A 114139-nucleotide genomic window follows, 5' to 3' on the forward strand; every position below is an offset into this window, starting at 1 on the left:
CGGGCGGGCCCGAGGCGGACGGGACCGAGGCGGACGGGGCTGAGTCAAGCGGGGCCGAGCCGGACGGGGCTGGGTCAAGCGGGACCGAGCCAGACGGGGCTGAGTCAAGCGGGGCCGAGCCAGACGGGGCTGGGTCGAGCGGGACCGAGGCGGACGGGGCTGAGTCAAGCGGGGCCGAGCCAGACGGGGCTGGGTCGAGCGGGGTCGAGCGAGGCGCAGCCGAGCCAAACGCAGCCAAGCAGAACAGCGCCGAGCCAAACGCGCCCAAGCCGAGCAACGCCGAGCCGGACGCAGCCAAGCCGAGCGGCGCCGATGCGGGCGAAGGCGAGGCCGGGGCCGTGAGTGTCGCCTTTCGTCTGCTGCCCGCCCCCGGGGACCCGCTGTGCGCCCTGCTCACTGGTGAGACCCGGTTCTCGTGGCTGTTGCCGCCCCGGGAGACGGTCCGGCTCTGCCAGGGGCTGAGCCCCGCCGCGTTCGCCGAGCGCGTGTTCCTGCTCGCCTGTGCGCAGAGCGCCCCCGGCGAGGCCCCGTTGTCCCGCGAACCCCGTCGACCGGGAGTGTGATGCTCACCGACCCGCCACCACGCCATCGGTCCGCCCGCACCGACGCCTGCTGTCTCGTTCTGGACGGTGACCGGATCCTGCTCCCCGAGTCCCGCGCCGAGCCGCCGTCGGCGACCGTCGCGCCCGGGACCTCGTACCGCCGGACGGCCGCGACCGCACTGGCGCGCGACAGCGGCCTGCGCGCACCGGCCGAACAGCTCGTCCACCTCGGCGAGTTGTACGCCGCGGCCGACCGCGGGTCCGGTACGCCGGCCCGCAACCTGCGGGTGTTCGGCTGGCGACCGCCGGTCCGGAGCACCCCCCGTACGGCCGTGCCCGGGCACCGCTGGGTGGCGGTGGACCGGCTCGCCGACGCCGGTTGGCTCCGCGGCCTGGCCGCCGAGCTGGTCGGGTTCTCGAAGGACCGGCCACCGCCGACGGTCATCGAATCCGCCGCACACCGGCTGATCGGCGAGGTACCGGTCCTCGACCGGCCGGACGCGCCCGCCGCCGTGGTCGTCCTCGGGCCGCCCGCGGTCGGCAAGAGCACGCTGCTCAACCGGTTCGCCGCGCAGGACACCGGGATCGAGCACATCCCGGACATCGTGCCCGTCAACCGGGGCCCGGGCAGGGACAACCACCTCACCCGCTACCTCCTCGGCGACGGCTCGGCTGCGTTCCTCTGCCAGTTGGAGACACTGCTGCTGCGCGTCCTGCAGAACCTGCGCACCGGCCGGGCCGGCGTCCTCGACCAGGACGTGCACAGTTCGCTCGCCTACGCCAAGGCGCTGTACCTGAACGGCGACCTGTCCGCCCACCAGTACGAGGCGTACTACCGCTACCACCACCTCGTGACCGCGATGCTGCCGCCGCCCACCGCGGTTGTCCATCTGACGGCCCGCACCGAGGTGCTCATGCGCCGGATGCGTGGCCGCAACCGCAAGCTGGAGCGCACCTTCACCAGCCGGTACGTCGCCCTCGTCGCCCAGTGCTTCGAGGACGTCGCCGAGGAACTGGCCGCGCGCGTGCCCGTGCACCACGTGGACGCCTCGGAGCTGAGCCCCCAGGACGTGCTCAACCGCTTCCACCGTCTCCTGCCCGACGCCTACGCACACGCGTCCGACCCTGACACCGACCCCGAGGAGTCAGCCCCATGAGCGCTTCCGCCGACTGGCGCAACCCCGGCCCGGCTCCCACCGAGGGGCCGCTCGTCGACACCTTCGGCCGGGTCGCCGGAGATCTGCGGATCTCCGTCATCGACAAGTGCAACCTCCGGTGCACCTACTGCATGCCGGCCGAGGGCCTGCCGTGGATGGGCCGGGACGAGATCCTGACGGTGGAGGAGATCGACCGTCTGGCCCGGCTCTTCCACCGCCTCGGCGTCCGCGAGTTCAAGATCACCGGAGGTGAGCCCACGGTACGGCGGGAACTCCCGGAGATCGTCCGCCGGGTCTGCTCGCTCGGGCCGGACCTCGACGTGTCGATGACCACCAACGGGCTGCTGCTGAACCGGCTGGCCGCACCGCTGTACGCCGCCGGGCTGCGCCGGGTCACCGTCTCCTGCGACTCGCTGCTGCGCCACCGGTACCAGGAGATGACCCGGCGCGACGCGCTGGAACGGATGCGGGCGGGCCTGGCCGCCGCCCGGGCGGCGGGCTTCGACCCGATCAAGATCAACTGCGTGGTGATCCGCGGCACCAACGACGACGAGGCGGTCGACTTCGCCCGACTCGCCCGCGACCACGGCTACGACGTCCGGTTCATCGAGTACATGCCGCTGGACGCCGAACACTCCTGGGAACGCGGCAAGGTGGTCCCGGCGGACGAGACGATGGCGGCCGTCACGGCCGCCCACCCGCTGGAGCCGGTCGCCGCCGAGGGCCCGCAGCCGGCCAGCGTGTTCCGCTTCGCGGACGGCGCACCGGGCTCGATCGGTTTCATCCCGTCCGTCACTCGGCCGTTCTGCGCGAGTTGCAACCGGATGCGGGTGACCTCCGAAGGGCAGTTCCGGGTCTGCCTCTTCGCCCTGGAGGAGCACGACCTGCGCGCCGCGCTGCGCTCCGGCGCGGACGACGCGGAGCTGGAACGCCTGGTCCGCGAGGCCCTGTGGCACAAGTGGCCCGGCCACAAGATCAACCATCCGGACTTCGTGCGGCCCGCCCGCAGCATGTCGATGATCGGCGGCTGAGGTGCGGGTACTGGTCACCAACGACGACGGGGCCGCGGCGGAGGGACTGCGCCGACTGGCCGCGTTCGCCGCCGACCGGGGCATGGAGGTACTGGCCGCGGCACCCGAGGGCGAGGCCAGCGGGAGCGGCACCAGCCGGGCGGTGCCCTCGGACGGGCTGGTCCGGGTCGGCACCCGACGGGTGGACGGCATCCTGGTGCACACCGTCGCCGGGGCACCCGCGCTGATCGTGACCCTGGCCTGCCAGGGCGTCTGGGGCGAGCCGCCCGACCTGGTCCTGTCCGGCATCAACCCGGGGGCCAACCTCGGGAGTTCGGTCCTGCACTCGGGGACGGTCGGCGCGGCGCTCACCGCCGCGCGCTTCGGCCGCCCCGGCGTGGCCGTCTCGATCGACCTCGGGGCGGTGCTGCACTGGCAGACCGCGCTGCTGGCCCTCGCCGAGGTACTGCCCCTCGTCGGGGTACCGGGCCCGGGCGAGGTACCGACGGCCGCCCGCCCCCCGGTGGTCCTCAACGTCAACGCGCCCAACGTGCCGCCGGAACAGCTGCGCGGCGTCCGGGCCGTCGGCCTCGCCGACGACCCCGCCGTCCGTCTGACGGCCCTTCGCGTGGGCCCGGACCTGATCAAGGTCGGCTACCAGGAGACCGGACGGACCGGCCCGACCGGGCTCCCCTCCGAGGGCGGCGATGTCGCCGTCCTCGCCGCCGGGTACGCCACGGTCACCGCCCTGAGCGGTGTGCGGGCCGACCCGGCGGTGATGCTGTCCATGAACGGTGCCCGGGGATGAGCGGGCGGGTCGTCTCCTTCGCCTGGGGCCGCGGCCTCGGCCATGTGTCCCGGCTGATCGCCGTCCACACCGCACTGCGCGCCCTCGGGTGGGAGTCCCTGCTGCTCACCGACCGCGAGCAGCGGCTCACCGAGGACCATGGATTCGCCCAGGTGGTCATCCCCACCGATGCCACCAGCCTGGTCGGCGAGCCGCTGTACGGCACCGGGCCGAGCGTCGACCACCGGCTGGCGCGGGCACTGGTCGACCAGGCTCTCGCCGCCGGTGACGTCGTGCTGCACGACGTGACCGTGCAGCGGGAGCTGTACGACCGGGCCGTGCGGCTCGGCTGTCGGCAGGTTCTGGTGCACCGCTTCCAGCGCAACCGGCCCGATCCCGCCGCGTGGGTCGCCCGTCACACCCCCGCGATCGGGCAGGTCTGCCTGCTGGGCGAGCCCGACCGGGAGGAGACGGCCCACGGGGTACGGCTGACCGGGATCCCCCATGTGGTGCGGCAGTTGCTCGGCACCCGCTCCCCGTGGCCTCCGGGCATCGGGGAGCCGAGGATCGCCGTGGTCGCGGGGGGCGGCGGCCACGCGGACGCGCCCGCTTTCCTCGATGCCGCCCTCGACGCGGTGCGGTCGTACGGGGCGCGGGCGGCCGGGGCGGGGCACGGCCCGTGGCCCGCCGACCTCCTGGTGCTCACCGGCCCGAACTTCCGGGGCCGGGTGACCGTACCGCCGGGCCTGCCCGGTCCGGTCCGGGTGACCCCGTACCTCGGGCCGGACTACGACGTGTACCGGCACGCGACGGTCGCGATCACCCACGGCGGGTACAACACCGTGCAGGAATTGGCCCGTTCCGGGGTGCCTGCGGTGGTCGTCCCGGGCGTGCGCGACTTCGACGACCAACGGGTCCACCTGCGGGCGGCTGCCGCCCGGCTGAACGCGACGGTGGTGGAACCGGACCCGGACGCGATCGCCCAGGCGCTGCACCTGCTCCTGCGCAGCGGTCGCCGTCCGCTGCCGTCCGCCCCGCCCGAACCCGACGGGGCGGCCGTACTGGCGCGGGCCCTGGTGCTCCCTCAGGAGGCGGGCCAGCGCCACAGCCGGTCGGAGGGCGCGTAGTCGCCGCGTGCCCTCACACTCCGCGAGCGGAGGCAGGTCGCCAGGTTCCCCGCTCGGCGCGTCCCGGTCCGCGCGCGCCACCCGGTGCGCGCGGCAGTCGGCTACGGGGCCGGCGGCGGCCGACGGTCTCCGGACACCAGCTTCACTGCGACACGGACCGCGTGGTCCTGTGCCCGTCGCCGCCGAGGGGCGGGAACGGGGGTGTCGGCCATCGGGTTCCGCCCGTTCAGGAGGGGGCCGGGGAGGACGTCGGGTCCGGCGCCGCGTGGGCGCGCAGCTTGAGGCGCCGAAGGTGGCGGCCGGAGGACGCGGTCACGGCCGTCCGGCCGTGCAGCACCCGCGCGTTGTCCAGCAGCAGGTAGTCACCGCGGCCCAGCAGCAGCGAGGTGACCAGCCCGGGGGCGGTCAGGACGGTCTCCACCGCCGCGATGGCCGCCAGCGCGCCGCGCGCCTCGGCGGCGGCCGGGTCGTACGCGGTGCTCCGGCCCAGCGCGCGGTGCAGAAGGTCGAAGCGGTAGCGCACCCGGGCGGGTCCGTCCACGAGGCTGAGGACCGCGGCGCGGTGCGGCGCCATGTCGTTCGCGCCGCCGGGGCCGAAGGGGAAGTCCGGCCGGCCGAGCCTGGCGAGTTCGTCCTCGTGCCCGGCGGCCCGCAAAGCCTGTACGAGGCGGTCGGCGGTCAGCAGCAGGGACCGGCCGCTGCCGTCCCCGGCGGGCTGGGCGCACACCATGCCGATGGTGTCGTGCGGACGGGCCGAGAAGGTGGAGTCGGTGTGGAGGTCGAACCGGTCGCGCTGCTGGGCATGAGGGTCCTCGGGCGCCTGCGGGTCCTCGCGGATGTCCCACACCATGCGGCACGGAAAGCCGTTGTCCTCGGCGGTCACCACCCCGAGACAGGCACTTACGGCGATCAGCGGGCCGTCGTCCAGGGGTGTGCCGGTGAGGACCGCCGCCCCGTGGTCGCGCACCGCGGCGACGAGGTCCCGTTGGAGGGCACCGAGGCCGGGGACGGTCGCGCGCGCCTCGGCCAGGGCCCGGTGCTGGGCCGCCGGGGGTGTGAGGTCCTCGCCGGTGAGGGCGCCGAACCGGCGTTCCAGACCGGTGGCGGTGGCGGTCGCCATCCGGAGCCGCGGCGGCCATGGGGCGGTTCCGTGCGGGTCTGCGGGCATGTTCCGTCCCTTCGCGGGGATTCGGCGGACGCGGTGCGCGGCCGGGGCCCGCTCAAGGGGCGGGCGGCGGCGGGCCGACCGGGCCCGGACGGGCGGTCAGCTCCGCGAGCTGGGTCAGGTAGACGGCGTAGGGCGCCATCCGGTCGATCGCGTGGAGCCGGGGGCCGCGACCGGCGCCGCGCAACAGGTGCGGGAGCATCCCGTCGTGGCCGCGCCACCGGGCCCGGCGGGAGTCGGTGGCGCGGCGCAGCAGATCGCGCAGATAGCGGGCGCGGGCGAGGGCGACGCGCGGGCCGTGCCGCATCGGTCCTTCGGCGTACGGGAGGTGGGCGTAGCGGGGGTAGGCGCGGCTGATGACCTCGGTGTGCAGGCGGCCGTCCGCGAAGACCTGTTCGGGCAGTGCCGTCAGCAGGTCGAACAGGTCGTGGTCGAGGTAGGGCAGGTGCACCGGCAGCCCGCCGTCGCCGATCACCCGGACCGGGTGCAGGGAGATGGCCCGGCGTGTGCGGTTCCAGAAGACGTAGGACAGCAGGGGGATCGCCGCGTCCAGGTGCCGTGCCGTCTCCGTCGCCAGTCTGGCGAGCGCCCGTTCGAGGCTCCACCGGCGCAGTCGTTCGGGGCGGAGAAGGTGCGGCAGCAGCGGCGAGAGCCCGGTCGCCCCGATGATCCAGCCGGCCAGGCCGTCGGCGGTCGCCAGGCGGCGGCGGTCGTGGACCGGGGGGAAGTACACGTGGGGGTCCTGGGACAGGGCGTCGCCCGCCAGGCCGTCGTAGGTCAGCGGAGTGCGGGTGCTCAGGAACCGGCCCAGGGTCAGGACCCAGCCGCCCTCCGTGGTGCACATCTGCTGGAGGCGGTTGGTGGCCAGGTCGGCCTGGAGGTCCGATCCGGCGCGGTCGACGTACCGGTGCGGGACCCCGGCCGCCGCGGCGAGCCGTCCGGCGACCGGGACGTCGGCGTCGTAGGGGGTGAACTTCCCGGTGGTGACGGTGAGTCGGGGCGGAGCCTGCTGCCGGATCAGTTCGAGCAGGATGTGCCGGGAGTCCCGGCCGCCGCTGAGCGGCAGGACGTAGGCGGCGCGGGGCAGCCGGGCGGCGACGGCGGATCGGAACAGGTCGATGTAGGCGTCGACGGCCTGGGTGCGGGTGATGCCCGGCGCCGGCGGGATGACCGGCCGTCGGGAGCGTACGCGGGGAGGTGCCCCGGGGGACCAGGTGAGTACGCCTCCGGGCGGCAGGACGCGGATGGCGGCGAAGGGGGTGTCGTCGCCGACGAAGTGGCCGAGCCGGAGGAAGACCGCGAGCGCGTCGTCGTCCCAGCGGCGGGGCGCGCCGAGCGCGAGCACGTCGCGCAGTTCGGGAGCGAGGACGAGGCGCTCCTCGTCCGCCCAGTAGAACAGCGGCTGCATGCCGTAGCGGTCGGTGCCGGCCGTCACCCGGGTCCCGTCCCAGGTCCAGTGCGCGAAGACGCCCTCCACCCTGCCGGGGCGGGGCAGGGGGTGGCCGAGCGTGGCGGTGGGACACCCGCGTGCGTGGATCTCCCCGTCCGCCCGGTGCACGCTCAGCCAGCGGGCCTCGCGGCTCTGTGCGCGGTTCTGCGATCGGGGCGCACCGTGGTGCACAGGACCTCCCAGCGCGGACGGGTCCACGGTCGGTCGCGGCGGTGCCGACCGTGTCATCCATGCTGGAGGGCGCCCGGCCCGCGGACAACACTTCGTTCCGGACAGCCGGGCCCGCGGGTCCGTACCCACCAGGGCGGAGGCCCGGCACGGTGGCTTCCGCTCGGTTTCCAGGCGGGGACGGCATCTCCTACGGCAAGGACACCGGACCTGGCTGGTGGGGACAAGGAGCCCCAGGGGGTGCCCAGATGGTTCCCCGGTCACACCGCGCTCCATGCGGGTGAGGATCTGGCCCGTAGCGAGGCTCTGGTGGACCCAGGACGGTCTCCACCCGGCCGCTGTACACGGCTACGCGGCGGGCGAGATCCGCGCCGAGATCGGCCTCGCCCTCATAGCCCGGCGCGAGGGCGACCTCCATCGCGCCGGCATCTGCGGTCGCGGGCGGTCAGCGCCGGACGCGGGGCATGCCCAGTCCGATCCAGGAGATGATCTCGCGCTGGATCTCGTTGTTGCCGCCGCCGAAGGTGAAGATGACCGCGGAGCGGTAGCCGCGTTCCAGTTCGCCGTGGAGGACGGCGCCCGTCGAGCCCTCGCGCAGGGCGCCCGGCGCGGCGGTGACCTCCATCAGCCAGGCGTAGGCGTCGCGGCGGGCCTCGGAGCCGTAGACCTTGACGGCGGAGGCGTCCTGAGGGGTGAGGGTGCCGTTCTGGAGGGCGTTGACCATCTGCCAGTTGAGGAGTTTGAGGGCGTCGAGGCGGGTGTGGGTCTGGGCGAGGCGGCGGCGGACCCAGGGCAGGTCGATCACCCGGCGGCCGTCGGTCAGTTTGGTCTCCATGGTCCAGCGCTGGACGTCGTGGAGGGCGCGGACGGCCATGGTGCCGTGGGCGGCGAGGGTGACGCGCTCGTGGTTGAGCTGGTTGGTGATCAGGCGCCAGCCCTGGTTCTCCTCGCCGACCCGGTGGGTGACGGGGACGCGGATGTTCTCGTAGTAGCTGGCGGTGGTGTCGTGGGAGGCCAGGGTGTTGATGAGGGTGCAGGAGTAGCCGGGGTCGGAGGTGGGGACGAGGAGCATGGTGATGCCGCGGTGCGGCGGGGCGTCGGGATCGGTGCGGGTGGCGAGCCAGACCCAGTCGGCGGTGTCGCCGTTGGTGGTCCAGATCTTGTGTCCGTCGACCACGTACTCGTCGCCGTCGCGCACGGCCCTGGTCTTCAGCGCGGCGAGGTCGGTACCGGCGCCGGGCTCGCTGTAGCCGATGGCGAAGTCGATCTCGCCGGAGAGGATCTTCGGCAGGAAGCGCGCCTTCTGTTCGTCGGTGCCGTGGCTCATGATGGTCGGGCCGACGGTGTTCAGGGCCATCAGGGGCAGCGGGACGCCCGCCTGGGCGGCCTCGTCGAAGAAGACGAACTGCTCCGTGGGGGTCAGGCCGCGCCCGCCGTACTCCTTCGGCCAGCCGACGCCGAGCCAGCCGTCGGCGCCCAGGCGGCGGACGGTCTCCCGGTAGAAGCGCTTCTGGGAGGCGGGGTCGGCCTGCCGGGCGTGGGCGTGATCGGGGATCAGTTCGGCCAAGTAGGCCCGCAGTTCGGCTCGGAGCCGTAGTTCCTCTGGCGTGTGGTCGAGATGCACGGTGCCTCCTGGCTCCCCATGACCGGACCTGACGGCGCACACCGTAGAACGTGTTCCAGAAATTGGGAAGGAGCGCGGTGGGGGCGCCCGCAGGGGTCAGAGCAGCTTCAGGAAGTCGGCGCAGGCCCGGGCGCAGGCGCGGCACCCCTCGGCGGCCGTTTCGGTGCCGCCGGGCGGGCCGGCGAGGATCGCCGCGGACTCCAGACACCGCTCGCGGCACCACTCCACCTGGAGGCGCAGTCCGTCCTCGGTCACCTCGCTCTCGGCGCTCAGCAGCCCGCAGGTGGCCTCGCACGCCTCGGCGCACTCGACGCCCGTGCGGCGCAGCGCCTCCCGGCTCCGGGCACCCTGCGCGACGGCGACGCTCGCCCGCAGCGCACAGGCTCGGGCGCACTCGCCGCACGCCTGCGCGCAGGCGAACCGGGCCTCCAGATAGCGCACCGCTTCCCGCGGGGGCGTCGTCACCCCCACCGGGTAGCCCGCCACGGCGTGGGCAAACCCGGGGCGGCTGCCGCATCCCCGCGACGTGGACGGGTACCCGGGGGCCATGCACACCACAGCCGCTTTCACGTCCATGAACCTCGCCGAGCCGAGCGGGCTGCTCGCCCTCGGCCCGCTCGCGGTCGGCGTCGCCGTCGTGGCCGTCCTGGTGGGCGCCTTCCTGTTCGGCATCCGTCTGCGCCGCAGGGAACCGCCCCGTCCACGGCCGGAGGAGCAACCGCGACCGCCCGAGGGCGGGCCCGTCCGGGAGGTGCGGGAGAACCGCGTCCCCGACGAGGTGCCGCACGGCGACCGCCCGCTCACCCCGCACCAGCTCGGCAATCAGCAGACCCGGTCGGGCGGGTCCGGGGTGCGGCCCCGCTGGAACAAGGACCGGGGCCTGTAGGACGACGGCGGGGGCGGCCCCTCGGTCACCGCCCGGGCCGCCTTCACCATCCGGCCCGCCCGCCCTCACCGCCCTGGCCACCCGCCCTCACCGCCCGGACCGCCCGCCCTCACCGCCCTGGCCACCCGCCGTCGCCGCCCGGCCCGTGCCCACCGCCCGGTCGGCGGCCCGACTGGTTATTGCACCCGTTTGGGAGTATCCATGAGGTATGAGCGGTATGAGCAGTGCAGTGACGCAACTGGCCGCGCCCAGCGGACTGCTCAGCCTCGGCCTCTTCGGGGTCGCGGTTGTGGTCCTGGCGGTACTGGCCGGCAGCTTCTGGCTCGGCACCCGGATCAAGGACCGTCAGCCCCCGACGCCACGGCCCGAGGAACAGCCCCGCCCGCCGGAGGGCGGCCCGGTCCACGAGATCCTGGAGAACCGGGAACCCGACGAGGTGCCCAAGGTCCCGAAGGGCGGTCGCGCCCTCACCCCCTACGAGCTGTCCAACCAGCAGACCCGGTCCAGCGACTCCAAGGAGCGCTCGCGCTGGAGCCGGGGCAGCAGTGGATCCTTCGGCGGCGGGGGGCTCGGCGCCCACTGAGGCACCGCCCTGCCGGATCCGCCCACCCGGGGCCACGGCCCGTCCGTGACCGTCCCGCTCCCCCATGACTGTCCGCTTCCATGACCGTCGGTTCGCGTGACCGCCGGTTCCCGTGACCGCCCGCGAGGGCCCGCACCCTCCTGGTGCCCGTGTGTCAGACGGGCTCCCGGAGGGTGCGTGTGTGTCTCGCCGACCTCACGGGCGTCACGGGTGCCACGGCTGTCACGGCTGTCATGGCTGTCCCGGGTGTCACGTCGTCGGCTTTCCGTCGAAGCTCGCGAAGTAGGCCGCCACCATGTCCTCGTCCCCGTGACCCTGCGCCGCCGCGCGGGCGAAGCGCTCGGCGCTCGCGGCGGCCAGGTCCAGGCGGACCCCGTGCCCCTGACCCGCCTCGACGATCAGCCGGGCGTCCTTGCCCGCGGTGGTCACGGCGAACTGGGCCGGGCTGAGGCGCCCCTCCCGCACCAGCGCGGCCTTGGCCCGCAGATACCCCATGTCCAGCGGACCGCCCTCGATCAGGGCGAAGAACCGCTCCGGATCCACGCCGAGCGCCTCGGACAGGGCGAGGATCTCACCGAGCGCGCTGGTCGCGGCGATGACCCAGCTGTTGGCGACCAGTTTCAGCCGGGTCGCGGTGGCCGCCGCCGCGTCCTCGCCGGTCCACACGGTCCGGGCGCCGACCGCGTCGAACACCGGCATGACCGTGTCCCGCCCCCTGATGGGTCCGGCCGCGAGGACGGTGAGCTGACCGGTCTCGGCGGGCCGGCGGGTGCCGAGGACGGGGGCGTCGTAGAAGGTCACGCCGTACTCCCGCGCCAGCGCGGCCAGCGCCACGACGTCCTCCAGGCTCGCGGTGGTGGACTGCGCCCAGACCGTGCCCGTGCGCAGGGCGGGGACCGCCCGGCGGACCACCTCCAGGACCGAGCCGCCGTCGTAGAGCATGGTCAGTACGGCGTCGGCCTCGCGTACGGCGTCGGCGGGGGTGTCGGCGACGGTGACCCCGTCGGCGGAGAGCGCCTCGGCCTTGGCGCGGCTGCGGTTCCAGGCGCGGACAGTGTGTCCCGCGCGGGCGAGGTTGCGGGCCATGGCGGCGCCCATGATGCCGGTGCCGAGGACACCCACGGTGAGTCTGTCGGTCATGAACTCAACTTCCTGAACGAATGCTTCGTGATCGGCGGCGGTCAGTCCGGGGGCAGCAGCAGCCGGGCCGTCTCACCCGCTCCCAGTGAGAAGGCGCGGTCCGGCAGCCTGACGTCGATCGGGGCCCCGTCCGTGTGGTCGGGCACGGTGATCTCCAGCTTGCCGTGGCGCAGCCGGAACCGTACGCCCCAGTGGTTCTGGTAGCGCACGGAGAAGCCGTACGACGACAGCGCGGGCAGCGGCACCGGGTCGAGCCACAGGGCGCCGTCGCGGGTCTCCAGACCGGTCAGCCCGCGCTGGACGAGGTCGAGGGTGCCGGCCATGGCGCCCAGGTGGATGCCCTCGCCGGTGGTGCCGCCCTGGATGTCGGCGATGTCGCCGCGCAGCGCCTCCTGGACGAAGTCCCACGCCTCGGCCCGTCGGGCGCGGGCCAGCACCCAGCCGTGGACGAGGCCGCTGAGGGTGGAGCCGTGGCTGGTGCGGTGGAGGTAGTGGTCGACGGTACGGCGCCAGGTGTCCTCGTCCAGGGGCAGACCGAGGCGGTGGAAGAGGGCGTGCAGTTCGGGCGGGGAGAAGAGGTAGCCGAGCATCAGCACGTCGGCCTGTTTGGACGCCTGGTAGCGGTTGACGGTGTCGCCCTCGGCCTCCAGGATCCGGTCCAGGCGGCGGATGTCGCCGTAGCGCTCGCGGTAGCGCGGCCAGTCCAGCTCGGCGAGGTCGCCGTATCCCTCGAACTGGCTGATCACACCCTGGTGGAAGGGCACGTGCAGCTTGTGGGAGATGTCGTCCCACTGGTCGAGTTCGCTGTCGTCCAGGCCGGTGCGCTCGGCGAGTTCCCGGCGGCGGGGGTCGGGCAGGGCGCTGATCAGCTCCCCGGTCCGGGCGAGCACCCAGGCGGCGGTGACATTGGTGTACGCGTTGTCGACGAGTCCGGGTTCGGTGGCGTCCGGGTAGGCGTCGTGGTACTCGTCGGGGCCGACGACCCCGGCGATCCGGTAGCGGCCGATGCGGTCGTCGTGGCGGGCGGCGTCGGCCCAGAAGCGGGCGATCTGGAGCATGGTCTCGGCGCCCTTGGTGTGCAGGAACTCCACATCGCCGCTGGCCTGGCAGTACTGCCAGACGTTGTAGGCGACGGCCGAGCCGACATGGTGCTGGAGGTGGGAGTGGTCGGGCAGCCAGCGGCCCGAGTTGGGGTTGAGATGGAGCTGCTGGGTCTCCTCACGCCCGTCGCTGCCGCTCTGCCACGGGTACATCGCGCCGCGCCGGCCGGCGTCCCGGGCGGCGGTGCGGGCGCGTTCGAGACGGCGGTGGCGGTAGAGCAGCAGGGCCCGGGAGACCTCCGGGAAGTGCAGGTTGAGGTAGGGCAGGACGAACAGCTCGTCCCAGAAGACATGGCCGCGGTACGCCTCGCCGTGCAGTCCGCGCGCGGGGACCCCGACGTCGAGTTCGGCGGTGTGCGGGGAGAGGGTCTGGAGCACATGGAAGAGGTGCAGGCGCAGGATGCGGCCCGCCTCGCCGGGCACGTCGAGGTCGGCGCGGCGCCAGAGCTGGTCCCAGGCGGCGTGGTGGGAGGCGCGCAGTTCGTCGAAGCCGGGGGCGCGGTCGACCCGGGCGAGCGCGGCGTCCAGGGGGTCGCTGATCGCCGGGTCCCGTGAGGTGTGCAGGGCCACGACCTTGTCGACGGTGGCCTTGGCGCCGGGGGCCAGGCGCAGCCGGAACCGCTGGACGGCCCGCGAGGCGGTGTGCCGTACGGCGATCTCCCCATCCGCGTCCCCGCCTGTGCCTGTGCCTGCGTCCGTGTCCGTGTCCGTGTTGGTGCCTACGCCCTTGTCCGTGCCGGTGCCCGGGCCTGTACCCGTGCCCGTGCCCGGGCCCGTCCGCGTCGCCGTCCCCGTCTCCGTCTCCGTCGACGTCTGCGTGGTGAGCCGGGACGCCATGCCGATGCCGATGTCGGAGGTGCGGGTGCGGCAGCGCAGCCAGACGGTGCCGGGGCCGGTGTGGGTGCCGGTGTGCACCGAGGCGAGGTGACGGCCGTCGAGATCGAGGTACCGGGGGACGCCGGTGTTGCGCACCCCGCCGTCCAGCGCCACCTCCACCTCCAGCTCCACCGGGGTGGCCCCGGCCGTGAACTCGGTGCGCAGGGCGGCGAGATGCGGGTCGCCCAGGTGCACCAGCCGCTCCTGCCGTACCGTCAGCTCACCGCCGCCGGGCAGGGCGTAGCGGGTGCGGCGGGCCAGGATCCCGGCGTCCAGGTGGAGGGCCTGGCGGTGGTCGAGCACGGTGGTGTTGTCCGGGGTGAGCCAGCGCCGGCCCAGCGGGCGGAAGCGCACCGGCAGCCAGTTGGGGACGTTGACCATGTCCTCGTTCTCGACCTCGCGCCCCGCGACCTCCGAGCCGAGCCGGTTGTAGCAGCCGGCGACATAGGTGCCCGGGTAGTGGACGGCGTCGGCCGAGCACTCGGGCAGGGCGCCGCGGGTGGCGAAGCGGCCGTTGCCGAGCGCGCACAGGGACTCCCGCAGCCGCTGCTCGGCCGGGTCGTACCCGTCGTACTCCCAGATCCAGCCGCTCACCCGGGGCTCCTCACGCAGCGGGGGCGCTGCGGGCGGAGTCGATCCGGCCGACGTGGGCGACGTTCTCCCGGTCCTCGGCGTCCGAGCTGGGCTCGGCGGCGAACCAGGCGTCGAGGATCTCCTTGAGCAGGGGTCCGGAGGTCAGGCGCAGACTCAGGGCGAGCGCGTTGGCGTCGTTCCAGCGGCGGGCCCCGCCGGCCGTGGCGGCGTCCGTGCACAGCGCGGCCCGCACGCCGGGCACCTTGTTGGCGGCGATGGAGGCGCCCGTGCCGGTCCAGCAGCAGACCACGGCCTGGTCGGCGGTGCCGGCGGCCACGTCACGGGCCGCCGCTTCCGAGCACACGGCCCACTGCGGGTCGGCGCCGGGCCGCAGCGCGCCGTGGGTCAGTACCTCGTGGCCGCGCCCGCGCAGCTCCGTGACGAGCTGCCGGGCCACGGGTTCGTCCATGTCGGAGGAGACGGAGATCCTCATGCGCTGCGCTGTCCTCCCCTGGTCAAGGAGCCTCGACGGTTCCATGTCATCAATTGTGGACATCAGTGTCGTCAGACCTCAACAGCGACACGGCCTTGCCCAACGCTTCACGCTGCGCTCGGCGGGCGGGGGTGGGCGAGGATCGAGAGGGTTGGGCCGAGGTCACCACGGCCGCGTCCGGCGCCGCCGTGCGGATCAGGACCACCGTGTCCAGGTCGCCGTGTCGAGACCACCGAGCCGAGATCGCCACGGCCGCGTCCCGTACGGCCGTGCGGGCGCCTCACCGGCGACCCGGCCCCCTGCACCCCCCTGCACCCGCCGCCCCCTGCACCGGCCCATGCACCCGCCGCCCCCGGTCCCGCGACGCCCCCGCGGCGCCTCCCTGAACGCCCCCGGGACGAGCCTGGCGCACCGCCCGTCAGCAGGCCCCTGGGCCGCCCGTCAGCAGGCCATCAGGCCGCCCGCCAGCAGGCCATTACGCCGCCTGTCAGCAGGCCGTTAGGCCAACAGGGCAGGCAGTGTCAAGGGACCCTAAAATCACCGGAATTGGTCTAGCCCTTTCCTGGGCCGCCCGCCAGCGCCGGGAGGTCGGCGTGGCGAGAAGTATGCGCTATTGGTGCAGTCCAATCCCGTACGGCGCTCATTGACGTGTGTACGACAACTGGTTTCTCTGGACAGCACTGCCCCAGCACACGTGTCCGATGCCGACCGACGGCGCCTCGGACAGGTGCGCGTCTTGCGACCGTCCCGTCATCGGGCGTCGGCGCACGGACACGCGACACGGGATCCCGTTCCCGCCTCCCCACCCCAAGGAGAGCCGTGTTCACCAGACCCAGGTCCATCAGACCCTCGGCACCACCCCGGCGGCGGTTGATCGCCGCGCTCACCGCTCTCGTCCTCGCTCTGGGCGGGCTCATCGGTCTCGCCACGCCCTCCCAGGCGGCGGGCGCCCTCACCGCCTCGTTCACCAGCGCCGACAACGGCCCCTGGTGGCGGGGGACGTTCCCGGTCAGGAACAACAGCGCCGCACCGGTGTCCGGTTGGACCCTGGAGTTCGACCTCCCCGTCGGGGTCACCATCAGCCAGCACTACAACGGGACCGCGACGGTCAACGGCTCCCACGTCACCGTCACCAACGCCCACTACAACGGCACCGTCCCGGCGAACGGCAGCACCGAGCCCTACAGCTACTGGTTCGTCGCCACCGGCCCCATCACCGCGCCGACCGGCTGTCTGATCAACGGCGACAAGTGCGACGGCAGCCCCGCCGCGCCCCCGTCCGCGCCGTCCGGGGTGGCCGTGGCCGGTACCACCGCCCGGACGGTGAGCCTGACGTGGAACGCCTCCACCCGCGGTGACTTCCCCGTGGCCGGGTACGAGGTGCTGCGCGGTGACACCGTCGTGGCGGCCACCGCGACCACCTCCGCCACGGTCCGCGATCTGACCCCGGCGACCGGCTACAGCTTCACCGTCCGCGCCAAGGACTCCCGCGGCAACCTCGGTACGCCGAGCGCGCCCGTCACCGCCACCACCGTGGACCCGGCGACCGACCCCGTCCCGCCGACCGCCCCCGGCGGGCTGCGCTCCACCGCCGTCACCTCCAGCACCGTCGCCCTGGCCTGGAGCGCGTCCACCGACAACAAGGCCGTCGCCGCCTACGACGTGTACCGGGGCACCACTTTGGTCGCCACGGTCCCGGCGGCCACCCTCGCCACCACGGTCACCGGGCTGTCCCCCGCCACGACCTACGGATTCACCGTCAAGGCACGCGACACCGCCGACAACGCCTCCCCGGCGAGCAACACCCTGACGGTCACCACCCAGGAGGCCGTGGGCAACGGCCGGTACGCGACCGTCGGCTACTTCGTCCAGTGGGGCATCTACGGCCGCCAGTACTTCGTGAAGAACCTGGACACCTCCGGGGCCGCCGCCAAACTGGACGTGATCAACTACGCCTTCGGCAATATCGACCCCGTCAACCTCACCTGCCTGAACGGTGTGGTCAAGGGTGTCTCCGCCAACCCCCAGGACCCCAACGAAGGCGACGGGGCGGGTGACGCCGAGGCGGACTACGGCCGTGCCTTCTCCGCTGCCCAGTCCGTGGACGGCGTGGCCGACGACGGCTGGGGCAAGCTGCGCGGCAACTTCAACCAGCTGAAGAAGCTCAAGGCGAAGTACCCGAACCTGAAGATCGTCGTCTCGCTCGGCGGGTGGACGTTCTCCAAGTACTTCTCCGACGTCGCCGCGACCGACGCGTCCCGCAAGAAGTTCGTGAAGTCCTGTGTGGACATGTACATCAAGGGCGATCTGCCCCTGTACAACGGCGCCGGAGGCCCGGGTTCCGCCGCCGGGATCTTCGACGGGATCGACCTGGACTGGGAGTGGCCCGGCTCCCCGGACGGTCACCCCGGCAACCACTGGAGCACCGCCGACAAGGCCAACAACACCGCGCTGATCGCGGAGTTCCGCAAGCAGCTCGACGCGCTCGGCGGTGACCACAAGCTGCTCACCGCGTTCACCCCGGCCGACCCGAAGAAGATCGACGCGGGCTGGGACGTGTCGAAGATCTTCAACGACCTGGACTACGCGAACGTCCAGGGCTACGACTTCCACGGCGCGGGCAGCGACAACTCCTGGGAACCGCGTCGCACCGGCCACCAGGCCAACCTCTACGCCGACGCCCAGTCGCCCTACCCGAACGACTTCAGCATCGACAGCGCCGTGAAGGCGTACACCGACGCGGGCGTCAGCCCACGCAAACTCACCATCGGCTTCCCCTTCTACGGGCGGGGCTGGAAGGAGGTCGCCGACGGCGGGGCCGGCGGTGAGTGGCAGACCGCGAACGGCGCGGCCCCCGGCCAGTTCCCGGAGGAGGCCGGCACCCGCGGCTACCAGAACCTCATCACCAACTACCCGAGCATGACGGTCGTCCACGACCAGCAGTCGATCTCCACCTACGGCTACACCGGCAACGGCGGCACGTGGTGGTCCTTCGACGACACCTGGTCGATCGGGAAGAAGACGGAGTACATCAAGTCGAAGGGGCTGCTCGGCGGCATGGTCTGGGAGATGTCCGGTGACACCCCGACCGGCACACTGATGAACTCCCTGCACACCGGCCTCCGCTGACCCCGGTCACCCCGGCGGGCGTCCCACGGATCGCGTCTTCCCCCCGCGCGATCCGTGGGCGCCTCTCGTCGCGTACGGGGTCGGCGTGCGCGGCGTCAGGAGAGGTTCCCGGGGCCCCGGCGGTCGTCGCGGCGCCAGGTGTCGGCCGGGGGTTCCGGTCTCCGCTCGGAGAGGGCGAAGCGGAACACCCAGGTGCCGACGATGAAGAGCAGCATGGCGAGGACCAGCGCGTAGATCGGGTCGATCAGGGCGACCAGGATCACCAGGACCAGGGCGATGAGCACGGCGACGGCCGTCTTACGGATCAGGGCGAGCACGGAAGGGGCCTCTCGGTGGGCGTCATTGCCTCACTGGACGCTCATGGGGGCCGCCGGGTTGCAGGGCGGCCCTCCGGCAGCGCCCTCGGTGGGGGCGGAGGCGTACAGCCTGATCCGGTCCGTCACGGCGGCCGGTGTCCGTCCCCCACCGCTGCCTGCCCCCGCCGGGGCGGTGGTACACGGAAACGGACCCACGACGTGAGGCGGCAGTGGAACCGCTTCCCCCCGCGCTCCTCATGTCACACCGGCGCGCCCCCCACCTCCGGTTCCGCCCCGAGGTCGGCGTCCGCCCGCCGCCGTTCCTCCAGGGCCTGGAGATGGGCCTCGACGTAGGGCACGGCGGCCTTGTCCAGTTCGCCGTCGATGAAGGCCGGCTGGACGTTGACCTCGAAGACGACGCCTCCGTGTTCGACGGCCAGGTCCACGCCGGAGAAGGGGAGCCCGACGGAGGCGGTGGCCGCGATCGCGAGTTCGGTGAGGCGCGGATCGAGGGCGGCGGGGGTGAGGTGGACGGCGGTGGCGCCCTGGCTGGTGTTGCAGGGGGTGTCGGGCTCGGGCTGGAGGTGCTCGCGGGCGTGCACGACCCGGCCGTGCAGGACGAAGACCCGGAACTGGTGGCGCTGTCCGTCGGCCGTGATGTTCCCGGCGTCGCGGGAGAGCAGCCAGTCGGTGCCGCGCCGGGCGTAGAACGCGCCGACCTGCTCCAGCCGGTCGAGGTCGGTGACATGGAAGGTGTCGTGGCCGCCGGTGCCGATGACGGGCCGTGCCCAGACGTCGCCGCCGAGCTTCTGGAACGCGGCGGCGGCCTCGTCCGGGGCGGGGCGGGAGAGCACGGCGGTCTCCATGTGGGCGACGCCGTCGCGCTGGAACCGCTCGACGGTCAGGTTCTTGCGGGTGGCCGTGCGCCAGGCGTCGACACCGGTGCCCAGGGTGACCGCCCGGTGCCGGTGCAGAAGGCGCTGGAATCCGGCCATGGTGTGACGCAGGTGCGGCGGGATCTCGTAGAGCATCACGATGTCGGGCTCCACGTCGAGCCGCTGGCCGGGGACGACCAGGCGTAACCGGTCGCCGGAGCGGACACCGCGGGCGGTGCCCCCGGTGGCGAAGTGGCGGGAGTCGATACGGACCGCGGGGCGGCCGGTGAGCTGTTCCACGGCTTCCGCGAGGACGTCCCCACAGCCTTCGGGCGAGGTGGGGTCGGTGACGAGGGCGACGCACGGTTTGGACACAGCGGCCTCCAGCGGCTCTGGACGCGCCGGCGGCGCCACGCAGTTCCGCCTGCGCGGCGGCCGGGCGCTCTCCCGGGTGGTGCCTGACGCGGGCGGTCACCGGCACCTGTCGAGCGGGGCCGGACCGGTCCGTCGGCCGCGGGGCCGGGACGGGCCGGCCGATGACCGCACAGGGTGGGGCACGCCCTGCCGGGACGGTCCGGAGGGCTGTGGCGACACACTGTAGGTCGGCCGCGCCGGGGCGTGACAGGGCGCATGGGCGGAGGCTGTCTGCCCCCGTCTCTGCGCCGCCCGCCCCGCGCGTGCGCCCTGCGCGCCGCCCGCCGCGCCCTGCCGTACCGGGTGCGCTGCGCACCTCACCCGTCCCAGGTCCAGTCGGCGACCTCCGGCAGATCGGTGCCGTACTCGCGGATCCAGTCGTGGTGCCGCAGCCGGGCGTCCTCCATCCGCTGGCGTACGGCCGCCGCGCGGACGGCGAGACCGGGGACGCGGTCGATGACGTCCATGACCAGCCGGTAGCGGTCGAGGTCGTTGCGGACGACCATGTCGAAGGGGGTGGTCGTGGTGCCGAACTCCTTGTAGCCGCGCACGTGCAGATTGCCGTGGCCGCCGCGCCGGTAGGCCAGCCGGTGGATCAGCCAGGGGTAGCCGTGGTAGGCGAAGACGACCGGCTTGTCGGGGGTGAACAGGCCGTCGTACTCGAAGTCGTTCATTCCGTGCGGGTGTTCCCCGGCGGGCAGCAGCCGTGCGATGTCGACCACGTTGACGACGCGGACGGCGAGGTCGGGCAGTTCGGTGCGCAGCAGTTGGGCGGCGGCCAGCACCTCCTGGGTGGGGACGTCCCCGGCGCAGGCGAGGACGGCGTCGGGTTCGCCGTCTCCCCCGGTGCCGGCCCACTCCCAGACGCCGGCGCCGCGGGCGCAGTGGGCGCGGGCCTCGTCCATGGAGAGCCAGTCGAAGCAGGGCTGTTTCCCGGCCACGATCACATTGACGTAGTCCTTGCTGCGCAGGGCGTGGTCGGCCACGGACAGCAGGGTGTTGGCGTCCGGCGGGAAGTAGACCCGTACGACCTCGGGGCTCTTGTTGAGGATGTGGTCCACGAAGCCGGGGTCCTGGTGGGAGAAGCCGTTGTGGTCCTGGCGCCAGACATGGGAGGTGAGCAGGTAGTTGAGGGAGGCGATGGGGGCGCGCCAGGGCAGGGTGCGGGTGACGCGCAGCCATTTGATGTGCTGGTTGACCATGGAGTCGACGATGTGCACGAACGCCTCGTAGCAGGAGAACAGTCCGTGCCGGCCGGTGAGGAGGTAGCCCTCCAGCCAGCCCTGGCAGGTGTGTTCGGAGAGGATCTCCATGACCCGGCCGTGCCGGTCGAGGTCCTCGTCCACGTCGAGGCGGTTCGCCTGCCATGCCTTGCCGCTGGCGGAGTAGACGGCGTCGAGCCGGTTGGAGGCGGTCTCGTCGGGGCCGACCAGCCGGAAGTCGCGGCGCCCGAGGGTGGCGCGCATGACGTTCTCCAGCATGTTGCCGAGGATCTTGGTGGGTTCGTGCAGGGTGGCGCCGGGTTTGTCGACCTCGACGGCGTAGGTTTCCAGCGGGGGCAGGGGCAGTGCGCGCAGCAGCAGTCCGCCGTTGGCGTGCGGGGTGGCGCCGAGGCGTCGGGGGCCCTCGGGGACGCAGGCGAGGACGTCGGCGACGGGCCGGCCGTCGGTGCCGAAGAGTTCTTCGGGGCGGTAGGAGCGCAGCCACTGTTCCAGTTGGCGGCGGTGGGCGGCGTTGTCGCGGACGCCGGAGAGCGGGACCTGGTGGGAGCGCCAGGTGTTCTCCACGGGCGCCCCGTCCACCTCGGCGGGGCCGGTCCAGCCCTTCGGGGTGCGCAGCACGATCATCGGCCAGCGGGGCCGCTCGGTGGCGCCGTCCTCGCGGGCGGCGCGCTGGATCTCCGCGATCCGGTCCAGGGCGGTGTCCAGGGCGGCGGCGAGCGCGCGGTGCACGGCGGCCGGGTCGTCGCCGGAGACATGGAGCGGGGCGTGGCCGTAGCCGCGCAGGAGTTCGTCCAGCTCGGGCTGGTCGATCCGGGCGAGGACGGCGGGGTTGGCGATCTTGTAGCCGTTGAGATGCAGGATCGGCAGGACGGCCCCGTCGTGCACGGGGTCGAGGAACTTGTTGGAGTGCCAGGAGGTGGCGAGCGGTCCGGTCTCGGCCTCGCCGTCCCCGACGACGCAGGCGACCAGCAGGTCCGGGTTGTCGAAGGCGGCGCCGTAGGCGTGGGAGAGGGAGTAGCCCAGTTCGCCGCCCTCGTGGATGGAGCCGGGCGTCTCGGGGGCGACATGGCTGGGCACTCCGCCGGGGAAGGAGAACTGCTTGAACAGCCGGGCCATGCCGTCGACGTCCCGGGTGATGTCCGGGTAGATCTGGGTGTACGAGCCCTCCAGCCAGGAGTTGGCGACCACCGCGGGCCCGCCGTGGCCGGGGCCCCATACGCACAGGGCGTCCAGGTCGCGGGTCCGGATCACCCGGTTGAGGTGGGTGTACACCAGGTTGAGGCCGGGTGAGGTGCCCCAGTGGCCGAGCAGGCGGGGTTTGATGTGCTCGGGGCGCAGCGGTTCGGTGAGCAGCGGGTTGGCCATGAGGTAGATCTGGCCGACGGACAGGTAGTTCGCCGCGCGCCAGTGCGCGTCGAGCCGCCTCACCTCGTCCTTCGTGAGCTGCGTCGGGGGCTGCTGGGGGGCTGCGGACATCGCGGTTCCCTTCCGGTTCGGGGCGGTCAGGCCGGGTGTGATCCGTCTTCCCCACCTTGGCCCGGATCCGACGAGTCCGCGCGCCGCTTCGCCGTCCTGTCCGAAAGCCAGGGGCACCCCTCCGGGGTTCACCGTGTTCATGCCATTGACAAACGGGGGCCTGGCCAGAAATCTGTCAGCCACAGCCCGCAAAGTTTTGATGAGTTAACGCAAGAACACAACTCCTCTCCGGTAATCACGGACATCGGCACAGTGCGCCCCTTACCCCGTCGTCCCCCGCCATGGAACGAGGACGCCATGAGACGGACCATGAGACGGACGAGTCTCGAAAGACCGTGCCTGCGGACGATCACCGGCCTGATCCTGGCCGCGCTGATCGCCTTCGGGCTGTCCCCCACGACGGCCACCGCCGCGCCCGCGGCCGTCGGTCCCGATCTCGCCCTGGGCAGGCCCGCCACCGCGAGCGGCTCCCACGGCGACTATCCGGCCGCACGGGTCACCGACGGCAGTCAGCAGACCTACTGGGAGGGCCCCGCCGGCTCCTTCCCGCAGTGGGTCCGGGTCGATCTGGGCAGCGCGGTCGAGATCGACCGGGTCGTGCTGAAACTGCCCACATCCTGGGAGGCCAGGAACCAGACCCTCGCCGTCGAGGGCAGCACCGACGGTACGGCCTTCAGCACCCTGTCGGGCTCCTCCGCCCGCCGCTTCGACCCGGCCGCCGCCAACACCGTCACCGTGGACCTCACCGCCCGCACGGTGCGCCACGTCCGCGTCCAGGTCACCGCCAACTCCGGCTGGAACGCCGCCCAGCTCTCCGGGCTGGAGGTCCACGGCACCGACCCCGACCCGGGCGAGCCGCCGGCCACCGGCACCGACCTGGCCCGCGGCAAGCCCATCACGGCCTCCACCACCACCCAGTCCTTCGTGGCGACGAACGCCAACGACGGCAAGGTGGGCACCTACTGGGAGTCCGGCGGCCACCCGGCGACCCTCACCGTCGAACTCGGCGCCGACGCCGATCTCACCGGGGTCAACATCAAGCTCGACCCCGACCCCGTGTGGGCGGCCCGCACCCAGAGCATCGAGGTGCTGGCCCGGGCCCAGGGCGCGTCGGCCTTCACCTCGATCAAGGCCCGGGCCGACCACACCTTCAGCCCCGGCGCCAACGCCAACACCGTCTCCCTCCCGCTCAGCGGGCGCTACGCCGACGTCCGGCTCCGCTTCACCCACAACTCCAGCGGCTACGGCGCCCAGGTCGCCGAGCTGGAGGTCGTCGGCACCGCCGCGCCCCACCCCGACCTGGTGGTCAACGAGCTGACCTGGAGCCCCGCCTCGCCCACCGAGTCGGACACCGTCACGGCCCGGGTGACCGTACGCAACGCGGGCACGGCCGCGTCCCCGGCCTCCACGGTGGACGTCAGCCTGGAGGGCACGGTCGCGGGCAGCGCCCCGGTCCCCGCGCTGACGGCGGGCGCCTCGGCGGTCGTCCCGGTGACCGTCGGCAAGCGGGCGACGGGCAGCTACGCCGTCTCCGCCGTGGTCGACCCGACCGACACGGTGCCCGAGCTGGACAACACCAACAACAGCCGTACGGCGGCGAGCAGACTGACCGTCGCCCAGAGCCCGGGCCCGGACCTGGAGGTGCGTGCCATCGCCACCAGTCCGGCCAGTCCCGCCGTGGGGGCCGCGGTCTCCTTCACCGTGTCCGTGCACAACCGCGGCACCAGCGCCGTACCGGCGGGCTCGGTCACCCGGCTGACCGTCGGCCCGACCACCCTCAACGGCACCACGGGCTCCGTCGCCGCCGGGGCCACCGCCCAGGTCGCCGTCAGCGGCACCTGGACCGCGACCGGCGGCGGCGCCGTGCTCACCGCGACCGCCGACGCCACGAACACCGTCGCCGAGACGAACGAGAACAACAACGTCTTCACCCGCTCGATCGTCGTCGGCCGGGGCGCGGCGGTCCCCTACATCGAGTACGAGGCGGAGGACGGCACCCACAACGGCACCCTGCTGACCGCCGACCAGAAGCGGACCTTCGGGCACACCAACTTCGCCACCGAGTCCTCGGGCCGTCAGTCGGTACGGCTCGACTCGACCGGCCAGTATGTGGAGTTCATCTCCACCAGCGCCGCCAACTCCGTCGTCGTCCGCAACTCCGTTCCGGACGCGGCGGGCGGCGGCGGCACCGAGGCGACACTGAGCCTGTACGCGAACGGCACCTTCGTGCGCAAGCTCAACCTCTCCTCCAAGCACAGCTGGCTCTACGGCAACACCGACGCGCCCGAGGGGCTGACCAACAGCCCGCAGCCGGACGCGCGCCGGCTCTTCGACGAGTCGAACGCGCTGCTGTCGCAGAGCTATCCGGCGGGCACCAGGTTCCGGCTCCAGCGCGACGCCGGGGACACCGCCGCGTTCTACGTCATCGACCTGATCGACCTGGAGCAGGTGGCACCGCCCGCTCCGCAGCCCGCGGGCTGTGTGTCGATCACCCAGTACGGGGCCGTGCCCAACGACGGTCTGGACGACACGGATGCCATCCAGCGGGCGGTGACCGCCGACCAGAACGGGCAGATCGGCTGTGTGTGGATCCCGGCGGGCCAGTGGCGTCAGGAGCAGAAGATCCTGACCGACGACCCGCAGAACCGCGGCGAGTACAACCAGGTCGGCATCCGGGACGTCACCCTGCGCGGCGCGGGCATGTGGCACTCCCAGCTGTACACCCTCACCCCGCCCCACCAGGCGGGCGGCATCAACCATCCGCACGAGGGCAACTTCGGCTTCGACATCGACGGCAACACCAGGATCTCGGACATCGCGATCTTCGGCTCCGGCACCATCCGGGGCGGCGAGGGAGGCGCCGAGGGCGGTGTCGGCCTCAACGGCCGTTTCGGCGAGGACACGAAGATCAGCAATGTGTGGATCGAGCACGCCAACGTCGGGGTGTGGGTCGGCCGGGACTACAGCAACATCCCGGAGCTGTGGGGTCCGGGCGACGGTCTGGAGTTCACCGGGATGCGGATCCGCAACACCTACGCGGACGGCATCAACTTCACCAACGGGACCCGCAACTCGACGGTCGAGAACTCGTCCTTCCGCAACACCGGGGACGACGCGCTCGCCGTGTGGGCCAACAAGTACGTGAAGGACCAGTCCGTCGACATCGGTCACTCCAACGCCTTCCGCAACAACACGATCCAGCTGCCCTGGCGGGCCAACGGGATCGCGGTCTACGGCGGGTACGACAACACCGTCGAGAGCAACCTGATCCACGACACCATGAACTACCCGGGCATCATGCTGGCGACCGACCACGATCCGCTGCCCTTCTCCGGGCGGACGCTCATCGCCGACAACGGCCTGTACCGCACCGGGGGCGCCTTCTGGGGCGAGGCCCAGGAGTTCGGGGCGATCACTCTGTTCGCGCAGGGGCAGAGCATCCCGGGGGTGGTGATCCGGGACACCGAGATCCATGACTCGACGTACGACGGGATCCAGTTCAAGACCGGCGGCGGCACGGTGACGGCCCAGATCAGCGACGTCACCATCGCCAAGTCCAACAACGGGGCCGGGATCCTCGCGATGGGCGGCGCCCGGGGCAGCGCGACCCTGTCGGACGTGACGATCAGCGGCTCGGCCAAGGGCGACATCGTGGTCGAGCCGGGCTCGCAGTTCGTCATCGACCGGTAGCGGGGGCGGCCCCCGCGCCACGGGTGGCCCGCCCCTCGTCCTCACGAGGGGCGGGCCATCCGGCCGGGTCACTTCGCCGCGGACGCGGTGGTGCCGCGGGCGCGGGCCCGGCGGTGGACGAACCAGCCGGTCGCGGTCAGCAGCACCGCCAGCGCGCCGGCCGTCGCGACGGTCGCCCCGGTGGAGGCGAGGCTGCCGCTGCCGCCCGCGGTGGTCGTCCCGGTGCCGCCCGAGGTGCCCCCGCTGCCGCCGGACGAGCCGGAGGCGCCGCCCGCTCCCCCGTCACCGCCGCCGCTGCCGGACCCGCCGCCGGAACCTCCGCCGGTGCCCCCGCCGGTGCCGCCGCCCGTGTCACCGTCCGGGTCGGTGTCCACCGGGTCCTGGCCGGTGAAGGCCACCGGCACCTTGACGTCCTGGGTGCGGTCGCCGGACAGGGTGTGGTCGGCGCGGGTCGCGAGCACACAGGTCACCTTGAAGCAGTCGGTGAACTCGTCCTTCGCGTCGACGGTCAGCTCGACCTCGAACGTGCCGCCGTCGCCGTACGGGATCGCCAGGTCCTCGCCGTAGTCCGGCGGGTTGGAGGAGATCCAGGCCGAGGAGTGCGAACCGCCGGTCATGTCGACGCCGCCGATGCAGGGGCTGGGCAGTTCACCGGGGCCGTTGTCGACGCAGAGGGCCGCGTAGACGCCCTTGTCGACGTCGTAGCCGGAGCCGGTGACGGTCAGGCGCTGGTCCTCGGTGGCCAGGTGGTTGACCGGGGTGACGGTGAGCCGCTGTCCCTCGGAGCCGGTCCCGGTGCGGGTGCCGGAGGGCTTGTCCTCACCGTCGCCTCCGTCGCCGCCGGTGTCGCCGCCGTCCGGCTCCTTCACCGTGAGGGTGACGGGGGAGGTACGGGTGGTGCCGGCCGGGTTGGTGAACTCCGCCCGGTAGCGGTAGCCGTCGTGGGACGCCCTGGCCGTGAAGCGGTAGGCGTTGGCCGTCGCGCCCTCGACCGCCGACCAGGTCTGGCCGCCGTCGGGGCTGACCTGCCAGCGGACGGTCGGGGCGGGGGTGCCCTCGGCCGCCGCCACCAGAGTCACCCCGGCCCCGGTGTCGACGGTCTGGTCCGTCGGCGACTGGGTGATCCTCGGCGACATCCGGCGCTCCAGCCGGAGCACCTCGCTCTCCGCCTGATGGGTGAGGAAGACGGTGCCCGCGCCCGGGGTGACCACGATCCCCGCGAAGGCGCCGGCGCGGCTGCCCGGAAGGGCGAGCGGGGCGGCGGCCTCGGTGAAGTCGGCGCTGTCGTGGACCTCCAGGGAGCCCACGTTGTCGGCGCCGTCCTCCTGGCTGCCGTAGTCCTCGCGCAGCACGAACGCCTCGCCGGTGGCCCGGTCGAAGGCGGCGGCGGTCGGCCGGTCCTCGCCGGTGAGCTTCGTCAACGGCTTGGCGTCCTTGTCGAACACGAGGACGTCGTAGCCGCTGCCGACCCAGACGTTGCCGGTCTCCGGGTCCACGGAGACGAAGGAGACGAGGTCGGAGGTGAGGTCGGCGGAGCCGGTGACCTCAAGGGTGCGGGTGTCCACCCGGCGCAGCTTCTTCGTCGCGTGGTCGGCGGCCCACAGGGTGCCGCGGGCGGTGTCGGCGCCGAGTTCCCCGACCCCGTCGAGGGTGGCCGTGCGCCGGACCGTGCCGGTGGCGGTCTCGACCTCGGAGAGCGCCGTGCCCTGCGCGAGGAACACGGTGGCGGCCCCGGTGCCGGGCGCGGCCCCGGTGATGGAGGCGCCGGGCGGCCAGACGCCCCGGGCGGCGCTGTCGCCGTCCTTGGCGGTGCCGATGCCGCGCACCGGGTACTGGAAGACGACCCCGTCCCCGGCCAGCGGTCCCACGATCCGCTGGACGGTGCGCGGGGCGAGCGCGCCGGTCGAGCCGGGCGCCTGGGCGACATGGCCGAGGACCCGGCCGTCCTTCGGGTCGAGGACGTAGAGCCCGGCCTCGTTGACGTCGGCGGTGTCCGGGATGTTGCCGGAACCGACGTACAGCTTCCCGGAGTCGGGGTGCAGGAGGAGGTCGTTGGGCTGGCCGGCGGTGCCGTACCCGGCGGTCTTCACATAGCTGACGGTGCCGGCGGGCACGTCCACCCCGTCGCCGGGGCCGCCGGGACCGCCGGGGTCCTGGCCCTCGAAGGCGACGGGGACCCGGACGTCCTGGGAGCGGTCACCGGCGGCGCGGTGGTCGACCCGGGTGATCACCGAGCAGGAGACCCGGGTGCAGTCGAGGCCGCCGTCCTTCGCCTTGACGGCGAGGCGGACGTCGAAGGTGCCGCCCTCGCCGAAGGTCTCCGTCAGGTCGCCCTCGTTGGGGTCGCCGGGCGGGACGATCCACTTGGAGGAGCCGGACCCGCCGGTCTGGTCGGCGCCGCCGAGACAGGGGGTGGGGATGCGGTTGTCGCCGTTGTCCTTGCACAGGGCGACGTAGAGGCCCTTGGTGGCGTCGTAGCCCTCGCCGGTGACGCGGAGGATCTCGCCGTCCGGGTCCAGGTCGGCGGAGGCGGAGACGGTGAGTTTCTGGCCGTCCTTGCCGAGCCCGGTCCTCGGGGTGTCGGCGGCCTGCGCGGGCGGTCCGGCGGTGAGCGCGGTGGCCCCCGCGGCGATCAGGGCGGCGGAGCCGAGGAGCGCGGCGGGGCGTCTGAGGCGGGGCCTGCCGGTGGTGGTGCCGCTGTGGTCTGTCATGAGGGGTTCCTCGTGGGTGGGGTGGGTCCGGCTGCAGTGCCTCGGCGGGCGGGGACGCGCGGGGCCGGGCACCCGCGGCGAACCGCTGGGTGCCCGGCCGGGTGGCCCTAGGAGAAGGTGATCGGGACGTGTACGTCGTACTTGCGGTCGTTGGTGTCGAAGTGGTCGGCTCGGGTGACCACCGCGCACGTGACGTCCTCGCCGCAGACGCTGCCGTCGGCCAGGGTGGCCTTCACGAAGATGCTGGCGGTGAAGGTGCCGCCGGTGCCGAACCTGGAGCTGTTCGGGAGGGTCCCGCCGAGGGTGTTGTTGACCCAGTGCGAGGCGCCGGTCGTGCCGGTCTGGTCCTGGCCGCCCAGACACGGGGACGGCTTGTTGGCACCCTGGGCGCCGTTGACCACGCACAGGCCGACGTAGACGCCCTGTCCGGGGTTGTAGCCCGAGCCGGTGACCGTGATCACCTGACCTGCCGCGGCGGCCGTGTTGGGCGCGGTGAGCGACAGGTTGTACGTCGTACCGCCGTCGGTGACGGTGCGGGTCGAGGTGGCTGCGGAGGCCGAGCCCGCGAGTCCGAGGGTGAGCGCGACGGAGGCGGCGACGGCGAGTCCGGCGCGGGCGGCGGTACGGGCGGAAACGGCTCTCATTCGGGAAATCCCTCTCTTGGATGCGACCCCAACTAAGGTAAGGCAAACCTAAATACGATCCGTGTGGCTGTGTCAATGGGCTCCAGGAAATCCCAACTGCCTTGTTCGTCACGGAACTTGACCTGTGCCACAGCCCGTCCGGAGGCACACCGAGGAGCGGACCCTGACCCGGGCCCGCTCCTCGACACCGCACTCCCCTTCGGGCTCCCCGTTCGGGTCAGCCGGTGGACCCGTCCGGCCCGCGCACCTCGAACCGCGCCTCGGCGCTCCCGCCCGCGCCGGTCACCGGCGTCAGCGTCACCGTGTGCCGCCCCGCCGCGGCGTTCGCGTAGACCGGGAACGACCGGGTGACGCGCCGCCGTTCGTCCGCCACCGCCTGATAGCGGGTGTCCCCGTCCACCGCGACCAGCACGACCTCGCCCGGGGTGAATCCCTCGCCGGAGACCCGCTGCTCCCCGCCGCCCGACAGCACGGGGGCCGCCACGGTCGCGGTCGGCGCCACGGCCGGGTCGGGCGAGCGCGGTACGTCCGTCTCCTCGGGCGGCGCCGGCTCGACCGGGGACGGTTCAGGAACCGCGGGGCCCCCGGGCGCGGCCGGCGAAGGCTCCGGGGCCCCCTCGCCCGTACCCACGGTCACGTCCAGCAGCCCGAGCGCGTCCCCGGCCGCGAACGCGCGCCCGCTCCAGTCGGCGAACAGCCGCGCGCCCTCCTCGGTGAGCGAGAGCCGCAGGCCCGTCCAGGTCGCCCCGCCTTCCCGTACGACGGGACGGGCGTCGCCCGTGACCACGTCGGCGAGGGTGAACTCGGCGGTCTCGGCGTCGAGTCGGCGGGCGTACAAGGCGCCGCCTTCCTGATCCAACGTCAGCCGCAGCCCGCCGAGGCGCAGTTCGGGCGCCGGGGCGCCGATGTCGGTGAACCCGGCCGTCCCGGCGAGGTCGACCTCCCCGCGTCCGGCGTCCACCTCCCCGCCCGCCGCACGGAACCAGGCCCGTCCGGCGGACCCGCCCGCACCCTCCAGGCGCAGTCCGCTCGCGGCCGACTCGCCCGTGGACCAGCTCACATACCCCCCGGACACCTCCCGCCCGGACTGCGCGGTCGCCGGGCCCGGCACGAGCAGGGCCAGCAGGGTGCCGCCCGCCACGGTCAGCGCCGCGGCGGACCTTCTCCTCGCCTTCACTTCCACTCTCCCTCGCGATCTCCGTCGAAGTGCGTGACCCCGGGTCGCGTGCACGGGCCCGGGGCGGCCGGGTCAGTCCGCGGCCGGCGTCGGGGCCGGCGTCGCCCGGCGGCGTCGGGCCACCCACCAGGTCGCGCCCCCGGCGGCCACCAGTCCCGCGGCCGTGAGCGTGAGGGGCAGCGTGAGGTCCGAACCGGTGCTGGCGAGCGGGCCCTTGGCGTCGGCGGAGCCGGCGCCCCCACCGCCGGTCGCGCCGGAGCCCGTGGTGCCCGCGCCCGCCGAGGCGGTCGGGGTCGCGGACGCCGCGTCCTCGTCCGGCGCGGTCGAGCCGCCGTCCGGACCGAACGACACCGGCACCCGGACCGTCTGGCTCTGGTCGCCGCCGCGCGTGTGGTCGTTGCGGGTGATGACGGCGCAGGTCACCCCGGAGGCGGTGCAGTCGGTGTTGGCGTCCTTGGCGCGGACCTTGAGGCGCGCCTCGAAGGTGCCGTCGTGCCCGCTGCCGCCGTACGGCTTCGCCAGTCCCTCACCGTACGAGGGCGGGTTCGAGGACACCCAGACGGACGCCCCCGACTCACCGGACATGTCCACGCCGCCGACACAGGGAGTCGGTGTCTTTCCGGGGCCGTTGTCGACGCAGAGGGCGATGTAGATGCCCTTCTCGGTGTTGTAGCCGGTGCCGGAGACGGTGACCGTCTCGCCGGCCGCGTCGAGGCCGGAGGTCCGGGAGACGGTGAGTTTCTGTCCCTCCGGGCCGGTCGCCGAACCGCCCGCCGCGGCGGCGGGCGTCGCTGTCGCCAGCGCCAGTGCCGCCGAGAGCGTGACCGCGCGGGCCCAGCCGATCCGCTTGCCGCGCGCGCCACTTGCCGATGACATGCTCCACCCCCACCTGAAGAAACTTAGGCCAGCCTAACCTAAACTACAGTCGACTTGAGTGCCAGCGAAGAGGAGTCGACGAGCCGTGAGAGCACTGACCGCCCCGCGAGCCACGCCCACCGCCGGATCCGCTCGACCACCCGCCCGCCGCCGGGCGTTCGCCGCCCTCGGACTGACCCTCGCGCTGCTCACCGGGGCGTGCGCGAACGGCGGTTCCTCGGGTGCCGGTGCCGGTACCGGTGCCGGGGCGGATGCCGGGGGCGCCGGTTCCGGCGGCACGGCGGCCTCGGCCGGGGAACGCGCCGAGGCCGCGCGGGAGCGCCTGGACGCGAACACCCTCGTCCCGCTCGAAGGACCGCCGCCCGTACCGGAGTTGCCGGTCACGGTCGACTCGTCCGACGGCCGCCGGGTCACGGTGGAGGACGCCTCGCGGATCCTGCCGCTCAACGGCGGCGTCGCGGAGATCGTCTTCACCCTCGGCCTGGGCGACCGGGTGGTGGGCCGGGACATCACCGCGACGTTCGCCGAGGCCGAGAAGCTTCCGATGGTCACCAAGGCACACGATGTCAGCGCCGAGAGCGTCCTCTCGCTGCGGCCGACGGTCGTCCTCGCCGACACCGACACCGGTCCGAGCGAGGCGATCGACCAGATCCGGGACGCGGGCGTGCCGGTCGTCGTCCTGGACCCGGCCACCGAACTCGCCGACGTCAGCACCCGCACCACCCGCGTCGCCGAGGCGCTCGGGGTGCCGGGGGCGGGCCGGGCCCTCACCGCCCGGATCGACGGCGAGATCGCGGCGGCCCGCGCGGCCGTGCCCGAGGGGAGCAGGCCCAAGGTGGCCTTCCTGTACCTGCGCGGCAGCGCCGCCGTGTACCTGATGGGTGGCAAGGGGTCCGGCGCGGACTCCCTGATCGCGGCGGCGGGCGCGGTGGACGCGGGCGTCGAGGCCGGTCTTGACAAGCCGTTCACCCCGCTGACCAGCGAGGCTCTCGTCACGTCGCGGCCGGACGTCCTGCTGATGATGAGCAAGGGGCTGGAGTCGGTCGGCGGTGTCGACGGTCTGGTGGAGATCCCCGGCATCAGGGAGACCCCCGCCGGAACGGACCGCCGGGTCGTCACCCTGGAGGACGGCGTCCTCCTCGGCTTCGGCCCGCGCACCCCGCTGGTCATCGACCTCCTGGTGGCGGGGCTGCACGGCGCGTGACGGCGGCGGTGGCAGGTGGGCGCCGGGTGTCGGGTGCCGGGGGTCCCCCGGTCGGCCCCGCCCGGCCTCGCGTCTCCGTCGGGCCTCTGGTCTCTGTCAAGCCGCCCGGGCGGCGGCGAGGACCTCGTCGGCCAAGGGCCTGTCGAGGGCCGCGTGGACGAGGCCGTCGGCGAAGCGGGGCATGTCCGAGGGGGGCACGAGGCGGCGCAGCCTTCCGGGGGAGGCCGGGAGACCGAGGCGCTCGGCCCCTTCGAGTGCCTTGCGGTCGACGTAGGGGGTGAACTCCGGCCAGATGCCCTGGACGTCCCGCAGGAAGATGTCCGCGCCGGTGGGGCCGATCCCGGGGATGTCCAGGAGGGCGCGTTTCGGGTCGGGTTCCTCACGCAGACGGCGCAGGTCACCGCCGTAGCGTTCGAGGAGCAGGTCGGCTCCCCGGCCGAGCAGGGTGGAGGTGCGCTCGTCGTAGCGCCGGTAGCCGCCCCGGCCCAGGGCGTCCACGCGTTCCTGCCAGGAGGCGTCCGCCATCGAGCGGGCGTCGCGCAGCCCCGCCTCGAACAGCGACCGGGCCGCCGACACCGCCGTGCCCGCCCTGATGCGGGCGCTGAGCAGCACGGCGAGCACCAGCGTCTGGTAGAGCGGCTGCGGGGTGTCGCGCAGCCGGATCCCGGCCTGGGCCGGGTAGGTGCGGGGCTGCCGGTCGAGCAGGGCCCGCACCACCGCCCGGTTCGTCGTCCCGGCGGTACGGGGGCGGGATTCCCCGGCGCTCTGCGTCGTCATCGCCCGGTCACCGCCCCAGCGCCGCGGGGTCCGCGGGGTCCGCGGCGCGTTCCTGCCGTCCGCGCCGGGCCAGCACGACCAGGTCCAGTGCCGCCGTCAGGGCGAGGGCCGCGCAGACGGCGGCCAGCGTGACGGTGACGGCGCGGCCGGGGCTGTCGCCGGGTCCGCTCAGCGCGGCCCAGACGGCGAACAGGACGGTGCCCGCCACGAACAGGGGCAGGAAGATCCCGCTCAGCAGCTTCCGCAGCCGCAGCGGGCTGCGGGCGGTGACGGGCTCGGTGCCGCTGCGGGGGACGCGGGTGCCGGAACGGGCCGCCTCGTCCCGCTGCCGGGACCGGCGGCGAAGCTCATGCGTCATGGTCCCTCCTCGACGGTCGGAGTCGGCCTCACCCCTCCCCCTGCCGGGTAGCCCACCGAACCACGCCCAAACCCGCCGCCCCGCGGCCCTCCGGACCGGTCTCCGCCGCGCGTGTCCCGGCCCCCCTGGAGGTGACCGGCGCCCCCTCAAGGTCGATACTTCCTAAGCAGGACTTCAGCCACTGACCGACGAGCGCCGTTGACTCGACTTGGTTCCCCCGGAGGTACCCGTGAAGATGCTGATCAATGTGCCGGACACCGTGGTCGAGGACGCGCTCCGGGGGATGGCCTCGGCCCATCCCGAGCTGACCGTCGATGTGGAGAACCGGGTGATCGTACGGCGGGACGCGCCGGTCGCCGGGAAGGTGGGCCTGGTCTCCGGCGGCGGTTCGGGGCATGAGCCGCTGCACGGCGGATTCGTGGGGCCGGGCATGCTGTCGGCGGCGTGTCCCGGGGAGGTGTTCACCTCGCCGGTGCCCGATCAGATGCTGCGCGCGGCGGCGGCCGTGGACAGCGGGGCCGGAGTGCTGTTCATCGTGAAGAACTACACCGGTGACGTGCTCAATTTCGACATGGCCGCCGAGCTGGCCGAGGACGAGGGCATCCAGGTCGCGAAGGTCCTGGTCGACGACGACGTGGCGGTGACCGACAGCCTGTACACGGCGGGCCGTCGCGGTACCGGCGCCACCCTGTTCGTGGAGAAGATCGCGGGTGCCGCCGCCGACGAGGGGCAGCCGCTGGAGCGGGTGGCGGCCGTCGCCCGGCAGGTGAACGAGAACTCCCGCAGCTTCGGTGTGGCGCTCAGCGCGGTGACCACGCCCGCCAAGGGCAGTCCGACCTTCGATCTGCCCGCCGGTGAGCTGGAGCTGGGCATCGGCATCCACGGGGAGCCGGGCCGCGAGCGCCGGGCGATGATGACCTCGGGGGAGATCGCCGACGTCGCGGTGCAGGCGATCCTGGCGGACATGACCCCGAGCAGCCCGGTGCTGGTGCTGGTCAACGGCATGGGTGCCACACCGTTGCTGGAGCTGTACGGCTTCAACGCGGAGGTGCAGCGGGTGCTGGCCGAGCGCGGGGTCGCGGTCGCCCGCACCCTGGTCGGCAACTACGTCACCTCGCTGGACATGGCGGGCGCCTCGGTGACGCTGTGCCAGGTGGACGAGGAGCTGCTGCGGCTGTGGGACGCGCCGGTGCGGACGCCGGGGCTGCGCTGGGGGATGTGAGACCCGGCCGTACCGGGGTGCGACGGGCCGCGCCGGGGGGTGTGCGGCGGGCCGCGCACGGAGCAACGTACCTACCACGCAAGGAGATCCAGTGCTCGACGCCGATTTCTTCCGCCGCTGGATGACGGCCATGGCCGCGTCCGTGGACCGCGAGGCGGAACGGCTCACCGCCCTCGACTCAGCGATCGGGGACGCCGACCACGGCAGCAACATGCAGCGCGGGTTCGTGAATGTGGCCACGGCGCTGGAGCAGGAGGCCCCGGGCACTCCGGGGGCGGTGCTGATGCTGGCGGCCAAGCAGCTCATCTCGAAGGTGGGCGGTGCCTCGGGACCGCTCTACGGCACCCTGCTGCGGCGCACCGGGAAGGCGCTCGGTGACGCGCCCGAGGTCAGTGAGGAGCAACTCGCGCAGGCCCTGCGCGAGGGGGTGGAGGCGGTGCGGACGCTGGGCGGTGCCGCGCCCGGCGACAAGACCATGGTCGACGCGCTGCTCCCGGCGGTGGACGCGCTCGGCGAGTCGTTCGCGGCGGCCCGTACGGCGGCCGAGGAGGGCGCGGTCGCGACGACGCCGCTCCAGGCCCGCAAGGGCAGGGCCAGCTATCTGGGCGAACGCAGCATCGGTCATCAGGACCCGGGCGCCACTTCCTCGGCGCTGCTGATCGCGGCCCTCGCGGAGGCGCACGGTGAGTGACATCGGCAAGGACGCGGGCGGACGGTTCGTCGGGATCGTGCTGGTGTCGCACAGCGCGCGGGTCGCGGCGTCGGTGGCCGAGTTGGCGACCGCGCTCGCGGGCGGCGCGGCGGCGGTGCCCGTGGCTCCGGCGGGCGGTACCGAGGACGGCGGGGTGGGCACCAGCGCCGAGTTGATCGCCGCGGCGGCGGCGTCCGTGGACCGGGGGGCCGGGGTCGCCGTCCTCGCCGATCTCGGGAGCGCGGTGCTCACGGTGAAGGCGTTGCTCGCCGAGGAGGACGAACTCCCCGCCCGCACCCGTCTGGTGGACGCCCCGTTCGTGGAGGGCGCCGTCGCCGCCGTGGTGACGGCCTCGACCGGCGCCGACCTCGCCGCCGTGGAAGCCGCGGCGGCGGACGCGTACACCTACCGCAAGGTCTGACCGGGCCGGCGGGAGAGGTCGGTCAGCGCAGGAACTCCCGGGCCAGTCTCTCCCCCTCCCGTACCGCCGCGGCGGGGCTCTCGACGGGGGTCGCCCGCGAGTCCTTGAAGACGATGTACGTGACCCCGGAGGCGGCCCCGCCGGTGCGGGGGTCGGGGTCGATGCCGAGGGCCTCGGCCATGGCGTACGACGCCTCGCCGATGAGGTCGCGCGGGCCCCGGTCGCCGACGACGGCGTAGCGCACCCGGTCGCGGTGGACGACCGCGGCCACGGCTCCCGCCCGCGCGCCGTGCTCGCGGTGGTCCCAGATCCGGCTCGGCATCGGTACGACGACGAAAGGCAGGGTCTCGGCGCTGAGGGCCCGCCCGTCGGACTGCCGCACGGACGTCTGGGGCGAGAAGGAGGGATCGGAGCGGGCGTTGCAGTGGCGGCCGGCCCGGCCGTCGCAGTCGATGTCCATGTCCGCCTTCCAGAACACGGCCCCGCGGGTGCCGCAGACCGGGATGTCGGCCGGTGCCCATGCGTCGCTGCGGTAGCGGCCCCGGGAGACGGGCAGGCAGTCCCGTACCCGGGCCAGCAGGGCGTCGGCCGACACGGGGGCGGTCTCGGCGGCCGGCACGGCCGTGGGTCTGTCGTCCGGTACGGCGGTCCGCTCGCCGTCCGGCAGGGCGGGGCCCGGGTCGTCCGGTGGGGCAGCGCCCTCGGCGACCGGCACGGTGGTACCCGCGTCGGCCGGTGCGGCGGTGCCCGCGTCCGCCGTCGCGGGTCGGGGCGAGGGCGGCGGGGCGGGTTCGGGGGCGGTGACGGGGGAGTTCGTCGGGGCGAGCAGGGCGGCGCTCGCCAGGACCAGTGACAGCGGCAGCGGCGGGACACGCACGATCGGGGAGCCTCCTCGGAGCTGACGGTTGTTCAGCCCTATCTGACGCTCTTCCTGATCTTGGAGGCCGGAGGCCGGGCGGTGGGCGTCCGGCGTGTCGACAGGGGGCGGGGGCCGGTCCAGGTTCGGTCCGGCCCCCGGCCGCCCGCGCCGGCGCGGGACAGCGACGACAGCGATCCGCGCCTTCGGCGTGAACTCACCCGCCCCCGCGGAGAGTTCAGCCATGAGGACTTTCAGCATACGTAACTCCCGGCGCACCTCGCCCACCCACCCTCTTGATGTGGCCCCGTCATGCGGCGCAGAATTGGTCCGGACCATTGCTGCCGCCCTGGGAGGCACCACCGTGCGACGCGCCCCCGTACCCGCCGTGCTGACCTGTGGCGCCCTGCTGCTCCTGACCTCCTGCGCCTGGGGCGGGGCCGACGAGGGAGGCGAACGGCCCCCGGGCTCCCCGGCGGGCGTCACCGCCGACGCGGGCAGCGCCACCAGCGTGCATGTGATGTGGAACAAGGTGACGGCCGATCCGCCGGTCACCGGATACGAGGTCTACCGCGGCTCGACCAAGGTCGACGACGTCGAGGCGGACGAGCACATGGTGGACGTCGTCCGGCTGAAACCCTCCACCACGTATGTGTTCACCGTCCGCGCCCGGGACGCCGAGGGGCGGCTCAGCGAGCCCAGCCAGGAGGTCGAGGCGACCACCCCGGCCGCCGTCGCCGCCGACGACACCCCGCCGACCCGCCCCGGCAGGACCACCGGCCGCACCGCCGGAAGCCGGGCGGTCCAGTTGGAGTGGGGTGCGGCGAAGGACAACCAGAAGGTGGTGTCGTACGACATCTACCAGGGCGACACCAAGGTCCACAGTGTGGCCGGCACCCAGACCGCGACCGTCGTCATGGGGCTGCGGCCGGGCACGGACTACTCGTTCACGGTCAAGGCCCGGGACGCCGCGGACCATCTCTCGCCCGCCGGGAACGCCGTGCGGCTCACCACCCCCGGCAGCGACAGCGGGCAGAGCGTCGCGCCCACCGACTTCCGTGCGACGACCCGGCAGGCCGACGGGGCGTACCACATCGATCTGTCCTGGGACCCGCCGCCGGTGGACGGGGTGATCTCCGAGTACCAGATCCAGGTGGACGGACAGCCCGCCACCTCGCTGGTGTGGGGCGGGGATCCGCCGCGCGGCCGGGCGACCTACACCTTCTACATCGGTGAGAAGGCCGGTGAGACCCACCGGGTGCGGATCCGCCCCAAGCTGCCGGACGGGACCTGGGGCGGGTACTCGGCCGAGCGGACCGTGACGACCGGGCAGAAGGGCGACGGGAAGTCGTGAGGCGGGCGGGAGTGTGACAACTCCCGTGCGGGGGTGCGTGCGCCCCCGCACGGTTCGGTGCGGGGGCGGGTACCTCCCGGCCGGCGGTGGGTCCGTCGGGCGGGCGGCGGGGGCTGTGGGGTCGTCGGGCGGGCGGCGGAGGGTCCGTCGGGCGGCGGGTCCGTCGGGCGGCAGAAGGTCCGTCGGGCGACGGCGGGTCCGTCGGGTGCCGTCGGGTGACGGAAAGGCCGTCGGGTGGCGGAAAGGCCGTCGGGTGGCGGAAAGGCCGTCGGGTCGTCGGGCGCTGGGCCGCTCGGCGGAACGTGTCACCTGGCCGGGTGCGGCCGGGGTGCGCCGGGCGCCCGGGCGGCTTTGGCTGGCCATGTGGCGCACGGGTGTTTCCCCGACCACGGCGGCGCAACGGACGTACCGCCGACCGTGCCGCCGGAGGACAGACCCATGCGCATCTCCCAGCACTTGCTGCGCTCCGGCCCGATCGTGACCGCCGCCGCCGTGCCCCTCGCCCTGGCCGTCGCCCCGGCCGGCGCGGCGAGCGGGATCTCGGTGAGCACCTCGGGCTCGACCGTCTCGGTCACGACCAACGCGTGCACCCAGGTCAACAGCGCCTGGGGCAACGCCTCACTGCTCAACAGCAGCCAGACCAGCTTCGCCCAGGGCCGTCAGGTGGCCGTCACCGGCACCTCGAACCTTCAGTCGGCCGCCTGGTCGAACGTCAGCCCCGGCACCTACACCGTCGTGGTGATGTGCTCCAACGGGAACACCGCGGGCACCCAGTCGGTGATCGTCTCCGCGCCCTCCATCTCCGCCACCTCCTCGGCCCGCGCCTCGGCGGCGCCCTCCGCCTCCGCCTCGCCGCGCGGGGTGCTGGGCGGTGTGGGCGGCGGCGTCAAGGACTACGGGACGCTGACGCTGGTGGCGGGCGGGGTGCTGGTGGGCACCGGCGCGATCGCGGCGGGCTGGTTCCTGCGCCGCCGGTCCAAGCCGTACCGGCTCTGACGACGGGCGTCCAGGACCGGGCCCGGGCGACCGGGGTGACCGGAGTGACCGGGGTGACTCAGCGGGGCAGCCGTTCCAGTTCGGCCAGTGCCTGGGCGAGCCAGCGGGTCCAGAAGGTCTCCAGGTCGATTCCGGCGCGCAGCACCAGATGCCGGACGCGGTCCTGCGCGGAGTCCTTCTCCGGCGGGAAGTCGCGCCGCTCGATCTCCTCGTACTCGGCCAACTGCCCCCGGTGCAGCTCCAGATGGCGTCGCAGATCGGCTTCGAGCCCGTCCGTGCCGACCACGGCGGAGGCCCTCAGCCGCAGCAGCAGGGCGTCCCGCAGGGGCTTGGGGTCCTGGGGCGCGGCGGTCCAGCGGGCCAGTTCGGCACGGCCCGCGGGCAGGACTTCGTAGCTCTTCTTCTGCCCCCGGGCCGGCTGTGCGGACGGCAGTGCCCTGATCAGGCCCTCGGTCTCCAGTCTTCCCAGCTCGCGGTAGATCTGCTGGTGGGTCGCGGACCAGAAGTAGCCGATCGAGCGGTCGAAACGGCGGGTCAGCTCCAGCCCCGAGGACGGCTTTTCGAGCAGGGCGGTGAGGATCGCGTGCGGGAGTGACATGGGCTCATCCTAGGGACGCCGAGGGGCCGCCCCGAGGGCCCGCGCACCGGCCCCCGGGACGCACGCTCAAGGGCCGGGCCCCGTTCACAGCGCGGCTGCCAGCTCCGTGCCCTGTTTGATCGCGCGCTTGGCGTCCAGTTCGGCGGCCACGTCGGCGCCGCCGATGAGATGGGCGTCGCGTCCGGCGGCGATCAGTTCCTCGTACAGGTCGCGGCGCGGCTCCTGTCCCGTGCAGAGCACCACCGTGTCGACCGGCAGGACGGTGCTCTCCGCGCCGACGGTGAGGTGGACCCCTGCGTCGTCGATACGGTCGTAGCGCACACCCGGGACCATGGTGACGCCGCGGTGCCTCAGCTCGGCGCGGTGGATCCAGCCGGTGGTCCTGCCGAGGCCGGCGCCGACCTTGGTGGTGCTGCGCTGGAGGAGGTGGACCGTGCGGGGCGGGGTGGGGCGGCGGGGCGCGGTCAGACCGCCGGGCGCCGCGTACTCCGTGTCGACGCCCCAGTGGCGGAAGTACGTCGCCGGGTCCTCGCTCGCCTGGTCGCCGCCGTCGGTGAGGAACTCGGCGACGTCGAAGCCGATGCCGCCCGCGCCGAGGATCGCCACCCGGTCGCCGACGGGGGCGCCGTCGCGCAGCACGTCGAGGTAGCCGACGACGCTGGGGTGGTCGGCGCCGGGGATGTCGGGGGTGCGCGGGGTGACACCGGTGGCTATCACGATCTCGTCGTAGCCGGTGAGGTCGGCGGCGGTGACGGGGGTGTCCAGGCGGACGGTGACGCGGTGGGCGTCGAGCTGATGCCGGTAGTAGCGCAGGGTCTCGTCGAACTCCTGCTTGCCGGGGACCTTGCGGGCCACGTTGAGCTGGCCCCCGATCTCGCTCGCGGCGTCGAGGAGGGTGACGTCGTGGCCGCGTTCGGCGGCGCTGACCGCGCAGGCCAGCCCGGCGGGTCCGGCGCCCACGACCGCGATCCGCTTGCGCAGCCGGGTCGGTGAGAGCACCAGTTCGGTCTCGTGGCAGGCGCGCGGGTTGACCAGGCAGGAGGTGATCTGTCCGCTGAAGGTGTGGTCGAGGCAAGCCTGGTTGCAGCCGATGCAGGTGTTGATGGCCTCGGGCCGTCCGGCGGCGGCCTTGGCCACGAAGTCGGCGTCGGCGAGCATCGGCCGGGCCATGGACACCATGTCCGCGGCGCCGCCGGCCAGCAGTTCCTCGGCGAGTTCGGGGGTGTTGATGCGGTTGGTGGTGACGAGCGGCACGGAGACCTGGCCCATCAGCTTCCTGGTGACCCAGGTGTAGGCGCCGCGGGGCACGGAGGTGGCGATGGTGGGGATCCGGGCCTCGTGCCAGCCGATGCCGGTGTTGATGAGGGTCGCCCCGGCGGCCTCGACGGCCTTGGCCAGGGTGATCACCTCGTCCAGGGTGGAGCCGCCCGGCACCAGGTCGAGCATCGACAGCCGGTAGATGACGATGAAGTCCTCGCCGACCGCCTCGCGCACCCGGCGGACGATCTCAAGGGGGAAGCGGGTCCGGTTCTCGTACGAGCCGCCCCAGCGGTCGGTGCGGTGGTTGGTCGGCGCGGCGATGAACTCGTTGACGAGGTAGCCCTCGGAGCCCATGATCTCGACGCCGTCGTAGCCGGCCCGCCGGGCGAGGCGGGCGGCGCGGACGTAGTCGCCGATGGTGCGCTCGATGTCGGCCTCGGTCATCTCGCGCGGTGCGAACGGGCTGATGGGGGCCTGGAGCGGGCTGGGGGCGACCAGGGCCTCGTGGTAGGCGTACCGGCCGAAGTGCAGGATCTGCATCGCGATCCTGCCGCCCGCGCGATGGACCGCCCGGGTGATCTCGCGATGCCGGTCCGCCTCGGCTTCGGTGGTGAGTTTGGCCCCGCCCGACCAGGGGCGTCCCTCCTCGTTGGGGGCGATGCCTCCGGTGACGATCAGGCCCACTCCCCCGCGGGCCCGCGCGGCGTAGAACTCCGCCATCCGCGCGAAGCCGCCCTCCGCCTCTTCGAGGCCCACGTGCATGGAGCCCATGAGGACCCGGTTGGGCAGGGTGGTGAAGCCCAGGTCGAGCGGGCTCAGCAGATGCGGGTATCGGCTCATGGGGGCCTCCGTGCGCGGGGTGATGGCCCCTCTGTTGTAGAGGACCGCACACGGTTTATGCAACTAGTTGCATAAGGCTGGCCCTGGCGCCGCCCTCGGCACCGTCAGCGGTTCTCCAGCAGCAGGTGCAGCTCACGCTCCTGGTCGCCGGAGGCTCCGGAGAGGTCCCGCACGGAGAACAGGGAGTGCAGCGTCGTACGGAACCGCTCGACGGCCCAGTAGCCGCCCTGCACGTCGGCGGTGACGGAGGCGTCGAGGCGGGCGGGGGGCGGTCCGTCGTGGGGGTCGGCGACGTCGAAGGTGCCGAGCCAGACCTCCGGGCGGGTCTCGTGGAGCCGCTGCGGCACGTCCTCGGCGCACCGGTCCGAGGAGAAGCACGCGCAGAGGGTGTCGAACACGACCCGGGCGTCTTCCTTGCTGCATCCGCTGATCTCGACGGAGACGGACTCCTCGTGCGGACCTGCTGCGTTCATCGTGACGGCTCCTCTCCTGGGCGGGGCGGGACCGCGTCCGGCCGCCCCTCACCCAGATAAGCACCGGGGCGGGGAGAGCACCACCGACGGGCCCGCCTCGCGCCGGGCGGGCCGCGGGAGGGAACGGGGACGGGCGTACCGGCGTCTTCCAGTCCGTGGCGCGAAATATCGCACAGTGCGGCCGAATCGGATCGCCGGACCGGCGGGTAGGTGTTGAGGGATGGTGGAGAAAAGCGGAGGCGGCGTAAGAGAGTGGATTGAGCGCGCTACGACAGGGGAGGCGGCACAGGGGACGACGTGCCGTGTGACAAGCGCTGAGGCGGTGCGTGATGAGTACACCGGGGTCATCGGTCACCGGAGGTGAGGAACCCGTCCACGGGGCGGGGCGGCCGAGCGGGCTGCTCGATGTGCTGGGCGTGGCGTCGGTGGTGCTGGACACCACGGGGCACATCGTGCTCTGGAGCCCGCAGGCCGAGGAATTGTTCGGTCACTCCGCGCGCGAGGCGCTGGGCCGGCTCGCGGCGCGTCTGGTGGTGCACGAGGAGCAGGTGGAGCAGGTGGTGAAGCTGTTCGCGGACGTCCTGGCCACCGGCCGGGGCTGGGCGGGCGCCTTCCCGGTGCGGCACAAGGACGGCAGCTCCCGGCTGGTCGAGTTCCGCACCATGCGGCTGACCGACGACCGCGGGGACGTCTACGCCCTCGGACTCGCCGCCGACCAGGGGACGGTACGGCGGCTGGAGCGGGAGGTGGCGCTGGCGGCGCAGGTCGTCGACCAGTCCCCCATCGGTATCGCCGTGCTGGACACCAGCCTGCGCTATGTCTCGGTCAACCCGGCGCTGGAGGAGATCGACGGCTTCGCCGCCGACGACCATCTCGGGCGGACCATCCCCGAGGTGCTGCCGCTGCTGGACGCGCAGGCGCTGGAGACCGCCGCCCGCCAGGTGCTGGCGACCGGGCGTCCGGTCACCGACCGGTCCGTGATCGGCCGTACGCCCGCCGATCCGGACCAGGACCACGCCTGGACGGCGTCGCTGTACCGGCTGGAGGGCGGCTCCGGCGCGCCGCTCGGGGTCGCGCTGTGCCTGGTGGACGTCACCGAGCAGTACCGGGCGGGCATCGAGGCGGAGGCCGCGCGGCGGCGCCTGGCGGCGATCGCGGACGCCTCCGCCCGGATCGGCACCACGCTGGAGCTGGACCGCACCGCCCGTGAGCTGGCCGAGGTCGCGGTGCCCGAACTGGCCGACATCGCGGCGGTGGATCTGCTGGAAGCGGTGGTGGAGGGCCGAAGAACCAGCCTCGGCCCGGCGGAGGCGGCGGTGATCAGGGCGCTCGCGGTCCGCGCGGACGGGGAGAGTGAGGCGCTGGCGGCGGCCGACCCGCCGGGACAGGTGGCGCGTTACGCGCCCGACCGGCTCGTCACCGAGTGTGTGCGCAGCGGGCAGCCGGTGATGGTGGCGCGGGTCAAGGACGAGGACCTGCCGCGCATAGCCCGCTCCCCCGACGCCGCGGTCGTCCTCGGGCGGGCGGGGGTGCACTCCTATCTCGCGGTGCCGCTGATCGCCCGCGGCGAGGTGCTCGGCGCGCTGGACCTCAAACGCACCCGCAATCCGCTGCCGTTCAGCGAGGACGATCTGATCCTCGCCCGGGAGCTGGCGGCCCGGGCGGCGGTGCAGATCGACAACGCCCGCTGGTACCAGAACGCGCGCGACGCCGCGCTCACCCTCCAGCGCAGTCTGCTGCCCAGCCATCCGCCGGTCACCGGCGGTCTGGAGGTCGCCTCCCGCTATCAGCCGGCCGGGGCGACGACGGAGGTGGGCGGCGACTGGTTCGACGTCATCCCGCTGGGGGCCGGCCGGACGGCGCTGGTGGTCGGGGATGTGATGGGCAGCGGCATCAGCGCCGCCGCGACGATGGGCCGGCTGCGCACCGCCACCACGACGCTCGCCCCGCTCGGTCTGGACCCGGCCGTCCTCCTGGACCATCTGGACCGGACCACCGCGGGTCTCGACCAGTCCATCGCGACCTGCCTCTACGCCGTCCACGACCCGCGGCGCGAACGGCTGCTGATCGCCAACGCCGGGCATCTGCCGCCCGCCCGGGTACGGGTGGGCCACCCGCCCGAGCTGCTCGAACTGCCGACCGGAGCGCCCCTGGGCGTGGGCGGCGTGGCCTTCTCCACGACCGAATTCGACCTCGCCCCGGGCGACCAGCTCGTCCTGTACACCGACGGTCTGGTGGAGACCCGCCGGCACTCCCTGGACGAGCGGCTCGACACCATGCTCGGGCTGCTGGCCGATCCCACCCTCCCCCTGGAGGACGTCTGCGATCTCCTGCTGAGCACGCTGCACCACCCGGACAACCACGACGACGTGGCGGTGCTCATCGCTCGCGCGCGGGATCTCACCGACGGGTAGCGCGAGGGCGTGGACCGGGCGGCTCGACGGCTCGGCGGCCCGTCCGTGCGCCCCTGCTCACTGCGGCCCGTCCCGCCGAGGGTCGGCGGCCGGCCCTCCGACGATCACATGCGCGTCCGTGTCCTCGCAGACCGCCACGGACGCGGTCAGCCCGGCGCGGTGGTAGGCCGCCACGGCGTACGGGGCCTGGTGCTCGCCGGTCTCGGTGAGCAGGGCGCCGCCGGGGGCGAGCCAGCGGGGTGCCTCGGCGGCGACCCGGCGCAGCACGTCGAGGCCGTCGGCGCCGCCGTCCAGGGCGATGAGCGGCTCGTGGTCGCGGGCCTCGGCCGGGAGGAGACCGACCTCGCCGGTGGGGACGTAGGGCACGTTGGCGGCCAGGATGTCGACCCGGCCGCGCAGGGCGTCGGGGAGCGCGGCGAACAGGTCGCCCCGGTGGACCCGGCCGCCGTAGGGGGCGAGGTTGCCGCGGGCGCAGCGCACGGCGGCGGGGTCGAGGTCGGCGGCGTGCAGTTCCGCGGCGGGGAGGGCGGCGGCGAGCGCGGCGCCGACCGCGCCGGTGCCGCAGCACAGGTCGACCACGAGCCGCGCGTCGGGCACCCGGGCCAGGGCGCGGGCGACGAGGTACTCGGTGCGGCGGCGCGGTACGAACACCCCGGGGTCGACGGTGATGCGCAGGCCCCGGAACCCGGCCCAGCCGAGGACGAGTTCGAGGGGCAGTCCGGCGACCCGGCGGTCGACCAGCGCGGTGAGTTCGTCCGGGGTGCGGGCGGCGTCGAGGATCAGCGCGGCCTCGTCCTCGGCGAAGACACAGCCGGCGGAGCGCAGCACGGCCACGACACGGTCCGGGGAGAGCGGCGGGGCGGGGTGAGCGCCGGGGGCGGGCGAAGGTGATGCGGCGGACATGGAGGTCGCGAGAGCCTTTCGGGACACGAAGGGCGCTCAGGCGGTCACCGGACTACGAGTGATCCGCGCGGGTTCGAGAGGCGAGCACCCCGGCTGACACAGCGGTGATGGGTCTCACCTCCTCGGTCAAGGGCCGGGTCCACCCACGGCCGACGGCCACAGTACACCCGCGCCCCGTGGGGCGGGCGGGCCCGACGAGCGCCGCCGGGACGGACGTACGGCCGCGCCCGCGGTACGTCCGTCGGCCCGCCGGGGGTGTCATCCCACGGGCACCGCCCGCTCCTCCCCCGCTCCGGTGCGCTGCGGGGAGCGGGCCGCCATGAACGCGGTGGTGCGGCGCAGCCGGAAGCCCAGTTGCTCGTAGAGACGTATCGCCCCGGTGTTGGCGGCGCCGGTGTGCAGGAACGGGGTCTCGCCGCGCTCGCGTATGCCGTGGGCGACGGCGAGGACCAGCCGGGTCGCGAGGCCCTCGCCGCGGGCCGACGGGTCGGTGCAGACCGCGCTGATCTCGGTCCAGCCGGGCGGATGCAGCCGCTCCCCCGCCATGGCGACGAGCCGTCCCTCGCGGCGGATGCCCAGATAGGTGCCGAGTTCGATGGTGCGGGGCAGGAAGGGGCCCGGCCGGGTGCGCCGGACCAGGTCGAGCATCTCGGGGACATCGGCGGGCCCGAGCCGCAGCGCCTCGGGTTCGGGCGCGGTGGCCACCCCGTCGTCCACGAGTTGGACGCCCTCCGCGCGGAAGGTGATCTCCCAGTCCTCCGGGACCGGGCCCAGATGTCCGAGGAGCGGCACCTCGGCGCCCGGCCCGGTGAGCGCCACGAGGTCGGCCCAGTCCTGGGGCCCGGGGTCGTCGGGCAGTGCCAGCCAGGGCGAGACGTCGACCGGGTACCGCAGCACCCGCCCCCGCCGCTCGGCGAAGTGCGCGTGCGGCCCGGTCAGCGCGGCGAGCGCCGGGTTGTCGAGCAGGTGATCGCTCCCCCCACGGCTCCCCGGAACCCGCGCCCCACCCTTCACCACACGCTGCCCCCCTTCGCCGAACACCTCGGGAGCACGGCCACCCCCGCGCCGGGCAGCGGACCCGCCCCCCGCCCCGCCGGGGACCTCACCCACCGCCCCACCCGTGCCCTCCCCCACCGGCCCACGTCCGCCCTCGCTCACCGGCCCACCCGTGCCCTCACCCACCGATCCCCGAGTCCGCTCGCCCGGCGCCCCATGGGCGCTCGCGCGCACCGGTCCCCGGGTACCCGGGTCCGCCGGAGCGGCGGTGGTCTCGCCGGTGCCGCCGCCCCCACCCGCTATGAACCCCTCTCCACCGCTCACTCGGACACCTCGATCACGACCTTGCCGCGGGCGTGGCCCGACTCGACCTCGCGGAGTGCCTCTCCGGCCCGTTCCAGCGGGAAACGGGCGCCGACCTGCGGGTCGAGGTCTCCCTGGACGACCAGGTCGGCGACCGCCTCCAGGACGGCCGCGGTACGGGCGCGCTCCACGCGGGCGCCGCCGTGCCGCTCTGCCTCCTCGGGCCGTACGGTCGCGCTGATCAGCGGCGTGCCGTCGCCGGCGAGCGTGGCCGCCTCGGCGAACACCTCGCCGCCGACCAGGTCGTAGATCCCGTCGAGGCCGTCGGGGGCGGCGGCCCTGACCCGCTCGGGCCAGCCGGGGCCGGAGGCGACATGGACCGCGCCGAGCGAGGTGAGCAGGTCCTTCTTGCCCTCGCTCGCCAGGCCGATCACCCGGACGCCCCCGGCGCGGGCGATCTGGGTGGCGGCCACGCCGACCCCGCCGCCCGCGCCGGTGATCAGGAGCGTCGCGCCGGGGGCGAGACCGAGCTGGTGGACACCGTCGTAGGCGGTCGCGGCGGCCACCGGGAGGGTCGCGGCGTCGGTGAAGGACAGGGCGGCGGGCTTGTGCGCGGCCAGGGACTGCGGTAGGACGGCGAACTCGGCGTAGCCGCCGGAGTCCGGGGCGCCGAACACCTCCTGCCCGGCCGCGAACCCGGTGACGGACTCCCCGGTCTCCACGACGACGCCGGAGACCTCGCCGCCGAACACGGCGGGGAAGGTTCCGCCGTCCTCGCCGGGCCGCCGGTATCCGTTGCGGATCTTGTAGTCGACCGGGTTGACCCCGGCCGCGCGGACGGCGACCAGGAGGTGCTCGGGGCCGGGCTCGGGCCGGTCCACGTCGATGAGCGCCTCGGTCTCCGGCCCGCCGTTCCGGGTGAAGACATATGCCTTGGGCATGGGACTCCCACTCTCTGCGCTGTCGCCGGGGCATGGGCGATCACCTGCCGCCGGCTCGGGCATCTCAGGGCAAGGAAGATCGCCGTGCAGCTATTCCCAGCTCGCGGCAGAGTTCATACGCGCTTAATGAGCGGCGGGGCCGTTCGGGTCACCCCGCCTCCGGACCCGCCCCGGGCGGCGGCCCGCCGCCACCGCCGTGCGCCGGTCCGCGCACGGGCGGACGATGGTGGGGAGGCACCGTCGCGCGCCGGTCGACGCTCGGCGGACGGAGGAGGTGTGAGCCCTTCCAGAGGTCACCCCGTTTGTCGGTTTTCATCACTTTTCATCCACCTCGACACGCGCAAGCGCGGGGCGGACGGGGTACCAGATGCATAGAGCCACTCGCACGCGTGACGGCGAGGAGGTCGACATGCGAACCCGGGTGCGTGGCTGGCGGTGGCGGCGCAGTCCGCTGCGGCGCCGGTCGGATGTGATCGAGGCGTGGCTGCTCCTTGCCGTCGGCCTGCTGCTGTTCCTGGGGGCGCCCCTGGCGGGTGCGGCGACGGCCTGGTGGGCGTACGGGGACGCGCGGGCGACCGTGGCGGTCCAGCACGAGCAGCGTCATATGGTGCGCGCGGAGGTGGTCGGCACTCCGCCGGACACGCTCCCCGCGATCAGCGGTGGTACGAGCGTCCGGGTGACCGTCCGCTGGACGGACGCGGGCGGGGTGACCCGGACCGCACCGGCCCTGGTGCCGGCGGGCACCAAGCACGGTACGGGGGTCGACGTGTGGTTCGACCGGGCGGGCCGCAGCGTCGCCCCACCGGCGGACTCCGGCATGGTCTGGCAGCACTCCCTGACGCTGGGCGTGTGCGCCACCGGCGGTTCGGCGGCGCTGGTGCTGCTCGGCTGGTCCGGTGTGCGCCGGGTCTCCCTGAGCCACCGGCTGGCGGAGTGGGACCGCGACTGGGCACGGACCGAGCCGAAGTGGACCCGCCGCTGGGCCTGAGACCCAGGATCCGGGGCGGACCGCCCGCGCTCCCCTGGTGCGCGTCGGCGGGCGTGCCTACGGTGTGATCACGACACACCCGTGCACAGCGAAGGCGGTCCCGCATGGCCCTGTTCGATCTCCCCCTGGACGAGTTGCGCGACTACCGCAGCGCCTCCGTGGCCCCCGAGGATTTCGACGCCTTCTGGGCCAAGACCCTCCAGGAGTCCCGCGAGCACGATCTGGACGCCCGGTTCGAGCCGGTGGACACGGGACTGGCCACGCTCCAGGTGTACGACGTGACCTTCGCGGGGTTCGGCGGGCAGCCGGTGAAGGGCTGGCTGGTGCTGCCGGCCGCCGCCGAGGAGCCGTTGCCGCTGGTGGTGGAGTTCATCGGCTACGGCGGCGGACGCGGGCTGCCGCACGAGCATCTGCTGTGGGCGTCGTCGGGCCGGGCGCACTTCGTGATGGACACCCGCGGGCAGGGCAGCGTCTGGGGCGGGGGCGGCGGCACGGCGGACCCGGTGGCGGGCGGTCCGGCGTACCCGGGGTTCATGACCCGCGGCATCGACGCGCCGGAGAACTACTACTACCGCCGGGTCTTCACCGACGCCGTGCGGGCGGTCGAGGCGGCCCGGTCGCATCCGCTGACCGACGCGTCCCGGACGGTGGCGCTGGGCGCAAGTCAAGGCGGCGGGATCACGGTCGCGGTGGGCGGGCTGGTCCCCGACCTGGTGGCGATCGCGCCGGACGTGCCGTTCCTGTGCGACTTCCCGCGTGCGACGACCCTGACGGACCGGCATCCGTACCGTGAGATCGCGCTGTGGCTCAAGACGCACCGGGGCCGCACCGAGGACGTGCTGCGCACCCTGTCGTACTTCGACGGGGTGCACTTCGCGGCCCGCGGCCGGGTGCCCGCCCTGTTCTCGGCGGCCCTGGAGGACCAGACCTGCCCGCCGTCGACGGTCTTCGCCGCCTTCAACGCCTGGGCGCACGAGGACAAGGCGATCGAGGTGTACGACTTCAACGACCACGAGGGCGGTGGGCCGTACCAGGACGGGGCCAAGCTGCGCTGGCTGCGCTCGTACACCTGAGCCCCCGGGCCTCGGAGCCGTGGGGGGGGGAGCCGGGGACGGTGTCAGGCTGTCACACGAGGACGTACGGCCGTCTGGTCGGTGAGGTGTGATCCGGCGGGTGTCGGGGCCGCGGCAGGGGCGTTGCCGGCGCGCGAGGTGACCGGGCCGCTCGGTGTCTGCTTCACGGTCGGGCTGCCCGTGACGCCGGCGGGACGGGGCGGGCGGCGGAACTGGTGCCTCCGCCGGTGGTGGGGGCCAGTGAACAGGCCAAGGTTATGGCTCAGTTGACTCCTGTCGCACGCGCCGCACTGGCCCATCCGGTGCTCGGCGCCGCCGAGGCGAGCACCTCCGGGCGGCGGGCGGCGGCGCTCCCCGCCGCGGGCGGCCACGGCATCGCGCGGGCGGTCGCGGCGCCGTGCCGGGTCGTCGCGGGCGGCGGCGCCCACGGCGGGCTGCGGATCCTGTCACCGGAGGCGGCGGGGCGGGTGCGTGAGGGGCGGGGCGTCTGCCGTGACCTGGTACGGGGTGCCGGGACCGGCGCGCGGGACCGAACCGGGGCCGGGACGGTGGCCGAGCGGGCCGAGGGGTCGTACGGGCCGAACCCGAGGGCCCTTCGGGCAGGACGGCTCCGGCGGATCGTGCGGACCGGCCGGTCCGGAGGCCCGACTGTCGCTCGGATATGTGAGGAACCGCATGGGTACGCACCTCGCCGGTGATCCACGGAAGTCGGCACTGGTCAACGCCGTGTACACCGCGCTGTAAGCGCTCTTGACGGTCCCCTGACGGTCCGGTTTCAGCCGAACCGCCCGGCTCCTCTTCCTCGGTGATTCGCGCCGGTGCTAGATCTGGTGGCGCAACGAATCCGCACGGCTACGGCATGTCACCATCAGGAGGGCGCGGCATGGCCTGCACCACCCCGCACGACCACTCACGGGGCGAGGCGCGGCCCCTGTATCGCAGAATCGCCGAGGAACTGCTGGGCGAACTGCGAGACGGAACGATTCCGCCCGGCGAACGGCTTCCGGGTGAACGGCAGTTGTCGGAGCATTTCGGAGTCAGTCGGGAGACCGTACGGCAGGCGCTGGAGGTGCTGCGCCGGGACGGTCTGGTCACCACGGACCGGCGCGGCACGCACGCCACGCTGCCCGGCGCCCCGGTCGAGCATCCCGCGGCCCTGACGTTCCCGGTGGGGATCAGGACCCAGGGCGCGTTCGACCGGGCCACGGCGGCCTGGGAGACACCCTCACCGGCGCACGCGGAGGCGCTGGGGCTGGCCCCGCATCGGCCGACGCTGGTGCATCGCTACGAGTCCTCGGGCGCCGACGGACGCGGCCGGCGTTCGGCGGTCACCACCTTCTCGGCGGTGGCGCTGGCGGAGGTGCGTGAGCTGGCGCGCTATCGCGGCCGGCCACGGGCGGGCGACCCGGCCCAGTTGCGGCGGGTCTACGACTGGATCCGCCGGGCGGGTCTCGCGCTGCACCACCGGGACTCCATCAGCCGGCTGGGCGACACCCAGTCGATGCGGGTGACCCGGCTGGTCCACGACCAGTACGCCCGGCCGCTGGAGATCACCGATCTGGTGGTGGACGACCGGTGGGACGCGCTGGTCTACGAGTTCACGGTTCCCGCGGCGGCGGTCTGACCGGCCCGGACCACCCGGGCCTGCCGCCCCAGCGCGAGCAGCCGTCCGTCGGTGGCCCACACGGCGCTGTCGTCCACGGCCCAGGCGTCGTCCGCCCGTTGGGTGCGGATCCGCACCAGCGCCCAGCCGTCGTCGTCCGCGGCGGTCAGGGTGTCGGTGAAGTGCACGGACAGCTCCGCGGTCGGGACGGGGCGGGGGGTGCGCCAGCGGGCGTAGAGGGCGGGCGGCAGCACATCGGTGAGGGTGGTGACGGCCGCCGCGTCCAGCGTCCGGCCGTCGGTGAACCGCACCCAGGCGGTGAGTTCGGCGCGCTCCCCGCCGGCCAGCGGACGGTCGGCGGTGGCGGGCCGGATCTCCAGCTGTCCGGCGAACCCGGCGCCGGCGCCGGGACCGGGCGGTTCGAGGACCGGACAGTCACCGGGTCCGGGCACCCGCGGCGCCGGATGCCCCTCGTACGACGGTCCGGGTCGGCCGGAGCCGAACAGCGCGGTGCCGAACACGACCGGCGTCCCGTCCTGGTGTCCGGTGAACAGACAGGCCGCGCTGCGGCGGCCGGCGGCCGGCGTGGCGCCGGAGAAGCGGAGTGGACCGGCAGCCACCGGCGCGAGGAAGTGGATGGTCAGGGTGCGCACGGCACGGTCGCCTCCGGCGAAGCGGTCGCGTACGGCGGTCAGCGCGAGGGCGGCGACATGGCCGCCGTGGGCGCCGTCCCAGGAACGCCATCGGGGGTCGGGCCGGGTCTCGGTCTCATCCGTCAGAGAGGTCACGGACCCACCGTAACCTTGTCAGTTGGAAAATCAAACCCGCAGGTTCGAGAGTCCGCCGGGGAGGCGGACACGGCGGGTCACTCCGCCACCCTGGCCGTCACCAGACGCACCCGCGCGCTGCCGTCGTCGCGTCGGCCGAACTCCGGCAGCGCGGCCAGGTCCAGCCGGAACCCGGCCCGCTCCAGTTCGCGGCGCACCTCACCGAGCCGGAAGGCGCGGTAGTACATGACGAACGGGGGGCGCCACAGGGCGTTGCGGACCCGCATCGCGGCGTCGAAGCCGAGCAGCATCCAGTAGGCGGCGGAGGTCGGGCGGGGCGGCGCGAGGACCGGGAAGACGAACCGGCCCCCGGACCGCAGCACCGACCGGACCTGGGTGAACAGCCGGGGCAGTTCGCCGGGCAGGAAGTGGCCGAAGGCGCCGAAGCTGACGACGAGGTCGAAGGCGGGCGCGAAGGGGAGCGCGCGGGCGTCGGCCCGCACCCAGGAGACCGGCGGCGCGGACGGCCACGCGCGATCCCGGGCCACGTCGAGCATCCCCGCGCTGAAGTCGACGCCGGTGACGCCGCGTCGGCACACCCTGGCGAGCACCTCCATCCCCGCGCCCGTGCCGCAGCACAGGTCGAGTCCCTGGTCGTAGGGGCCGCTCCGGGCCAGCGCGGCGGCGACGGAGTCCAGCACCGCGTCCGGGGTGCGGAACGGGGTGTGATCGAACTTCGGGGCGAGCAGGTCGTAGCCCCGTTCGACGGACGACAGGGCCTGGACGGTGAGTTCGCGCAGGCTGGGGCCCTCGGGCCGGAACACCGGGGTCACCCGCCCCGGAGGACGCGCCGCGAGCGCCGTTCGAGGACGGCCAGAACGCGCTCGCACCACCGCAGGTTCTCGCGCTCGAAGGCGATCCCGCCCATGAGGGTGAGATACGGCCCGATCCGGTCGGCCTCACCCAGGTACCGTTCCTCGGTCCGCCCATCGAGGAGCCGGTCCCGGACCCGCTCGTAGCGGTCGAGCTTGCCGCGCGCCCAGGTCATGCGCTCCTCGATCTGCGCGCGGGTGACGGCGGGGTCGGCGTCGTCCATGGCCTGCACCTTGATGAGCAGTTCGTCGCGCAGGGCGGTGGGGCGACGGATGGGGGCGAGGGCGAAGGCCCGCAGATCCTCCCGCCCGGCCTCGGTGAGGGTGAACATCCGCTTGTCCGGCCGCCGTTCCTGCCGTACCACCCTGGCCTGGATCAGTCCGTCCCCGGCCAGCCGTTCCAGTTCGCGGTAGAGCTGCTGAGGGGTGGCGGGCCAGAAGTTGGCGAGCGACACGTCGAACACCTTGGACAACTCGTACCCGGACGCCTCGCCCTCCAGGAGGGCCGCCAGGACGGCGTACTTCAGCGACATGTGGACACGCTAACAGCCGCTGAGTACTGTCATCCATGTCTAATCAATTAATTGAGTATCCAGACGGTGAGGAGCTTGCGATGCGCGCTTTCCGTGCGGCGGTGGAGGCCCGGGACATCGACGCCGTCGGGGCACTGCTCGCGGACGAGGTCGTCTTCACCAGTCCGGTCGTCTTCGAGCCGTACTCCGGAAGGCCGATCACCCTGGCGATCCTGCGCGCGGTCATCGACGTCTTCGAGGACTTCCGCTACGTACGCGCGTACGCCTCCGAGGACGGCCGCGACCACGCGCTGCACTTCACCGCCCGGGTCGGCGACCGCACCCTGGACGGCTGCGACTTCCTCCATCTGGACGACGAAGGCCGGATCGACCGGATGACGGTGATGGTCCGTCCGCTGTCCGGCGCGAACGCGCTGGCGAAGGCGATGGGGGCGCGGCTCGCGGACATCGCCGAGGACGCGGAGCGGCGGTCGGCCTGACCGACGGCAGCGCGCGGACGGAACAGGAACGGAATAGGACAGGCAGCCACCGCGTTGACGTGGGTGGGACTGGCTCCCGTGCCTCACCTGATTCCGCAGGGCCGCCGAGCGGCTTCGGAACCTTCACGGACGTTCCCGTGTCACGAGTGGTACAGTACGGGCAGCACTTGTGTTCGTCCCTTCGTGGACGCCAGTGCCAGTTCCGCTTCGATCCGCCGATGAATCGGCTCTCTCTCACAGATCCGGTCTCCCGGTTCTCCGGCATCACCTCATGGGCCTTGTCCCCCGGTGAGCCGTTCCCCGCCGCCCGTGGGCGTGCCGCGCGGTCGTTCCGCGCCGGGCAGCCCCTGTTCTCGCGGCTTCCCCTTCCCTTCGCATGTCTCATGCCCGCGTCCTCGAAAGGACCGAACCTCATGACCACCACACTCGAACACCCCCCGGTACGACAGCAGACCCCCGAACGGTCCACGGTCGGCGTCCTCGACCTGGACCGCAACGGGAAGGGGTACCTGCGGGACCCCCGGTCCCTGCTGCCCGCCCCCTCCGACCCCGTGGTCCCCGCCGCGCTGATCCGCCGTCACGGCCTGCGCAAGGGCGACCTCGTGGAAGGACCGCACGGCGGGCGCGCCGGGCTCGGCGAGATCACCCTCCTCAACGGACAGGCCCCCGAGACGCAGCGCGGACGCCGGGACTTCCGCGATCTGACGCCGCTGCACCCGCGCGAACGCATGCGCCTCGAACACCCCGCCGCCGGGCTGACCGGACGCGTCACCGATCTGATCGCCCCTCTCGGCAAGGGCCAGCGCGGGCTGATCGTCGCCCCGCCCAAGACCGGCAAGACCGTACTGCTCCAGCAGATCGCCGCGTCCGTCGCGGGCAACCACCCCGAGTGCCATCTCATGGTGCTGCTGCTGGACGAACGCCCCGAGGAAGTCACCGACATGCGGCGCTCCGTGCGCGGCGAGGTGTACGCCTCCACGTTCGACCGTCCGCCCAAGGAGCACATCGCCCTCGCCGAACTCGCCGTCGAACGGGCCAGGCGGCTCGTGGAGGCGGGCCAGGACGTCGTCATCCTGCTGGACTCGCTCACCCGGCTGTGCCGGGCCCACAACAACGTGGCGTCCTCCAGTGGCCGCACCCTGAGCGGTGGGGTCGACGCCGCCGCGCTGCACGGTCCGAAGCGGCTCTTCGGCGCCGCGCGCACCGCCGAGGAGGGCGGTTCCCTGACCATCCTGGCCACCGCGCTGGTCGACACCGGCTCCCGGGCCGACGATTTCTTCTTCGAGGAGCTGAAGGGCACCGGCAACATGGAGCTTCGACTCAGCCGTGATCTGGCCGCCCGCCGGATCTACCCGGCCGTCGACATCAACCGCTCCAGCACCCGCCGCGAGGAACTCCTCCTCCCCCAGCCCGAGCTGACCGCCGTGCACGGACTGCGCCGGGTGCTCCAGAACCGCGACGGCGAGGCCAGCATGGAGACCCTGCTGGAACGGCTGCGCGAGACACCCGACAACGCGACGTTCGTACGGCGGATCCAGCCGACGCTGCCGGCGCGATGACGCACGCGCTCCGGCTCCGAGCCGCCCGGGAACGCCCGGTGGTGCACCGCCGTGACATCCCGCACGGAACACACGGAACACACGGAACACACAAAGCACACAGAGCACACGGACCGCACGGAGCACACAGCACCTGAGCGTCACCCCCGACACGCCGCCGCCGTGCGGCATCCGGGTGCTCGCGTGGCCCGTTCGGACCTTGCAGCGCGGTACCCGGCCGACACCTTCCTACGTTGATCGTATGACGATCGGATTCTCTTCCCGGAAGGCGTCAGTGGGCGCGGGGGCATCGGTGACCTCGGTGGCCTCGGTGTCCTGCGCGCTCTGTGTCGTGGGGGTCCTCGCCCTCGCCCCCGCCGCGGTGGCCGCACAGCCCGGCGCGGACCCCCTCGGCCCCGGACGGAGCGCCCTGGCTCCCCATCCGTCCCAGCTGTACCGCCCCGGCACCCAGGTCCGCCCGCGTGCCGGGGCGCCCGGGGTCCCGGAGGTCTCCGCACTGTCATGGCTGATCGCCGACGCCCGCTCCGGCGAGGTGCTCGCCGCGCACGACGCGCACCGCAGACTGCCGCCCGCCAGCACCCTCAAGACCCTGTTCGCCCTGACCGTGCTGCCGGTCCTGCCCAGCGGCATCGAGCACGAGGTGGGTGACGAGGAGTTGTTGGACGTAGGCCCCGGCAGCAGTCTCGTCGGGGTCCAGGAGGGGGTGTCGTACCACCTCTCGGACCTGTGGCGCGGAGTGTTCCTCAGCTCGGGCAACGACGCCGTGCGGGTGCTGGCCGGGCTGAACGGGGGGTGGCGGGCGACCTCCCGGCAGATGCAGGAGAAGGCCCGTTCGCTCGGCGCCCGCGACACCCGGGTGACCTCGCCGGACGGCTACGACTCCGAGGGCCAGGTCTCCTCCGCGTACGATCTGGCGATCTTCGGCCGGGCGGGGCTGCGCAACGCCGACTTCGCCGGGTACTGCCGGACGCTGGAGGCGAAGTTCCCCGCGGGCGGCGGCTGGACGTTCCCCATCCGCAACACCAACCGGCTGCTCACCGGTGACGACGGCGTGGAGCCCTACGAAGGGCTGCTCGGCATCAAGAACGGCTACACGAGCAACGCCGGGTACACGCTGGTCACCGGCGCCCACCGGGGCAGCCGCACCCTGGTCGTGACGGTGATGAACCCGCAGGACGGCAACCCCTCCGCCGTCTACGAGGAGGCCCGCTCCCTGCTCGACTGGGGCTTCGACGCGGCCGGGCGGGTGGACCCGGTGGGCTCGCTGGACGCGCTGCGGGCCCGGCCCCGGTCCGGTCCCGACCCGGTCCCGGTGGCCCGGGCGACGACGGCACCCGAGGAGTCAGGACCGGGCTGGCTCGCCGTGTGGACGGTCCTGGGCGCGGCCGGCGCGGGCGCGGGCGCGGTGGCACTGGCGCTACGGCTGGCGGGCGTACGGGTGGAGTGACCGACGGGCAGCCGCAGCAGCAGGGCGAGGGTGATCCAGGTGTACGTGTTGCCGGCCCGCCATCGCCGGGCGAGCAGCAACAGGCCGATGAAGACGGCGGGCGTGAGTTTGACGGCGGCGGCCACGCCGATGCCCACGCCCGCCCGGCGGGCGCGCCCGCTGGTCAGCAGCCACAGATCCGTCAGCACCAGGGCCAGCAGTGCCCACGGCCGCAGGTCCGTCGCGCGGGGGACGCGGTCCTCGGCGTTCATGCGGTGCGTCCCAGGAGCGGGCCGCGCGCGGACTGGTGGGCCTGCCACAGGACGACCGCGGCGAGTACGCCCCCGGTCCCGGCGAGAACCAGTTGGCCGAGGTCGGGCGAGAGGTCGACACCGGTCCGGCCGGGCGGGGGGGGGTGAGGGGTTACGGGTGGGTGATCTTCGGCCGGGGGTCAGAAGATCGAGAGGCCGGTCAGGGTGGTGAAGCGGTCCAGGGCCGCCACTCCCGCCACCGAGTTGCCCCGTTCGTCCAGTCCGGGGCTCCAGACGCAGAGGGTGCAGCGGCCGGGGACCACGGCGATGATGCCGCCGCCGACACCGCTCTTGCCGGGGAGGCCGACACGGTAGGCGAAGTCACCGGCGGCGTCGTAGGTGCCGCAGGTGAGCATGACCGCGTTGACCTGCTTGGCCTGGCTGCGGGTGAGCAGACGGGAGCCGTCAGCGCGGATGCCGTGGCGGGCGAGGAACACGGTGGCCCGGGCGAGGTCGGCGCAGGACGCCCGGACCGAGCACTGGCGGAAGTACTGCTCCAGCAGCAGCGGAACCGGGTTGTCGATGTTGCCGTACGCCTTCATGAAGTGGGCGAGCGCGGCGTTGCGGTCCCCGTTCGCGCGCTCGGACGCGGCGACCCCGGTGTCGAAGTCCAGCGCGGCGTTGCCGCTCTCGGCGCGCAGAAAGTCCAGCAGCGCTCCGGAGGCGTCGCCGGTACGGGTCTGGAGGCGGTCGGTGACGACCAGCGCCCCCGCGTTGATGAACGGGTTGCGCGGGATGCCGTCCTCGTACTCCAACTGGACCAGGGAGTTGAAGGGGTTGCCGGACGGCTCGCGGCCCACGTGCTCCCACAACTGGTCGCCCTCCCGCGCCAGGTCGAGGGCGAGGGTGAACACCTTCGTGACGGACTGGGTGGAGAACGGCGTCCGCCAGTCCCCCACCCCGTACACCGTGCCGTCCAGTTCCGCGACGGCCATGCCGAAGCTGCGGGGGTCGCAGGCGGCCAGGGCCGGGATGTAGTCGGCGGGGCGCCCCCGTCCCGGCGTCTGCTCGATCTCCTCCGCGACACGTTCCAGGACGGGCTGGTAGGTGAACGACGACGGTGCGGTTGCCATGATCACCAGTGTGCCGCCCGGACGGGGGCGGGCGCGCATCGGGACCCGGCGCCGGTGACGGGGGGGGGCGGTGCGCACGGTGGTGAGCCGAGCCGCCTGTGGCCAGCCGCCTGTGGTCAGCCGCCAGGTGGCCGGCCGCCCGGCTGTGCGCCTGTGGTCAGCCGCCAGGTGATCAGCCTTCCCGCTGTGCCGCCGTCGGGTCCAGGGCGCGGACCGCGCGGAGGTGGCCGACGGGCCGGCCCCCGCCCAGCAGGGGTTCGCTCAGGAACGGGGCCAGTGCGTCCGGGTCGACGCCCGCCCGGGCCAGCGCGGCGGCGGCGACCGGGACGCGGGCACGTCTGGCACCGTCGGCGATCTTCACGGCGATGGCCCGGCCGTCGGGGAGCGCGGCGGCCTGGACACCTTCGTAGCCGTCCTTGGCGAGCAGCCCGGGCACCGCGCGCATCAGCGCGGCCACGTCCCGGCCGGTGCCGGAGGCCATCTCGGCGTGGGCGCGCAGCGCGTCCGCGACCCGTGCCTCGGGAGTGCCGGGCGCGGCGGTGACGATGGCGGCGGTGGCCCGGGCGAGGCCGTGCAGCGAAAGGGCGAACAGCGGGGCGCCGCAGCCGTCGACGGTGACCTGTGCGAGGCGCTGGCCGGTGAGGTCCTCTACGGTCGCGGCGATCGACTGCTGGAGGGGGTGCGCCGGGTCGAGGTAGTCGTCCAGGGTCCAGCCGTTGACCCTGGCGGTGTGCAGCATGGCCGCGTGCTTGCCGGAGCAGTTCTGGGCGAGGCGGGAGGCCGGGCGGCCCTCGCGCACCCAGGTGTCGCGGACCGCCGGGTCGAGGGGCAGGTCCGGGACGTTGCGCAGCACGTCGGGCGAGAGCCCGGCCAGTTCCAGGATCCGGCGGGCGCCGGCCAGGTGGCGTTCCTCGCCGGAGTGGCTGGCGGCGGAGAGGGAGAGCAGGTCGCCGTCGAGCGGCAGCCCGGCGCGGACCATGGCGGCGGCCTGTACCGGCTTGAGCGCCGAGCGCGGGTAGAAGGCGGCCTCGATGTCCCCGAGCTGGAACTCGACGGTGCCGTCCGGGCCCAGGACGACGACGGAGCCGTAGTGGACGCCCTCCACGACCCCGCCGCGGACGAGGTGGGCGACGGGGGCGTGGAGGGGCTCGCGTATCAGGGGGGCGTCGGTGGGTGTGGTGCTGTGCATCTCGGCCTGGGTTTCGGTGAGGGGAGGGCGGGGGTGAGGGTGGGGGTGAGGTGGGCTGAAGGGGAGGGTGAAGGTGAAGGTGGCGGGAGGGGGGAGAGGGGAAACGTTCCTGCAAGTCAGTGGGGGCCGGGGAGCCTCGTACGGCGGGCTCGGTCGGGTGGGGACCCGGCGCACCCGATGGGGGCAGCGTCCCAGGTCGGGGGCGAAGCCGCTGTCCGGGCCGTGAGCGACCACGGCGCCGCCGCAATCGTCGGGGCCGGTCCCGGCCGGGGTGTCCCGCTCACGTCCCGTCCCCGGGTTCCGCGCGGGCCGCCCCGACGATGTCGGTGAGGCTGCTCTCCACGCGGTCGAGGTGGTGGGCCATGGCCTCGCGCGCGTCATGGGCGGAGCCGTCGAGGAGGGCCTCCACGATCGCCCGGTGCTCGCGGTTGGACTGTTCCCGTCGGCCGCCGAGTTCGTTGAGGAAGGCCGACTGGCGGGCGAGGGCGTCGCGGATCTCCTCGATGACACGGCGGAAGACCGGGTTCTGGGCGGCCTCGGCGACGGCGAGGTGGAAGAGGGTGTCCATGGCGACCCAGGCGGTGGTGTCGGTCTCGCGTTCCATCCGGTCCAGGAGATGGGCGAGCCGGTCGAGGTTCTCGGGGGTGCGGCGGGTCGCCGCGTACCCGGCGACGGGGATCTCGATGTGCCGGCGCACCTCCAGCAGATCGCTCGCCGCGTAGTCGCCGAACGTGGGGTCCTCCACCCGGTCGGCGACGACGAAGGTGCCCTTGCCGGTCCTGGCGACGGTCAACCCCATGGTCTGGAGCGCGCGCAGCGCCTCCCGCAGCACCGGCCGGGAGACCTCAAGGGCGCGGCACAGCTCCGCCTCGGAGGGGAGCTTGTCCCCGATGACGTACGTACCGCCCTCGATGGCACCGCGGAGGTGGCCGAGCACCGCCTCCATCGCGCTGACGCGCCGCGGCACCGGACCACCTGTCTGGCTGTCTGACAGGTTCACCGTCGCATCGTGCGGTCCCGGCGCCCGACGTGTCAAGAAGCCGCCTCCCGGAGCCCCTTCCCCCGCCGCGCAAACCGGCCAACCCGTCAGATCCATAGGGGGGTTAACACCACCCCCCTTCGGGGGCAGGCAGCATTCTGCTTCCGGGCGTTCCTCCACATACTTCGGTACATGGCCAACCCAATGGTGCTGACGGGGACCTCCCCCGCGCACGAACAGCGCAACGACGGCGATTCCCGGCCGGCGGATTCCGAGTCCCAGCAGAAGGGCAGCGATTTCGCCGAGCTGTCCCGTCGGGTGAACGAGGCGGATCTGCTGCGCCGCCGCCCGCTCTATTACACCGTCCGTTTCGGGATTGTGGCGCTCGCCCTCGGCGGGAGCATCGCGGCGTTCCTCGCCGTGGGTGACAGCTGGGCCCAGCTCTTCGTGGCCGTCGCCCTGGCCGCGGTCTTCGGTCAGCTGGCGCTGGCCTCGCACGACCTCGCGCACCGCCAGGTGTTCTCGCGGCGCCGGGCCAGTGAGACCGGCGGGCTGATAGCGGCGAATCTGCTGCTGGGCATGAGCTACGGCTGGTGGATGAACAAGCACACCCGGCACCACGCGAATCCGAATCACGAGGGAAAAGACCCGGACGTCTCCCCCGACATTCTGGTCTGGTCGCAGCGGCAGGCCGGCCGGGCCCAGGGCATTCCGCGGTTCATAGGGAAGTACCAGGCGCTGCTTTTCTTCCCGCTGCTGACCCTCGAAGGCTTCAATCTGAGTTTCAACAGTTTCCGTGCGCTGCGCAGTCCGACGACGAAAAGGCCGGTCCTGGAGGGGACGCTGCTCGTCACCCATTTCGTCGTGTATTTCGGCGGTGTGTTCGCCGTGCTGTCCCCCGGCAAGGCACTCGCCTTCATCGCCCTCCAGCAGGGGCTCTTCGGGATCTACCTCGGCTCGGTCTTCGCGCCCAACCACAAGGGCATGCCGATGCTTGAGGAGGGCACCCGGCTGGACTTCCTGCGCCGTCAGGTCATCACCTCGCGCAATGTGCGCGGGGGCGCGGTGATCGACGTCATGATGGGCGGGCTCAACTACCAGATCGAGCACCATCTCTTCCCGAGCATGCCGACACCGGCCCTCGGCAGGGCCCAGGAGATCACCGAGCGGTACTGCGCCGAGCTGGGCGTTCCGTACCACCAGACCGGGCTGCTCGCCTCGCACCGGGAGGCGATGCGCCACATGTGGGACATCGGGCGACCGCTCCGGCAGGGGCGCTGAGCCGCCGGCGCGGGCGGGTCAGCTCTCCAGGACGCCCGCGCCCAGCAGTGCGAACAGCAGCAGGCCGACGCCGATCCGGTAGATCACGAAGGCGTTGAAGGTGTGCTTGGCGACGAACTTCAGCAGCCAGGCGATGGAGGCGTACGCCACCACGAAGGACACCACCGTCCCGGTCACCAGCGGGGCGGCGCCCGTGCCGGAGCCGAGGGCGTCCTTGAGTTCGTAGATCCCGGCGCCGGTCAGGGCCGGGATGCCGAGGAAGAAGGAGAGCCGGGTCGCGGCCACCCGGTCCAGGTCGAGCAGCAGGGCTGTGGACATGGTGGCGCCGGAGCGGGAGAAGCCGGGGAAGAGCAGGGCGAGGATCTGGGCGCCGCCGACCAGCATGGCGTCCTTGAACGAGGTGTCGTCCTCGCCGCGCTTGTGCCGCCCGAACCGGTCGGCCGCCCACATCACCCCGCTGCCCGCGATCAGCGAGCCCGCGACCACCCACAGCGAGGCCAGCGGTCCGTGGATCAGCGGTTTGGCGGCGAGGCCCACCACGACGATCGGGATGGTCGCGAAGATCACCCACCAGGCGAACTGGTAGTCGTGGTGGTAGCGCTCCTCGGGGTCGCGGAGCCCGCGCACCCACGCGGTGAGGATCCGCACGATGTCGTGGAAGAAGTAGACGAGGACCGCCGCGATGGCGCCGACCTGGATGACGGCCGAGAAGCCGACGACCGAGGCGTCGTCCACGGGGATCCCCATCAGCCCCTCGGCGATCTTCAGATGGCCGGTGGAGGAGACGGGCAGGAACTCGGTCACCCCCTCGACGGTTCCGAGAACGACGGCCTGACCGATGCTGATGGCGCTGCTCATGGGATCCAGTTCTGCTCAGGCGCCCCGCACCCCGGCGGGGCGGCGCGTGCGGTGGATCACTCCTACCGCACGCGGGCGGGAATCCCCGACTACCTCCGCACGGCGTGTATCGCGCACACACCGCCGCACAGGTGCCGTGCCGGTGCCGCCGTTCCTCGCCGGGGGGCATGAGCCGCGGCTCGGGCGCGGCGGATCGCCGGGGTGGTGCCGGGGTCGGGCGGGGCGGGAGCGGGGCGGGAGCAGGGCCGGGGCGGGGCATGGCGTGGGCCGTGGGCCGTGAGCCGTGGGCCTACCACCCCTTCTCGAACATGCGCGCCACCTCGGCGATACGGAACTCGTCGCGCCGGTAACAGGTGCGGCGGCGTACCCGCTTGACGCGCAGCATGCCCAGGTCGGCGAGGAGGCGGAGGTGGGTGTCCGCGACCGAGCGGCGCACCCCGAGTTTCTCGGCGACGGCCTCGGCCGGGACTCCGTCCTGGCACAGATCGATGCGGCGCTGCGGCGGGAAGTGGGCGGGCGGATCTTTCAGCCACTCCAGAATGACCAGGCGCAGTTCGCCGCGAGGAGTCCTGAGCATCGCGTCCTCCAGGGTTCCGGGCCGTCCATAGGGCGCTTTCCCACTCTGGTGCCCACCGGACCGCCACACCGGGCACTCGTCGACGCTTGACCGGTACGGATCGGATCGATGGCTCACCGGGAGGCCACGGCGCGAGCGCCCGCCCGCACCGGCGGCGCATCCGCACGCGACCGCGCGTGCGACCGCGCACACCGGACACCGACACCTGACACCTGACACCTGACACCTGACACCTGACACCGAACCATCGGTCGACGGGTCGACGGGTCGACCGGTCAGGATCCGAGAAGCCGCGCCAGCCCTCCCGGCCTAGCGTGGAACCACCAGGAATGAGAGTAGGAATGAGAGCGGCTGTGAAGGAGCCCCCCATGACCAGCGGACTGGAAACCATCATCTATCCGGTCAGGGACCTCGACCGCGCCAAGGCACTGTTCTCCAAGGCACTCGGGACCGAGCCGTACGTGGACGAGTCGTACTACGTCGCTTTCAAGGGCGGCGGCCAGGACGTGGGCCTCGACCCGCGAGGGCACGCCAAGGGCCTGACCGGTGCGGTCCCCTACTGGAACGTCACCGACATCCACGAGCGGTTCGCGGCGCTGCTGGAGACCGGGGCGGAGGAAGTCCAGGGCATCCAGGACGTCGGCGGCGGGCGGTTGATCGCGACGTTGCGGGACGCCGACGGGAACCACATCGGCCTGCTCCAGGACCCCGTCCAGGAGGCCGCCGGATGAGCCGCTAGTTGCACAGTCAACGAATCACCGTTTCGGTGTTACCGTGCCTTTATGGGAACGGACACCATCGAGCGGGCGACGGACACCGTCGGGGCCGGGCTGGAAGCGCGCTGGCGGGACATCCTGGCGGTGCACGCGCGCACGATGTGCGAGATCGACCGCGTCCTTCACCCGCACGGTCTCGGCGCGAGCGACTTCGAGGTGCTGGACCTGCTGGTCGCCGACTCCCCCGAGGACGGCGCCCCGTGCCGGGTCCAGAACCTCGCCGGCCGGGTCCATCTCAGCCAGAGCGCGCTCTCCCGGCTCATCGGCCGACTGGAGAAGGACGGTCTGGTCACCCGGTCGATGTGTGTCGAGGACCGGCGCGGCGTCTGGGTCACCCTCACCGACAAGGGGCGCGCGCTGCACGCCGAGGTGCTGCCGCTCCAGCGGGCCGCGCTGGCGCGGATGCTGGACGACTGAGCGCCCCCTCCCCCCTCCCGGACCGCCACGCACTCCCGGTTCCACAGGGCCCCTCAACCTCAAATGACAGAAATAAGTGTCATCTCAGTCGGACGTGTTAGATTAAGCACGTGCCGCCCGACTCGCATGTCCTCTTCGCCGACCACGTCGGCCGCTTCTACGCCCGGCAGTACGGCTTTCCTCCGATGGCCGGCCGACTGCTCGGGTATCTCTTCGTCTGCGATCCGCCGCAGCAGACCATCGACGAGCTGAGCGAGGCGCTGCTGGCCAGCCGCAGCGCCGTCACCGGTGCCGTGAAACTGCTGGAGGGCCATCGGATGGCCCGCCGGACCCGGGCCGCCGGGGAGCGCGTGGACCGGGTCGGCCTGGACTCGGTGAGCCGTCAGCCGCAGAACTTCGACACCACGCTCCACCGGGAGCACGCGGCGCTGTTCCGGGAGGGCCTGGCGTTGCTCACCGACGCGGCGCCGGAGCGCCGGGCACCGCTGGAGGAGATGATCGCGCTGGCCGACTTCCTGGCCGAGCGCCTGCCGGGGCTGGTGGACGAGTGGCACGCGCATCGCGACGAACTGCGGGCGACGGGCGGACTGCCGACGCCCGGCCCCCCGACCTGAGCCCGCCCGAGCCGATCCGCAGAACCGACCCGAGCACCCCGACCTGAGCATTCCGACCCGAGAGGCGGACCACCATGACCGACGCAGAAACCGAAACCGACACCGCCACCCCCACCGCCACCCCCACCCCCACCGCCACCGCCACCGCCACCGCCACCGGTGACCCGGACGCCCTGGACGAGCTGATCCAACTCGCCGCCGAGCGACAGGATCTGACCGCACTGCGGCGACTGTCCGAGGGCGGCAACAGGACCGCCGTCGATCAGCTCGTGGAGCTGGCCTCCGAACTGGGGGACACCGCGGAGCTGCGGCGGCTGGCCCTTCAGGGCAACGCGGACGCGGCCGATCTGCTGGAGGAACTCGCCTGCGGGTAGCGCGGGTCCGTACGGGTTCGGGGCGCCCCCGTGATGTCATCGTGAAACCATCCGTACACGTCGGGAAAGCCGGCGCGATCGCGGCGGACGTGCACGGTTGGAGGGCGGAGTGACGCGAATACTGGTCATCGGCGGGGGCATCGCGGGGACGGCGTCGGCGCTCGCCCTGCACAAGGCCGGGTTCGAGGCGGTGGTGTACGAGGCGCACCCCGACGCCGCGGAGGACATCGGCGCGTTCCTGACGCTCGCGAGCAACGGGATGCGGGCGCTCGGACAACTCGGCGCCACGGACGCGGTCACCGCGATCGGCTTCCCGCTGACCGCGCTCCGGCTCCTGGACGAGTCGGGGAAGGAGGCGGCGCACGCCCCCATGGGCGAGGCCGACGATCCGCGTCTCCGCTTCCGCTGTCTGCGCCGCGGTGAGCTGAACACCGCCCTCCAGGCGGAGGCGGCCCGCCGCGGCATCGCCGTACGGCACGGGGCCCGGCTCGCCCGGATCGAGAACGGCCCGGACGCCGTCACGGCCCACTTCGCCGACGGCTCCGCGGCCACCGGTGATCTGCTGCTCGGCGCGGACGGGCTGAACTCGACCGCGCGGGAGGCGATCGCCCCGGACGGGCGCCCGGGACACGCGGGGCAGCGGGTGTTCTACGGCTACACCCGTGACGTGGCGCCGAGCGGCGCGAGCGACTGCATCACCATGGTCCGGGGCAGCTCGGTGGCCTTCGGGTTCGCGACCTCGCCTGAGGGTGAGACGTACTGGTTCGCCCGGGTCGCCGACGGGCCGCTGACCGCGCGGGAGATCGCCGAGGGCACCGCCGCCGACTGGCGGGACCGACTGCTGCCGGTGCTGCGGGAGGACGCGACACCGTGCGCCGGCATCGTCGAGGCCACGGGTGACCGGCTGATGGTCACCGACGCGACCGAGCTTCCGCTGGGCATGCCCTGGCGCTCGGGCCGGGCCCTGCTGATCGGGGACGCGGCCCACGCGGCGTCCCCGGCGACCGGGCAGGGCGCCTCCATGGCCCTGGAGGACGCGGTGATCCTCGCGAAGTGCCTGCGCGACGTGCCGGGGACGGACACCGCCCTCGCCCACTACGAGTCGCTGCGCCGCGAGCGGGTCGAGCACAACATCGCCACCAGCGGCGCCCTGTCCCGTGGCACCTACGCCCCGTCGGACTCCGCCGGCCGCCCGGCCGGCAAGACCCGTCCCGGTGAGGACGCGCTGGCCGGGCAGCTGGACTGGGAGTCCGACATCAGGGGGTGAGCAGGGGGGCGGTCGCCGTCAGCCGCTGTGGGCGGTCACCTCGTGGAGCGAGTAGCCCCATGAGGTGGCCCGGTCGCGGAGGTGGACCCGCAGATACCGGGCGGGCACGGCCTCGAAGCGGGCCGTGTCCAGACCGCCGTCGCCGGAGGCCGTGGACCAGACGTCCGTCCAGCGCTGTCCGTCGGTGGACACCTCGATGCGGTACGAGGTCGCGTACGCGCGTTCCCAGTCGAGGGTGACCCGGCCGACGCGGTGGGTGGTGCCGAGGTCGACGCGGAGCCACTGGTCGTCGCTCCAGTGGCTGGCCCACCGGGTCCCCCGGTCACCGTCGACGGCGCGGCCGGCCGCGTAGCTGGTGAACGGGTTCCACTCGGTCGAACTGGCCGTCGCCGGGGCCTTCTCGGCGAGATTGACCCCGGCCGCGTGGCTCTCGGTGCCGCCCCAGGTGTCCAGATAGCTCTCCGCGCCGCGGAACAAGTCGTCCACCACGCCCTGGCCGCCGACCAGCCGGATGTCCTCGATCCAGTCGGGGACCAGCCCGTTGTGGGCGGCCCCGTCGGTGTTGAGGTCCCAGGTGCGTTCCCCGGTGGTCTGGCGGTCGATGACCGAGCCGCCGTCGGTGCTGCGGAAGGGGTACTCGACCGGGTTCGGGGTGTCGGCGCCGCGCGGCGCGGGCCAGCCTCCGACGCCGTTCATGTCGGTGCCGTAGCCGTAGCCGACGCCGTACTTCTCGCGCAGCGCGTCCGTGCGCTTCGCCTCCGCGCTGAACGCCTCGGAGCCGTTCATGTACTGGGCGATGAAGCCGCCGAGGCCGTAGACCCGCTCGGTCCAGCTCAGATCCATCCAGCTGTGCGAGGACAGCACACCCGGGTAGGACTCGGACTCGAAGAGGTCGAGCACCCGGCCGGTGGCCTTGACGCTCATATGGTCGATCTCCAGCATCATCTTGCGGTCCATCATCCCGCGTACGGCGTACTCGCCCAGATCGGTGAGGCCGCGGACGTTGCATCGCGCGTCCTTGTCGTACGGGGGGACGGCGACGCCCGCGGGGAGTTGCTTCTCGGCTCCGGGGGCGGAGGTCAGCCCGATGGGGTTGTCGTGCTGCGGGCCCCTGCACTTCTCGGTGCGCCAGAAGGTGCCGGTGGACAGGAACTGGCCGACGTTGATGGCCGTGCCGAGCGCGCCCTCGTCGAAGCGGACGCCGCACAGCGCGTTGTCGAACTTGTGGCACAGGAACATGCTGCGCACTCCGAGCGCGTACAGCTCGTCCAGTCCCTTGTCGATGTCCTCCTTGTCGCACTGCGGCACGTCCAGGATCATCTTGCAGCCGAAGGGTTCGGAGGTCTCGACGCCGAGGACGACGGCAAGTCTTCCCTGTTCGATCACCTGCCGGGCCTGGGCGCTGTCGGTGACGATCCGGAACCAGCCCTTGCCGGGGCCGCCGTACATCCTGTCGATGAACGCCTGCATGTCGTACGTCAGTTTCGCCTGGAGGCGGATCGACGTCATCTCGTCGCAGGAGCGGTCCTTGAAGAAGTAGACCGAGCAGATCACTCCGTTGGTGACCAGGTCGTTGACCAGCACGCGCTGACCGCCGCGCCAGGCGCGCTCCACCCAGGCGTAGTAGTTCTGCTGGTGGGTGAGGGAGTCATGGGCGGGCCAGTCCTTGAAGGTGGGCCAGCCGTCCGGGTCGTGCTTGCCGTCGCCGCCCTTGGTGATGAAGTCGAAGAGGGCGAGGGAGCCGTCCGGGTAGTGCTCGGGGCAGTCCTTGAGCGCGTCGGCGACGCCCGCCTCGGAGAAGGTCTTGCCGCAGATGAGCCGGCCGCCGAACGCCTCGTTGGACATCAGGTGGTTGTGCGCGTCCACGAAGCCGCGGACCTGGCCGTCGGCGTCGGTGCCGGTGAAGGGCTCACCGGTGACGTCGATGCCGGAGTCAGGTGCGGGACGGGCGTCGGGCGTCCACCAGTCACCGTCCGCGGCGGCGGTGCCGGCCACTTCCTCGGTGCCGGTGGCCGCCTCGGTGCCGGTGGCCGCCTCGGTGCCGGTGGCCGCCTCGGTGCCGGTGGCGGCCGAACTGGGGGCGGGCGCGACGGCGACGGTGAGGAGAAAGAGCAGCAGGGTCACCAGCGTGGCGTGCTGACGGCGCCGGGGGCGGCGTGGGCGAGGTGCGGGCTCTTCGCGTCGGTCGGGGTACGGGCGTCGGGCCACGGGCGGTGTCACATCCCTGGGTCGGCGGGACGCACGGTCGACGCGCCGGGCGGCGCGGGCTCGATGCCCTCCCCCGGAAACAGGCTTGTCATGACCGGCGCAAGGTGTGGCATGAGGATCGCTACTGGATGTTCATGAGTCAAGAGTCCGTACGGAGTTGAGTTACTTGCGGTAAGTCCAGCGTGCGGCCGGTCACCCCGGCCCCGTGGGGTCCCGGCGTGCTTGTCACCCCGGTCCGCGTCCTCCGGTGACACCGTGTCGGCCCGGGACCGGAACCGGACGCCCTCCGGTTCCTCGTGCACGGCTCTGGGAAGTTTTGGGGTGGATCGTTACCCTCCGCCCATGATTCCCACGGTGGTTTGGGGCACGGGCAACGTCGGGCGCGCGGCCATCCGGGCCGTCGAGGCGCATCCGATGCTCAGCCTGGTGGCCGTGCTGGTGTCCGCGCGGGCCAAGGTCGGCAAGGACGCGGGTGAGTTGGCCGGTCTGGACCGGTATCTCGGGGTGGCGGCGACGGACGAGGTGGGCCGGGTGCTCGACGCGGGGCCTCGCGCGGTGGTGTACGCGGCGTCCGGCGACGTCCGCCCCGACGGCGCCCTGGCGGACATCGGCCGCGCCCTGCGCGCGGGCGCGGTGGTCGTCACCCCGTCCGTGTACGGCATGTACGACTGCCGTGGCGCACCCGCGGAACTCCGGGACGCCCTGCTGGAGTCCGCGGCGGCGGGCGGGGGCGCGCTGTTCGTGTCGGGGGTGGATCCCGGCTGGGCCAATGACGTGCTGCCGCTGCTGGTGAGCGGGCTGGGGTCCGCCATCGACACCGTCCGCTGCCAGGAGATCTTCGACTACGCCACGTACGACCAGGAGGACGCCGTACGGCATCTGATCGGGATGGGGCATCCGCTGGACTATCAGCCGCTGATGCTCGCCGAGGGCGTTCCGACGATGATCTGGGGCGGGCAGGTGCGGCTGATGGCACGGGCGCTCGGGGCCGAACTGGACGACATCGAGGAGAGGGTGGAGCGCCGGACGCTGGACACCTCGGTCGTCACCGACGGCATGGGCGCGTTCGAGGCGGGCACGCAGGGCGCGGTGCGCCTTGAGGTGCGGGGGGTGGTGGCGGGTGACCCGGTGATCGTGGTCGAGCATGTCACCCGTGTCCACGCCGGGTGCGCCCGGGACTGGCCGCTGCCGCCCGACGGCGGGGCGGGCGCCCACCGGGTGATCATCGAGGGGCGTCCGCGGATCGAGGTCACGGTCGAGGCCACGGACGAGGGAGGGAACCGGGCCGCCGGGGGCAACGCGACGGCGGTGGGCCGGCTGGTGAACGCCATCGACTGGCTGGTGGAGGCCGGACCAGGTCTCTACGACGCACTCGACGTCCCGCTGCGCCCCGCGGTGGGCAGACTGGGGAAGAAGTGACCATGCGGATCGACATTCCCGAGGGCGCCGAGCCCATCCCCCATGTGTGGGGCGAGATGGTGCCCGGGATCGGCCCGGCCGCCGCCGCCTTCTCGATGGCCGTGTACCGGCACACGACGCTGGGGCTGCGTGAGTTCGAGGCGGCCCGGCTGCGGGTCGCGCAGATCAACGGGTGTCTGTTCTGTCTGGACTGGCGCACCGAGCGCGACGGGGAGCGGGTCGAGGACGGCTTTCTCGACGCGGTCACCCGGTGGCGGACCACGGACGCCTTCGACGAACGGACCCGGCTCGCCGCGGAGTACGCGGAGCGGTACACGCTCGACCCGCACCACCTGGACGACGCGTTCTGGGAGCGGATGAAGGCGCGGTACAGCGGGACGGAGATCGTGGAGCTGACGATGAGCATCGGCGCCTGGCTGGTGTTCGGCCGGCTCAACCATGTACTGGGCCTGGACAGCGCGTGCGTGCTGCCGTCGGCCGGGGCCGGGTGAGTGGATTCCTTTCCCGTTCTCGCGGTCGCGGTCGCGGTCGCGGGCCGGGGCGGGGTCTGCGTCCCGGCCCGCGTCGTGCGTCAGAAGTCGTCGGCGATGATCCTCTCGATGTTGCGCTCGGCCAGCGCGGTGATGGTCACGAAGGGGTTGACGGTGGTGTTGCCGGGGATCAGCGCGCCGTCCATCACATACAGACCCGGGTGGCCGTGCAGCCGGCCGTGGTGGTCCGTCGCCTTGTCCAGCACCGCTCCGCCGAGCGGGTGGTACGTGAGGTGGTCGCCCCAGATCTTGTGGACGCCGAAGAGGTCGGTGCGGTAGATCGTGCCCTCCTTGGCGTTGATCCTGTCGAAGATCGACTTGGCCATGGTGACGGAGGGCTGCTTCCAGGCGGCCTGCCAGTCGAGTTCCACCCTCCCCGCCGCCGCGTTCCAGGTGAACCGGGCGCGGTGGGGGTTGTTGGTGATCGACAGATAGAACGAAGCCCAGGTCTCGATGCCGGTCGGCAGCGGCGCCACCTCGGCGAAGGCTCCTCCCGCGGTCCAGTTGTCGATGCCCGCGGTCGGGATCGACGACTGGAGGGCCCCGGTCGGGTCCCAGAGGTGGTTGGCCCGGCCGCACATGACGTTGCCGTTGTCCCCCCAGCCCCTGCCGATCTCGTCGTTGAGCCCTGGCAGCGCGCCCGTCGCCTTGAGCCGGACCAGGAGCTTGCTGGTGCCGACGCTGCCCGCGGCGAAGAACACCCGCCGCGCCACCACGGTCTTGGTGGCGACGACGGTGCCCGTGGTGTCGATCTGCTCCATGGTGACGGAGTAGCCGCCGGTGGCGGGGGTGACGGTGGTGACCCGGTGCAGCGGTGAGACGGTGAGCCGGCCGGTGGCGCGGGCCTGGGCGAGATAGGTCTTCGGCAGGGACTTCTTGCCGTGGTTGTTGCCGTAGAGGATCTCACCGGCCAGTGCCGACCTGGGGACCGTTCCCGCGGCCTCCTGTCTCATGTAGTCCCAGTCGTAGACGTTGGGCACGAACATGAAGGGGAAGCCGGACCGGCTCGCGTGTTTGCGGCCGACGCGCGCGTACTGGTAGCAGTCGGCCGAGTCGAACCAGGCGGGGTCGATGTCGGTGACCCCGAGGGTGCGGTTGGCGCGCGGGTAGTACACGGAGTACATCTCGTCGGCGTCGACGGACGGGAGGATCGCGGGGAAGCGGTCCCGCTGGGGTGTCACCGCCATCCCGCCGTTGACCAGTGAGCCGCCTCCGACGCCCCGCCCCTGGTAGACGAGGATGCCGCCCAGGTCCTCGGCGTCCAGGATGCCGGTGTACCGGGGTACGTTCCGGTCGATCGGGAAGCCGAGGAAGTTGCTGATGGGCTGCTTGGTGCGGGTCCGCAGCCAGAAGGAGCGGTGGTCGGGGCTGGTGGTGTTGGCGAAGACCTTGCCGTCCGGGCCCGGGGTGTCCCAGGCCATTCCCATTTCCACCATGTGCACGTCCACACCGGCCTGCGCCAGCCGCAGGGCGGTGACGGAACCGCCGTATCCGGTGCCTATGACAAGTGCGGGGATCTGTGCGCCGGGTTCGATGAGCTGGGTTTCCTGGGACTGCGCCGCCGCGTTCGGCAGGTCGATCGCACCGAGTGCGGCGGCACCGAGAAGAGAACCTGTTCCCCCAATGAATCGACGTCGGGATAAACCTTCCATGTCCCGCCTGACCATGGACCTCTGCTTCACTTGACTCCCCTTCCGCCTGCGCAAGTGCAACGGGTTCTACTGGCGGTCGTGAAATAAGTCACGAGATACCGGGCGGTAACTTCGCTTTGTTTCCCGGGTATTTCACCCCAGGAACACACCGACGCCGCTCCCCTCGCTGCGGCCTCAAGAGAAGCACACAGACTCATGGGGAGCGGCGTCGGGTGAGGTTCGTGCGCCCGCTACCTCTACTTCACTTCCGTCAACAGCCCCGACTCCACGCCGAAGACGAACCCGCGGACGGAGTTCTTGTGCGGCACGAAGGGGTCGGCCTCGATGCGCCGGATCGACTGCCGGACGTCTTCCTCCAGATCGCAGAAGGATTCGGGAGCCCACGGCGGGCGAATTCCCGTCTCGTCCTCGATCTGCCGTTTGAATTCATCGTCCTTGAAGGTCTGCATACCGCAGTCCGTGTGATGGATGAGCATGATCCGGCGGGTGCCGAGCAGCCGCTGGCTGATGACCAGCGACCGGATCGCGTCCTCCGTCACCGCGCCGCCCGCGTTACGGATGACATGCGCGTCCCCCTCGTTCAGCCCCAGCATCGAGAAGATGTCGAGCCGCGCGTCCATACAGGCCAGGACCGCCAGCCGGCGGGCCGGGGGAAGTGCGAGCTGCCCCCCGAAAGAGGCGGCGTACGCCTCATTGTTGACGAGTGACTCATCGATGACCGACACGATTTCCTCCCGTTTTTCTCCAGCACAGGGAGAAGCCGCGGGATGCCCCCGCGCGGTCCTTCCCCCGAGCCGGAGCGAACGTACCGAGTCCGAATTCGAAAAGGAAAGTCCGCACGGCCGGAACACTCGTCGGATACGCCCGGGTGGCCGCCGCCGCGTCATTAGGGGTACGGGGCGCACTCGGCACCGTCGAAGCAGTGGGCCCGGGGGCCGGGGCATCCTCACCCATCGGCCGGGGCACAGCCCCCGTCACCCACCGCATCTCCTGTGTTCCGGTGCCGACGCGTCCGGGCGCGTCGGACCACCCCGATGACTTGCTGTGTCAACGCCGGCCCGTGCGGGATGACTTCCGCCCCCCTTGATCGACATGGCGCGGACGGTGTCAAGCCCCCATGGGGACAGTCCTGTTACGGCCACGTGGCAGACTTGAAAGCGAGGCGGGAGCGGACTCCCGTACGGAGTGACGACATTCGAACGGGGGAGTGCGACATGTCGTGGGAAGAGGAGTGGGCGCAGCTCAAGGCGGACGCGCTGGCACGGCAGGAGCAGTCGGCGGGGATGCGGCTCAATCAACTGCCCGCCGAGCGCGGTGGCGGGGGCGGACCGTCGGGCGGTGGCCCGGGTGACGGTTACGCGGTCAACGCGGACTCCGTGGACGGGAGTTCGCATCTGCTGATCGAGATCGCCGGTGTCCTGTACGAGGGCCGGATGGACGGCGAGAACGCGACGATGTGCCGGGTACCCCGGTCACATCCCGATGTCGCCTCCGTCGTGGACACGTTCGCGCGTTTCGCGCAGGACCAGTACAACGACACGGTGGCCCTGCTGGCGGCCCTGGCCGGCGGTCTCAGGTCCGCGAACAACGCGTACGCGACGTACGACCGTTCCGTGCGTGAGCAGTTGACCACGATCCTGGACTGCGGAGCGTTCGTGGAACCCGGGGACCGGTGACCCATGGCGTACCGGAGCGATGTCGAGTTCCTCGCGGACTCCAACCCGGCGCTGATCGAGCGCACCGGGGCCGAGTACACGCGGCTGCACAAGCTGATCGAGACGACGGACGACGCCTTCCGCACGGCGGCGGGGGTGGACTGGCGCAGCGAGGCCCGCGAGTTGTACATCCGGCGCCTGGGTGAGGCGCGCGAACTGGCGGACGCGCTGTCGGCGGCCTTCAGCAGGACGGGCAAGGCGCTGGCGGCGTACGCCGACGCCGTGACGACGGCGAAGGGCCATTACGAGAGCGGACAGGACACGGAGGGCCGACTGTCGGAGGTGATCGCGCGGGAGGCCACGGCGATCACCCCCACCGCGCGGGCGGCGGAGCCGATGCGCCAGTGGGAGGATCTGCGGGGCACCACGGGCGTCCTGGACTGGTTCGCCGAGGTCGGCGTCGACCTGGACGCGATCCGCGAGGACGCCGAGCGGTACTACAACCAGACCAAGGGGCATTACGGTGACGCCAAGCGCGTCGAGTCCGAGGCCCGGAACACCTGTATCGCCGACATCCGGGCGGCGTACCGTTCCCTGCCGGACTTCCGCAGCCCCGTGGCCGACCCGGCGCAGTTGCTGAGCGGTCTGGCCGCGCTGTCCGCGGAGGCCCGTGAGGCGGGCGACAACCCCTACGCACGACTGCCGGGCGCGGGCCCGAAGGTGGACACGATCCCGCCCACGGGCGACCGGGTCGTCGTCTCGTCGGCCCTCTTCCGGATCCAGACCCGGATCGACGGTCTGCCCGACGCGACGGGCAACAACTACTGGCTGCCGTCCAACTCGGACGAGGGGCGCCGGGAGTACATCTCGGGGAACAGCGCCCTGATCCGGGCCGCGGCGCAGGACTCCGGGCTGCCGCCGGAGATGGTGGCCGGTATCGCGTGGCAGGAGGTCGAGGGCGACCCCGGGGTGGTGGACGACGCCGCCTACGAGGGCCGCCGGCTCATCCCCGGCCTGGGGGAGGCCGACCAGACGTCGATGGGGCCGATCGCGATCCAGGTCCGCCGCGGCGCGGAGGTCCTCGGCTACGACCCGAACAACCTCACCGACCTGCAACGCAGCACCGTCATCGACGCGATCAGCGACCCGGCGCAGAACATCTTCATCGCCTCGGAGTACCTGGCCCAGCTGAAGGCGGAGAGCGAGTTCGCCGATGTTCCCCCGGAGCAGATGACCCGGGCCCAGATGCAGGAACTTGCCGCCCGCTACAACGGCGGTCCTTTGTGGGAGACGGACGACGCGCAGGCGTATGGTCGGGGCTTCGACGGAAAACTGGACGAGGCGAGGGAAGCACTGGGATGAGCGGCTCCGACCGGGGACCGGTACTGAGTGAGGGCCGTCCGGTCCGCGCGGGCGGCCCCGCCGGCCGGGTGGGTACGGCGGTCTGCGCGCTCGTCGTCGCCGTCGCCACCCTGGTGACGGCCTATGCCGTCGTCACCGCGTACATGATCGAGCCGGACGGGCCCTGGGACGACCAGGCCGTGACCAACGCGAACGTGGCGGCCACCGTCGGGCTGGCCTTCAGTACGGTGATCGCCCTGCTGACCTGGCTCTTCGTCAAGGCGGGCTGGCTGAGGCGAGGGTGGTACGCGATCCCGGCCGCCCTGGCGCTGGCGGCGGTGCTGCGGCTCACGCTGCTGGGGCCCTGAGGCGGAGCCGCACCCTGATCCGCGTGGCCGTCCCGCCCCCGGTCCGGCCGAGGGCGAGGCGCACGAGCCGACGCCAGTCCACGGGTGGGGCGGGAACGACGACGCCGGGGCGGTCACGGGGCACCAGGACCCGCAGCGCGCCGGGGCGCAGGGTGCACACCACCGGGGTGGGCATCCGCAGCGCCTCGCCGTCCACCGCCACCGGGATCTCGTGCGGGGCGGCGCTCACCTCGACCCGCCGGGCGGTCAGCGCGGCCAGCCCCGCGGACTGTGTGCCGCGTACGGCGAGGTCGGCGGCCTGGGCGGCGCTCTCCACGCGGATACCGAGGACGCCCAGTTCACCGGTGTCGAGCCGGGGTCTGCGGCCGGTGCCGCTGAGGGCGTCGGGCGAGACGTAGGGGTTGTTGCTGACGAGCAGCGCCTGCCGGGAGTCCAGCACAGCGCCGTCGACGCGGGCGTCGAGCCGGGTGGCCCCCTCGCTGGCCAGCAGGTCGGGCATGAGGTCGAGCGCCGTGCCGGCCTTGGCGTCGCGGTACTCGGGGTGCTGCACGACATCCGCGTACACCCCGAACGAGACCGTGTTGACGAAGGGGCGCCCGGCGACGTCCCCGAGGTCGACCCGGAGTTCCTCGCCGTCGGTCAGCGCGGCCAGGGAGCGGGACGGGTCGGCGCGGTCGAGGCCGAGGTCCAGGGCGAAGTGGTTGCGGGTACCGGCCGGGACGACGAGGAACGGCAGATCGTGCGCGGCGGCGACGGCCGCGACGAGGGCCTGGGTGCCGTCGCCGCCCGCCACCCCGAGCAGGTCCGCTCCCCCGGCGACGGCCGCGCGGGCCAGTTCGGCGACATCGGTCGGGGCGGTCGGGTCGAGCAGGACCACCCGTGCGCCGAGTTCCTCGGCCCGCCCGACCAGTCCGAAGCGGGTCACCTTCCCGCCGCCCGACCTGGGGTTCATCAAGAGCACGGGGCGCCGGGGGCGGGCCGCGGCGACCGTACGCCGTGACCGCTGCGGGGCCGATCCGCGCAGCGCCGCCTTGGCGCAGGCCAGGGTCGCGCCCCAGCAGACGGCGAGGAAGACCGCGCTCAGCCACAGCCCGGCGAAGGTGAAGAGCAGCACGACGGCCACGGGGGCGGCGACCGCGACGAGCGCCCCGAGGAGCCGTACCAGGCCCCGGTGCGCGAGGAACCACCACAGCCCGGCCGCGCAGACGACCAGCCCGAGCAGTCCGGCGCCGACGATGAGCAGTCCGCCGCTGCCCAGCGCCAGCGCCAGCACGACGACGACCCCGGCCGCCGCGAGCAGGGTCAGCCGGGCGAGCCATCGGGCGGCCCGGCCGCCGTGCCCCGTCGGGGGCGTCCCGCCGCCTCTGTCGCCCTGGCTCATCAACGTGTCTCGCCTCTCCGCCCGTCCGTCCCGCCAATCTGCCCGCCCCCGGGCCCGGGAGCACCCCGGGCGGGCTGGGCGGGTGAGCGTCCGCCGGCCCGGACTCGGGTCTGCGGTGCCGCCGTTCGCCCTTCCACCGACCTCGCCGACTGCTACGCTGCGCGTACTACGCAATGTGTAGTACGGGCCGACGACGAGCGGAGAAGCCTTGGAATCCAACGACGCCCAGCTGCTGGTGCTGTGCGCGCTGGCCGACGGCCCGTTGCACGGGTACGCCATCAACGCGGCCATCGAGGAGGTGTCCGGTCGGCGGCTGGGGCCCGGCAGTCTCTACGGCGCGCTGGCCCGGCTGGAGGCGAAGGAACTGGTGCGGTCGCTGGAGGGCGAGGGGCGGCGGCGCCCGGTCTGTCTGACCCCGGCGGGGCGGGAGGTGATGGAACGGGAGGCCCGTTCCATGGCCCGGGTGTCCGGGCGGGTGTTCGAAAGCGCCGTTCCGGACCGGATCGGCTATCTCGACCGGGTGGCCGTGACGGAGCAGGCACGCTCGTACAAGGGCGTCATGGCCGAGGCGCTGGCCGTGCGGCCCGGCCACACCGCGCTCGACCTGGGCTGCGGACCGGGCACGGATCTCGGCGCCCTCGCCGAGGCGGTCACCGCGTCCGGCAGGGTGTTCGGGCTCGACGTCGACGAGGAGATGGTCGAGCGGGCGCGTGACCGCACCCGGGACCTCCCGTCCGTCGAGGTCCGGCTGGGCGACCTCCACACCCTGCCGTTCGAGGACGGCAGCGTGGACCGGGCCCGGACGGACCGGGTGCTCCAGCATGTGACCGACCCGCCGCGGGCGCTCGCCGAGGCCCACCGGGTACTGCGTCCGGGCGGCCGGCTCGTCCTGGGCGAACCGGACTGGGACTCGCTGACCGTCGACCACCCCGACCTCGACGTCGCGCGGGCCTACACCCGCCATGTGACCGACAAGGTGGTGCGCAACGGGGTCATCGGCCGCCGGCTGGCCCGGCTGGCGCTGGCGGCGGGGTTCACCGTACCGGCCGTCGTACCGGTCACCTCCGTCTTCCGCGAGGTCCGGGCCGCGGACCGGATCCTCGGCTTCCAGCGCACCACCGAACGCGCCGTGTCCGCGGGCTACCTCTCCGCCGACGCGGCCCGGACCTGGCTCGACCGGCTCGCGGAGGAGCCGTTCTTCGCGGCGGTGACGTTGTACGTGGTCGTGGCGGAGAAGGCGGGATAGGACCCGCCGAACGTCACCGGGCGGCCGTCATCGTGCGGGAGGCGTGAGGGGGTGCGGGGCGGCGAGGCCGAGTTCGCGGTCGCCGAGCGGTGCGAAGAAGCCCGCCACGTCGGCGTCGGTGACCTCGGCGAGGCCGGCCGGGGACCAGCGCGGGGCACGGTCCTTGTCGATGATCTGCGCGCGGACGCCCTCGACCAGGTCGGGGGCGCGCAGGGCGGCGAGGGAGACCCGGTACTCCTGGTCGAGCACCGCCTCCAGCGAGCCCAGCCGCCGCGCCCGGCGCAGCGCCTCCAGGGTGACCTTGAGCGCGGTGGGTGACCTGGTGAGCAGGGTCTCGGCGGTCTCCTTCGCGACGGTGCCGCCGTGAGCGAGCAGCCGCTCCACGATCTCTTCGACCGAGCCGCCCGCGTAGCAGGCGTCGATCCACTCGCGCCGGGCCGCCAACTCCCCCTCCGGGGGCGTCCGCTCATGCCGGGCGAGGGCGTCTTGTACGGGCATCGCGGCCAGGTCCGCGACGAAGGCGCCGAGCGCGGCGGACGGCACGCAGTGGTCGGCGAGACCGCAGAGGAGGGCGTCGCCCGCACCGATCTGCGCGCCGGTGAGGGCGAGATGGGTGCCGAGTCCGCCGGGGGCCCGGCCGAGCAGCCAGGTGCCGCCGACATCGGGCACGAAGCCGATGCCCGTCTCCGGCATGGCGACGCGCGAGCGTTCGGTGACGACCCGCACGCTGCCGTGGCCGGAGATCCCGACGCCGCCGCCCATCACGATGCCGTCCATGAGGGCGACGTACGGCTTGGGGTAGCGGGCGATCCGGGCGTTGAGCCGGTACTCGTCGTACCAGAACGCGGCCGAGGCGCTGCCGTCGCCGTCGCGCGCGTCGTCGTGCACGGCGCGGATGTCGCCGCCCGCGCACAGACCGCGCTCCCCCGCGCCGCTGATGACCACGGTCTCCACCGCCGGGTCGGTCTCCCAGGCGTCGAGCGCCTCACCGATGCGGAGCACCATGGTGTGGGTGAGGGCGTTGAGTGCCTTCGGCCGGTTGAGGGTGAGGTGGGCGGCCCGGCCGGTGGTGTGCAGGAGGACGGTGTCGTCAGGGCTGCTCATCGGAACGCCTCCGCCCGCGCACGGGCCATGATGACGCGCATGATCTCGTTGCTTCCTTCCAGGAGGCCGGCTGGGCCCGCGGGGTCACGGACGATCTTTCTCACACGGTACTCCGGGAGGTGGGTCCTCCCGGCGGTCGGGGAAGCGGACCGGGGCGTGGAAGCGGGCCCTGCGGGCGGCGCGGCGGAACGTGGTGAGGACCGCGGGGCCGGCCAGCAGGATGCAGACGAAGTTGGTGACCGCGCGCCCGGTGTCCCAGCCCAGCGAGGTCGCGATGTCGAAGGCGAGGTACCGCTGCCACTGCTCGGTGAACGGCAGCCCGGGCAGATAGGCGATCGAGCTGTTCGGGTCCGTGGAGAAGGGCCAGAAGGAGAGGTTGAGGAGGAAGCCGAAGAGATAGCCGGAGAGCGAGCCGTACACGGCGAGCAGCAGTACCTCGCGGCGGCCGGTCGCCCGGGGCAGGAACCCGGCCAGCATCCCGACGAAGGCACAGCCGAACATCTGGTACGGCATCCAGGGCCCGACCCCGCCCGTGATCAGCGCGGACGCGAACAGCGAGGTGCAGCCGAGGGTGAAGCCGAAGCCGGGGCCGTAGACGCGTCCGGCGAGGACGAGGACGAAGAAGACCGTCTCGATGCCCGCCGTGCCGGCGCCGAGCGGGCGCAGCGCGGCGTTGACGGCGGACAGCACGCCCAGCATGGCCAGGGCCTTGGAGTCGATTCCGCCCTCGGCGATCTCCGACAGCACCACGCACAGGACGAGGATGAGCAGCACCCCGAAGATCAGCGGGGGTGTGTAGCGCGCGCCGAAGGTGCCGGGTGCCACGACGAATGGCCAGAAGAACGCGACGGCCCCGAGGAACGCGGCGAGGGTCATGACGACGGCGACGCGGGGGGTGAGGCGGATGGCGGGGGCGGATTTCATCGCAGCCGTTCCGCCCCGTCCGCCCCGTGCGCCCCGTGCGCCCCGTCCGTCAGGGACTCCGGGGACTCCGGGGACTCCGGGGGCCGTATCGCGCGGGTCACCTGGTCGACCGTCAGATACGGCAGCGGCGCGAGGATCTTCGCGGTCTGCGGGGCGAACACCGGTGAGGCGACGATGACCTCGGCGGTCGGGCCGTCCGCCACGAGGTCGCCCTCGGCCATCACCACCACCCGGTCGGCGGCGCGGGCGGCGAACTCCACGTCGTGGGTGGAGATCACCACCGCCGTGCCGTCGGCGGCGAGGGTGTCGACGATGCCGATGAGGGCGCTCTTGGCCCGGTAGTCCAGCCCGCGGGTCGGCTCGTCCAGCAGCAGGACGCGCGGCGCGGCCGAGAGCTGGACGGCCAGGACGAGGGAGAGCCGCTGGCCCTCCGAGAGGTCACGGGGGTGGGTGGTGCCGGGGATGCCGGGGGCCAGCCGGTCCAGGATCTCCCGGGCGCCCGGCCCGGCGCCGGACTCGCTGTCCGCCTGGTCGAGTTCCTGCTTGACGCTCTCCAGGTAGAGCAGGTCGGCGGGGGTCTGCGGGACCAGTCCGACCAGGGTGCGGGCCCGGGCCGCGGAGACGGTGTGCGGATCGGTGCCCGTGGAGTGGGCCGCCCCCGGGTCCGCCGTCACCCGCACACTGCCGCCGCGCCGCGGGCCGGAGCCCTGCAACGCCCACAGCAGCGAGGACTTGCCGCAGCCGTTGCGGCCCATCAGCGCGGTCACCTCACCGGCGTGGAGGTCGAGGTCCACCTCGCGTACGGCGGGCACGCCCCGGTAGGTGACGGTCACCCCGCGGGCCCGGAGCAGCCGGGCCGGGTCCGCCGCGGGTACCGGGCGCACGGGTGCCGGGGGGTGATCGGTGAGCGCCCGGCGCAGGGGGGCGGCGGCGCGGCGGGCGTCGCGGACGGACAGCGGCAGCGGCGACCAGCCGGCGGCGCGGCCCAGGGTCACGATGGGCGGCGCGATGGACGACGTACGCAGGATCTCGGGGGCGGGGCCGATCCTCGCGCGGCCGTCGCCGGGGAGGTGGATGACCCGGTCCGCGTACTGCACGACCCGTTCCAGACGGTGTTCGGCCATCAGGACGGTGACGCCGAGGTCGTGGACGAGCCGGGTGACGGCGGACAGGACCTCCTCGGCGGCGGTCGGGTCCAGGGCGGAGGTGGGTTCGTCCAGGACGAGGACGCGCGGGTGGGCGGTGAGGACGGAGCCGATGGCGACGCGCTGCTGCTGGCCGCCGGAGAGTTCGTACAGGGCGCGGTGGCGCAGATCGGCCAGGCCCAGCAGATCCAGGGTCTCCTCGACGCGTTTGCGCATGGTGGCCGGGGGGATCGCCAACTGCTCCATCGCGTACGCGAGTTCCTCCTCGACAGTGTCGGTGACGAAGCCGTCGACGGGGTCCTGGCCCACCACGCCGACCACGTCGGCGAGTTCGCGGGGCGGATGGTGGGCGGTGTCGCGGCCGTCGACGGTGACCCGGCCGTGGAGCGTGCCGCCGGTGAAGTGCGGGACGAGTCCGTTGACGGCGCCGAGGAGGGTGGACTTGCCGGTGCCGGTGTGGCCGACGACGAGGCAGAGTTCGCCCTCCTCCACCGTGAAGTCGGCTTCGCGCAGGGCGGGTTCGGCGGCGCCGTCGTACTGGATGGTGACCTGGTCGAAGGTGATCACGGGCGGTCGGCTCCCTGGGCGTCGGCGTCGCGCGGGGCTTCCGGCGGTGGTGCGAGGAAGCCCGCCGTCCCGGCCAGCAGGATCGCGGCCGTCGGGACGAGGGGCAGGTCGGGCCAGGTCAGCGGGTAAAAGGTGGGGTTGAGGCGGGCGGGGTCGTAGCCCAGGCTGGTGAGGAGCAGGACGGCGGCCAGCAGTCCGCTGCCGGCGACGGCCCACTCGGGCAGCCGCCAGGGGTCGGGGCGGTAGGTGGTGCGGGTGACCCTTCGGCCGCCCAGGCGCAGCCCCGCCACGCACAGCAGCGCGCCCAGCCCCATGGCGGGCAGCCCGAGGAGGGCGGGGGCGGTCGCGTCGAGCAGCCCGTAGGCCCCGGCGCACAGTCCGCACATGCCGAGCACCAGCAGCGTCCCGGTGATCCGGCGGGAGCGGCGGGTGGCGGTGCCCGCGCGGCCGTAGCCCCGGGAGTCCATGGCGGCGGCGAGCCGCAGGGAGCGTTCCAGGGCGTCCTCCAGGACGGGTACGACGATGCCGCGCAGTGCGCGCAGGCCCTGGGTGCGTCCGGCGCGGAGCTTGCGGGCGCGGGCGACGCGCTGCACGCTCAGCACGAGTTGCGGGGCGACGGAGAGGGCGACGGTGACGGCGACGCCGAGTTCGTACAGGGCGCCGGGCAGGACCCGCAGGGCGCGTTTGGGGTTGGCGAGGGTGTTGGCGGCGCCGATGCAGCACAGCATGCAGGCCAGCCGCAGCCCTTCGGTCGCGGAGGACAGCAGTGCCTCCAGGGAGACGGGGCCGCCGATCTGGATGCCCGCGTACCAGTCGGGGGTGGGGATGCGTGGCAGGGAGAACAGGAAGTGGTCGCGGGGGGTGATGCCGGTGGCGAAGACGGCGCGGAACACGACCCGGATCGCGACGACCGTCAGCGCGAGATACAGGTAGTACGTGAAGCCGCGCGCCCAGGGGGCCTCGGTGCGCCGGGCGGTGACGACGTAGCCGAGGACGGCGAGGACGAGGAAGAGCAGCAGCGGGTTGTTGGTGCGGCTGGCGGCGGTGGCCAGGGCGAGGGCCCAGATCCACCAGGCCAGCGGGTGCAGGATGCGCGGCAGACGGCGGGCGCGCGGGTCCGGCCCGCCGTCGTGCCGGGTGGCCGGGGCCGGTCCGGTCACCGCGCTCACGGGGTACGGCGACGGCGTCGGGCCATCGCGACCGACGCGCCGGCGATGGTCACGACCAGGGCGGCGCCGGCGAGCACCGGTACGACGGAGCCGGAGTCGTGGGCCGCGTCGGCCGCCGGGGCGGCGTCCACCACCCGGGGTCCGGGGCTGGACGCGGCGACCGCGGACGGGGTGGGTGAGGAGGCGTCGCTCCCGGCGCTCCCGGTCGGGCTCGGGGACGTGGTGGGTGAGGGCGGCGGGCTCTTCCTCGGGCTCTTCTTCGGCTTCTTCTCGGACTTGGTCGGCTTCGGGGCCGGGGTGTCCTTCGGCGGCTCGGTGGTGCGCCGGTCGGGGGCCGGGCCGGTGTCGACGCCGGGCGGCAGCGCGGGGGCCTTGTCGTCGTTGGCGGGCGGTCCGGCGTCGTCCTGGGGGCGGGTGTTCTTGGCGCGGAGTTGGTCGGGGGTGACCGTGGGGCGGCCCTCGGTGCCGCCGATGTCGGTGCCGCCGAAGATCCACAGGTCGACGCTGCCGGGCTTGGGCTTGTAGAGCATGGCGCCGAGTTGGCTGTAGCTCCAGTCGTTCTGGCCGGGGTCGGCGTGCCAGTAGGACCAGTAGGCGGAGGCGGGCGGGGTGAGGACGCAGTCGTCCTGGGCGGCGGTCGGGAACTGTTTGCCGTTCTTGTACCCGCTGTATCCGATGCGGCAGATGAACGCCGGGCCGTCGTGGCCGGTGCCGGTGGTGCGCCAGCCGCCCTGGTTGAGGAGTTCGTAGCCGGTGGTGGGGGTGGTGCCGCAGGAGCGCAGGATCGGGCCGCCCCAGTCGCTGAAGTCGACGGCGAGGACGGCGCCGGAGGTGGTGGTGCACCGGCCCATCGGCTGGGGGTCGGCCGCCGCGGGGGCGGTGGTGGCGGTGAGGGCGGCCGTGGTGAGGGCGAACGCGCCCATGACCCGGGCCGCCAGGGTGATCAGTCGTCTCATCGTCCGCTCCCTGTCCCGGCCCGGCGCCGGGTCACGACCACGACCCGCCAGCCTGCCAGCGTCATCAGTGCGGCGATCGCCGCGAGGGCCATGACCTGCACGCCGGTGGAGGCGAGTGCGCCGCTGCCGCCGTCGGCGCCGAGGCCGCCGTCCGATCCGCCCGCGCCGCCGGAGCCGCCGGAGTCGCCCGGGGTGACGATGTCCGGCGTCCCGCCGCTGTCGCTCGGGCGGGGTGTCGGTTGCGGGGAGGTGCCGTCGAGGCTGCGTTCCAGGTCGGCGAAGGAGATCCCGGTGGAGCCGCCGACGGCCTGGGTGGAGGCGCGCAGATCGGAGCCGCGCTGGCCCTCCTTCGCCACGTTGAAGCCGCCGTCGCCGTTCTGCTGCGCGGCGAGGAACCGGCGGGCGTCGGCGATCTCGTCCCGGTACGTCGCGGTGTCCAGCGACAGGCCCTGGACGGCGAGGGCGGCGGAGTTGACGGAGTTCCCCGCCGCGCCGGGGAAGCCTCCGTCGGCGAGTTGCCGGGTGGCGATCCAGCTGAGCGCCTCGTCCACGGCGGCGTCCTCACCGGCGAGGTCGAGGGCCATCGCGGCCATCGCGGTGGAGTCCACGTCAAAGTCGCCGGTGGGCGGGATCAGGCTCGGCCAGGCGCCGTTGTCGTGCTGGAGGCTCTTCAGGTAGGCGATGGGCTCCTGGGCCGCGTCCTCCTCGCCCGCCCTGAGCTGGGCGATGACGGCGAGGGACTGGGAGAAGACGGACGGGGCGTAGGTGTAGGCGCCCTTGGCCGCGCAGGAGCGGTCCGGTGCGGTGCTGGCGCCGGCGCACACGGCCTTCTCCAGCGCGGCGATCAGGTCGTGGCCCGCGAAGTCGCGCGGGTCGCGGCCGACGGCCTCGGCGAGCAGCGCGGTCTTGCCGAGGGAGCCGCCCGCCGCGTACCTGGTGCCGATGCCGGTCCAGTCGTTGACGGTGCGGTCCTCGCCGTCGGTTCCCTCCTGGTCGAGGAAGTCGACGATGCCGCGCAGCGTGGCGTTGTCCAGGCCGGTCGCGGCGAGCGCGTAGGCGCCGTCGATGGTCAGGCCGAAGTCGGCGCGGGAGGTGCCGGGTCCGGCGGTGTAGTACTGGCCCTGCTTGAGGCGGGCGGGGCCGGTGAGGTAGGCGACGCCCTTGGCCAGGTCCGGCCCTTCGCCCGGGGACGCCGTGGTCGACGGCGTCGGTGTGGGCGGCTCCGTCGGCTCGGGTGCCTTGGCGGTCAGGTCGGCGAGGCTCGTGCCGATTCCGGCGAGCACGGCGAGGGTGGTCGGGTAGACCACGGGGTCGGTGACGCCCTCCTCGAAGGCGAAGCCGCCGGCGTCGGTCTGTTCGCGTGAGAGCCAGCCGACGGCCGCGTCCGCGCGTCGGGTCTCACCGAGTGCGCGCAGCGCCTGGGCGGCGTAGGCGGTGGTGATCACCCCGGCGGTGGGGGAACCAGTGTAGGCGGGGAAGGCGCCGTCCAGGCGCTGGTTCTTCGTCAGGTACCGGCGTGCCTTGGCGACCTCGGCGGTGTGTCCGCCCGCCTTCCGGAGCACGAGGGCGACCAGGCCGGTGGTGCCGGCGTCGCCGTCGCAGTTCTCGCCGGGGCGGATCAGGATGCTGGTGACCCCGCCGTCGCGGCACTGGAGCCGGGCCAGCCGGTCGACCGTCGAGGCGGGTGGGGTCTGCCCGGCGCGCAGCAGGGCGAGCACGGCGAGGGCCTGGCCTTCGGTGTAGCCGGCGTCGCGGAAGTCGCCCCTGGCGGTGCAGCCGGGGGTGGGTCCGTCGCCCGAGTCGGGGCCGGCGGGGCAGACGTGCCGCAGGAGGTCGCCGGTGAGGTCGTGGCCTCCGAAGTCGCCCGGGTCGCGTCCGGTGACGGTGGCGAGGAGGGCGAGCCGGGCCGCCGCGGTGGCGTCGGGGGCCTGGTCGGCGCCTGCGGGGTAGGCGTGGGGGGTGGCGGTCCTGGCGAGGAAGTCGGTGACCTTGCGCAGGGTCGCGCCGGAGCCCTCGGCCGCGGCGAGGGCGTAGGCCGTCTGGACGGTCAGGAAGTGGTTGGGGCCTTCGGCGCCCTCGTCCACGATCCGCTCGCCGTCGGTGAGCCGGCCCTTCAGCCAGGCGGCGGCGCCGGGGGCGTCGATGTCGCCGGGGGCTCCGGTGGGGGTCGGGTCGGGGTCGGGCGTGCTCCCGCCGTCCGGTCGTACGTCGTCGGGGGTGAAGGTGGGGCGGCCGGTGGTGCCGCCGATGTCGGTGCCGCCGAACACCCAGGCGTCGACGTCGCCGTCGGCCGGCTTGCGGTCCATGGCGCCGTACTGGCTGTAGAACCAGGTGTCGTCCTCGGGACCGGCCACCCAGTACGACCAGTAGGCGGTGGCGGGCGGGGTCAGGACGCAGTCCTCGCGGTCCGGGGTCGGGTACGGGGTGCCGGAGGCGCCGTAGCCGATGCGGCAGATGAAGGCGGGGCCGTCGTGCCCGGTGCCCTCGGTGGTGAATCCGCCTTCGTGCAGCAGGTCGTAGCCGGTGGTGGGGGTGGTGTCGCAGCCGCGTTCCACCGTGCCCCCGAAGGGGCCGAAGTCGACGGCGACGACGGCGCCCTTGGTGGCGGTGCAGGTGCCGACGGGGTCGGCCGCCGCCGGGGAGGTGACGGTGAGGAAGGTGACGCAGGCGGCGACGAGCACCAGCAGTGCCGTCGTGGCCGCGGTCCAGGGCGCGGGTCTGCCGCCCGGCCGTCGTTCTCTGCGCTCTGCGGTCCGCACCGCGGCCCCCTCGTCTCACCGGTCCGGCGCGGGACGGGAACGTGGGGAAAGCCTCGCGGCACACGGGGGTCCCGTGCCCGGAGGCTGGTCGCACCACGCCGTAGTCCGCGACGGCGTCTGTCGCTCGTTCACGCTCCAGGCAGTCCGGCTCGCCCGGCGCGCGGCCGGGCCTACGGTTGCGGGTCAGCGCCGGATTTCGACCGGCTTCCCCTGGAACTCCTTGCGTAACAGGCGGATTTGAACACGGCCGGTACCCGCCGTCAAGGCGGCCGGAGGGGGCGCGCGGGGTGACATGGCTCCTATGGCGGCGCAATCCCCGGTCGGGTACCGTCCCGCACTGCCGAGTGGGGGAACCCGGTGGGAATCCGGGGCTGACGCGCAGCGGTGTGGGACGGCTGGAGGCCGGACCGAGCCCGAATGCCCAGGCGGCGCAGTTCTTCTGGCAGCCGGTCCACGCGTTCCGGACGGCGGTCGCGCCCCGCGCTGCTCGCCGGGCCATGGCCGCGTCCCTGATCCCAGGAGCAGCCCATGTCCCGTCCCGTCACCGCCGTACGCCGTTCCCGCCGGGTGGTCGTACGGCGTCTCGTCCTCACCTCGGCCGCCGGGCTCGGCGCCTTCGCGCTCACCGCGCTGCCCGCCTCGGCAACCGCCACGCCGGGGCAGATCGCCACCTCCAAGACCAATGGCGTCGCCTATCTCAAGTCCCTCCAGGCGGCGGACGGTTCGTACGCCGGGCCGGGGCTGTCCAACGAGTGGGCGTTCAGCGCGTTCGCCCCGGCCGGGACCGCCGCCGTGGACGTCGCACCGGGCGGGGACACCACGAAGAACGCCAGAACCGTCTACCGCGCTCTGCTCTCGACGAGCGGCTGGCCCTCCGCCACCCCCGTGGTCACCGACTACGAGCGGGCGACGCTCAACGCCTACGCGGCCGGTATCGACCCGGCCCGGGTCTCGGCGTCCCGGAACCTGATAGCGGACATCTACCGGTACTGGCAGACCGCGGAGCCCGGCTACTTCGGCCCCTCGGCCACCTTCAACGGCACGGTCTTCGCGGCGCTCGCGCTGAACGGGGCGAGGACCCAGTCCGGGCAGGTCCGCGTCCCCCAATCCCTGCGGGACGCGATGGTCACCCGGGTCCGCGCCAACCAGCACAACGACGGCGGCTGGAACTACAGCAAGGCCGAGGGCAACCCGGCCCAGCTCGCCGCCCCCAGCGACATCGACATGACCGGCGCCGCGATGGCCGCGCTGTGTGTGTCCGGCGTCCCGAACACGGACCCGGACATCACGCAGGCCAAGGCGTTCCTCAAGAGCAAGCTCGTCGCGAACAGCGGCGCCTTCAACGCCATGTTCGGGGTCAACACCGACTCCAACGGCTGGGCGGTCTCCGGCCTCAACGCCTGCGGCATCAACCCGCAGACCGGTGACTTCCTCACCGCCCTGGGCAAGACGCCGGTGGACTTCCTCATCGCCCAGCAGTTCAACCCGGGCGGCGGCTTCAAGTACCTGCCCAGTGACACCGCGCCGTCGGCGTACGCCTCCATCGACGGGCTGCGCGCGGTGGCGGGCGGCGGCTTCACCTCCGCCCCGCCGGTCCCGACGACGCCGGGCGCCCCGCGATGGGTGGGCCAGGGCTCCTTCACGTCCGGCACGGCGACCCGGCTGGCCCTCACGGTCGACGACGGGGCGGGCGGCCTCAAGGTCTGCTCGGTCGCCCTGACCCCGACGGGTACGACGACGACCCTGGGGGCCGTCCTGGACGCGGCGCTCGGCGCCGCCACCCCGTCCGGCTGTGTCACCGCGCTGACCCCGTCCTCCGGCACGGGCGCGATCACCTCCCTCAACGGGAAGGCCGACAGCGGTACGAACACCTGGAAGGTGAGCGTCGACGGTTCCGCGTTCACCTCGGCGACACGCGAGCGGACCATCGGGGTGGGCGACACCATCGCCGTGCGCTGGGGCGCGTGACGGCAGACCTCAGAGCGCCGTCCAGGTGAACGCCACCTGGTCGCCCGCGTTCAGCTTGAACTGGCAGCCGCCGACGGGGGTGGAGGTCCCGTTGACGGAGATGTTCCAGTAGGCGACCCCGCCCCCGCTGACGTTCTTGACGCTCTCCACGAAGTAGTCCTCGAAGGACGGGTACCAGGTGCCGTCCCACGTGAAGTGGGCCTTCCGGGCGGCGTCGTCGAGTGCGGCGGTGGGGGTGGGCACGGCGCTGGGGTGGGCGCCGCCGTTGGTGCCGTCGCACCTGTGGGTGCCGCCGCTCGCGGTCGTCACCTCGTGCCCGCGGGTCTTGACCCTGCCCTTGTAGAGCAGTCCGTCCGGACCCTGCACGGTGACGGTGACCTTGACGGGGGCGTTGGTGCCGTGCGCGCCGGTGCCGGGCTGGGTGTGGGCGACGGCGGGGGCGGAGGCGAGGGCGAGCCCGAGGGCGCTCGCGGCGACGAGGGCGCGGTAGGCGGAGGTGCGGTGGGTGGAGGTGCGGCGCATGAGCGTGCCTTCCTGGTGCGGAGGGCCGGCCGCGCGGCGGGGAGCGCCGACCGTTGGGGCGGGCTCCCGGCTTCACGCTGCGGACCATGACAGGGGGAAGCGGTGCACGGCGCACGGCGGGCCTTCCGACTCACGGCCGGCGGGCCGTACACGGTTGCAGGTCAGTGCCGGATTCCCACCGGCTTCCCCCACGCGTGCGCCTGTTCGGTTGTGGTGTCGGCGAGGTGCGCCAAACGCCCGCAGATTAGGCCCGGTCGAGCCCGCCGCGCCAGACGGCGCTCCGATCCGCGGCGAGGTTCATCCGAGGCGCCGCTGCGCGCGCACCAGCAGCCCCACCGGTACGCGCCGCCGCCGAGCAGTCCGGCGAGGGTGCGCGGGAGGCGTATGTCACGCACGGAGGTGCGCGAGCGCGTCGTCCATGGGGTGCGGGGCGCGAGCACCTCAGCCGGTGGGGGTGATCCGCCAGTGCCGGGTCCGCTCGTACTGGCGGCTGAGGCGGGCGAACGCCCCGCCCGAACGCAGGAGTTCGGCGGCGGTCCCGGCCTCGGTGACGCGGCCCGCGTCGAGTGAGACCACGTGGTCGGCGGCGGCCAGGGTCGCGGGCCGGTGGGCGATCACGATGACCGTGCGGTCGGGGTCGTCGCCGAGGTTGGCGATGGCCTGCGTGATCGCGGCCTCGTTCACCGGGTCGAGCGCGGAACTGGCCTCGTCCACAAGGACGACGCGGGCCCGCTTGAGCATGGCCCGGGCGATCGCGACGCGCTGCCGCTCGCCCCCGGACAACTGGGCGCCGGCCTCACCGACGCGGGTGCGCCAGCCGTCGGGCAGCCGCTCGATCACCTCGTCCAGCCGGGCCGCGGCGGCGGCCTTCTCCAGCTCGTCATGGGTGGCGTCCGGGTGGGCCAGCCGCAGATTGTTCTCGATCGTGTCGTCGAACAGGTAGACGTCCTGGAAGACGATGGCGATCTCGTCCTTGAGGACGGCGGGGTCGAGTGCGCGTACATCGACACCGCCGATGCTCACCCGGCCCGCGTCGACGTCGAAGAACCGGGCGACGAGCCGGGTGACGGTCGTCTTCCCGGACCCCGAGGGGCCGACCAGCGCCGTGGTGGTGCCGGGGCGGCAGTGCAGCGAGACGTCGCTCAGCGCGGGTGCGTCGCCGCCGGGGTAGGTGAAGGTGACCCGGGAGAACTCCACGTCGGGCGCGGCGATCCCGCGTACCGGAGCGGCCGGGACCGGCAGTGCGGGCAGGGCCAGCATCTCCTCGATGCGGGAGATCTTGTTGGTCATCGCGCGCAGGGCCCCGATGAGGTCGATGAGGTTGCCGAGGGGTTCCAGGAAGCGGGCGGCCAGCACCAGCAGCACGATCGCCTCGGCGACCTGGACCCGCCCGCTGAGGGCCAGTTCGGCGGCGAGCGCGAGCACCGCGACGAAGCCGGCCACGATGACGCCCGTGTACACGAAGAACGGCCGCCTGGCGCGGCGCATGCCGTCCCGGTAGGTCGCGCGGTGGTCCGCCAGCGCGGCGCGCATCCGGGGGGTGCCGTGGGCGTGGCCCGCGGCGCGCAGGACGGGCTGGGCCTGGCCCAGTTCGATCGCCCGGCCGGCGACGGCGGCCGACGCGCGTTCCAGCTCGGTCTCGGCGATCTCCGCGATCCTGGCGGCGCGCCGCAGCGCCCAGAGGGCGAGCAGGGCGACTGGGCCCATGGACGATCCCCACGGCGTCTCGATCGGCGAGGCGGCGGCCCTCTACGACCTCGCCCCTTCGACCCTGCGATGGTGGGAGTCCCGGCAGGTGCTCCCCGACCCGCCGCGGACCAACGGCCGCCGTGTCTACACCGAGACCGACCTCCGCCGGATCGGCCTCGCCTATCTGTGCTGTGTCACCGGGTCGATGCCGTTGGACCAGGCGTCGGTGGTGGTCACCGGCAGCCGGAACCGGGAATGGCAAGGCACGGTGAGGCGCCACGCGCGGGAGATCGAGGAGAGGATCCGGCGGTTGCAGAGCGCGCGGGCGTATCTGCTGCACCTCCTGCGGTGCCCGGACGACGACATCGTCACGCAGTGCCCGGACCTGGACGGCGAACTGGCGAGCCACACCCCGCGCGGACGCGTCGCGGCACCGGACCTGGTGGCCGCGGCCCGGTCCGCCCTCCGTGACGGAAAGACCGGCGGCCGGCGTGACGAAATGAACCCAGCGGACGTCTCCGCCCGCTGCGCCGTGTGTTCAGGCCGGTTCACCCCGTCGGCGCGGGGCCGTCACCGCACGTACTGCTCGGCGGCCTGCCGACAGCGGCAGTACCGGCGCAAGGCCGACTCCAGGTCCGCGCCCGACGCGTTCACCCCGCCCCCTGACGGCGGTTCAGCTCGGCGGCCGGCCGTGACATGACCGTACGGTCGGCACGCCGCACGACGGCGCGTACGAAGGGGGCCGCGAGCCGGTCGGATCAGGATGCCGATCGAGGCTTCCACCACCGTCAGCGCGTCAGCCTCGGGGACACCCGGCGTCTGGACCCCGCCGGGGACGGCTGACCGTCCTGCCGCTCGGGTGACGGTCCCCGCGTCACCGGAGCCGTGGCGCTCGGGCCGCAGCCGTACGGCGCACAGTGGCGGTGTGGATGTGGACGAGGTCGTTCGGGAGCTGTACGGGCTGCGGCCGTCGGAGTTCGTCGCGGCGCGGGACGCGTACGTCGCCCGGGCGCGCGAGGCGAAGGACACCGCCGCGGCGAAAGCCGTCGCCGCGCTCCGGCGGCCGGTGCTCGTGGCGTGGGCGGCGAACCAGCTCGCCCGTCAGCGGCCCGACGAGACCGAGCGGTTCCTCGCGCTGGCGGCCACCCTCCGCGAGGCGCACCGGGCCCTGGACCGCGAGCAGTTGCGCACAGCGGCGCGGGAGCAGCACCGGCTCGTCGCCGCGCTGACCCGTACGGCCGCCGACCTGGCCCAGGAGGGCGGACAGCCGGTGGGCGACCCGGTGCTGCGTGAGGTCGAGCAGACCCTGCACGCGGTACTCGCCCGCCCGGATGTCGCCGAGCTGTGGTCGGAGGGCCGGCTCACCAAGGTGCCCGATCCGGCCGTCGGTTTCGCCGATGTCACACCCGAGGACGCCGCTCCCCCGGCCCGCCCCTCCCCCACCGCGCCGAAGAAGCCCGCCGGCCGCGAGAAGGCACAGCGCCGGGAGGCGGAGCACCGGGAGGTGGAACGTCGGGAGGTGGAGCGGGCCCGTGTCGTGGCCCGGGAAGCCGCCGCCCGGGTCCGGAGCCGCGAGCGGGAGCTGGCCTCGGCGCACGACGACCGGACCGCGGTCGCGGGCCGGGTCCGGGAGGCGGTCGAGCGGGTCCGCCGCCTGGAGCGCGAACTGGCGCGGGCCCGGCAGGACCGCTCGGCCGCCGAAACCGCCGCGGCGACGGCGGACCGGGCGGTGCGCGCGGCGGAGCACGCCTTGGCCGAGGCCCGCCGGGCGGCGGCGCGGGCCGACCGCGGCGCGCCCCCGAGGACCGACCGGTGAGCAGGTCCGACGACGTTCTTCCGCCCGGAGCGATGAGTTCGGGTCCGTCGCACGGTCATGGTTGTCGAGAGATGACGACGGATCCACGGAGGACCCCATGCTCACCGACACGCCCGACTCCGCTCCCGCGCAGAGCCTTGAGGTTCCGGGCGCCCGCCTGCACTACGAGGTACGGGGGCAGGGCCCGCTCGTCGTGCTGGTCGGCGCGCCCATGGACGCCGGTGCCTTCGCCCCCCTGGCCGACCTGCTCGCCGCCGATCACACGGTGCTCACCACCGATCCGCGGGGCATCAACCGCAGCCCGCTCGACGACCCCGAGCAGGAGTCGACGCCGGAGCTGCGCGCCGGGGATCTGGCCCGGCTGATCACCCACCTCGACGCGGGCCCGGCGGTGGTCCTGGGCTCCAGCGGCGGAGCGGTCAGCGCCCTGGCGCTGGCGCAGGAGCACCCCGAGCTGGTGCGCACGGTCGTCGCCCATGAGCCGCCCCTGATCGAGCTGCTGGACGACCGCGCGCAGCTGCGTGCCGGGACCGAGGAGACGGTCACCGCCTATCTCGGCGGCGATGTGATCGGGGCGTGGAAGCGGTTCTTCGCCCAGGCCGGCATCGCCGTGCCCGAGCCGGTGGTGGAGCAGATGTTCGGCGGGGACCGGGACGCGCGGCAGGTGGTGGACGAACGCCGCTGGTTCGCCCACGAGATGCGTGCCACCACCTACTGGGCGCCCGACCTCGCCCGGTTGCGCGCGGTGCCGTGCCGCGTCGTGATCGGCGTCGGCGAGGACTCCGCCGGCCAGCTGTGCGACCGCACGTCCCGCGCGCTCGCGCAGGCGCTGGGCACCGGGCCGACCGTCTTCCCCGGCGACCACACTGGCTTCGTCGACGCCCCGAAGGAGTTCGCCGCCGCCCTGCGCGCCACCCTCCAGGACGGCTGACCGGCCGAGGGAAGGCATGAGCGCCCGGCCGCGGGGGTCCCCCGTGGCCGGGCGCTCGCCGTCCTGCCCGGCCGCCGCCCCGCATCACCCGTTCGGCGGATCAGCGGCTGCCCCCGGGGCCGTCCCCGCGTGCACTGGGTTCAGGTGTCGTGTGCCCGAACCCGGAGGTGGCGATGGACTCGACCGCGGCGGACGTGACAGCGGTACGAGGCCCGCTCGTCAGCTTCACGGGCGACCCGTTCCTCACCAGCCGTGAGGACGCCTTCGTCCACGAGAGTGACGGGCTGCTGATCTGCGAGAACGGTGTGATCACCGGGTGCGGTGACTACAGCGCGCTGCGCGACCGGCTCCCTGCGGGGGTGGAGCCCACGCACTACCCCGGACATGTGATCAGCGCCGGCTTCGTCGACACCCACATCCACTATGTGCAGACGGAGATCATCGCCGCCTTCGGTTCCCAGCTGATCGACTGGCTGAACCACTACACCTTCGTGGAGGAACAGCGTTTCTCCGACGCGGACTACGCGCGGCGCATCGCGTCCTCGTTCTGCGACGAACTGCTGCGCAACGGCACGACCACCGCCCTGACGTTCTGCGCCGTGTACCCGGCGTCGGTGGACGCGCTGTTCGAGGAGGCGTCGGCCCGCCGGATGCGGATGGCCGCGGGCAAGGTGCTGATGGACCGCAACGCCCCCGACGCGCTGCTGGACACGGCCCGGTCCGGCTACGAGGACTCGAAGGCGCTGCTGGAGCGCTGGCACGGCACGGGCCGCAACCTGTACGCCATCACCCCTCGTTTCGCGCCCACCAGCACCCCCGCGCAACTGGAGGCGGCCGGCACCCTCCGCCAGGAGCATCCGGAGGCGCTGATGCACACCCATGTCTCCGAGAACACCGGGGAGATCTCCTGGGTGCGCTCGCTCTTCCCCGAGCGCCGCGGATACCTGGACGTGTACGACCACTACGGCCTGCTCGGGCCGGGCGCGGTCCTCGCCCACGGGGTGCATCTGACCGGGCGGGAGCGCGGCCGGTGCGCGGAGACGGACACGGCGATCGCGCACTGTCCGACGTCGAACCTCTTCCTGGGCAGCGGACTGTTCCACCTCCACGACGCCAAGGACCCCCGGCGGCCGATGCGGGTCGGGCTCGGTACCGACATCGGCGCGGGCACCAGCTTCTCCCTGCTCGCCACCATGAACGAGGCGTACAAGGTCGCGGAGCTGAGCAACTATCCGCTCGACTCGGTCAAGGCGTTCTTCCTCGCCACGCTCGGCGGCGCGCAGGCCATGGGCATCGACGACAAGGTCGGCTCCCTCGCGCCCGGACACGAGGCGGACTTCGTGGTCCTCGACCCCCGGGCCACCCCGCTGCTGGCCGAGCGGACGTCCCGGGCCGGCGACATCGAGGAACTGCTGTTCGTCCTCGCCGTGATGGGTGACGACCGTACGGTCCGCGCCACCTATGTCGACGGCGCCCTGGCCCACGACCGCGACGCCGCCGCGTCCGCGGCCTGAGCCCGAACCGAGCGACGGGAGACCCCCTCATGGCGCACACCGCTTCCGCCGGGTCCGGCGGCGAGACCGGGCACGAGTACCGCAAGCATCCCGGTGCCAGGATCCTGCACGGCCCGCACCGCAGGATCGGCGGGGTCGAAGCCTGGATCATCTGGGGGCTGTGCACCGTCTTCGTCGTCTGGCTGTTCTCCATCCAGACGGGGTACGCCGTAGTCTCACCGGAGATCCAGAAGACCGCCGGCCTCACCGTCATCCAGATCAGCCTGGCCGGATCGATCTACACCTGGGCGTTCGCGCTGTGCCAGTTCTTCTCCGGGGCCCTGCTGGACCGGTTCGGCTCCCGCCCGCTGCTGGCCGTCGCGGTGGCCTTCGTCACCGCCGGCGCCTTCCTGTACGCGCAGACCACGAACATGGCCACGCTGGTGGCCGCGCAGGTCGTACTGGCCATCGGCTCGTCGTTCGGCTTCGTGGGCGCCGGATACATCGGCGGCCAGTGGTTCCCCGCGGCCCGGTACGGGCTGATGTTCGGCCTGGTGCAGTCGCTGGCCTCGCTCGGCTCCGCCTTCGGCCAGCCGGTGATCTCCTGGCAGCTCACCAAGGTCACCTGGCAGCAGCTCCTGAACGGGTTCGGGGCCGGGGGTGTGGTGCTGATCGTGCTGTTCGCGCTCCTGGTCCGCAATCCCGGCCCCGGCCCGGAGGAACTGGCCCAGCGCTCCGCCGCGACCCCCGCCCGACCGCCGCTGGTGTCCAGCATCTTCCGTGACCTCGGGGCCTGTTTCCGCAACCGCAATGTGGTGCTGTCCGCCGCCCTGGCGGGCGTCTCCTTCGGCTCGATGCTCGCCATGGGTGTGCTGTGGGGCCCGCGTCTGATGGAGGCGCGCGGCGCCGAGACCTCCCTGGCCGCCGTGCTGACCGCCATGTCCTGGCTGGGTCTGGCCGTGGGCGCCCCGCTGTTCAATCTGCTCTCCGACCACTGGAACAACCGCCGGGTCCCCGCCGTGTGCGGGGTCCTGCTCCAGGCGGCGGCGATCTCGCTGCTGATCTATCTGCCCAGCGAGACCAACAGTGTCTCCGTCGTCACCATGTTCTGCGTCGGTCTCTTCGCCGGGGCCCACATGCTCGGATTCACCGTCGCCGGCGAGTCCGTCCCGGGCGCGCTGGTCGGCAGCTCCGCCGCCATCGTCAACGGTGTCTGCTTCATCATCGGCGGACTGCTCCAGGCCATCCCCGGCCGTCTTCTGCCGGACCACCCCCACCTGAGCGACTACGGTCACGCCCTGCTGCTCATGCCCATCCTGCTCGTCCTCGGCGCCCTGGCCGGCTTCTTCATCCACGACACCGGAAGGACGCGCGGGAGCGGGGCCTCCGAGGTTGGCTGAAGCCCGCCGCCGGGGTGAACGGCGTTGCTAGCGTGGTCATATGAAGTTCCGTCATGTGGGCAACAGCGGGTTGATCGTGAGTCGGCTCGCCTACGGCAACTGGCTGACGCGGAGTTCCACGAGAGGTGCGGAGACAGATCTGGCGTGTGTCCGGGCGGCCCTCGACGTGGGGATCACCACCTTCGACACGGCGGACCTCTACGCGGAGGGGGCGGCGGAGGAGTCACTGGGGCGGGCCCTGAAGGGTGAGCGGCGCGAGGGGCTGGAGGTGCTCACCAAGGTGTTCGCGCCCACCGGCCCGGGGCGCAACGACATGGGGCTCTCCCGCAAGCACATCAGGGAGTCCATCGAGAGTTCGCTACGGCGCCTGGGCATGGAGTACGTCGATATCTACCAGGCCCATCGGTACGACCACTCCACCCCGCTGGAGGAGACCATGGAGGCGTTCGCCGATGTGGTCCACTCGGGCAAGGCGCACTACATCGGGGTCTCCGAGTGGACCGCCGAGCAGGTGCGGCGCGGTCATGCGCTCGCCCATGAGCTGAGGATCCGGCTGGTGTCCAACCAGCCGCAGTACTCGGCGCTGTGGCGGGTCCCGGAGGCCGAGGTGATGCCGGTGTGCGAGGAGCTGGGCGTGGGGCAGATCGTGTGGTCGCCGTTGGCCCAGGGGGTGCTGACCGGCAAGTATGCGCCGGGTCAGGGGTGGCCGGAGGGCTCGCGGGCCGCCGACACCAACGACGGCACCGAGGTGCTGACGCCCTGGCTCACCGACGATGTCCTGGGCCGGGTGCAGCGGTTGCGGCCGATCGCCGGTGACGTGGGGCTGACCCTGGCCCAGCTCGCGCTCGCCTGGGTGCTGCGGCATCCGAACGTGTCGGCCGCCGTGCTCGGCGCGTCCCGGCCCGAGCAGCTCACCGACAACGCCAAGGCGCTCGACGCGCGTCTGGACGACGACGTGGTGGCGGCCGTCGACGCCCTGCTCGGTCCGGTCGCCACCCGGGATCCGGCCCTCACCGAGACCAGCAGCCCGGTGGATCCGCGGTGGCGGCTGGCCTGACGCACGGGCCGGGGCCCGCTCTCCCGCACCCGTGGGAGAGCGGGCCCCGCCGCCGGGACGCCGACCGGCGTCACCAGGTCACGGGCAGCCTCAGCAGACTGCGCACCTGCATCCCGTCCTTCCATTCCAGGCTCGCCACCGGTACCGCGCACCGCAGTGCCGGGAACCGGGTGAGCAGGGAGTCGACGGCCACGAGCAACTCCAGCCGGGCCAGGGGGGCGCCGAGGCAGCGGTGGATGCCGTAGCCGAAGCCCAGATGCGGATTGGGCTCCCGGGCGGGGTCGAAGCGGTCGGGGTCCGCGAAGACCGTCGCGTCCCGGTTGGCGGAGGGGATCGCGGGCAGGACGGACTCCCCCGCGCGCACCAGGGTCCCGCTCAGTTCCACGTCCTCCCGGGCGTAGCGGGCGAAGGTGACATGGGAGATGAGCGGGACGTAGCGCAGGAGTTCCTCGACGGCGCCGGGGAGCAGCGCGGGCCGCTCCCTCAGCCGGGCCAGTTCCTCGGGGTGGGTGAGCAGTACGTGGAGGGAGTCGATCAGCTGGGAGGAGACCGTCTCATGGCCCGCGATCAGCAGGACGCTGGCCAGTTCGATCAGTTCCTGCTCGGAGAGTCGCTCCTCCTCGTCGCTGGCCTTGACCATGGCGCTGATCAGGTCGTCCTGGGGCTCGGCGCGGCGGCGTACCATGAGCTTGCCGATGTAGTCGTACAGCCGCCGGGTGTCCTCCTCGATCTCTTCCGGTGTCATCACGGTGGTCGCGGAGAAGGCGTCGAGCCAGCCGCGGAACTGCTCCCGGTCCTCGAACGGCACGCCCAGCAGATCGCAGATGACGGTGGCCGCGAACGGTACGGCGAAGCCCTCCATCAGATCGCCGGGGGCACCCGCCGCCTCCAGCGCGTCGATGAGGGCGCCCGCCTCCTGTTCGACGCGCGGACGCAGCCGCTCCACGCGGCGCACGGTGAACACCTTGGCCAGCAGCCGCCGCAGCCGGGCGTGGTCGTGCCCGTCCATGCCGAGGATGCTGGTGTGGATGGGCAGCGGGGTCAGCCGTGACTCGTCGTGCTCGGCGGCCAGGGCGCGGCTGAAGCGGGGGTCGCCGAGGATGGTCTTCATGTCGGCGTGCCGGGTGACCAGCCAGGCGTCCTCGCCGTACGGGCAGGAGACCCGCACCACGGGCTCCTCGGCGCGCAGACGTTCGTAGACCGGGTCCACGTCGAGGGCGACGGCCTCGTGGAAGGGGTAGGACGGCGGGGTCTGCGCGGTCGGTCGCTGGGGTGTGGTCCGCTCGGTCATGCGGTGCGTGCCTCCTGGAGTCGGTCGGTGCGGCTGATGAGGCTCTTGGGCCGCAGGTCGGTCCAGTGCTTGTCGACGTAGGCCAGGCACTCGGTGCGGGCGGCCGGGCCGTGCGCGGTGCGCCAGCCGGCCGGGACGGGGGTGAACGCGGGCCACAGACTGTGCTGTTCCTCGTCGTTGACCAGGACCAGGAAGACGGCGTCGGCGTCGTCCCAGGGGTTGCTCACACTCACAGGTGGTCCTTCCGTGGGGCAATGCGGTGCGGTGCGGTGCGGTGTGGAGGGGAGGGGAGGGGAGGGGAGGGTGCGGTGCGGGGTCAGGAGACCGGCGACGGCACGGGCAGGGGCTGCGGGAAGAAGCCGGTGCCGACGAAGTGGTCGATGTACGTCCCGAGCAGCGGGGCGTCCAGCGCGGGGAAGGTGATGCCCGAGTCCGCGAGTCCGGCCAGGGTGTTGGCGCGGTCGAAGCGGAGCCCGCCGAGCCGGGTGAGCGCGGGCAGGATGTCGGTGAGCAGTACCGCCGCGTCGAGTTCCGCCGTACCGGTGCGGGCGTGCTCGTGCACGGTGCGTGTCCACGCGTCGGGGCTCAGTCGGTCCAGCCGGTAGCCGCGGGCGCGCAGCAGGTCCAGGATGTCGGTGACCTCGACGGGGGTGGGGCAGACCAGATGGTGGGCGAGGCCCGTGCTGCCGGGGTGTCGGGAGAGGGCCACGACGGCGGCGGCGACGTGGTCGACGGGGACGAGGTCGACCAGCGGCGGGCCGAACGGGCAGGGCTCCGGGGTCGGTGCCGCGCCCACCAGCAGCATGGCGCGCACCAGATGCCAGAACACGTCCCGGTGGGAGCCGGCCCCGCTGCGGGTGTGGCCGCTGATCCGGCCGCAGCGGTACACGGTGACCGGGACACCGCGTTCACCGGCCGCCCACACCAGTTCCTCGGCCACCCACTTGCTGGCCGGATAGCCGCCCGGCATCACCTGCCGTGCCCGCAGTCGGCGTGACTCGGGCACGGGCCGCCCGGGGCCGTCCGCGTCCGGGTCCACGGCGACGGCGGCGGTGGAGAGGTGGTGCACGGGTGCCCCGCCGGCCCGCGCCGCCAGCCTCAGCACTTCCTGGGTGCCGGACACATTGGCGGGGCGCAGCAGGTCGTACGGGTCGACGGCGCTGACGCGGGCGCCGTTGTGGTAGATGGCGTCCGTCCGGCGGGCGAGGTGCTCGAACCGTTCGGGGCCCAGGCCGAGGAGGGGGCGGGTCAGGTCGCCGGGGACGGGCACGATCCGGCGCCGGGTGGCCGGGGTGGTGGTGAGTCCGTGTGCGGTGAGTCCGTCCAGGACGCGTCGCAGGGCCTGGGCCTCGGTGTCGGCCCGGACCAGGCAGTGGATGTCGGCGTCGGTGCGGTCGAGGAGTTCGCGGAGCAGGAACGCGCCGAGGAACCCGGTCGCTCCGGTCAGCAGGACGGCTTCGCGGCGGGCGGGGTCGGACGGCCGGGGTGCGGGCCGGACGGTGATGTCGGGGTCGAGTCGCGCGTCGGCCGTCAGCCGGTCGGGGCCGGGACCGGCTGAGCCGCCCGCACCGCCGGGACCGGCGGGACTGTCGGGGGTGTCGAGCACGGCGAGCAGCGCGCCCGGGGTCTGGTGCTCGAAGAGCGTGCGGACCGCCACGGTGACGCCCGTACGGAGCTGGATCGCGCTGATCAGCCGGGGCACCAGCAGGGAGTGCCCGCCCAGGTCGAAGAAGCTGTCGTCGAGGGTGACCTGTGGCACCTTCAGGACCTCGGCGAACAGGTCGCACAGCAGTCGTTCGCGTGCGGTGCGCGGGGCCCGTCCCGTCGGCAGGGCCGTGAAGTCGGGTGCCGGGAGGGCGGTCCGGTCGATCTTGCCGGTGCGGGTGACCGGCAGGGCGTCCAGCACCGTGACCACGGCCGGGACCAGATGGTCGGGGAGCCGGTCGGCCAGCCGGGCCCGCAGGGTGTGGCCGTCGGGGCGGGGGCCGGACGGGGTGGGGACGGCGTACCCGGCGAGCAGGGTGCCGCCGTGCCGGTCCGGGCGGGGTACGACCACCGCCTGTGCCACCCCGGGCAGGGCCTGGAGGGCGGCCTCGGTCTCGCCGGGTTCGACCCGGAAGCCCCGGATCTTGACCTGGTCGTCGGCGCGGCCGATGAACTCCAGCTCGCCGTCGGGGTTCCAGCGCGCCAGGTCACCGGTCCGGTACATCCGGCTGCCGGGCGCGCCGAACGGGTCGGCCACGAACCGGTCCGCGGTCAGGGCGTGGCGGCGCAGATAGCCGCGGGCCACCCCGGCCCCGGCGACGTGCAGTTCGCCGACCACGCCGGGCGGCACCAGGCACAGGTCGTGGTCGAGGACGTAGACGCGGGCGTTGACGGTGGCGCGGCCGAGGGGCGGGGTGACGGGGGCGGACAGCGCGCCGCTGAGGGTGGCGCACACGGTGGTCTCGGTGGGGCCGTAGCCGTTGAGCAGGCGCCGCCCGGGCGACCAGCGGCGGACCGTCTCGCCGGAGGACGCCTCACCGGAGACGATCATGGAGGTGAGGGACGGCAGCCGGGCGGGCTCCAGCACGCTGAGGGCGGCCGGGGGCAGGGTCGCGTGGCTGATCCGGTGCCGGGCCACCAGCGCGGTGAGCGCGGGGCCGGGCGCGATGGCCTCCGCGGGTGCCATGACGAGCGTCGCACCGGTCAGCAGCGCGCCCCACACCTCCCATACGGCGCCGTCGAAGGCGTGCGGGGCGAACTGGAGGACGCGGCTGTCCGCCGTCACCCCGAACCGGCGCCGCTGTGCCTCGACCAGCCCGGCGATGCCGGAGTGGGTGACCACCACGCCCTTGGGGCGGCCGGTGGATCCGGAGGTGTAGACGAGGTACGCGGGATGCTCGCAGGTCAGCGGGGCCTGTCGGTCGGCGTCGGTGACGGGGGCGCCGGAGCGGCCGGCCACCGCGCGCCGGACGGCCTGGGTGTCCAGCACGATCCTCGGCTGATCGAGGGTGTCGGGCAGGGCGGGCGCGGTGGCGGTGTCGGTGAGCAGGACGGCCGGGCGGGCGTCCTGTGCGACGAGCGTCAGGTGCGCGGCCGGGTGGGCGGGGTCCAGGGGGAGGTAGGCGCCGCCGGCCTTCAGTACGGCGAGGGCGGCGACGACCGCCTGGGGGGTGCGCGGCAGGGCGATGCCCACCAGGTGCTCCGGGCCGATGCCGTGGGCGATCAGTTCGCGTGCCAGTCTGCTGGAACGGCGGTCCAGTGTGCGGTAGTCGACGGTGCGGACCCGTCCGGTGCCGTCGTCGTGGCGCAGTGCGACGGCGCGCGGGGTGCGTCGGGCCTGGGTGCGGAACAGCTCCGGCAGGGTGCTGCGGGGTACGTCCTCGTCGGGCTGTCCGCTCCGGGCGAGCAACCGGGCGCGTTCCTCGGGCAGCACCACGTCGAGGGAGCCGAGTCGGCGCCCGGGGTCGGCGGTGGCCTCGGCCAGCAGCCGGGTGAAGCGGCTGAGCAGTTGCTCCACGTCGGTCCGGTCGAACAGGTCGGTACGGTACTCCGCGACCCCGGTCATGCCGTCCGCGCGCCGGTCGGGGCCGTGGCGTTCCTCCAGGCTGAGCGCGAGGTCGAGGCGGGAGGCCCCGGTGTCGGCGTGCCGTGGGGTGACGGTCAGTCCGGGGAGGTCCGGGGGGTGGCTCGGGGCGTTCTGGAGTGCGAGCAGCACCTGGAACAGCGGGTGCCGGCCGGGGCCGCGCGTGGGGGCCAGGGCGTCGACCAGCCGCTCGAAGGGCAGGTCCTGGTGGGCGTAGGCGGCGAGGTCGGCCTCCCGGACCCGGGCCAGCAGGTCGCGGAAGGCGGGGTTGCCGGAGGTGTCGGTGCGCAGGACCAGGGTGTTGACGAAGAACCCGACGAGGTCGTCGAGCGCGTGGTCGGTGCGCCCGGCCACCGGGGTGCCGATCACGATGTCCCGGCCCGCGCCGAGCTTGGTCAGCAGTGCGGCCAGCGCGGCGTGCAGCACCATGAAGACACTGGCGCCCCATTCCTCGGCCACGCGGGTCACCTGCCGGTGCAGGGGGGCGTCCAGGGTGAAGTGCACGGTGGCGCCGGGGCTGCCCGCCGCGGGGGTGGCGGTCGGGTTCCTTCGCGCGGTGGGCAGGGTCGTCCGCTCGGGCAGGTCGGCGAGTGTGTCGCGCCAGTGGTCGAGTTGCCGGGCGGCGGCGCTGTGCGGGTCGCCCTGGTCGCCGAGCAGGGCGCGCTGCCAGAGCGTGTAGTCGGCGTACTGGACCGGCAGCGGCGCGGGGTCCGGGGCGCGGCCCGCCCTGCGGGCGGTGTAGGCGGCGGCGAGGTCGCGCCACAGCGGGGCGAGGGACCAGCCGTCGCAGGCGATGTGATGGACCACCAGGGCGAGGACGTGCCGGTGCGGCGCGGTGCGCAGCAGCCGGGCGCGGACCGGCAGGTCACGGGCGAGGTCGAAGGGCGGACGCACCACGGCCGCGATCGCCGCGGTCAACGCGGACTCTCCGGTGACGTCGGTGATATCGGTGACATCGGTGCTATCGGTGACATCGGTGACGTCCGTGGTCCCGAGTCGGATGCGGGCCTCCGCGCCCTCCAGCACCCGCTGGTAGGGCACCCCCGCGACCTGGGGGAAGACGGTCCGCAGGCTCTCGTGCCGGGTCAGTACGTCGGTGAGGGCCCGCTCCAGGGCGGTCCGGTCCAGCGGGCCTTCGAGGTCGAGGACCAGCGGCACATGGTAGGCGGGGCCCACGTCGTCCAGTTGGCCGAGGAACCAGAGCCGGCGCTGGGCGTAGGACAGCGGTACGCGCTCGGGGCGGTCCGCCGTGGTGAGCGCGGGGCGCTGTCCGGCCGAGGCGAGCCGTACCGCGTCGGCCAGTCCGGCGACCGTGGGCGTCTCGAAGACACTGCGCACCGGCAGTTCCACGCCGAGCGCCGCGCGGAGCCGGGTGCTGAGCCGGGTGGCGGAGAGCGAGTGGCCGCCGAGTGCGAAGAAGCTGTCGTCGATGGTGACCTCGCCGACGCCGAGGATCGCGGCGAACAGTTCGCACAGCAGCCGCTCCAGCGGATCGCGCGGCGGCCGTCCGTCCGGGTCCGTGCCCGCGCCGGGCTCGGGGAGCCGCTGCCGGTCGACCTTGCCGTTGGCGGTCAGGGGCAGGCTCTCCAGCACGACGGTCGCGGCCGGCATCAGGTACTCCGGCAGCCGGTCGCCGAGGTAGGCGCGGACGGAGGCGAGCAGCGCGCCGGTGTCGCGGGCCCGGGCCGGGGCGTTGACCAGCGAGGTCAGGGGGGCGCCGGTCGCCCGGGGCGCGGTGGGGCCGGGGGTGCCCGGGGGGCGGGTGGTGAGGGTGATGTCGAGGGTCTCGGGTGCGGTGGCCGACCAGACGGCGGAGGCCCGCATCCCGAGGGCGTCGGCGAGGTGGTGGAAGTCCTCCAGATCAGGCGGCTCGGGCACGGCCGGGGGCTCGGGCGAGTGCGTCCGCTCGGGCGAGGCCGGGGGCGCGGGCGGGTGCGGCGGCTCGGACGAGGCCGAGGGCTCGGGCGAGTGCGGCGGCTCGGGCGGGTGCGGCGGCTGGGGTAATCGACCGGCGTGGGCGTGGGCCCCACCGTCCACCCGGCCGTCCACCCGGCCGTCCGTCCGGCCATCCACCCGGCCATCCGTCCGGTTATCCGTCCGGTCCCCTCGCTCGTCCGTCCGGACGTCCCCTCGCGATTCCCCTCGCTCGTCCGCCAGGGTCCGTATCGCGTGGTGGACGGACCGGAGCCGGGCGTCGGGGACTCCGGTCACCCTGACCTCGCCCGTTCCGGACCGCCCCGACCGACCGGCCAGTTCGGCGAGGTCGGCGAGGGTCGCGAAGTCCCGCCCGAGGGCGAGTTCCCGGCCCTCGGACGGCACCGGGACCGGAACCGTGCCCGGGGGGCCACCCGCCTTGCGCAGCACCACGTCGTACCGGTAGCGGGTCAGCTCATTGACGTACCGGCCCCGCTTGACCCGTACCTCACTGCCGATGGCCTCGGGCAGGGCGGCGGCCAGTTCGGTGAAGAAGGCGGGGTCGACCAGCAGTTCCTTCTCCCGGACCAGGCTCTGCTCCACGGCCGCGCACAGGGCCGCGCCCTCGTGCGGCCCGTCGGATCGGTGCAGGTGGACGTCCGTGTGGAAGGTGCGCAGCAGTCGCAACTGCCGTACGTCGCCGACGAACACGGCGCCGCCGGGGGCCAGCAGGTCCATCGCCGCGGTGAGGACGTCGGCGAGGTAGCCGCCGTCGGGGAAGTACTGGGTGACCGAGTTGACGACGACGGTGTCGAAGAAGCCGTGCGGGAGTTCCCCGGTGCGGTCGGCGGGCAGGGCGCGCAGTTCGACGCGGCCGGCCAGGTCCGGGTCCTTGCGTACGTGGCTCTCCAGCGCGGCGACGGCCTGGGGCGAGAGGTCGGTGCCCCAGTAGGTCTCGCACTCGGCCGCCAAGCGGGCGAGCAGCAGGCCGGTGCCCACGCCGATCTCCAGCACCCGGCGGGGGCGGAGTTCGCGGATCCGGGTCACGGTCGCGTCCCGCCACTCGCGCATCTGCTCCGGTGGGATGGGCCGTCCGTCGTAGCTGCTGTTCCAGCCGGAGAAGTCCTCGCCGAAGGGGGCTCGGGCGGTGTCCTGGTAGAGGGTGTCGTAGATCCGCCGCCACTGGGAGACGGGCTCGTCCTCGGCGCCGGGTCTCGCGTCCGGGTCGGGTTCGGCGGGGACGACGTAGGCGATCAGCCGCTGCTGGCCGGCGCGGTCGGGGCGGGCGACGACGGTGGCCCGCGCGAGGTCGGGGTGGGTGCCGAGGACGGCGGTGACCTCGCCGGGCTCGACCCGGAAGCCCCGAATCTTGACCTGGTCGTCGCCGCGGCCGACGAACTCCAGTGCTCCCTCGTGGCCACGGCGTACCAGGTCGCCGGTGCGGAAGAGACGGGCGCCGGGTGCGCCGTGCGGGTCGGCGACGAAGCGCTCGGCGGTCCGCGCGGACTGCCCCCAGTAGCCGCGGGCCAGGCCCGAGCCGCCGAGGTACAGCTCTCCCGTGCCGCCGGGCGGGACCGGACGCAGTCGCGCGTCGAGCACATGGGTGCGCATCCCGGCCATGGCGGTGCCGATCGGGACCACCGTGCCGAGGGCGGTGGCGTCGCTGACGCGGTGGCAGGTGGCGAAGGTGGTGGTCTCGGTGGGGCCGTAGCCGTTGACGACGGCGGTGTCCGGGCAGGCGGCCAGGACCCGGCGCACGGCGGGGGCCGGGACCTCGTCGCCGCCGGTCCACACCTCGCGCAGTCCGGCGAAGCACGCCGGGTCCTCCTCCGCGAGGACGGCGAACAGCCCGGCCGTCACCCACATCGCGGTGACGCCGTACCCGGTGACGGCCTCCGCCACCGTGCGGGCGTCCGGTTCGGCCGGTGCCACCACCACGGCGCCGCCGGTGAGCAGCGGCACCCACAGTTCGTAGGTGGAGGCGTCGAAGGCGTGTGGTGAGTGGAGCAGCATCCGTCGGTGCGCGCCGCCGTGCCAGGCGCGGTCCTCGGTCAGGCCCACCACGTTGCGGTGGGTGACCGCGACGCCCTTGGGGGTGCCGGTGGAGCCGGAGGTGAACATGACGTACGCCAACTGCTCCGGATCCACGGTGCTGTGCGGGCCGTCGGAGGCCCGCCCGGTCCCGGGGTCGGTGGGGAGGCGGTCGGCCGGGGGCACCGCGACGGTGTGCCGGCCGGCGGCGGCCGATGGCGGCGGCGCCCCCTCGGCCGTCAGCAGCAGCCCTGCGTCCGTGCGGTCCAGCAGCGACGTGAGGCGCGCGGTCGGCTGTCGGGGGTCCAGCGGCAGGTAGCAGCCACCGGACCGGGCGACCGCGAGCAGGGCGACGACCAGTTCCGCCGAGCGGTCGAGCAGGACGCCCACGACGGACTCGCGGCCGACGCCCTCGGCCGTGAGCCGGTGGGCCAGAGCGGCGACCCGGGCGTCCAGTTGGCGGTAGGTCAGGGTGAGTGGGCCGCTGATCAGGGCCGGGGCGTCGGGGGTGCGCCCGACCTGTCGGGCGAACGCCCGGGGAAGGCTCAGGTCGGGCACGTCGGGCACGTCGGGCACGTCGGGCACGTCGGGGTCGGCCGACGCGCCGTGGGCGGCGGGGGTGGCAGGGCGGTGCTGTTCGGCGGGATGCACCTCGGGTCGTTCGGCAGGACGTTCGGCGGGGCCCTCGGGAAGACGCCCCGAAGGGTGCGGGACAGACACGTGCACGGAACTCCTCTGCACTCCTGGCGTGGGGACGGACCAGACGGACTGGGGCACAGGTTGCTCGAAGACGCGCGGCGAATCGTGTCAGAGAATGTCGGGACCGCGTATTGCCATAGTCATGTTTTCGGCTTTTCTCGCGCACATAGCGTCACGGATCGGCAACCCTGCGCAACGCCGCTGGTGTGCAGGCCGGAGCGCTTGCTTCCGGCACCGGGGGACGGGTCCCGCCCGGCCACGGAGCGCTTCAAGTTCGGTATCCGTTCGACTACTCGGGGTGCACGACATTGGCCGGAAGCCGCGCCCGTCCGTCTCGGTGGCCGACCAACCTTCGGCAAAGCACGGCCGTGGGCCACGCCTCGGTGAGACGATCGCGCGCCTGGCCGGACCCCGTTCGCCGAGATTCCGTACCGCGAGAAGGAGATCCGATGGATGCCCCAGTCCCCCACCGTTCCACAGCCGCCTCCAGCACCACATCCACGGCGTCAGCCACAGGCAGGACCACGACCGGCGCCTTCCGCCCCGACACGGGCGTCATCGCGGAGATGATCGGCCGCCCGATGCGTTTCGACTCCCCCGGCTACCCGCCCGACGCGACCTACGCCGAGGTCGCCGCCGACCGGGTCCGGCGCGCCTGGCGGAGCCTCGGGCTCACCGGTGAGAGCCATGCCTCGGTGCTCGCCCTGCTCCAGGAGTTGACCCAGCCCTGGGGTGGCCGCCCCGTCGGCACCCCTCCCGAACGCGCCGGCTGGGTCGCCATCGACGGCTCGCCGTTCGAACCGTCCGTCGCCTGGGCCGGTGACCAGGCCGGGGTCCGGCTCTCCCTCGAAGCCCCCGGTGACGGCACGGCGTTCTCCCGGATGCGGGACGGGATGGCCTTCACCCGGCGTCTGGCCGGACGCCCCGGTGTCTCGCTCGACCGGCTGCTCGCCATCGAGGACCTCTTCATCGACGAGGACCCCCAGGGCTACTTCACCCTGGCCCACGCGGTGGCCTGGCGACCGGGCGCGGATCCCGAGTACAAGATCTTCCTCAACCCCGCGGTGGCGGGCCGGGAACGGTCCGCGCAGCGCACCGCGCGGGCCATGCGCACCCTCGGTCTGCACACCCCCTGGCAGGCACTGGCGAACCACCTCGGCGGCGAGTTCGGCCCGGCCCACGAGCCGGTGGCGATCGCCCTGGACCTGACCGGCGGCCCGGACTTCCGCGCCCAGCTCTACTTCGCGCACTCCGGTGTCGGTCCGGCCGACATCGACGCCAAGGCCGCCATCGCCCGCGACCACGTCCCCGGCCTGTTCACCCGGGCGCTGGAGCAGATCAACGGCCCGTACGGCACGGCGGCCTGGCGGCGCAAACCCCCCGTGACCACCTTCACCCTGGACACCCGCCACGATCTGCCGAGCGCGACGGTCTACGTCCCGCTCATCCCCGTGCACGACCACGACGCCGCCGCCCGGGACCGCGTGGCCGCCTTCCTGCGCTCCGAGGGCTCCCTGTCGGCCGACCCCTACTCCAAGCTGCTGGACGACCTCGCCGACCGCCCCCTGACCGAGTCGCTCACCCAGAACTTCATCTCCTACCGGGGCGGGGACACCCCGCGCTTCTCCGTCTACCTCGCCCCGGGCCTGTACCGCGCGACGCCCTGACCACGATCCCCGGTGGCGGCGCACCAGGGTCTGTCGTTCGGATCAGCCCGGCCATGAGAAACGGTGCTGCTCGGTCGGCCGACGCCGGGATGATCCGAACGACGGGCCCTAGCCCTGGTGCAGCCACCAGAAGGACGCCGGGTGGAAGTGGCGGGTCACCCCGAGCCGCCGCCACAGGGGAGCGAGGATCTGCCGCAGTTCGGGGTCGGCGTGGACGAAGGCGTTCGGGAGCTGGACGTCGAACCGCTCGGGTGCCGCGGTGAGCAGCGCGGCCAGCAGGTACTGCTCGGAGTAGAGCCGCCAGCGCCAGGACGCGGGATAGTCGGCCGGGAGCATGATGTCGTGGACCTGGATCAGCACACCGGGCTTGAGCCTCGGGAGCAGTTCGAGGAAGAAGACCATCACGTCCGAGCCCATGTGGAGCCGGTGCGAGCCGTCCAGGAAGAGGATGTCGCCCGCCTCAAGCTCCGCGAAGACGGTGTGGTCCGCGTCCTGGAGCGGCACGCGGAGCACGACGTCGCAGAGATGGTCGACGTACGCCCTCGGCTGTGGGTCGATCGAGGTGATCCGGGTGTTCAGCCCCAGGTCGGAGACGGCCTGTCGGGCGAACTTGGTGGAGTTCCCGGAGCCGACCTCCACATACCGGGCCGGTCTGCGCTCGGCGAGCATGCCGTAGAGGGAGAGCGCGTCCAGCGGGGGGAGCCAGGTGTTGCCCCAGTAGGCGGTGGCCGCCTTCTCCACCCCGCGCAGCGGGATCCGGGCGAGCGCGTCGGCATGGTCGAGGAAGCCGGTCAGCCGCTTCGCGTAGCACGGCCGGTTGTCTTCCAACAGCCGCCTTACCGCGCCCAGTTCGGCACGGGGCTCCGGGGTGCGCACATGGTCCAGGAACACCGGCCGGGCGAGGCCGGTGGCCCACATCAGCAGTCCGAAGGCGGTGGGCCGGCTCTCCAGCCGGTCCAGCCCCCGTTGGAGCGCGGGGAACCGCTCGAAGAGGGTGAGGGAAGGTTCACGTACGGCGGTCGGGTTCGGAGCGCGCAAGGCGAGGGGCCCTTCGGTCGACGACACGGCCGGGACGACGTACTGGCGGTGATCCTTCCCCGGGCAACACCGCCACTATCCCTGCACCCACGCCCCGCGTCCGGGTTCAGTCGGTGAAGTCCACCCCGCTCCCGCGTCGGGTCCGGTCGACCGACAGGCTGAAGACGTCGGGGCGGCCGTAGTGGCCCGCGAGGTCCAGGTCCAGGGCCTCCTCGTAGCGGCGGCCCGTGTCGAGGCGCGCCGTGATGAGCCGGGCCTCGCCGAGGACGGGCTCCACGATCCAGGCGCCGTCGGGGCCGACGACGCTCGAACCGCCGGTGAAGAGCAGGCCGCTTCCCGGCGCGTCCGGGCCCACTCCGGCCCGGTAGGCGGCCAGCAGATCGGCGGGGACGTCGTCGGTGGACAGCACCAGGCCCGCCGACACCACGAAGCAGCGGCCCTCCAGGGCGTACGAGCGGGCGGCGATCACATGGCTCTCCGGCATGTCGGGCCAGGCGGCGACATGGATCTCCTCGTGCTGTGCGTGCAGCGCGTGGCGGGCCAGCGGGTGGAAGTGCTCCCAGCAGACCAGCGAGCCCACCCGGCCGGCCGGGGTGTCGACGACCCGCAGCCCCGCTCCGTCCCCGGCCGCCCAGACGATCCGTTCGGTGTGGGTGGGCGTCAGCTTGCGGTGCACGTTGAGGGTGCCACCGTCCGGGCCGATGGTGAGCAGGGAGTTGTAGAGGGAGCCGGAGGACGGCGCGGCCCGCTCGTTGAGGCCGAGCACGACCGTCACCCCGTGTTCCCGGGCCGCGGCCCGTACCGGGGCGAGGGCGTCGTCGCCCCCGGGGTCCAGGACGGGGCTCTGCTCCAGCAGCCGGGCGTGCCAGTGCCGCGCCTCGGCGTCCCGCCAGCCCGCCAGCCCGAACACCCACGCCGGGTAGCAGGTGAGCCAGGTCTCGGGGAAGACGACGAGGTCCGCGCCCGCCCGGGCGGCCTCGGTGATGTGGGCGGTGGCCCGGCGCAGCGACTCGTCCAGGTCCAGCAGGGCGGACGGCTGCTGGACGATGGCGACGGTGGTGGTCATGACCGCTCCTCCGCGGGGCGTGCGTACAGCGCGGGGCGCCGGTCCGCGTGGACGTCGTTGCGTTCGCTGATGGCCTTGTCACGGGCCGCGGCCAGGTCGACGGTGGCGGTGAGCACCGCTTCCTCGCCCAGCCGCAGCGGGGTCACGGGATAGCCGTCGGCGTCGATGACCGCGCTGCCGCCGAGCCAGTCCTGGCCGCGTTCCGTGCCGGTCCGGTCGGCGACCGCGACGAACATGCGGTTCACGGAGGCGTCGGCCTGGACGCGGACGATCTCGCCGGGCCGCTCGCCCTCCGGGCGCGGGTAGAGCGGCCAGTTGACGGGGCCGCACAGCAGTTCCGCGCCGTCCAGGGCGGCGCGCCGCACCCACTCGGGGAACTCCAGGTCGTAGCAGACCATGAACCCGATGCGGCCGTACGGGGTGTCGACGACCGGCGGGGATGTGTCGCCCGGGGAGAAGCCCCAGGTCTTCTCCCCGTTCCACAGGTGGGCCTTGCGGTAGGTGGCGCGCAGTCCGGTCGGGTCGACGAGGGCCGCCGCGTTGTAGACGTGTCCGTCCTCGCCGCGTTCCGCGAAGCCGCCGACGACGACCAGGTCGTGGCGGGCGGCGAGGGCCTCCCACTCCCTCAGCGTGGCGCCGTCCAGCGGCTCCGCCACGGCCCGCAGTTCCTCCGCGTCGGCGAAGACGTAGCCGGTGGCGGCCAGTTCCGGCAGGACGACGACCCGCGCGCCGCGTCCGGCCGCCGTCTCCACCGCGGTACGGATCCGCCGCCGGTTGCCCTCGGTGTCGCCGACCCGGGGGGCGATCTGGCACACGGCGACGGTGACCTCGGCGCTCGGGGCGCCGGGGGCCGTGGATGCCATGGAGGCCGTGGATGCCAAGGGTGCCGTGGGGTGCGGCTGCCGGGGCGTCGGAGACTGCTGGCTCATCGGGTGGATCCCTCCAGTTCGGCTTCGCTCGCCACCCGCGCGGCGGCTTCCGCCTCATGGTCCAGGTTCCGGGAGAACAGCAGGTAGAGCACGCCGGCGACGATCAGGCCGACCGCGAACGAGAAGTCCGCGCCGCCGAGGGCCTCCGCCGCGGGGCCGACGTAGAAGCTCGTCGAGAAGAACGGGATCATCGCGGCGAACCCGAGGACGTAGGCGGTGACCCCGCGCCACGCCCAGCGGCCGTAGATGCCGTCCGGCTTGAGGATCTCGGCGATGGCGTACTTGCCGCGGCGCACGAAGTAGAAGTCGACCAGGTTGACCGCGGTCCACGGGACGAGGAAGTACAGCATCATCAGGACGAAGTTGTTGAAGCTGCCGATGTAGTCGTCCGGGATGAGCAGGGCGACCACCAGGGAGACCAGGCCGACCACGACGAGCCCGGTGACGCGCAGCCGCACGGTGGGGCGCACCTTGCGGAAGCCGTCCAGGGCGCTGGCGCCGGTGAGCATCGCGCCGTAGGCGTTGACGCCCATGATGGAGATCAGGGCGAGCACCGAGGCCATGACGACGATGAGGCCGAAGCCGGGGAAGAGCAGGTCGCCGACCTCGCGCAGGGCGAGGATCGGATCGGGGTCGGGCAGGTAGCTGGCGAGGATCGCGCCCAGCGACATCAGCCAGACGGCGGAGAATCCGGCGCCCGAGTACACCGCCGTGATCAGGCCCCGTGCGGGCACGTTCGCGGGCAGGTAGCGGGTGTAGTCGGAGACGTAGACCGAGTAGCTGATGTTGTATCCGGCGGCGAGGGAGAACTGCACCAGGAAGGCGGTGGTGTCCCAGCCGGCCGTGGCGGCGGGCACGTCGGCGGGGACCGGGTTGGAGCCGAAGTGGACGATGGCGACGACGGTGAGGACGGCGAAGACCACGACCAGCAGGTACGTCAGCCAGCGCTGCACGAAGTGGAGCAGGTCGTGGCCGACCACGGCGATGACGATCGAGACGGCGATCAGCACCGGGTACCAGAAGAGCTTGCCGTCCGGCAGCACCAGTCCGAGGCCCTGTTCGGCGAGGACGGTGTCGAAGACCAGGAAGCCCACGTAGACGAAGACGGTCGCGGCGAACGGCACCGTGGAGCCGCGGCTGCCGAACTGGGCGCGGGACTGGATCATCTGGGGCAGGCCCATCCGGGGGCCCTGGTTGGCGTGGAAGGCCATGAAGAACGTTCCGGCGACGACGCCGAGCACGATGGCCAGCACGCTGTACCAGACGCTCAGTCCCATGGAGGCGCCGACGAATCCGGCGACCATCGTCGGCAGGACGAAGTTGCCGGTGAACCAGAACGGTCCCTGGTGCCAGACCTTGCCGTGTCGTTCGACGGAGGGCACGTAGTCGATCGAGTGCTGCTCGATCGCCGACTCGCGCTCTGTCGCCATGTCCGAGGAGGTCATCGCCTTCCCCTATTCGTTCTCGGGGCCGGTGTCCGGCACAGGCAGGTGGTCGGGGGTCATCGCCGAGAGGATCTCGTAGGCCGTGTGGGCGGCGGCGACGGCGGTGAGCTGGGCGTGGTCGTAGGCGGGGGCCACCTCGACCACGTCGGCGCCCACCAGGCGGGTGGCGCGCAGGGCGCGGATCATCGCGAGGAGTTCGCGGCTGGTCATCCCGCCGGCCTCGGGGGTCCCGGTGCCGGGGGCGTGCGCCGGGTCGAGGACGTCGATGTCGATGGACAGGTACACGGGCCGGTCGCCGAGTCGGGCGAGCATGCGCTCGATCGCCCGGGGCAGGCCCTCGGTCTCGATCTCGGGGCTGGAGATCACGGCGAACCCG

General features: G+C 73.2%; 94 protein-coding genes, 1 pseudogene and 3 riboswitches (2 of these 98 cut by a window edge). Of the genes and pseudogenes, 43 read left to right on the forward strand and 52 right to left on the reverse strand.

Annotated elements, in window-relative coordinates:
- The 5 genes in view from ACIQNG_RS12995 to ACIQNG_RS13015 are tightly spaced (at most 1 nt apart) and all read left to right on the forward strand, a layout consistent with a single transcriptional unit that may run on beyond the window.
- A protein-coding gene (locus ACIQNG_RS12995; RefSeq protein WP_401484580.1) for an MBL fold metallo-hydrolase crosses the window boundary here: on the forward strand, window positions 1-563 show its 3' end. 2038 nt of this gene lie to the left of the window's left edge; 563 of the gene's 2601 nt are visible here — the last part of the coding sequence; the start codon falls outside the window, past its left edge; it ends in the stop codon at window positions 561-563.
- Entirely contained in the window at window positions 563-1699 is a 1137-nt protein-coding gene (locus ACIQNG_RS13000) for a deoxynucleoside kinase (RefSeq protein ID WP_401484582.1), read from the forward strand. Before ACIQNG_RS12995 ends, ACIQNG_RS13000 begins: the two co-directional genes overlap by 1 nt.
- Window positions 1696-2730: a GTP 3',8-cyclase MoaA gene (gene moaA, locus ACIQNG_RS13005; RefSeq protein WP_401435309.1), complete on the forward strand. Its 1035-nt coding sequence runs from the start codon at window positions 1696-1698 to the stop codon at window positions 2728-2730. The genes ACIQNG_RS13000 and moaA overlap by 4 nt, the downstream gene beginning before the upstream one ends.
- 1 nt (window position 2731) lies before the next feature.
- Window positions 2732-3517: a 5'/3'-nucleotidase SurE gene (gene surE / locus ACIQNG_RS13010; protein ID WP_401484584.1), complete on the forward strand. Its 786-nt coding sequence runs from the start codon at window positions 2732-2734 to the stop codon at window positions 3515-3517.
- Window positions 3514-4623 (forward strand): glycosyltransferase, encoded by a 1110-nt coding sequence (locus ACIQNG_RS13015; RefSeq protein ID WP_401484587.1) that lies wholly within the window; start codon window positions 3514-3516, stop codon window positions 4621-4623. The genes surE and ACIQNG_RS13015 overlap by 4 nt, the downstream gene beginning before the upstream one ends.
- A 226-nt stretch (window positions 4624-4849) precedes the next feature.
- Here the strand turns inward: ACIQNG_RS13015 and ACIQNG_RS13020 are convergent, their stop codons facing one another.
- The 4 genes from ACIQNG_RS13020 to ACIQNG_RS13035 all read right to left on the reverse strand — a co-directional run bounded on the left by ACIQNG_RS13020 (window position 4850) and on the right by ACIQNG_RS13035 (window position 9495).
- On the reverse strand, window positions 4850-5791 hold the full coding sequence (locus tag ACIQNG_RS13020; RefSeq protein ID WP_401484590.1) for a TauD/TfdA family dioxygenase: 942 nt from the start codon (window positions 5789-5791) through the stop codon (window positions 4850-4852).
- A 52-nt stretch (window positions 5792-5843) separates the two neighbouring features.
- Window positions 5844-7409, reverse strand: coding sequence for an asparagine synthase-related protein (locus ACIQNG_RS13025; RefSeq protein WP_401484592.1), 1566 nt, complete (start codon window positions 7407-7409; stop codon window positions 5844-5846).
- A 442-nt stretch (window positions 7410-7851) separates the two neighbouring features.
- Window positions 7852-9030: an acyl-CoA dehydrogenase family protein gene (locus ACIQNG_RS13030; protein ID WP_401484594.1), complete on the reverse strand. Its 1179-nt coding sequence runs from the start codon at window positions 9028-9030 to the stop codon at window positions 7852-7854.
- Window positions 9031-9126: 96 nt separating this feature from the next.
- The gene (locus ACIQNG_RS13035) at window positions 9127-9495 is read right to left on the reverse strand and encodes a ferredoxin (RefSeq protein WP_401484596.1); all 369 of its coding nucleotides are present in this window, start codon (window positions 9493-9495) and stop codon (window positions 9127-9129) included.
- 82 nt (window positions 9496-9577) lie between these two features.
- Between ACIQNG_RS13035 and ACIQNG_RS13040 the strand changes: the two genes are divergently transcribed.
- Window positions 9578-9916 (forward strand): DUF6479 family protein, encoded by a 339-nt coding sequence (locus ACIQNG_RS13040; protein ID WP_401435292.1) that lies wholly within the window; start codon window positions 9578-9580, stop codon window positions 9914-9916.
- A gap of 217 nt (window positions 9917-10133) precedes the next feature.
- Window positions 10134-10499, forward strand: coding sequence for a DUF6479 family protein (locus ACIQNG_RS13045; protein WP_401435290.1), 366 nt, complete (start codon window positions 10134-10136; stop codon window positions 10497-10499).
- 249 nt (window positions 10500-10748) lie between these two features.
- Here ACIQNG_RS13045 and ACIQNG_RS13050 read toward each other — a convergent pair whose 3' ends face one another.
- Genes ACIQNG_RS13050 through ACIQNG_RS13060 form a run of 3 tightly spaced genes read right to left on the reverse strand, consistent with a single transcriptional unit; the run spans window position 10749 to window position 14681 of the window.
- Window positions 10749-11639, reverse strand: a complete 891-nt coding sequence (locus tag ACIQNG_RS13050; RefSeq protein ID WP_401484599.1) for an NAD(P)-dependent oxidoreductase — start codon at window positions 11637-11639, stop codon at window positions 10749-10751.
- Window positions 11640-11680: 41 nt separating this feature from the next.
- Window positions 11681-14209, reverse strand: a complete 2529-nt coding sequence (locus ACIQNG_RS13055) for a glycoside hydrolase family 65 protein (protein WP_401484601.1) — start codon at window positions 14207-14209, stop codon at window positions 11681-11683.
- Between the two features lie 10 nt (window positions 14210-14219).
- Complete coding sequence (locus tag ACIQNG_RS13060; RefSeq protein ID WP_401484603.1) at window positions 14220-14681, reverse strand: RpiB/LacA/LacB family sugar-phosphate isomerase; 462 nt, start codon at window positions 14679-14681, stop codon at window positions 14220-14222.
- Between the two features lie 819 nt (window positions 14682-15500).
- Between ACIQNG_RS13060 and ACIQNG_RS13065 the strand changes: the two genes are divergently transcribed.
- Window positions 15501-17810 (forward strand): glycosyl hydrolase family 18 protein, encoded by a 2310-nt coding sequence (locus tag ACIQNG_RS13065; RefSeq protein WP_401484605.1) that lies wholly within the window; start codon window positions 15501-15503, stop codon window positions 17808-17810.
- 95 nt (window positions 17811-17905) lie between these two features.
- On the opposite strand, the gene ACIQNG_RS13070 is transcribed toward ACIQNG_RS13065, so the two are convergent.
- The 3 genes from ACIQNG_RS13070 to ACIQNG_RS13080 all read right to left on the reverse strand — a co-directional run bounded on the left by ACIQNG_RS13070 (window position 17906) and on the right by ACIQNG_RS13080 (window position 22094).
- The gene (locus ACIQNG_RS13070) at window positions 17906-18127 is read right to left on the reverse strand and encodes a hypothetical protein (protein ID WP_401435278.1); all 222 of its coding nucleotides are present in this window, start codon (window positions 18125-18127) and stop codon (window positions 17906-17908) included.
- 239 nt (window positions 18128-18366) lie between these two features.
- Complete coding sequence (locus ACIQNG_RS13075; protein ID WP_401484607.1) at window positions 18367-19356, reverse strand: RimK family alpha-L-glutamate ligase; 990 nt, start codon at window positions 19354-19356, stop codon at window positions 18367-18369.
- Between the two features lie 356 nt (window positions 19357-19712).
- On the reverse strand, window positions 19713-22094 hold the full coding sequence (locus ACIQNG_RS13080; RefSeq protein WP_401484609.1) for a phosphoketolase: 2382 nt from the start codon (window positions 22092-22094) through the stop codon (window positions 19713-19715).
- 309 nt (window positions 22095-22403) lie between these two features.
- Here ACIQNG_RS13080 and ACIQNG_RS13085 point away from each other — a divergent pair, with 309 nt between their 5' ends.
- Complete coding sequence (locus ACIQNG_RS13085; RefSeq protein WP_401484611.1) at window positions 22404-25784, forward strand: CARDB domain-containing protein; 3381 nt, start codon at window positions 22404-22406, stop codon at window positions 25782-25784.
- Window positions 25785-25852: 68 nt separating this feature from the next.
- On the opposite strand, the gene ACIQNG_RS13090 is transcribed toward ACIQNG_RS13085, so the two are convergent.
- The 4 genes from ACIQNG_RS13090 to ACIQNG_RS13105 form a co-directional block, all read right to left on the reverse strand.
- Window positions 25853-28495 (reverse strand): immunoglobulin I-set domain protein, encoded by a 2643-nt coding sequence (locus ACIQNG_RS13090; RefSeq protein WP_401484613.1) that lies wholly within the window; start codon window positions 28493-28495, stop codon window positions 25853-25855.
- Between the two features lie 107 nt (window positions 28496-28602).
- Window positions 28603-29139, reverse strand: a complete 537-nt coding sequence (locus tag ACIQNG_RS13095) for a hypothetical protein (protein WP_401484615.1) — start codon at window positions 29137-29139, stop codon at window positions 28603-28605.
- Window positions 29140-29356: 217 nt separating this feature from the next.
- Window positions 29357-30316, reverse strand: a complete 960-nt coding sequence (locus ACIQNG_RS13100; protein ID WP_401484617.1) for an HtaA domain-containing protein — start codon at window positions 30314-30316, stop codon at window positions 29357-29359.
- Between the two features lie 72 nt (window positions 30317-30388).
- On the reverse strand, window positions 30389-31192 hold the full coding sequence (locus ACIQNG_RS13105) for a hypothetical protein (protein WP_401484619.1): 804 nt from the start codon (window positions 31190-31192) through the stop codon (window positions 30389-30391).
- 94 nt (window positions 31193-31286) lie between these two features.
- Here ACIQNG_RS13105 and ACIQNG_RS13110 point away from each other — a divergent pair, with 94 nt between their 5' ends.
- Window positions 31287-32396: a hemin ABC transporter substrate-binding protein gene (locus ACIQNG_RS13110; RefSeq protein ID WP_401485095.1), complete on the forward strand. Its 1110-nt coding sequence runs from the start codon at window positions 31287-31289 to the stop codon at window positions 32394-32396.
- 96 nt (window positions 32397-32492) lie between these two features.
- On the opposite strand, the gene ACIQNG_RS13115 is transcribed toward ACIQNG_RS13110, so the two are convergent.
- Together ACIQNG_RS13115 and ACIQNG_RS13120 are read right to left on the reverse strand one after the other, a co-directional pair.
- Entirely contained in the window at window positions 32493-33173 is a 681-nt protein-coding gene (locus tag ACIQNG_RS13115) for an endonuclease (protein ID WP_401484621.1), read from the reverse strand.
- Window positions 33174-33180: 7 nt separating this feature from the next.
- A complete protein-coding gene (locus ACIQNG_RS13120) occupies window positions 33181-33531 on the reverse strand; it encodes a DUF6343 family protein (RefSeq protein WP_401484623.1) in 351 nt (116 codons plus the stop codon).
- Between the two features lie 229 nt (window positions 33532-33760).
- Here ACIQNG_RS13120 and dhaK point away from each other — a divergent pair, with 229 nt between their 5' ends.
- The 3 genes from dhaK (at window position 33761) to ACIQNG_RS13135 (ending at window position 35865) form a co-directional block, all read left to right on the forward strand.
- Window positions 33761-34753 carry a dihydroxyacetone kinase subunit DhaK gene (gene dhaK / locus ACIQNG_RS13125; protein ID WP_401484625.1) on the forward strand — a complete coding sequence of 331 codons (993 nt, stop codon included), beginning with the start codon at window positions 33761-33763 and terminating at the stop codon, window positions 34751-34753.
- A gap of 91 nt (window positions 34754-34844) precedes the next feature.
- The gene (gene dhaL, locus ACIQNG_RS13130; protein WP_401484627.1) at window positions 34845-35444 is read left to right on the forward strand and encodes a dihydroxyacetone kinase subunit DhaL; all 600 of its coding nucleotides are present in this window, start codon (window positions 34845-34847) and stop codon (window positions 35442-35444) included.
- A 1-nt stretch (window position 35445) separates the two neighbouring features.
- Window positions 35446-35865, forward strand: coding sequence for a PTS-dependent dihydroxyacetone kinase phosphotransferase subunit DhaM (locus tag ACIQNG_RS13135; RefSeq protein ID WP_401485097.1), 420 nt, complete (start codon window positions 35446-35448; stop codon window positions 35863-35865).
- A gap of 22 nt (window positions 35866-35887) precedes the next feature.
- Here ACIQNG_RS13135 and ACIQNG_RS13140 read toward each other — a convergent pair whose 3' ends face one another.
- Complete coding sequence (locus ACIQNG_RS13140) at window positions 35888-36982, reverse strand: glycoside hydrolase family 75 protein (RefSeq protein WP_401484628.1); 1095 nt, start codon at window positions 36980-36982, stop codon at window positions 35888-35890.
- A gap of 103 nt (window positions 36983-37085) precedes the next feature.
- Here ACIQNG_RS13140 and ACIQNG_RS13145 point away from each other — a divergent pair, with 103 nt between their 5' ends.
- Window positions 37086-38075, forward strand: a complete 990-nt coding sequence (locus ACIQNG_RS13145; protein ID WP_401435252.1) for a fibronectin type III domain-containing protein — start codon at window positions 37086-37088, stop codon at window positions 38073-38075.
- Window positions 38076-38513: 438 nt separating this feature from the next.
- Window positions 38514-39071, forward strand: coding sequence for a hypothetical protein (locus ACIQNG_RS13150; protein ID WP_401435250.1), 558 nt, complete (start codon window positions 38514-38516; stop codon window positions 39069-39071).
- Window positions 39072-39129: 58 nt separating this feature from the next.
- Here the strand turns inward: ACIQNG_RS13150 and ACIQNG_RS13155 are convergent, their stop codons facing one another.
- The 3 genes from ACIQNG_RS13155 to ACIQNG_RS13165 form a co-directional block, all read right to left on the reverse strand.
- Window positions 39130-39669 (reverse strand): PadR family transcriptional regulator, encoded by a 540-nt coding sequence (locus ACIQNG_RS13155; RefSeq protein ID WP_401484630.1) that lies wholly within the window; start codon window positions 39667-39669, stop codon window positions 39130-39132.
- 84 nt (window positions 39670-39753) lie between these two features.
- Window positions 39754-41769 carry an FAD-dependent oxidoreductase gene (locus ACIQNG_RS13160; RefSeq protein WP_401484631.1) on the reverse strand — a complete coding sequence of 672 codons (2016 nt, stop codon included), beginning with the start codon at window positions 41767-41769 and terminating at the stop codon, window positions 39754-39756.
- Window positions 41770-41873: 104 nt separating this feature from the next.
- Complete coding sequence (locus tag ACIQNG_RS13165; protein WP_401435241.1) at window positions 41874-42242, reverse strand: hypothetical protein; 369 nt, start codon at window positions 42240-42242, stop codon at window positions 41874-41876.
- Window positions 42243-42571: 329 nt separating this feature from the next.
- Here ACIQNG_RS13165 and ACIQNG_RS13170 point away from each other — a divergent pair, with 329 nt between their 5' ends.
- Window positions 42572-44656, forward strand: coding sequence for a SpoIIE family protein phosphatase (locus ACIQNG_RS13170; RefSeq protein ID WP_401484633.1), 2085 nt, complete (start codon window positions 42572-42574; stop codon window positions 44654-44656).
- Between the two features lie 57 nt (window positions 44657-44713).
- On the opposite strand, the gene ACIQNG_RS13175 is transcribed toward ACIQNG_RS13170, so the two are convergent.
- The 3 genes from ACIQNG_RS13175 to ACIQNG_RS13185 all read right to left on the reverse strand — a co-directional run bounded on the left by ACIQNG_RS13175 (window position 44714) and on the right by ACIQNG_RS13185 (window position 47799).
- The gene (locus ACIQNG_RS13175; protein ID WP_401435236.1) at window positions 44714-45559 is read right to left on the reverse strand and encodes a putative protein N(5)-glutamine methyltransferase; all 846 of its coding nucleotides are present in this window, start codon (window positions 45557-45559) and stop codon (window positions 44714-44716) included.
- Window positions 45560-45817: 258 nt separating this feature from the next.
- Complete coding sequence (locus ACIQNG_RS13180; protein ID WP_401484636.1) at window positions 45818-46576, reverse strand: GNAT family N-acetyltransferase; 759 nt, start codon at window positions 46574-46576, stop codon at window positions 45818-45820.
- A 299-nt stretch (window positions 46577-46875) separates the two neighbouring features.
- Window positions 46876-47799 (reverse strand): NADP-dependent oxidoreductase, encoded by a 924-nt coding sequence (locus tag ACIQNG_RS13185; protein WP_401484639.1) that lies wholly within the window; start codon window positions 47797-47799, stop codon window positions 46876-46878.
- A gap of 409 nt (window positions 47800-48208) precedes the next feature.
- On the opposite strand from ACIQNG_RS13185, the gene ACIQNG_RS13190 reads away from it, so the two are divergent.
- From ACIQNG_RS13190 to ACIQNG_RS13205, 4 genes are all read left to right on the forward strand, one after another.
- Window positions 48209-48787, forward strand: coding sequence for a hypothetical protein (locus tag ACIQNG_RS13190; protein WP_401435229.1), 579 nt, complete (start codon window positions 48209-48211; stop codon window positions 48785-48787).
- 104 nt (window positions 48788-48891) lie between these two features.
- Window positions 48892-49860 (forward strand): acetylxylan esterase, encoded by a 969-nt coding sequence (locus ACIQNG_RS13195; protein WP_401484641.1) that lies wholly within the window; start codon window positions 48892-48894, stop codon window positions 49858-49860.
- 266 nt (window positions 49861-50126) lie between these two features.
- On the forward strand, window positions 50127-50558 hold the full coding sequence (locus ACIQNG_RS13200; RefSeq protein ID WP_401484643.1) for a hypothetical protein: 432 nt from the start codon (window positions 50127-50129) through the stop codon (window positions 50556-50558).
- A 185-nt stretch (window positions 50559-50743) separates the two neighbouring features.
- Entirely contained in the window at window positions 50744-51484 is a 741-nt protein-coding gene (locus ACIQNG_RS13205) for a GntR family transcriptional regulator (protein WP_401435224.1), read from the forward strand.
- Here ACIQNG_RS13205 and ACIQNG_RS13210 read toward each other — a convergent pair.
- The 3 genes from ACIQNG_RS13210 to ACIQNG_RS13220 all read right to left on the reverse strand — a co-directional run bounded on the left by ACIQNG_RS13210 (window position 51451) and on the right by ACIQNG_RS13220 (window position 53635).
- A complete protein-coding gene (locus ACIQNG_RS13210; protein WP_401484645.1) occupies window positions 51451-52251 on the reverse strand; it encodes an acyl-CoA thioesterase in 801 nt (266 codons plus the stop codon). The genes ACIQNG_RS13205 and ACIQNG_RS13210 overlap by 34 nt on opposite strands.
- Window positions 52252-52328: 77 nt before the next feature.
- A complete protein-coding gene (locus ACIQNG_RS13215) occupies window positions 52329-53054 on the reverse strand; it encodes a methyltransferase domain-containing protein (protein ID WP_401484647.1) in 726 nt (241 codons plus the stop codon).
- 5 nt (window positions 53055-53059) lie between these two features.
- Window positions 53060-53635 carry a PadR family transcriptional regulator gene (locus tag ACIQNG_RS13220; protein ID WP_401484649.1) on the reverse strand — a complete coding sequence of 192 codons (576 nt, stop codon included), beginning with the start codon at window positions 53633-53635 and terminating at the stop codon, window positions 53060-53062.
- An 80-nt stretch (window positions 53636-53715) separates the two neighbouring features.
- Here ACIQNG_RS13220 and ACIQNG_RS13225 point away from each other — a divergent pair, with 80 nt between their 5' ends.
- The 3 genes from ACIQNG_RS13225 (at window position 53716) to ACIQNG_RS13235 (ending at window position 57120) form a co-directional block, all read left to right on the forward strand.
- Window positions 53716-54114, forward strand: coding sequence for a nuclear transport factor 2 family protein (locus ACIQNG_RS13225; protein WP_401484652.1), 399 nt, complete (start codon window positions 53716-53718; stop codon window positions 54112-54114).
- A 413-nt stretch (window positions 54115-54527) separates the two neighbouring features.
- Window positions 54528-55673: a transcription termination factor Rho gene (gene rho, locus ACIQNG_RS13230; protein WP_401484654.1), complete on the forward strand. Its 1146-nt coding sequence runs from the start codon at window positions 54528-54530 to the stop codon at window positions 55671-55673.
- Window positions 55674-55914: 241 nt separating this feature from the next.
- The gene (locus ACIQNG_RS13235; protein WP_401484656.1) at window positions 55915-57120 is read left to right on the forward strand and encodes a D-alanyl-D-alanine carboxypeptidase family protein; all 1206 of its coding nucleotides are present in this window, start codon (window positions 55915-55917) and stop codon (window positions 57118-57120) included.
- 17 nt (window positions 57121-57137) lie between these two features.
- Here ACIQNG_RS13235 and ACIQNG_RS13240 read toward each other — a convergent pair.
- From ACIQNG_RS13240 to ACIQNG_RS13255, 4 genes and pseudogenes are all read right to left on the reverse strand, one after another.
- Window positions 57138-57371, reverse strand: a pseudogene (locus tag ACIQNG_RS13240) (glycosyltransferase family 87 protein); the annotation flags it as partial.
- A gap of 179 nt (window positions 57372-57550) precedes the next feature.
- Entirely contained in the window at window positions 57551-58483 is a 933-nt protein-coding gene (locus ACIQNG_RS13245) for a glutaminase (protein ID WP_401435206.1), read from the reverse strand.
- 172 nt (window positions 58484-58655) lie between these two features.
- On the reverse strand, window positions 58656-59672 hold the full coding sequence (locus tag ACIQNG_RS13250) for an asparaginase (RefSeq protein WP_401484659.1): 1017 nt from the start codon (window positions 59670-59672) through the stop codon (window positions 58656-58658).
- Between the two features lie 280 nt (window positions 59673-59952).
- Window positions 59953-60672, reverse strand: coding sequence for a FadR/GntR family transcriptional regulator (locus ACIQNG_RS13255; protein ID WP_401484661.1), 720 nt, complete (start codon window positions 60670-60672; stop codon window positions 59953-59955).
- Between the two features lie 171 nt (window positions 60673-60843).
- On the opposite strand from ACIQNG_RS13255, the gene ACIQNG_RS13260 reads away from it, so the two are divergent.
- Window positions 60844-61932, forward strand: coding sequence for a fatty acid desaturase family protein (locus tag ACIQNG_RS13260; RefSeq protein ID WP_401484663.1), 1089 nt, complete (start codon window positions 60844-60846; stop codon window positions 61930-61932).
- Between the two features lie 18 nt (window positions 61933-61950).
- On the opposite strand, the gene ACIQNG_RS13265 is transcribed toward ACIQNG_RS13260, so the two are convergent.
- Window positions 61951-62790, reverse strand: coding sequence for an undecaprenyl-diphosphate phosphatase (locus ACIQNG_RS13265; protein WP_401484664.1), 840 nt, complete (start codon window positions 62788-62790; stop codon window positions 61951-61953).
- 289 nt (window positions 62791-63079) lie between these two features.
- Window positions 63080-63367, reverse strand: a complete 288-nt coding sequence (locus ACIQNG_RS13270) for an ArsR family transcriptional regulator (protein ID WP_401435194.1) — start codon at window positions 63365-63367, stop codon at window positions 63080-63082.
- Window positions 63368-63735: 368 nt separating this feature from the next.
- Here ACIQNG_RS13270 and ACIQNG_RS13275 point away from each other — a divergent pair, with 368 nt between their 5' ends.
- The 5 genes from ACIQNG_RS13275 (at window position 63736) to ACIQNG_RS13295 (ending at window position 66815) form a co-directional block, all read left to right on the forward strand.
- The gene (locus ACIQNG_RS13275; protein ID WP_401435192.1) at window positions 63736-64098 is read left to right on the forward strand and encodes a VOC family protein; all 363 of its coding nucleotides are present in this window, start codon (window positions 63736-63738) and stop codon (window positions 64096-64098) included.
- 51 nt (window positions 64099-64149) lie between these two features.
- The gene (locus ACIQNG_RS13280) at window positions 64150-64560 is read left to right on the forward strand and encodes a MarR family winged helix-turn-helix transcriptional regulator (RefSeq protein WP_401484667.1); all 411 of its coding nucleotides are present in this window, start codon (window positions 64150-64152) and stop codon (window positions 64558-64560) included.
- Window positions 64561-64670: 110 nt separating this feature from the next.
- Window positions 64671-65174 (forward strand): GbsR/MarR family transcriptional regulator, encoded by a 504-nt coding sequence (locus ACIQNG_RS13285; RefSeq protein WP_401435186.1) that lies wholly within the window; start codon window positions 64671-64673, stop codon window positions 65172-65174.
- Window positions 65175-65248: 74 nt separating this feature from the next.
- A complete protein-coding gene (locus ACIQNG_RS13290) occupies window positions 65249-65548 on the forward strand; it encodes a hypothetical protein (RefSeq protein ID WP_401484669.1) in 300 nt (99 codons plus the stop codon).
- 109 nt (window positions 65549-65657) lie between these two features.
- Window positions 65658-66815 (forward strand): FAD-dependent oxidoreductase, encoded by a 1158-nt coding sequence (locus ACIQNG_RS13295; protein WP_401484671.1) that lies wholly within the window; start codon window positions 65658-65660, stop codon window positions 66813-66815.
- 18 nt (window positions 66816-66833) lie between these two features.
- Here the strand turns inward: ACIQNG_RS13295 and ACIQNG_RS13300 are convergent, their stop codons facing one another.
- Window positions 66834-68942 carry a discoidin domain-containing protein gene (locus ACIQNG_RS13300; RefSeq protein WP_401485099.1) on the reverse strand — a complete coding sequence of 703 codons (2109 nt, stop codon included), beginning with the start codon at window positions 68940-68942 and terminating at the stop codon, window positions 66834-66836.
- Window positions 68943-69365: 423 nt separating this feature from the next.
- Here ACIQNG_RS13300 and ACIQNG_RS13305 point away from each other — a divergent pair, with 423 nt between their 5' ends.
- Window positions 69366-70442 carry a dihydrodipicolinate reductase gene (locus ACIQNG_RS13305; protein WP_401484673.1) on the forward strand — a complete coding sequence of 359 codons (1077 nt, stop codon included), beginning with the start codon at window positions 69366-69368 and terminating at the stop codon, window positions 70440-70442.
- 2 nt (window positions 70443-70444) lie between these two features.
- A complete protein-coding gene (locus tag ACIQNG_RS13310; protein WP_401435174.1) occupies window positions 70445-70933 on the forward strand; it encodes a carboxymuconolactone decarboxylase family protein in 489 nt (162 codons plus the stop codon).
- 80 nt (window positions 70934-71013) lie between these two features.
- Here ACIQNG_RS13310 and ACIQNG_RS13315 read toward each other — a convergent pair whose 3' ends face one another.
- Window positions 71014-72624: a GMC oxidoreductase gene (locus ACIQNG_RS13315; protein WP_401484675.1), complete on the reverse strand. Its 1611-nt coding sequence runs from the start codon at window positions 72622-72624 to the stop codon at window positions 71014-71016.
- A gap of 236 nt (window positions 72625-72860) precedes the next feature.
- The gene (locus ACIQNG_RS13320) at window positions 72861-73349 is read right to left on the reverse strand and encodes a beta-class carbonic anhydrase (RefSeq protein WP_401435169.1); all 489 of its coding nucleotides are present in this window, start codon (window positions 73347-73349) and stop codon (window positions 72861-72863) included.
- A gap of 489 nt (window positions 73350-73838) precedes the next feature.
- On the opposite strand from ACIQNG_RS13320, the gene ACIQNG_RS13325 reads away from it, so the two are divergent.
- The 3 genes from ACIQNG_RS13325 to ACIQNG_RS13335 are packed head-to-tail and all read left to right on the forward strand — an operon-like array spanning window position 73839 to window position 75988.
- Window positions 73839-74300, forward strand: a complete 462-nt coding sequence (locus tag ACIQNG_RS13325; protein WP_401435166.1) for a hypothetical protein — start codon at window positions 73839-73841, stop codon at window positions 74298-74300.
- A 3-nt stretch (window positions 74301-74303) separates the two neighbouring features.
- Window positions 74304-75641: a hypothetical protein gene (locus ACIQNG_RS13330; protein WP_401484677.1), complete on the forward strand. Its 1338-nt coding sequence runs from the start codon at window positions 74304-74306 to the stop codon at window positions 75639-75641.
- On the forward strand, window positions 75638-75988 hold the full coding sequence (locus tag ACIQNG_RS13335) for a hypothetical protein (RefSeq protein ID WP_401435161.1): 351 nt from the start codon (window positions 75638-75640) through the stop codon (window positions 75986-75988). The genes ACIQNG_RS13330 and ACIQNG_RS13335 overlap by 4 nt, the downstream gene beginning before the upstream one ends.
- Here the strand turns inward: ACIQNG_RS13335 and ACIQNG_RS13340 are convergent.
- Window positions 75969-77369: a diacylglycerol/lipid kinase family protein gene (locus tag ACIQNG_RS13340; protein WP_401484679.1), complete on the reverse strand. Its 1401-nt coding sequence runs from the start codon at window positions 77367-77369 to the stop codon at window positions 75969-75971. The two genes, ACIQNG_RS13335 and ACIQNG_RS13340, sit on opposite strands and share 20 nt — an antisense overlap.
- Before the next feature lie 208 nt (window positions 77370-77577).
- Here ACIQNG_RS13340 and ACIQNG_RS13345 point away from each other — a divergent pair, with 208 nt between their 5' ends.
- Complete coding sequence (locus ACIQNG_RS13345; RefSeq protein WP_401484681.1) at window positions 77578-78615, forward strand: methyltransferase domain-containing protein; 1038 nt, start codon at window positions 77578-77580, stop codon at window positions 78613-78615.
- Window positions 78616-78642: 27 nt separating this feature from the next.
- On the opposite strand, the gene ACIQNG_RS13350 is transcribed toward ACIQNG_RS13345, so the two are convergent.
- The 6 genes from ACIQNG_RS13350 to ACIQNG_RS13375 all read right to left on the reverse strand — a co-directional run bounded on the left by ACIQNG_RS13350 (window position 78643) and on the right by ACIQNG_RS13375 (window position 87239).
- Window positions 78643-79719, reverse strand: a complete 1077-nt coding sequence (locus tag ACIQNG_RS13350; RefSeq protein WP_401484683.1) for an enoyl-CoA hydratase/isomerase family protein — start codon at window positions 79717-79719, stop codon at window positions 78643-78645.
- Between the two features lie 84 nt (window positions 79720-79803).
- Window positions 79804-80643: an ECF transporter S component gene (locus ACIQNG_RS13355; protein WP_401484685.1), complete on the reverse strand. Its 840-nt coding sequence runs from the start codon at window positions 80641-80643 to the stop codon at window positions 79804-79806.
- Window positions 80640-82355, reverse strand: coding sequence for an ABC transporter ATP-binding protein (locus ACIQNG_RS13360; RefSeq protein WP_401484687.1), 1716 nt, complete (start codon window positions 82353-82355; stop codon window positions 80640-80642). The genes ACIQNG_RS13355 and ACIQNG_RS13360 overlap by 4 nt, the downstream gene beginning before the upstream one ends.
- Window positions 82352-83515 carry an energy-coupling factor transporter transmembrane component T gene (locus ACIQNG_RS13365; RefSeq protein ID WP_401435146.1) on the reverse strand — a complete coding sequence of 388 codons (1164 nt, stop codon included), beginning with the start codon at window positions 83513-83515 and terminating at the stop codon, window positions 82352-82354. Before ACIQNG_RS13365 ends, ACIQNG_RS13360 begins: the two co-directional genes overlap by 4 nt.
- Before the next feature lie 5 nt (window positions 83516-83520).
- Window positions 83521-84480: a hypothetical protein gene (locus ACIQNG_RS13370; protein WP_401484689.1), complete on the reverse strand. Its 960-nt coding sequence runs from the start codon at window positions 84478-84480 to the stop codon at window positions 83521-83523.
- Window positions 84477-87239, reverse strand: coding sequence for a prenyltransferase/squalene oxidase repeat-containing protein (locus ACIQNG_RS13375; RefSeq protein WP_401484691.1), 2763 nt, complete (start codon window positions 87237-87239; stop codon window positions 84477-84479). The genes ACIQNG_RS13370 and ACIQNG_RS13375 overlap by 4 nt, the downstream gene beginning before the upstream one ends.
- Before the next feature lie 119 nt (window positions 87240-87358).
- Window positions 87359-87495: riboswitch (cobalamin riboswitch) on the reverse strand.
- A 91-nt stretch (window positions 87496-87586) separates the two neighbouring features.
- Window positions 87587-87662, forward strand: a riboswitch (cobalamin riboswitch).
- Between the two features lie 105 nt (window positions 87663-87767).
- Here ACIQNG_RS13375 and ACIQNG_RS13380 point away from each other — a divergent pair.
- A complete protein-coding gene (locus tag ACIQNG_RS13380; RefSeq protein ID WP_401484693.1) occupies window positions 87768-89207 on the forward strand; it encodes a prenyltransferase/squalene oxidase repeat-containing protein in 1440 nt (479 codons plus the stop codon).
- A 9-nt stretch (window positions 89208-89216) separates the two neighbouring features.
- Here ACIQNG_RS13380 and ACIQNG_RS13385 read toward each other — a convergent pair whose 3' ends face one another.
- Together ACIQNG_RS13385 and ACIQNG_RS13390 are read right to left on the reverse strand one after the other, a co-directional pair.
- The gene (locus ACIQNG_RS13385; protein ID WP_401484695.1) at window positions 89217-89729 is read right to left on the reverse strand and encodes a DUF4430 domain-containing protein; all 513 of its coding nucleotides are present in this window, start codon (window positions 89727-89729) and stop codon (window positions 89217-89219) included.
- A gap of 97 nt (window positions 89730-89826) precedes the next feature.
- Window positions 89827-89948, reverse strand: a riboswitch (cobalamin riboswitch).
- A gap of 222 nt (window positions 89949-90170) precedes the next feature.
- Window positions 90171-91436: an ABC transporter ATP-binding protein gene (locus ACIQNG_RS13390; protein ID WP_401484697.1), complete on the reverse strand. Its 1266-nt coding sequence runs from the start codon at window positions 91434-91436 to the stop codon at window positions 90171-90173.
- On the opposite strand from ACIQNG_RS13390, the gene ACIQNG_RS13395 reads away from it, so the two are divergent.
- The 6 genes from ACIQNG_RS13395 (at window position 91435) to ACIQNG_RS13420 (ending at window position 98115) form a co-directional block, all read left to right on the forward strand.
- A complete protein-coding gene (locus tag ACIQNG_RS13395; protein ID WP_401484699.1) occupies window positions 91435-92118 on the forward strand; it encodes a MerR family transcriptional regulator in 684 nt (227 codons plus the stop codon). The genes ACIQNG_RS13390 and ACIQNG_RS13395 overlap by 2 nt on opposite strands.
- Before the next feature lie 225 nt (window positions 92119-92343).
- Complete coding sequence (locus ACIQNG_RS13400; RefSeq protein ID WP_401484701.1) at window positions 92344-93234, forward strand: hypothetical protein; 891 nt, start codon at window positions 92344-92346, stop codon at window positions 93232-93234.
- 97 nt (window positions 93235-93331) lie between these two features.
- On the forward strand, window positions 93332-94165 hold the full coding sequence (locus tag ACIQNG_RS13405) for an alpha/beta fold hydrolase (protein WP_401484703.1): 834 nt from the start codon (window positions 93332-93334) through the stop codon (window positions 94163-94165).
- Between the two features lie 173 nt (window positions 94166-94338).
- The gene (guaD, locus tag ACIQNG_RS13410; RefSeq protein ID WP_401484705.1) at window positions 94339-95679 is read left to right on the forward strand and encodes a guanine deaminase; all 1341 of its coding nucleotides are present in this window, start codon (window positions 94339-94341) and stop codon (window positions 95677-95679) included.
- A 29-nt stretch (window positions 95680-95708) separates the two neighbouring features.
- Window positions 95709-97058 (forward strand): MFS transporter, encoded by a 1350-nt coding sequence (locus ACIQNG_RS13415; RefSeq protein WP_401484707.1) that lies wholly within the window; start codon window positions 95709-95711, stop codon window positions 97056-97058.
- A gap of 40 nt (window positions 97059-97098) precedes the next feature.
- The gene (locus ACIQNG_RS13420) at window positions 97099-98115 is read left to right on the forward strand and encodes an aldo/keto reductase family protein (RefSeq protein ID WP_401484709.1); all 1017 of its coding nucleotides are present in this window, start codon (window positions 97099-97101) and stop codon (window positions 98113-98115) included.
- Window positions 98116-98185: 70 nt separating this feature from the next.
- Here the strand turns inward: ACIQNG_RS13420 and ACIQNG_RS13425 are convergent, their stop codons facing one another.
- From ACIQNG_RS13425 to ACIQNG_RS13435, 3 genes are all read right to left on the reverse strand, one after another.
- Window positions 98186-99406, reverse strand: coding sequence for a cytochrome P450 (locus ACIQNG_RS13425; RefSeq protein ID WP_401484710.1), 1221 nt, complete (start codon window positions 99404-99406; stop codon window positions 98186-98188).
- Complete coding sequence (locus tag ACIQNG_RS13430) at window positions 99403-99633, reverse strand: MbtH family protein (protein WP_401485101.1); 231 nt, start codon at window positions 99631-99633, stop codon at window positions 99403-99405. Before ACIQNG_RS13430 ends, ACIQNG_RS13425 begins: the two co-directional genes overlap by 4 nt.
- An 89-nt stretch (window positions 99634-99722) precedes the next feature.
- Window positions 99723-107639 (reverse strand): amino acid adenylation domain-containing protein, encoded by a 7917-nt coding sequence (locus ACIQNG_RS13435; protein ID WP_401484712.1) that lies wholly within the window; start codon window positions 107637-107639, stop codon window positions 99723-99725.
- Between the two features lie 428 nt (window positions 107640-108067).
- Here ACIQNG_RS13435 and ACIQNG_RS13440 point away from each other — a divergent pair, with 428 nt between their 5' ends.
- The gene (locus tag ACIQNG_RS13440) at window positions 108068-109285 is read left to right on the forward strand and encodes a hypothetical protein (RefSeq protein WP_401484714.1); all 1218 of its coding nucleotides are present in this window, start codon (window positions 108068-108070) and stop codon (window positions 109283-109285) included.
- A gap of 108 nt (window positions 109286-109393) precedes the next feature.
- Here ACIQNG_RS13440 and ACIQNG_RS13445 read toward each other — a convergent pair whose 3' ends face one another.
- From ACIQNG_RS13445 to speB, 5 genes are all read right to left on the reverse strand, one after another.
- Entirely contained in the window at window positions 109394-110323 is a 930-nt protein-coding gene (locus ACIQNG_RS13445) for a class I SAM-dependent methyltransferase (protein ID WP_401484716.1), read from the reverse strand.
- Between the two features lie 106 nt (window positions 110324-110429).
- A complete protein-coding gene (locus ACIQNG_RS13450; RefSeq protein WP_401484718.1) occupies window positions 110430-111389 on the reverse strand; it encodes a carbon-nitrogen hydrolase family protein in 960 nt (319 codons plus the stop codon).
- Complete coding sequence (locus ACIQNG_RS13455) at window positions 111386-112252, reverse strand: nitrilase family protein (protein ID WP_401484719.1); 867 nt, start codon at window positions 112250-112252, stop codon at window positions 111386-111388. Before ACIQNG_RS13455 ends, ACIQNG_RS13450 begins: the two co-directional genes overlap by 4 nt.
- Before the next feature lie 62 nt (window positions 112253-112314).
- Window positions 112315-113763, reverse strand: coding sequence for a purine-cytosine permease family protein (locus tag ACIQNG_RS13460; RefSeq protein WP_401484721.1), 1449 nt, complete (start codon window positions 113761-113763; stop codon window positions 112315-112317).
- Between the two features lie 9 nt (window positions 113764-113772).
- On the reverse strand, window positions 113773-114139 hold the 3' end of the coding sequence (gene speB, locus ACIQNG_RS13465; RefSeq protein WP_401484723.1) for an agmatinase. It continues 626 nt past the right edge of the window; the window shows 367 of its 993 coding nt (coding positions 627-993); its start codon lies beyond the right edge, outside the window; it ends in the stop codon at window positions 113773-113775.

Source organism: Streptomyces sp. NPDC091377, assembly GCF_044757045.1.
In the GTDB taxonomy this organism is placed as follows: domain Bacteria; phylum Actinomycetota; class Actinomycetes; order Streptomycetales; family Streptomycetaceae; genus Streptomyces.

Bases quoted from the DNA above. Each gene is read 5' to 3' on its own strand.
- ACIQNG_RS13195 (WP_401484641.1), top strand. From the start codon at position 48,892: ATGGCCCTGTTCGATCTCCCCCTGGACGAGTTGCGCGACTACCGCAGC.
- guaD (WP_401484705.1), top strand. From the start codon at position 94,339: ATGGACTCGACCGCGGCGGACGTGACAGCGGTACGAGGCCCGCTCGTC.
- ACIQNG_RS13205 (WP_401435224.1), top strand. From the start codon at position 50,744: ATGGCCTGCACCACCCCGCACGACCACTCACGGGGCGAGGCGCGGCCC.
- ACIQNG_RS13385 (WP_401484695.1), bottom strand. From the start codon at position 89,729: ATGCGCCGCACCTCCACCCACCGCACCTCCGCCTACCGCGCCCTCGTC.
- ACIQNG_RS13415 (WP_401484707.1), top strand. From the start codon at position 95,709: ATGGCGCACACCGCTTCCGCCGGGTCCGGCGGCGAGACCGGGCACGAG.
- ACIQNG_RS13350 (WP_401484683.1), bottom strand. From the start codon at position 79,719: ATGAGCAGCCCTGACGACACCGTCCTCCTGCACACCACCGGCCGGGCC.
- ACIQNG_RS13050 (WP_401484599.1), bottom strand. From the start codon at position 11,639: ATGACCGACAGACTCACCGTGGGTGTCCTCGGCACCGGCATCATGGGC.
- ACIQNG_RS13305 (WP_401484673.1), top strand. From the start codon at position 69,366: ATGATTCCCACGGTGGTTTGGGGCACGGGCAACGTCGGGCGCGCGGCC.
- ACIQNG_RS13395 (WP_401484699.1), top strand. From the start codon at position 91,435: ATGGACGATCCCCACGGCGTCTCGATCGGCGAGGCGGCGGCCCTCTAC.
- ACIQNG_RS13325 (WP_401435166.1), top strand. From the start codon at position 73,839: ATGTCGTGGGAAGAGGAGTGGGCGCAGCTCAAGGCGGACGCGCTGGCA.
- ACIQNG_RS13340 (WP_401484679.1), bottom strand. From the start codon at position 77,369: ATGAGCCAGGGCGACAGAGGCGGCGGGACGCCCCCGACGGGGCACGGC.
- ACIQNG_RS13150 (WP_401435250.1), top strand. From the start codon at position 38,514: ATGCGCATCTCCCAGCACTTGCTGCGCTCCGGCCCGATCGTGACCGCC.
- ACIQNG_RS13370 (WP_401484689.1), bottom strand. From the start codon at position 84,480: ATGAGACGACTGATCACCCTGGCGGCCCGGGTCATGGGCGCGTTCGCC.
- ACIQNG_RS13140 (WP_401484628.1), bottom strand. From the start codon at position 36,982: ATGCTGAAAGTCCTCATGGCTGAACTCTCCGCGGGGGCGGGTGAGTTC.
- ACIQNG_RS13380 (WP_401484693.1), top strand. From the start codon at position 87,768: ATGTCCCGTCCCGTCACCGCCGTACGCCGTTCCCGCCGGGTGGTCGTA.
- ACIQNG_RS13085 (WP_401484611.1), top strand. From the start codon at position 22,404: ATGAGACGGACGAGTCTCGAAAGACCGTGCCTGCGGACGATCACCGGC.
- ACIQNG_RS13330 (WP_401484677.1), top strand. From the start codon at position 74,304: ATGGCGTACCGGAGCGATGTCGAGTTCCTCGCGGACTCCAACCCGGCG.
- ACIQNG_RS13425 (WP_401484710.1), bottom strand. From the start codon at position 99,406: ATGACCGAGCGGACCACACCCCAGCGACCGACCGCGCAGACCCCGCCG.
- ACIQNG_RS13405 (WP_401484703.1), top strand. From the start codon at position 93,332: ATGCTCACCGACACGCCCGACTCCGCTCCCGCGCAGAGCCTTGAGGTT.
- ACIQNG_RS13290 (WP_401484669.1), top strand. From the start codon at position 65,249: ATGACCGACGCAGAAACCGAAACCGACACCGCCACCCCCACCGCCACC.
- ACIQNG_RS13270 (WP_401435194.1), bottom strand. From the start codon at position 63,367: ATGCTCAGGACTCCTCGCGGCGAACTGCGCCTGGTCATTCTGGAGTGG.
- ACIQNG_RS13045 (WP_401435290.1), top strand. From the start codon at position 10,134: ATGAGCAGTGCAGTGACGCAACTGGCCGCGCCCAGCGGACTGCTCAGC.
- ACIQNG_RS13245 (WP_401435206.1), bottom strand. From the start codon at position 58,483: ATGGCAACCGCACCGTCGTCGTTCACCTACCAGCCCGTCCTGGAACGT.
- ACIQNG_RS13275 (WP_401435192.1), top strand. From the start codon at position 63,736: ATGACCAGCGGACTGGAAACCATCATCTATCCGGTCAGGGACCTCGAC.
- ACIQNG_RS13335 (WP_401435161.1), top strand. From the start codon at position 75,638: ATGAGCGGCTCCGACCGGGGACCGGTACTGAGTGAGGGCCGTCCGGTC.
- ACIQNG_RS13020 (WP_401484590.1), bottom strand. From the start codon at position 5,791: ATGCCCGCAGACCCGCACGGAACCGCCCCATGGCCGCCGCGGCTCCGG.
- ACIQNG_RS13105 (WP_401484619.1), bottom strand. From the start codon at position 31,192: ATGTCATCGGCAAGTGGCGCGCGCGGCAAGCGGATCGGCTGGGCCCGC.
- ACIQNG_RS13115 (WP_401484621.1), bottom strand. From the start codon at position 33,173: ATGACGACGCAGAGCGCCGGGGAATCCCGCCCCCGTACCGCCGGGACG.
- ACIQNG_RS13355 (WP_401484685.1), bottom strand. From the start codon at position 80,643: ATGAAATCCGCCCCCGCCATCCGCCTCACCCCCCGCGTCGCCGTCGTC.
- ACIQNG_RS13235 (WP_401484656.1), top strand. From the start codon at position 55,915: ATGACGATCGGATTCTCTTCCCGGAAGGCGTCAGTGGGCGCGGGGGCA.
- ACIQNG_RS13440 (WP_401484714.1), top strand. From the start codon at position 108,068: ATGGATGCCCCAGTCCCCCACCGTTCCACAGCCGCCTCCAGCACCACA.
- rho (WP_401484654.1), top strand. From the start codon at position 54,528: ATGACCACCACACTCGAACACCCCCCGGTACGACAGCAGACCCCCGAA.
- ACIQNG_RS13310 (WP_401435174.1), top strand. From the start codon at position 70,445: ATGCGGATCGACATTCCCGAGGGCGCCGAGCCCATCCCCCATGTGTGG.
- ACIQNG_RS13155 (WP_401484630.1), bottom strand. From the start codon at position 39,669: ATGTCACTCCCGCACGCGATCCTCACCGCCCTGCTCGAAAAGCCGTCC.
- ACIQNG_RS13000 (WP_401484582.1), top strand. From the start codon at position 563: ATGCTCACCGACCCGCCACCACGCCATCGGTCCGCCCGCACCGACGCC.
- ACIQNG_RS13170 (WP_401484633.1), top strand. From the start codon at position 42,572: ATGAGTACACCGGGGTCATCGGTCACCGGAGGTGAGGAACCCGTCCAC.
- ACIQNG_RS13060 (WP_401484603.1), bottom strand. From the start codon at position 14,681: ATGAGGATCTCCGTCTCCTCCGACATGGACGAACCCGTGGCCCGGCAG.
- ACIQNG_RS13015 (WP_401484587.1), top strand. From the start codon at position 3,514: ATGAGCGGGCGGGTCGTCTCCTTCGCCTGGGGCCGCGGCCTCGGCCAT.
- ACIQNG_RS13095 (WP_401484615.1), bottom strand. From the start codon at position 29,139: ATGAGAGCCGTTTCCGCCCGTACCGCCGCCCGCGCCGGACTCGCCGTC.
- ACIQNG_RS13225 (WP_401484652.1), top strand. From the start codon at position 53,716: ATGCGCGCTTTCCGTGCGGCGGTGGAGGCCCGGGACATCGACGCCGTC.
- ACIQNG_RS13220 (WP_401484649.1), bottom strand. From the start codon at position 53,635: ATGTCGCTGAAGTACGCCGTCCTGGCGGCCCTCCTGGAGGGCGAGGCG.
- ACIQNG_RS13460 (WP_401484721.1), bottom strand. From the start codon at position 113,763: ATGACCTCCTCGGACATGGCGACAGAGCGCGAGTCGGCGATCGAGCAG.
- ACIQNG_RS13315 (WP_401484675.1), bottom strand. From the start codon at position 72,624: ATGGAAGGTTTATCCCGACGTCGATTCATTGGGGGAACAGGTTCTCTT.
- ACIQNG_RS13175 (WP_401435236.1), bottom strand. From the start codon at position 45,559: ATGTCCGCCGCATCACCTTCGCCCGCCCCCGGCGCTCACCCCGCCCCG.
- ACIQNG_RS13260 (WP_401484663.1), top strand. From the start codon at position 60,844: ATGGCCAACCCAATGGTGCTGACGGGGACCTCCCCCGCGCACGAACAG.
- ACIQNG_RS13120 (WP_401484623.1), bottom strand. From the start codon at position 33,531: ATGACGCATGAGCTTCGCCGCCGGTCCCGGCAGCGGGACGAGGCGGCC.
- ACIQNG_RS13390 (WP_401484697.1), bottom strand. From the start codon at position 91,436: ATGGGCCCAGTCGCCCTGCTCGCCCTCTGGGCGCTGCGGCGCGCCGCC.
- ACIQNG_RS13160 (WP_401484631.1), bottom strand. From the start codon at position 41,769: ATGAGCCGATACCCGCATCTGCTGAGCCCGCTCGACCTGGGCTTCACC.
- ACIQNG_RS13265 (WP_401484664.1), bottom strand. From the start codon at position 62,790: ATGAGCAGCGCCATCAGCATCGGTCAGGCCGTCGTTCTCGGAACCGTC.
- moaA (WP_401435309.1), top strand. From the start codon at position 1,696: ATGAGCGCTTCCGCCGACTGGCGCAACCCCGGCCCGGCTCCCACCGAG.
- ACIQNG_RS13040 (WP_401435292.1), top strand. From the start codon at position 9,578: ATGCACACCACAGCCGCTTTCACGTCCATGAACCTCGCCGAGCCGAGC.
- ACIQNG_RS13280 (WP_401484667.1), top strand. From the start codon at position 64,150: ATGGGAACGGACACCATCGAGCGGGCGACGGACACCGTCGGGGCCGGG.
- ACIQNG_RS13420 (WP_401484709.1), top strand. From the start codon at position 97,099: ATGAAGTTCCGTCATGTGGGCAACAGCGGGTTGATCGTGAGTCGGCTC.
- ACIQNG_RS13165 (WP_401435241.1), bottom strand. From the start codon at position 42,242: ATGAACGCAGCAGGTCCGCACGAGGAGTCCGTCTCCGTCGAGATCAGC.
- ACIQNG_RS13090 (WP_401484613.1), bottom strand. From the start codon at position 28,495: ATGACAGACCACAGCGGCACCACCACCGGCAGGCCCCGCCTCAGACGC.
- ACIQNG_RS13250 (WP_401484659.1), bottom strand. From the start codon at position 59,672: ATGCACAGCACCACACCCACCGACGCCCCCCTGATACGCGAGCCCCTC.
- ACIQNG_RS13455 (WP_401484719.1), bottom strand. From the start codon at position 112,252: ATGGCATCCACGGCCCCCGGCGCCCCGAGCGCCGAGGTCACCGTCGCC.
- ACIQNG_RS13185 (WP_401484639.1), bottom strand. From the start codon at position 47,799: ATGCCCAAGGCATATGTCTTCACCCGGAACGGCGGGCCGGAGACCGAG.
- ACIQNG_RS13450 (WP_401484718.1), bottom strand. From the start codon at position 111,389: ATGACCACCACCGTCGCCATCGTCCAGCAGCCGTCCGCCCTGCTGGAC.
- ACIQNG_RS13080 (WP_401484609.1), bottom strand. From the start codon at position 22,094: ATGTCCGCAGCCCCCCAGCAGCCCCCGACGCAGCTCACGAAGGACGAG.
- ACIQNG_RS13190 (WP_401435229.1), top strand. From the start codon at position 48,209: ATGCGAACCCGGGTGCGTGGCTGGCGGTGGCGGCGCAGTCCGCTGCGG.